This window comes from Novosphingobium sp. BL-S-19 (assembly GCF_055521675.1).
The window spans coordinates 2385742-2497694 of sequence record NZ_CM145498.1 but is presented as its reverse complement, the minus strand read 5'-3'; the positions used below and the strand labels follow the sequence as shown (position 1 = coordinate 2497694).

108 protein-coding genes and 2 riboswitches (2 of these 110 only partly in view) are annotated in these 111953 nt (G+C 64.9%); of the genes, 66 read left to right on the top strand and 42 right to left on the bottom strand.

Annotated elements, in window-relative coordinates:
• From ACZ1JV_RS19940 to ACZ1JV_RS19920, 5 genes are all read left to right on the top strand, one after another.
• Positions 1-477 carry the 3' end of a FemAB family XrtA/PEP-CTERM system-associated protein gene (locus tag ACZ1JV_RS19940; RefSeq protein WP_465150203.1) on the top strand. The gene continues 597 nt to the left of window position 1, outside the view, so 477 of the gene's 1074 nt are visible here — the last part of the coding sequence; the start codon falls outside the window, past its left edge; its stop codon occupies positions 475-477.
• Entirely contained in the window at positions 477-1697 is a 1221-nt protein-coding gene (locus tag ACZ1JV_RS19935) for a TIGR03087 family PEP-CTERM/XrtA system glycosyltransferase (RefSeq protein ID WP_465150202.1), read from the top strand. Before ACZ1JV_RS19940 ends, ACZ1JV_RS19935 begins: the two co-directional genes overlap by 1 nt.
• Before the next feature lie 28 nt (positions 1698-1725).
• Positions 1726-3246, top strand: a complete 1521-nt coding sequence (xrtA, locus tag ACZ1JV_RS19930; RefSeq protein ID WP_465150201.1) for an exosortase A — start codon at positions 1726-1728, stop codon at positions 3244-3246.
• Positions 3247-3257: 11 nt separating this feature from the next.
• Entirely contained in the window at positions 3258-5153 is a 1896-nt protein-coding gene (locus ACZ1JV_RS19925) for an XrtA/PEP-CTERM system amidotransferase (RefSeq protein WP_465150200.1), read from the top strand.
• A gap of 221 nt (positions 5154-5374) precedes the next feature.
• Positions 5375-7675 carry an EAL domain-containing protein gene (locus ACZ1JV_RS19920; RefSeq protein WP_465135474.1) on the top strand — a complete coding sequence of 767 codons (2301 nt, stop codon included), beginning with the start codon at positions 5375-5377 and terminating at the stop codon, positions 7673-7675.
• 517 nt (positions 7676-8192) lie between these two features.
• Here the strand turns inward: ACZ1JV_RS19920 and zapE are convergent.
• The gene (gene zapE / locus ACZ1JV_RS19915; RefSeq protein WP_465150199.1) at positions 8193-9308 is read right to left on the bottom strand and encodes a cell division protein ZapE; all 1116 of its coding nucleotides are present in this window, start codon (positions 9306-9308) and stop codon (positions 8193-8195) included.
• A gap of 142 nt (positions 9309-9450) precedes the next feature.
• Entirely contained in the window at positions 9451-10233 is a 783-nt protein-coding gene (locus ACZ1JV_RS19910) for a succinate dehydrogenase iron-sulfur subunit (RefSeq protein WP_395333713.1), read from the bottom strand.
• A 272-nt stretch (positions 10234-10505) separates the two neighbouring features.
• Between ACZ1JV_RS19910 and ACZ1JV_RS19905 the strand changes: the two genes are divergently transcribed.
• The gene (locus ACZ1JV_RS19905; RefSeq protein ID WP_465150198.1) at positions 10506-10790 is read left to right on the top strand and encodes a DUF4242 domain-containing protein; all 285 of its coding nucleotides are present in this window, start codon (positions 10506-10508) and stop codon (positions 10788-10790) included.
• Positions 10791-10938: 148 nt separating this feature from the next.
• Here ACZ1JV_RS19905 and ACZ1JV_RS19900 read toward each other — a convergent pair whose 3' ends face one another.
• Positions 10939-13704, bottom strand: a complete 2766-nt coding sequence (locus tag ACZ1JV_RS19900; RefSeq protein WP_465150197.1) for an Rne/Rng family ribonuclease — start codon at positions 13702-13704, stop codon at positions 10939-10941.
• Positions 13705-14428: 724 nt separating this feature from the next.
• On the opposite strand from ACZ1JV_RS19900, the gene ACZ1JV_RS19895 reads away from it, so the two are divergent.
• From ACZ1JV_RS19895 to ACZ1JV_RS19885, 3 genes are all read left to right on the top strand, one after another.
• On the top strand, positions 14429-15298 hold the full coding sequence (locus tag ACZ1JV_RS19895) for an N-acetylmuramoyl-L-alanine amidase family protein (protein WP_465150196.1): 870 nt from the start codon (positions 14429-14431) through the stop codon (positions 15296-15298).
• Positions 15299-15387: 89 nt separating this feature from the next.
• Complete coding sequence (locus ACZ1JV_RS19890) at positions 15388-17946, top strand: penicillin-binding protein 1A (protein WP_465150195.1); 2559 nt, start codon at positions 15388-15390, stop codon at positions 17944-17946.
• A gap of 109 nt (positions 17947-18055) precedes the next feature.
• Positions 18056-19120, top strand: a complete 1065-nt coding sequence (locus ACZ1JV_RS19885) for an alpha/beta hydrolase (RefSeq protein ID WP_465150194.1) — start codon at positions 18056-18058, stop codon at positions 19118-19120.
• A gap of 145 nt (positions 19121-19265) precedes the next feature.
• Here ACZ1JV_RS19885 and ACZ1JV_RS19880 read toward each other — a convergent pair whose 3' ends face one another.
• A complete protein-coding gene (locus tag ACZ1JV_RS19880) occupies positions 19266-20318 on the bottom strand; it encodes an AraC family transcriptional regulator (protein WP_465150193.1) in 1053 nt (350 codons plus the stop codon).
• A 156-nt stretch (positions 20319-20474) separates the two neighbouring features.
• On the opposite strand from ACZ1JV_RS19880, the gene ACZ1JV_RS19875 reads away from it, so the two are divergent.
• The 3 genes from ACZ1JV_RS19875 to ACZ1JV_RS19865 all read left to right on the top strand — a co-directional run bounded on the left by ACZ1JV_RS19875 (position 20475) and on the right by ACZ1JV_RS19865 (position 23165).
• Positions 20475-21446 carry an enoyl-CoA hydratase/isomerase family protein gene (locus ACZ1JV_RS19875; protein ID WP_465150192.1) on the top strand — a complete coding sequence of 324 codons (972 nt, stop codon included), beginning with the start codon at positions 20475-20477 and terminating at the stop codon, positions 21444-21446.
• A 216-nt stretch (positions 21447-21662) separates the two neighbouring features.
• A complete protein-coding gene (locus ACZ1JV_RS19870; protein WP_465150191.1) occupies positions 21663-22709 on the top strand; it encodes a helix-turn-helix domain-containing protein in 1047 nt (348 codons plus the stop codon).
• A 120-nt stretch (positions 22710-22829) separates the two neighbouring features.
• Positions 22830-23165 carry a hypothetical protein gene (locus ACZ1JV_RS19865; RefSeq protein WP_465150190.1) on the top strand — a complete coding sequence of 112 codons (336 nt, stop codon included), beginning with the start codon at positions 22830-22832 and terminating at the stop codon, positions 23163-23165.
• 45 nt (positions 23166-23210) lie between these two features.
• Here the strand turns inward: ACZ1JV_RS19865 and ACZ1JV_RS19860 are convergent, their stop codons facing one another.
• Entirely contained in the window at positions 23211-24020 is an 810-nt protein-coding gene (locus ACZ1JV_RS19860; RefSeq protein WP_465135463.1) for an enoyl-CoA hydratase/isomerase family protein, read from the bottom strand.
• A 212-nt stretch (positions 24021-24232) separates the two neighbouring features.
• Between ACZ1JV_RS19860 and ACZ1JV_RS19855 the strand changes: the two genes are divergently transcribed.
• On the top strand, positions 24233-25921 hold the full coding sequence (locus tag ACZ1JV_RS19855; RefSeq protein WP_465150189.1) for an FAD-binding protein: 1689 nt from the start codon (positions 24233-24235) through the stop codon (positions 25919-25921).
• Between the two features lie 39 nt (positions 25922-25960).
• Here the strand turns inward: ACZ1JV_RS19855 and ACZ1JV_RS19850 are convergent, their stop codons facing one another.
• Both ACZ1JV_RS19850 and ACZ1JV_RS19845 read right to left on the bottom strand, forming a co-directional pair.
• Positions 25961-26752 carry a hypothetical protein gene (locus ACZ1JV_RS19850; protein WP_465150188.1) on the bottom strand — a complete coding sequence of 264 codons (792 nt, stop codon included), beginning with the start codon at positions 26750-26752 and terminating at the stop codon, positions 25961-25963.
• A gap of 103 nt (positions 26753-26855) precedes the next feature.
• Positions 26856-27158 carry an Lpp/OprI family alanine-zipper lipoprotein gene (locus ACZ1JV_RS19845; RefSeq protein ID WP_465135460.1) on the bottom strand — a complete coding sequence of 101 codons (303 nt, stop codon included), beginning with the start codon at positions 27156-27158 and terminating at the stop codon, positions 26856-26858.
• 297 nt (positions 27159-27455) lie between these two features.
• On the opposite strand from ACZ1JV_RS19845, the gene ACZ1JV_RS19840 reads away from it, so the two are divergent.
• From ACZ1JV_RS19840 to ACZ1JV_RS19820, 5 genes are all read left to right on the top strand, one after another.
• Positions 27456-29231 (top strand): class I adenylate-forming enzyme family protein, encoded by a 1776-nt coding sequence (locus tag ACZ1JV_RS19840; protein ID WP_465150187.1) that lies wholly within the window; start codon positions 27456-27458, stop codon positions 29229-29231.
• Between the two features lie 81 nt (positions 29232-29312).
• Positions 29313-30311 (top strand): thiamine pyrophosphate-dependent dehydrogenase E1 component subunit alpha, encoded by a 999-nt coding sequence (locus ACZ1JV_RS19835; protein ID WP_465150186.1) that lies wholly within the window; start codon positions 29313-29315, stop codon positions 30309-30311.
• On the top strand, positions 30308-31330 hold the full coding sequence (locus ACZ1JV_RS19830) for an alpha-ketoacid dehydrogenase subunit beta (RefSeq protein WP_465150185.1): 1023 nt from the start codon (positions 30308-30310) through the stop codon (positions 31328-31330). The genes ACZ1JV_RS19835 and ACZ1JV_RS19830 overlap by 4 nt, the downstream gene beginning before the upstream one ends.
• 413 nt (positions 31331-31743) lie before the next feature.
• A complete protein-coding gene (gene katG, locus ACZ1JV_RS19825) occupies positions 31744-33984 on the top strand; it encodes a catalase/peroxidase HPI (protein ID WP_465150184.1) in 2241 nt (746 codons plus the stop codon).
• A 208-nt stretch (positions 33985-34192) separates the two neighbouring features.
• Positions 34193-34567, top strand: a complete 375-nt coding sequence (locus ACZ1JV_RS19820) for a c-type cytochrome (protein WP_465150183.1) — start codon at positions 34193-34195, stop codon at positions 34565-34567.
• Between the two features lies 1 nt (position 34568).
• On the opposite strand, the gene ACZ1JV_RS19815 is transcribed toward ACZ1JV_RS19820, so the two are convergent.
• From ACZ1JV_RS19815 to ACZ1JV_RS19775, 9 genes are all read right to left on the bottom strand, one after another.
• Positions 34569-35513 carry a cation diffusion facilitator family transporter gene (locus tag ACZ1JV_RS19815; protein WP_465150182.1) on the bottom strand — a complete coding sequence of 315 codons (945 nt, stop codon included), beginning with the start codon at positions 35511-35513 and terminating at the stop codon, positions 34569-34571.
• Between the two features lie 74 nt (positions 35514-35587).
• Entirely contained in the window at positions 35588-36592 is a 1005-nt protein-coding gene (locus ACZ1JV_RS19810; protein WP_465150181.1) for an acyl-CoA dehydrogenase family protein, read from the bottom strand.
• Positions 36589-37782 (bottom strand): acyl-CoA dehydrogenase family protein, encoded by a 1194-nt coding sequence (locus tag ACZ1JV_RS19805; protein ID WP_465150180.1) that lies wholly within the window; start codon positions 37780-37782, stop codon positions 36589-36591. Before ACZ1JV_RS19805 ends, ACZ1JV_RS19810 begins: the two co-directional genes overlap by 4 nt.
• A 70-nt stretch (positions 37783-37852) precedes the next feature.
• Positions 37853-38506: a retropepsin-like aspartic protease family protein gene (locus ACZ1JV_RS19800; RefSeq protein WP_465150179.1), complete on the bottom strand. Its 654-nt coding sequence runs from the start codon at positions 38504-38506 to the stop codon at positions 37853-37855.
• Complete coding sequence (locus ACZ1JV_RS19795) at positions 38503-39687, bottom strand: CCA tRNA nucleotidyltransferase (RefSeq protein WP_465150178.1); 1185 nt, start codon at positions 39685-39687, stop codon at positions 38503-38505. The genes ACZ1JV_RS19800 and ACZ1JV_RS19795 overlap by 4 nt, the downstream gene beginning before the upstream one ends.
• Positions 39680-40273: a CoA pyrophosphatase gene (locus ACZ1JV_RS19790; RefSeq protein ID WP_465135449.1), complete on the bottom strand. Its 594-nt coding sequence runs from the start codon at positions 40271-40273 to the stop codon at positions 39680-39682. The genes ACZ1JV_RS19795 and ACZ1JV_RS19790 overlap by 8 nt, the downstream gene beginning before the upstream one ends.
• Positions 40270-40815 (bottom strand): DUF1285 domain-containing protein, encoded by a 546-nt coding sequence (locus tag ACZ1JV_RS19785; protein ID WP_465150177.1) that lies wholly within the window; start codon positions 40813-40815, stop codon positions 40270-40272. The genes ACZ1JV_RS19790 and ACZ1JV_RS19785 overlap by 4 nt, the downstream gene beginning before the upstream one ends.
• A 73-nt stretch (positions 40816-40888) precedes the next feature.
• Positions 40889-41404, bottom strand: coding sequence for a GNAT family N-acetyltransferase (locus ACZ1JV_RS19780; protein ID WP_465150176.1), 516 nt, complete (start codon positions 41402-41404; stop codon positions 40889-40891).
• A gap of 73 nt (positions 41405-41477) precedes the next feature.
• Complete coding sequence (locus tag ACZ1JV_RS19775) at positions 41478-42659, bottom strand: PQQ-dependent sugar dehydrogenase (protein WP_465150175.1); 1182 nt, start codon at positions 42657-42659, stop codon at positions 41478-41480.
• On the opposite strand from ACZ1JV_RS19775, the gene ACZ1JV_RS19770 reads away from it, so the two are divergent.
• The 5 genes from ACZ1JV_RS19770 to ACZ1JV_RS19750 all read left to right on the top strand — a co-directional run bounded on the left by ACZ1JV_RS19770 (position 42652) and on the right by ACZ1JV_RS19750 (position 47463).
• A complete protein-coding gene (locus ACZ1JV_RS19770; RefSeq protein ID WP_465150174.1) occupies positions 42652-43281 on the top strand; it encodes a ribonuclease HII in 630 nt (209 codons plus the stop codon). The genes ACZ1JV_RS19775 and ACZ1JV_RS19770 overlap by 8 nt on opposite strands.
• The gene (locus ACZ1JV_RS19765) at positions 43278-44183 is read left to right on the top strand and encodes an oxidoreductase (protein ID WP_465150173.1); all 906 of its coding nucleotides are present in this window, start codon (positions 43278-43280) and stop codon (positions 44181-44183) included. Before ACZ1JV_RS19770 ends, ACZ1JV_RS19765 begins: the two co-directional genes overlap by 4 nt.
• A 294-nt stretch (positions 44184-44477) precedes the next feature.
• Positions 44478-45611: a DNA methyltransferase gene (locus ACZ1JV_RS19760; protein WP_465135444.1), complete on the top strand. Its 1134-nt coding sequence runs from the start codon at positions 44478-44480 to the stop codon at positions 45609-45611.
• Between the two features lie 177 nt (positions 45612-45788).
• Positions 45789-46901 carry a dihydropteroate synthase gene (gene folP / locus ACZ1JV_RS19755; RefSeq protein WP_465150172.1) on the top strand — a complete coding sequence of 371 codons (1113 nt, stop codon included), beginning with the start codon at positions 45789-45791 and terminating at the stop codon, positions 46899-46901.
• A gap of 208 nt (positions 46902-47109) precedes the next feature.
• Complete coding sequence (locus tag ACZ1JV_RS19750; RefSeq protein ID WP_465135442.1) at positions 47110-47463, top strand: hypothetical protein; 354 nt, start codon at positions 47110-47112, stop codon at positions 47461-47463.
• Positions 47464-47533: 70 nt separating this feature from the next.
• Here the strand turns inward: ACZ1JV_RS19750 and ACZ1JV_RS19745 are convergent, their stop codons facing one another.
• Complete coding sequence (locus tag ACZ1JV_RS19745) at positions 47534-48958, bottom strand: sigma-54-dependent transcriptional regulator (RefSeq protein WP_465135441.1); 1425 nt, start codon at positions 48956-48958, stop codon at positions 47534-47536.
• A gap of 275 nt (positions 48959-49233) precedes the next feature.
• On the opposite strand from ACZ1JV_RS19745, the gene ACZ1JV_RS19740 reads away from it, so the two are divergent.
• The 13 genes from ACZ1JV_RS19740 to ACZ1JV_RS19680 all read left to right on the top strand — a co-directional run bounded on the left by ACZ1JV_RS19740 (position 49234) and on the right by ACZ1JV_RS19680 (position 60729).
• Positions 49234-49359: an aa3-type cytochrome c oxidase subunit IV gene (locus ACZ1JV_RS19740; RefSeq protein ID WP_465135440.1), complete on the top strand. Its 126-nt coding sequence runs from the start codon at positions 49234-49236 to the stop codon at positions 49357-49359.
• 7 nt (positions 49360-49366) lie between these two features.
• A complete protein-coding gene (locus ACZ1JV_RS19735) occupies positions 49367-50515 on the top strand; it encodes an NAD(P) transhydrogenase subunit alpha (RefSeq protein ID WP_465150171.1) in 1149 nt (382 codons plus the stop codon).
• Between the two features lie 97 nt (positions 50516-50612).
• Positions 50613-51029 (top strand): endonuclease domain-containing protein, encoded by a 417-nt coding sequence (locus ACZ1JV_RS19730; RefSeq protein WP_465150170.1) that lies wholly within the window; start codon positions 50613-50615, stop codon positions 51027-51029.
• Between the two features lies 1 nt (position 51030).
• Positions 51031-51333, top strand: a complete 303-nt coding sequence (locus ACZ1JV_RS19725; RefSeq protein WP_465135437.1) for an NAD(P) transhydrogenase subunit alpha part 2 — start codon at positions 51031-51033, stop codon at positions 51331-51333.
• Positions 51333-52745 (top strand): NAD(P)(+) transhydrogenase (Re/Si-specific) subunit beta, encoded by a 1413-nt coding sequence (locus ACZ1JV_RS19720; RefSeq protein WP_465150169.1) that lies wholly within the window; start codon positions 51333-51335, stop codon positions 52743-52745. The genes ACZ1JV_RS19725 and ACZ1JV_RS19720 overlap by 1 nt, the downstream gene beginning before the upstream one ends.
• A 23-nt stretch (positions 52746-52768) precedes the next feature.
• Complete coding sequence (locus ACZ1JV_RS19715; protein ID WP_465135436.1) at positions 52769-53083, top strand: hypothetical protein; 315 nt, start codon at positions 52769-52771, stop codon at positions 53081-53083.
• A 97-nt stretch (positions 53084-53180) separates the two neighbouring features.
• Positions 53181-54341: a deoxyguanosinetriphosphate triphosphohydrolase gene (locus tag ACZ1JV_RS19710; protein WP_465150168.1), complete on the top strand. Its 1161-nt coding sequence runs from the start codon at positions 53181-53183 to the stop codon at positions 54339-54341.
• Entirely contained in the window at positions 54334-55026 is a 693-nt protein-coding gene (locus ACZ1JV_RS19705) for an NAD(P)H-binding protein (protein WP_465150167.1), read from the top strand. Before ACZ1JV_RS19710 ends, ACZ1JV_RS19705 begins: the two co-directional genes overlap by 8 nt.
• 237 nt (positions 55027-55263) lie before the next feature.
• Positions 55264-55367: riboswitch (glycine riboswitch) on the top strand.
• Between the two features lies 1 nt (position 55368).
• Positions 55369-55491, top strand: a riboswitch (glycine riboswitch).
• Positions 55492-55579: 88 nt separating this feature from the next.
• A complete protein-coding gene (gcvT, locus tag ACZ1JV_RS19700) occupies positions 55580-56695 on the top strand; it encodes a glycine cleavage system aminomethyltransferase GcvT (RefSeq protein ID WP_465152612.1) in 1116 nt (371 codons plus the stop codon).
• Positions 56696-56707: 12 nt separating this feature from the next.
• On the top strand, positions 56708-57079 hold the full coding sequence (gene gcvH, locus ACZ1JV_RS19695) for a glycine cleavage system protein GcvH (protein ID WP_465150166.1): 372 nt from the start codon (positions 56708-56710) through the stop codon (positions 57077-57079).
• A 166-nt stretch (positions 57080-57245) separates the two neighbouring features.
• On the top strand, positions 57246-58604 hold the full coding sequence (gene gcvPA, locus ACZ1JV_RS19690; protein WP_465150165.1) for an aminomethyl-transferring glycine dehydrogenase subunit GcvPA: 1359 nt from the start codon (positions 57246-57248) through the stop codon (positions 58602-58604).
• Positions 58601-60202: an aminomethyl-transferring glycine dehydrogenase subunit GcvPB gene (gene gcvPB, locus ACZ1JV_RS19685; RefSeq protein WP_465150164.1), complete on the top strand. Its 1602-nt coding sequence runs from the start codon at positions 58601-58603 to the stop codon at positions 60200-60202. Before gcvPA ends, gcvPB begins: the two co-directional genes overlap by 4 nt.
• Before the next feature lie 26 nt (positions 60203-60228).
• Positions 60229-60729 carry a CcdC protein domain-containing protein gene (locus ACZ1JV_RS19680; protein ID WP_465135430.1) on the top strand — a complete coding sequence of 167 codons (501 nt, stop codon included), beginning with the start codon at positions 60229-60231 and terminating at the stop codon, positions 60727-60729.
• A 57-nt stretch (positions 60730-60786) separates the two neighbouring features.
• Here ACZ1JV_RS19680 and ACZ1JV_RS19675 read toward each other — a convergent pair whose 3' ends face one another.
• From ACZ1JV_RS19675 to ACZ1JV_RS19665, 3 genes are all read right to left on the bottom strand, one after another.
• On the bottom strand, positions 60787-60915 hold the full coding sequence (locus ACZ1JV_RS19675; RefSeq protein WP_465150163.1) for a hypothetical protein: 129 nt from the start codon (positions 60913-60915) through the stop codon (positions 60787-60789).
• A 123-nt stretch (positions 60916-61038) separates the two neighbouring features.
• A complete protein-coding gene (locus ACZ1JV_RS19670; RefSeq protein WP_465135428.1) occupies positions 61039-61173 on the bottom strand; it encodes an entericidin A/B family lipoprotein in 135 nt (44 codons plus the stop codon).
• 86 nt (positions 61174-61259) lie between these two features.
• Positions 61260-62240: a DMT family transporter gene (locus ACZ1JV_RS19665; RefSeq protein WP_465150162.1), complete on the bottom strand. Its 981-nt coding sequence runs from the start codon at positions 62238-62240 to the stop codon at positions 61260-61262.
• 44 nt (positions 62241-62284) lie between these two features.
• On the opposite strand from ACZ1JV_RS19665, the gene ACZ1JV_RS19660 reads away from it, so the two are divergent.
• Positions 62285-62491: a hypothetical protein gene (locus tag ACZ1JV_RS19660; protein ID WP_465150161.1), complete on the top strand. Its 207-nt coding sequence runs from the start codon at positions 62285-62287 to the stop codon at positions 62489-62491.
• Positions 62492-62504: 13 nt separating this feature from the next.
• Here ACZ1JV_RS19660 and ACZ1JV_RS19655 read toward each other — a convergent pair whose 3' ends face one another.
• Positions 62505-63407, bottom strand: a complete 903-nt coding sequence (locus tag ACZ1JV_RS19655) for a LysR family transcriptional regulator ArgP (protein ID WP_465150160.1) — start codon at positions 63405-63407, stop codon at positions 62505-62507.
• Positions 63408-63576: 169 nt separating this feature from the next.
• On the opposite strand from ACZ1JV_RS19655, the gene ACZ1JV_RS19650 reads away from it, so the two are divergent.
• Both ACZ1JV_RS19650 and ACZ1JV_RS19645 read left to right on the top strand, forming a co-directional pair.
• The gene (locus ACZ1JV_RS19650; protein WP_465150159.1) at positions 63577-64197 is read left to right on the top strand and encodes a LysE/ArgO family amino acid transporter; all 621 of its coding nucleotides are present in this window, start codon (positions 63577-63579) and stop codon (positions 64195-64197) included.
• Between the two features lie 244 nt (positions 64198-64441).
• Positions 64442-64954: a hypothetical protein gene (locus ACZ1JV_RS19645; RefSeq protein ID WP_465150158.1), complete on the top strand. Its 513-nt coding sequence runs from the start codon at positions 64442-64444 to the stop codon at positions 64952-64954.
• Positions 64955-64957: 3 nt separating this feature from the next.
• Here ACZ1JV_RS19645 and ACZ1JV_RS19640 read toward each other — a convergent pair whose 3' ends face one another.
• From ACZ1JV_RS19640 to ACZ1JV_RS19610, 7 genes are all read right to left on the bottom strand, one after another.
• Positions 64958-66487 (bottom strand): CpaF family protein, encoded by a 1530-nt coding sequence (locus ACZ1JV_RS19640; protein ID WP_465150157.1) that lies wholly within the window; start codon positions 66485-66487, stop codon positions 64958-64960.
• 150 nt (positions 66488-66637) lie between these two features.
• Positions 66638-67198: a hypothetical protein gene (locus ACZ1JV_RS19635; RefSeq protein WP_465150156.1), complete on the bottom strand. Its 561-nt coding sequence runs from the start codon at positions 67196-67198 to the stop codon at positions 66638-66640.
• 276 nt (positions 67199-67474) lie between these two features.
• Complete coding sequence (locus ACZ1JV_RS19630) at positions 67475-67732, bottom strand: ATP synthase F1 subunit epsilon (protein WP_465150155.1); 258 nt, start codon at positions 67730-67732, stop codon at positions 67475-67477.
• Positions 67733-67738: 6 nt separating this feature from the next.
• On the bottom strand, positions 67739-69196 hold the full coding sequence (atpD, locus tag ACZ1JV_RS19625; RefSeq protein ID WP_465135420.1) for a F0F1 ATP synthase subunit beta: 1458 nt from the start codon (positions 69194-69196) through the stop codon (positions 67739-67741).
• 59 nt (positions 69197-69255) lie between these two features.
• On the bottom strand, positions 69256-70128 hold the full coding sequence (locus tag ACZ1JV_RS19620; RefSeq protein ID WP_465135419.1) for a F0F1 ATP synthase subunit gamma: 873 nt from the start codon (positions 70126-70128) through the stop codon (positions 69256-69258).
• Positions 70129-70228: 100 nt separating this feature from the next.
• Entirely contained in the window at positions 70229-71758 is a 1530-nt protein-coding gene (atpA, locus tag ACZ1JV_RS19615; RefSeq protein ID WP_465135418.1) for a F0F1 ATP synthase subunit alpha, read from the bottom strand.
• 13 nt (positions 71759-71771) lie between these two features.
• Positions 71772-72326, bottom strand: coding sequence for a F0F1 ATP synthase subunit delta (locus ACZ1JV_RS19610; RefSeq protein WP_465150154.1), 555 nt, complete (start codon positions 72324-72326; stop codon positions 71772-71774).
• A gap of 227 nt (positions 72327-72553) precedes the next feature.
• Between ACZ1JV_RS19610 and ACZ1JV_RS19605 the strand changes: the two genes are divergently transcribed.
• Both ACZ1JV_RS19605 and ada read left to right on the top strand, forming a co-directional pair.
• Positions 72554-73033: a DUF1203 domain-containing protein gene (locus ACZ1JV_RS19605; protein ID WP_465150153.1), complete on the top strand. Its 480-nt coding sequence runs from the start codon at positions 72554-72556 to the stop codon at positions 73031-73033.
• 8 nt (positions 73034-73041) lie between these two features.
• Entirely contained in the window at positions 73042-74109 is a 1068-nt protein-coding gene (ada, locus tag ACZ1JV_RS19600; RefSeq protein ID WP_465152611.1) for a bifunctional DNA-binding transcriptional regulator/O6-methylguanine-DNA methyltransferase Ada, read from the top strand.
• On the opposite strand, the gene ACZ1JV_RS19595 is transcribed toward ada, so the two are convergent.
• Positions 74094-76259, bottom strand: a complete 2166-nt coding sequence (locus tag ACZ1JV_RS19595; protein ID WP_465150152.1) for a primosomal protein N' — start codon at positions 76257-76259, stop codon at positions 74094-74096. The two genes, ada and ACZ1JV_RS19595, sit on opposite strands and share 16 nt — an antisense overlap.
• A gap of 42 nt (positions 76260-76301) precedes the next feature.
• Here ACZ1JV_RS19595 and ACZ1JV_RS19590 point away from each other — a divergent pair, with 42 nt between their 5' ends.
• From ACZ1JV_RS19590 to cysS, 5 genes are all read left to right on the top strand, one after another.
• The gene (locus ACZ1JV_RS19590) at positions 76302-77042 is read left to right on the top strand and encodes a DUF4197 domain-containing protein (RefSeq protein WP_465152610.1); all 741 of its coding nucleotides are present in this window, start codon (positions 76302-76304) and stop codon (positions 77040-77042) included.
• Positions 77043-77146: 104 nt separating this feature from the next.
• Complete coding sequence (fsa, locus tag ACZ1JV_RS19585) at positions 77147-77797, top strand: fructose-6-phosphate aldolase (protein WP_142633328.1); 651 nt, start codon at positions 77147-77149, stop codon at positions 77795-77797.
• Between the two features lie 254 nt (positions 77798-78051).
• Positions 78052-79866 carry a cobaltochelatase subunit CobT gene (cobT, locus tag ACZ1JV_RS19580; RefSeq protein ID WP_465135414.1) on the top strand — a complete coding sequence of 605 codons (1815 nt, stop codon included), beginning with the start codon at positions 78052-78054 and terminating at the stop codon, positions 79864-79866.
• Between the two features lie 86 nt (positions 79867-79952).
• Complete coding sequence (locus ACZ1JV_RS19575; protein ID WP_465150151.1) at positions 79953-80615, top strand: nitroreductase; 663 nt, start codon at positions 79953-79955, stop codon at positions 80613-80615.
• Positions 80616-80671: 56 nt separating this feature from the next.
• Positions 80672-82135, top strand: a complete 1464-nt coding sequence (cysS, locus tag ACZ1JV_RS19570; RefSeq protein ID WP_465150150.1) for a cysteine--tRNA ligase — start codon at positions 80672-80674, stop codon at positions 82133-82135.
• A 5-nt stretch (positions 82136-82140) separates the two neighbouring features.
• Here cysS and ACZ1JV_RS19565 read toward each other — a convergent pair whose 3' ends face one another.
• On the bottom strand, positions 82141-82857 hold the full coding sequence (locus ACZ1JV_RS19565; protein ID WP_465150149.1) for a TonB-dependent receptor: 717 nt from the start codon (positions 82855-82857) through the stop codon (positions 82141-82143).
• A gap of 61 nt (positions 82858-82918) precedes the next feature.
• Between ACZ1JV_RS19565 and ACZ1JV_RS19560 the strand changes: the two genes are divergently transcribed.
• Positions 82919-83857, top strand: a complete 939-nt coding sequence (locus tag ACZ1JV_RS19560; RefSeq protein WP_465150148.1) for a D-2-hydroxyacid dehydrogenase — start codon at positions 82919-82921, stop codon at positions 83855-83857.
• Positions 83858-83859: 2 nt separating this feature from the next.
• Here the strand turns inward: ACZ1JV_RS19560 and ACZ1JV_RS19555 are convergent, their stop codons facing one another.
• Both ACZ1JV_RS19555 and ACZ1JV_RS19550 read right to left on the bottom strand, forming a co-directional pair.
• A complete protein-coding gene (locus ACZ1JV_RS19555) occupies positions 83860-84258 on the bottom strand; it encodes a hypothetical protein (protein ID WP_465135409.1) in 399 nt (132 codons plus the stop codon).
• Positions 84248-84436, bottom strand: coding sequence for a hypothetical protein (locus ACZ1JV_RS19550; RefSeq protein ID WP_465135408.1), 189 nt, complete (start codon positions 84434-84436; stop codon positions 84248-84250). Before ACZ1JV_RS19550 ends, ACZ1JV_RS19555 begins: the two co-directional genes overlap by 11 nt.
• A gap of 99 nt (positions 84437-84535) precedes the next feature.
• On the opposite strand from ACZ1JV_RS19550, the gene ACZ1JV_RS19545 reads away from it, so the two are divergent.
• Both ACZ1JV_RS19545 and ACZ1JV_RS19540 read left to right on the top strand, forming a co-directional pair.
• Positions 84536-85183 carry a S24 family peptidase gene (locus ACZ1JV_RS19545; RefSeq protein WP_465150147.1) on the top strand — a complete coding sequence of 216 codons (648 nt, stop codon included), beginning with the start codon at positions 84536-84538 and terminating at the stop codon, positions 85181-85183.
• A gap of 53 nt (positions 85184-85236) precedes the next feature.
• The gene (locus ACZ1JV_RS19540) at positions 85237-85920 is read left to right on the top strand and encodes an MBL fold metallo-hydrolase (RefSeq protein WP_465135406.1); all 684 of its coding nucleotides are present in this window, start codon (positions 85237-85239) and stop codon (positions 85918-85920) included.
• A gap of 50 nt (positions 85921-85970) precedes the next feature.
• Here ACZ1JV_RS19540 and ACZ1JV_RS19535 read toward each other — a convergent pair whose 3' ends face one another.
• Complete coding sequence (locus ACZ1JV_RS19535; protein ID WP_465150146.1) at positions 85971-86363, bottom strand: MAPEG family protein; 393 nt, start codon at positions 86361-86363, stop codon at positions 85971-85973.
• A 176-nt stretch (positions 86364-86539) separates the two neighbouring features.
• Between ACZ1JV_RS19535 and rpmF the strand changes: the two genes are divergently transcribed.
• The 5 genes from rpmF (at position 86540) to ACZ1JV_RS19510 (ending at position 89660) form a co-directional block, all read left to right on the top strand.
• Positions 86540-86719 (top strand): 50S ribosomal protein L32, encoded by a 180-nt coding sequence (gene rpmF, locus ACZ1JV_RS19530; protein WP_031342399.1) that lies wholly within the window; start codon positions 86540-86542, stop codon positions 86717-86719.
• A 27-nt stretch (positions 86720-86746) separates the two neighbouring features.
• A complete protein-coding gene (plsX, locus tag ACZ1JV_RS19525) occupies positions 86747-87808 on the top strand; it encodes a phosphate acyltransferase PlsX (protein WP_395333566.1) in 1062 nt (353 codons plus the stop codon).
• Positions 87808-88776, top strand: coding sequence for a beta-ketoacyl-ACP synthase III (locus tag ACZ1JV_RS19520; protein ID WP_465150145.1), 969 nt, complete (start codon positions 87808-87810; stop codon positions 88774-88776). Before plsX ends, ACZ1JV_RS19520 begins: the two co-directional genes overlap by 1 nt.
• A gap of 112 nt (positions 88777-88888) precedes the next feature.
• On the top strand, positions 88889-89185 hold the full coding sequence (locus tag ACZ1JV_RS19515; RefSeq protein WP_395333562.1) for an integration host factor subunit alpha: 297 nt from the start codon (positions 88889-88891) through the stop codon (positions 89183-89185).
• A gap of 46 nt (positions 89186-89231) precedes the next feature.
• Positions 89232-89660 (top strand): MerR family transcriptional regulator, encoded by a 429-nt coding sequence (locus ACZ1JV_RS19510; protein WP_465135403.1) that lies wholly within the window; start codon positions 89232-89234, stop codon positions 89658-89660.
• Positions 89661-89737: 77 nt separating this feature from the next.
• Here the strand turns inward: ACZ1JV_RS19510 and ACZ1JV_RS19505 are convergent, their stop codons facing one another.
• Together ACZ1JV_RS19505 and ACZ1JV_RS19500 are read right to left on the bottom strand one after the other, a co-directional pair.
• On the bottom strand, positions 89738-90283 hold the full coding sequence (locus ACZ1JV_RS19505; protein WP_465135402.1) for a SixA phosphatase family protein: 546 nt from the start codon (positions 90281-90283) through the stop codon (positions 89738-89740).
• A 13-nt stretch (positions 90284-90296) separates the two neighbouring features.
• The gene (locus ACZ1JV_RS19500) at positions 90297-93017 is read right to left on the bottom strand and encodes an ATP-dependent DNA helicase (protein WP_465150144.1); all 2721 of its coding nucleotides are present in this window, start codon (positions 93015-93017) and stop codon (positions 90297-90299) included.
• Between the two features lie 161 nt (positions 93018-93178).
• Between ACZ1JV_RS19500 and ACZ1JV_RS19495 the strand changes: the two genes are divergently transcribed.
• Both ACZ1JV_RS19495 and ACZ1JV_RS19490 read left to right on the top strand, forming a co-directional pair.
• Positions 93179-93949 carry a PadR family transcriptional regulator gene (locus ACZ1JV_RS19495; RefSeq protein ID WP_465150143.1) on the top strand — a complete coding sequence of 257 codons (771 nt, stop codon included), beginning with the start codon at positions 93179-93181 and terminating at the stop codon, positions 93947-93949.
• Positions 93946-94251, top strand: coding sequence for a DUF2218 domain-containing protein (locus tag ACZ1JV_RS19490; RefSeq protein WP_465150142.1), 306 nt, complete (start codon positions 93946-93948; stop codon positions 94249-94251). Before ACZ1JV_RS19495 ends, ACZ1JV_RS19490 begins: the two co-directional genes overlap by 4 nt.
• Positions 94252-94333: 82 nt before the next feature.
• Here the strand turns inward: ACZ1JV_RS19490 and ACZ1JV_RS19485 are convergent, their stop codons facing one another.
• Entirely contained in the window at positions 94334-95212 is an 879-nt protein-coding gene (locus ACZ1JV_RS19485) for a mechanosensitive ion channel family protein (RefSeq protein ID WP_465150141.1), read from the bottom strand.
• A 112-nt stretch (positions 95213-95324) separates the two neighbouring features.
• Here ACZ1JV_RS19485 and ACZ1JV_RS19480 point away from each other — a divergent pair, with 112 nt between their 5' ends.
• Both ACZ1JV_RS19480 and ACZ1JV_RS19475 read left to right on the top strand, forming a co-directional pair.
• Positions 95325-96926 (top strand): lysine--tRNA ligase, encoded by a 1602-nt coding sequence (locus tag ACZ1JV_RS19480; protein ID WP_465150140.1) that lies wholly within the window; start codon positions 95325-95327, stop codon positions 96924-96926.
• 18 nt (positions 96927-96944) lie between these two features.
• Positions 96945-97475: a DUF1003 domain-containing protein gene (locus ACZ1JV_RS19475; RefSeq protein WP_465135396.1), complete on the top strand. Its 531-nt coding sequence runs from the start codon at positions 96945-96947 to the stop codon at positions 97473-97475.
• A 7-nt stretch (positions 97476-97482) separates the two neighbouring features.
• Here the strand turns inward: ACZ1JV_RS19475 and ACZ1JV_RS19470 are convergent, their stop codons facing one another.
• From ACZ1JV_RS19470 to ettA, 3 genes are all read right to left on the bottom strand, one after another.
• Complete coding sequence (locus ACZ1JV_RS19470) at positions 97483-98148, bottom strand: prolyl hydroxylase family protein (RefSeq protein ID WP_465150139.1); 666 nt, start codon at positions 98146-98148, stop codon at positions 97483-97485.
• Between the two features lie 98 nt (positions 98149-98246).
• A complete protein-coding gene (locus tag ACZ1JV_RS19465) occupies positions 98247-99254 on the bottom strand; it encodes an RcnB family protein (protein WP_465135394.1) in 1008 nt (335 codons plus the stop codon).
• 201 nt (positions 99255-99455) lie between these two features.
• Complete coding sequence (gene ettA / locus ACZ1JV_RS19460; protein ID WP_465135393.1) at positions 99456-101129, bottom strand: energy-dependent translational throttle protein EttA; 1674 nt, start codon at positions 101127-101129, stop codon at positions 99456-99458.
• 253 nt (positions 101130-101382) lie between these two features.
• Here ettA and ACZ1JV_RS19455 point away from each other — a divergent pair, with 253 nt between their 5' ends.
• Positions 101383-102753: a M28 family peptidase gene (locus tag ACZ1JV_RS19455; RefSeq protein WP_465150138.1), complete on the top strand. Its 1371-nt coding sequence runs from the start codon at positions 101383-101385 to the stop codon at positions 102751-102753.
• Positions 102754-102805: 52 nt separating this feature from the next.
• Here the strand turns inward: ACZ1JV_RS19455 and ACZ1JV_RS19450 are convergent, their stop codons facing one another.
• The 3 genes from ACZ1JV_RS19450 to ACZ1JV_RS19440 form a co-directional block, all read right to left on the bottom strand.
• Positions 102806-103708, bottom strand: coding sequence for an HpcH/HpaI aldolase/citrate lyase family protein (locus ACZ1JV_RS19450; RefSeq protein WP_465150137.1), 903 nt, complete (start codon positions 103706-103708; stop codon positions 102806-102808).
• 364 nt (positions 103709-104072) lie between these two features.
• On the bottom strand, positions 104073-104978 hold the full coding sequence (locus ACZ1JV_RS19445) for an SDR family NAD(P)-dependent oxidoreductase (protein WP_465150136.1): 906 nt from the start codon (positions 104976-104978) through the stop codon (positions 104073-104075).
• 32 nt (positions 104979-105010) lie between these two features.
• Entirely contained in the window at positions 105011-105679 is a 669-nt protein-coding gene (locus tag ACZ1JV_RS19440) for a TetR/AcrR family transcriptional regulator (protein WP_465150135.1), read from the bottom strand.
• Between the two features lie 133 nt (positions 105680-105812).
• On the opposite strand from ACZ1JV_RS19440, the gene ACZ1JV_RS19435 reads away from it, so the two are divergent.
• The 7 genes from ACZ1JV_RS19435 to ACZ1JV_RS19405 form a co-directional block, all read left to right on the top strand.
• Entirely contained in the window at positions 105813-107162 is a 1350-nt protein-coding gene (locus tag ACZ1JV_RS19435; protein WP_465150134.1) for a hypothetical protein, read from the top strand.
• Positions 107159-108580, top strand: coding sequence for an acyl-CoA reductase (locus tag ACZ1JV_RS19430; RefSeq protein WP_465150133.1), 1422 nt, complete (start codon positions 107159-107161; stop codon positions 108578-108580). The genes ACZ1JV_RS19435 and ACZ1JV_RS19430 overlap by 4 nt, the downstream gene beginning before the upstream one ends.
• 114 nt (positions 108581-108694) lie before the next feature.
• Entirely contained in the window at positions 108695-109567 is an 873-nt protein-coding gene (locus ACZ1JV_RS19425) for an acid phosphatase (protein WP_465150132.1), read from the top strand.
• 105 nt (positions 109568-109672) lie between these two features.
• Positions 109673-109903 (top strand): biotin/lipoyl-containing protein, encoded by a 231-nt coding sequence (locus ACZ1JV_RS19420; protein WP_395394710.1) that lies wholly within the window; start codon positions 109673-109675, stop codon positions 109901-109903.
• A gap of 78 nt (positions 109904-109981) precedes the next feature.
• Positions 109982-110524 (top strand): peroxiredoxin, encoded by a 543-nt coding sequence (locus tag ACZ1JV_RS19415; protein WP_465150131.1) that lies wholly within the window; start codon positions 109982-109984, stop codon positions 110522-110524.
• Positions 110525-110674: 150 nt separating this feature from the next.
• Entirely contained in the window at positions 110675-111802 is a 1128-nt protein-coding gene (gene prfB, locus ACZ1JV_RS19410; protein WP_465150130.1) for a peptide chain release factor 2, read from the top strand.
• Between the two features lie 73 nt (positions 111803-111875).
• On the top strand, positions 111876-111953 hold the 5' portion of the coding sequence (locus tag ACZ1JV_RS19405; protein WP_465150129.1) for a class I SAM-dependent methyltransferase. 678 nt of this gene lie beyond the right edge of the window; 78 of the gene's 756 nt are visible here — the first part of the coding sequence; its start codon is at positions 111876-111878; its stop codon lies beyond the right edge, outside the window.

The following is a 111953-nucleotide window of genomic DNA, read 5'->3' as shown; positions in this document are numbered from 1 at the left end:
CGCAATCTCGGTACTCCGGTCTTCCCCCGCGCGCTGCTCGACGCGGTTGTTGACGCATTCGGCGCCGACGCGGACATCTTGACCGTGCGCCATCAGGGCGTACCCGTCGCCAGCGTGATCTCGCTCTACCACCGGGGCGCGGTGATGCCCTATTGGGGCGGGGGCACCCACGCCGCACGGGCCTTGCGCGCCAATGACCGGATGTATTTCGAACTGATGCGCCATGCCCGCGTGCGTGGAGCCTCGCATTTCGACTTCGGCCGTTCCAAGACCAATAGCGGCGCTTATCACTTCAAGCGGAACTGGGGCTTCGAACCGGAACCCTTGAGCTATGCCGCATGGACCGCGCCCGGCGCCGCCAAGCGCGATGCCGATCCCACCAGCTCCGGACTCTCGCTGCAGATCAAGGTCTGGCAACGCCTGCCGCTGGCGCTCGCCAACCGGCTGGGGCCGCTGATCGCGCGCGGGATCGGCTGATGGAAGTGCTGTTCCTGGCCCACCGCATCCCGTTTCCACCGGATCGCGGGGACAAGATCCGTTCGCACCACATCCTGAAGGCGCTGGCACGGATGGGCCCGGTTCACGTGGGCTGCTTCGCCGACGATCCGGCCGACCGGGCGAGCGAGAGCGATCTGGCGCAACTGGCGACCAGCCACCTGCTGCTCGATCGTGGCAAGTCGCTGCCGCGTGCGGGGCTGGAGGCTCTGGCACGCGGCGCGCCGATCAGCGTCACCGCCTTTCACGATGCCCGCATGGCGCGCTGGGTGGTCGAAACCCTGCGCACGCGGCCGATCGGCGCGATCTACCTGTTTTCCGGGCAAGTCGGCCAATATGTCCCGACCGATTTCGCGGGGCGGGTGATCGCCGATCTGGTCGATGTCGATTCCGCCAAGTTCGAAGCCTACGGCGCCAATGGACGCGGTTTTCGTGCCTGGATGGAGCGGCGCGAAGGGCGCCTGCTCGCCGCCGAGGAAGCCCGCATCGCCCGCCGCGCGGCAGCGACACTGCTGGTGAGCGAGGCGGAAGCGGCGCTGTTCCGCCAGCGTCTGGCCGATCCGTCCTGCACCGTCCGCGCACTGGGCAACGGCATCGACAGCGATTTCTACGATCCTGCGAAGATCTCGCCCGAACCGCGCATGGCCGCCATGCCCGGTCCGCGCCTGATCTTCACCGGGCAGATGGACTATGCCCCCAACATCGCCGCCGTGGAGCGGGCGATCACGCGGATCATGCCCGTGGTGCGGGCATCGTTCCCGGATGCCAGCCTTCATGTCGTCGGCCGCAATCCGCCAGCGTCGCTTGTCGCTCAGGACGGGCGCGACGGCATCCGCGTCTGGGGGCGGGTGGACGACGTGCGGCCCTTTCTGGCGGCGGCCGATATGGCGCTCGTGCCGCTGGAAATCGCGCGGGGGGTGCAGAACAAGGTGCTGGAGGCGATGAGCATGGGCCTGCCCGTCGTGCTTTCCTCGGGCGCCGCAACCGGCATTCCGGCCGGGCCGGAGGCCTTTTCGGTGGCGGACAGCGATGCCGCGCTGGCCGCTGCGGTATGCATGCTGGCCGGCGATCCGGCCCGGGCGGCCGCGATGGGGCACAGCGCGCGGTCCTGGATCGAGACGAACGCCGGCTGGCAAGCCGCGCTTGCATCGCTGCCGGGGCTGATGGGCTGCAAACCCGCCGGGCTTAGCGATGCCGCCTAAGGCTGGCCGATTGGCGCCGTCCCTGCCCATGACCCTGCTGCCGGAAAACTGGCGCCATGCGCTGGCGCGTGTCGCCTTGGCATGGCTGGCGCTCTTCGCGGTGTTCCTGCCCGACTGGGCGGCGATGGCACGTCAGTGGTGGGACATTTCCACCTACAATCATGTCGTGCTGATCCCGCCGATCCTTGGCTGGCTGGTATGGCAAAGGCGGGGCGAACTCGCGCGGCTGACGCCATGCGCCTGGGCGCCGGGGTTGATCCCGTTCGCCGGCGCGGGCTTTCTGTGGCTGCTGGGGGCCATCTCGGGCCTTGATCTGGCGCGGCAGGCAGGCGCGGTCGGCCTTCTGGCGGCGACGGTTCCACTGCTGCTTGGTCCGCGCGTTACGGCCGGGTTGCTGTTCCCGCTCTGCTACATGGGCTTCCTCGTCCCGTTCGGAGAGGAACTGGTCGAAGTTCTGCAGACCCTGACGGCAGCGATCACCGTGGCGCTCACGCATCTTTCCGGCATCGACGCCCGGATCGACGGCGTGTTCATCGATACGCCGGCGGGCCTCTTCGAAGTGGCGGAAGCCTGTTCGGGCGTGAAGTTCCTGATTGCCATGGTCGCCTTCGGCACGCTGGCGGCCAATGTCTGCTTCGTCGCATGGCGCAGGCGGGGGCTGTTCATGCTGGCCTGCGTGACCGTGCCCATATTGGCCAACGGCGTGCGGGCATGGGCGACGATCTATGCCGCGCAATTCGTCGGCGCCGAAAAGGCGTCCGGCTTCGACCATATCGTCTACGGCTGGATATTCTTCGCGCTGGTGCTGGCGGCCGTGATCGCGGGCGGCTGGCGCTTCTTCGACCGGCCGGTGGACGCGCCGATGATCGATGCGGCGAAGATAGAGGGCAGCCCGCTGCTGACCCGTATCGAGGCGCGTGGGAAAATTCCTGCGCTCGCGGCGTTGGTCGCCATGGCGGCGCTGGTGGTGGGTCTGCTGCTGTGGGCGCGCGGAGCCGACGCGCTGGCGGCGCCCATGCCGCAGCGGATCGATCTGCCCGAAGTGTCCGGATGGCACCGGGTGGACTACGATCCCCAGATCTGGTGGCAGCCGCGCGCGCAAGGGGCGGAGCACCGGTTGCTGGGCCGCTATGCGGACGAGGGCGGTCAGGAAGTGGACGTCTTCGTCGCCTTCTACACCAGCCAGGGCGAAGGCCGCGAGGCTGGCGGGTTCGGGCAGGGCGCTCTGATGCCGGACAGCCCATGGGCCTGGCAAGGCAATGGTCCTGCTTTCACCGACGCGCGCAGTGAGCGCCTGCTGGGCCACGGCAGCGTCGAACGGCTTGCGGTAACGTGGTTCCGCACGGGCGACATGCTGACCGGCAGCAACGCGCAGCTGAAGCTTGCCGTGATCCGTGACCACCTGCTGCTGCGTGCAAGGCCGACGATGATGCTGATCCTGTCCGCCGAAGATCGCCCCGGCCGGCCCGCAAAAACCGCGATCGCCCGGTTCCTCACCGCGACGGGCGACCCGGGCGCGTGGATGGACCGCGTCGGCAAGCTCCGCTAGGCCCTTCATTTATGTGCGGGATAGCCGGAATCTACCACCTTGAGACGCCAAAACCCGTCGATCCCGCGCGGGTGGAGGCGATGTGCGATGCCATCGCGCACCGCGGACCCGACGGCCATGGCGTGTGGACAGCGCCGGGCGTGGCGTTGGGACATCGCCGGCTTTCGATCATCGACCTTGCCGGGTCGCCGCAGCCCATGGCCTCTCCCGATGGCCGGGCGATGCTGGTCTTCAACGGCGAAATCTACAATTTTCAGGAACTGCGCCGCGAACTGGCGGCGCACGGGGCCGTGTTCCAGACCGAAGGCGATAGCGAGGTGATCCTGGCCGCCTGGCGGCACTGGGGGCCAGCCTGCGTTTCGCGCCTCCACGGCATGTTCGCCTTCGCCGTTTATGATCTGGAGGCACGCACGCTGTTTCTGGCGCGCGACCGGCTGGGGGTGAAGCCGCTTTACCTTGCGCCGCTCAGCGACGGCAGTCTGGCCTTCGGTTCGGAGTTGAAGGCGCTGCTGGCCCATCCGCTGCTGCGGCGAGAGATCGATCCGCTGGCGGTGGAGGACTACCTCGCCTGGGGTTACGTGCCCGACGACCGCGCGATCCTGAAGGGCGTCAGCAAGCTGCCGGCCGGCCACACGCTGCTGCTGCGCCACGGCGCGCCCATGCCCAGGCCGACGCAGTATTGGGACGTTTCATTTGCCGAACGACGCAAGGGCAGCGTGGCTGACCTTGAGGCTGAACTGCTGCACCTGATGCGCGAGGCGGTAACCTCGCGCATGGTGGCTGACGTTCCGCTGGGCGCCTTCCTCTCGGGCGGTGTGGACAGCTCCAGCGTCGTCGCGCTGATGGCGGAGGCGTCATCGCGTCCGGTAAAGACCTGCTCGATCGGCTTCGATGTCGAGGCGCTGGACGAGACCGGCTACGCCGATGTCGTCGCGCGGCGGTTTTCGACCGATCATGTATCGCGCCGGGTCTCACCAGACGATTTCGGGGCGATCGATACGTTGGCGGGCATGTTCGATGAGCCTTTTGCCGATGCGTCGGCGCTGCCGACATGGCGCGTTTGCCAGTTGGCGCGGGAATCGGTGACCGTCGCGCTTTCGGGGGACGGTGCGGACGAGGCCCTGGCAGGATACCGCCGTCACGTGTTCCAGCATGGCGAGGATCGGGTTCGCGCGATCCTGCCGCAAGCGCTGCGCGGGCCGGTTTTTGGCGGCATGGGACGGATATGGCCCAAGGCCGACTGGGCACCTCGTCCGCTGCGAGCCAAGGCGACACTGCTCTCTTTGGCTGCGGACAGCGCGACGGGCTATGCGCGGGCGATCGGTTTTACGGCGCCGGAACTGCGCGATACGCTCTATTCGGACGCGTTCCGGCGGCTGCGCGGCGATTATCGGGCGGAAGATGCGGTGATCCGCACGATGCGGAATGCGCCCGCCCGATCCGGTCTGGACCGTGCGCAATACGCCGATCTGAAGCACTGGCTGCCCGGCGATATTCTGACCAAGGTCGATCGCACGAGCATGGCGGTAAGCCTGGAAGCGCGCGAGCCCCTGCTGGATCACCGGCTGATCGAGTTCGCCGCCAGCCTGCCTGAATCGATGCGTGTGCGGGGCGGGCAGGGCAAGTGGCTGATGAAGCGCACGATGCGGCGGATGTTGCCCGACGATATTCTCTACCGCCCCAAACAGGGCTTCGTGACGCCGATCGCACAATGGCTGCGCGGCCCGCTGGCCGGCGCCGCGCGCGAAATCGCCACCAGCGCCACGCTGGCCCGCACGGGCTGGTTCGATTCGCGCCGGATCACGGCTTTGGCGGAGGCGCACATTACCGGCCGGGCCGACCACGCGCGACTGCTGTGGCAACTACTTATGCTCGACAGGTCGCTCTCGCGGCTGGGAATCGCGTGAAGTTAACCGGAAAAGCCGCATTCGGCCGGAAATCATCGTGAACGTCGATTAACCTAACCTCTTGTTAGTAGCTTTGTCCTAGGTGGGTGCTCCAGGCCTCATCGCAGGACGTGCATGAAGATACCAGGTCGCCAATATCGGACGCTTGAGCGCGGCTTTCCCGCGCTGCGCGAATCCGTGCAATGCTGCGGCAGAGCGCACCTTCACAGGGGCGCCGCCTAATGTCCGATATCCTCGCTCGTTTGACCCGAATCTGGAAGAGCCCGCGATTCCGCATCGTGTTCTGGGCGGCCGTGACCGGCATTCTGTTCGGCGTCAGCGGCGTCGGTCTTCCGTTGGAGGACGCGATCGTCAACGGCCGTACGATCTTGCGCTCCCATCCGTCCGACGGGCGGATCGTGATGGTGTTCCAGGACGAGCGGACACTGCAGGAACTGAACTACGCTGAAATCTCGCGCGGCGACGATGCGCGCGTCGTTGCAAGCCTGCTGCGCGCCGGGGCCGGGCACGTATATTTTGACCGCACGCTCAGCTACATGGGCGAAGGCCAGGACAATCAGGACTTTCTGGACGTTCTCAAGGCCAATCGAGGACGGATTTTCCTGGGCGCGATGCCCAGCAGCGAAGGTAGCCGCGGCAATTATGCCGGTACGATTCCGCCGGCCGCGTACCGCACCAATGTCGGCATCGTTTCGCTGCTGGTTCTGAACCATCCGTTCAACCTGAGCGCCAGCTTGCCGTTCGCATCTGACAGTCCGATCGGGCACATCCCAAGCATATCGGCCAGGCTCGCCGGAATCACCGGTTCCGAACGCGAGGTGTTCCGCCCCGACTACTCGATCGATCACTCGACGATCCCAACCGTCAGCTACGTCGACGTCCTTAAGGGACGACTGGACGCAAGAATCGTGCGCGGCAAGGACGTGATCATCGCGCCCGCGGCGGACATCTATCACGACATTCATCCCATGCCGACGCAGGGCTATGCGCCGGGCGCCTATTTCCACGCCATCGGCGCGGAAACCCTGCGAGGCGGCGTGCCGATCTCGCTTGGGTGGATGCCGGCCTTCGCGCTGGTGCTGGTGTTGATCATATCGGGCATCGGCCGCGGCCGTGCGCTGGATGTCTATCGCTTTTCGGGGCTGGTGGTCGTTCTCGTTGGCGCGCCGTTGATGCTCGATGGACGGCATATCGGCGTGGACATCGTGCCGGCCATCGCGATGGCGGCCGTGGCGGTGTTTCGCATGCGCCATCTCGACAAGGTGGAAGTCGCCGGGGAGACCAATGCCGGCTCCGGGCTGCCCAGCGTGCAGGTATTGCGCAAGTATGAGGCTGGATCGAGTCGCATTCTGGTGGCGCTAAAGATCCGCAACTATTCCGCCATCATCGGCAGTTTCGCGGGCGAGCTGGAAGCGCAGATCGCTCATGAGATCGTGCGGCGCATCCGCATCAGCGACAGCCAGGTGGTGGTCTACCACGAAGGCGGCATGTTCCTGTGGCTCTCGACGATCCGCAGCACGTTCGATCTGTTCGAGAATCTGGAAGGACTGCACCGCATCGTCCAGAACGGGATCCAGGTCAGCGGTCTGGATATCGACCTTTCGTTCAACTGCGGCATCGATTCCGAGTTCGACCGCCCGGTCTCCAGCCGCGTGGCCAGCGCCATGCAGTCGGCCGAAGAAGCCGTGCGCAATGACGAACTCGTCTACAAGTACGACAGCCACAAGCATGAAGCACGCTGGGAAATCTCGCTGCTGACCCAACTGGACCGCGCGATCGACAATGGCGAAGTCTGGGTGGCCTACCAGCCCAAGCTGGACGTCGCGAGCAATCGCGTCACCGGCGCGGAAGCGCTGGTGCGCTGGACGCATCCGGAACGCGGACCGATCAGCCCAGACAAGTTCATCCGCATTGCCGAGGAATTCCACCGGATTGAGCGCATCACCCGCTTCGTCATCAACGACGCGGTACGGGCGGCGGTAGAACTGCGCCGGCAGGGGCTTGGCCTGACCATGTCGGTCAATATCTCCGCGCAGCTCCTGCGCAATCCCGGCCTGCCAACGATGATCCTCGATATCTTGGCGCTGCATGGGCTTGAGCCCGAAATGCTGATCCTGGAGATTACCGAGACTGACCGTTTGGATCGCAGCTCACGCACGTTCCAGATGCTGCAGAAGCTGGTCCAGGCCGGCCTGCGCCTCTCGATCGACGATTTCGGCACGGGTAACGCCACCATCGATTACCTGCGTTACCTTCCGGCGAGCGAGGTCAAGATCGACAAGGTCTTCGTCCAGGCGATGGAAGCGAACAAGGAAGACCTGCTGCTGGTCCAGTCGATTGTCGACATGGCGCACTCGCAAGACCGCACGGTAGTGGCCGAAGGCGTGGAAACGCACGCCGCACTGGAGATTCTTCGCGCGATGAACTGCGACGTGATCCAGGGGTACTATGTTTGCCGCCCTGTTCCATTCCGGGATTTGTTAACCGAAATCAAAGGGCGGGAGGCCCGCCGAACTGGTTAAAAAAGTCTTGATGACCCTTTAACCCATTGTTATCCATTGTGGCAGCCGCGGAACAGCGGCGGTTCACATGGGGTTATTACAATGACCAAGGGCATCTACGACTGGTACTGGGGCGGCTACGGCAGCAAGTAATCAGTTTCATGCGGCGTTTCTCGGGAAAGTCCCAGGAAACGCCGCAAATGAATTAAGAAAAAACCACGGAAATCCGCGAAAAATAGCCAAGCTTAAACGCTCGATTGTTTCTTAAGGATATTCCACCGCAGCGCCCCTCCGTTAAGGACCGGGCGCTTTAATTTTGCCCGGGTTGAGGGCGGCAGTGCCGCAAGGCCGTCGCGGGGTGGCCCGAATCGAAAGCGGCGCGAACGTCGTTCGAAGGCTGGCAGACCGTTAATTCCTTAACCCGCGGGGCAAGGATTAACGGTCTTACAAAATGTTAATAGTGATTGCCGGCGGGGTGGAAGCACTTCGAAGCAGGCTTCATTAACGCTTACCGGCATCGAAATTGCCGGTAGCGGCGTCAGTCTTCGCCGTGGCCCAGCGCCAGATATTCGGCGCTCTGCATCTCGTTGAGACGGCTTACGGTGCGCTCGAATTCGAAGCGGCCGTCGCCGGCTTCGTAAAGTTCTTCAGGCGGTGCATCGGCGGCCGCGATCAGCTTCACCTTATGCTCGTAGAGGGCGTCGATAAGCGTCACGAAGCGGGCGGCTTCGTTGCGGCGATCCGGGCCCATCTTCGGAATGCCGACGATGATCACGGTGTGATAGGCGCGGGCCACCGCAAGGTAGTCCGCCGCGCCGCGCGCTTCGCCGCAGAGGCGCTTGAAGCTGAACACGCCCACGCCCTTCAGGCTCTTGGGCACGTGCAGCATACGCCCGCCGCCCACGTCCAGTTCGGCTGAGGGAACGTGCTCGCTGTCCTCCGGCGGATAGTCGGTCAGGCGATAGAACGCCTCGCGCGTCTGGTCGGTCGCTTCCTCGCCCAGCGGATAGTGCCAGGTGTCCATGCCGCCCAGGCGGTGCAGACGATAGTCGGTCGGGCCGTTCAGCGTCAGCACGTCCAGTTCCTTCTCGATCAGGTCGATGAAAGGCAGGAAATGCTCGCGGTTGAGGCCGTTCTTGTAGAGGTCCTTGGGCGCCCGGTTGGAGGTGGTGACGATGGTCACGCCCTCGTTGGCGATCAGGTGCGTGAACAGCCGGCTCATGATCATGGCGTCGGCGGAATTGTTGACGACCATCTCGTCGAAGGCGAGGCAGCGCACGTCCTTGGCGATGGCAGCAGCCACCGGCGGGATCGGATCGCCGCTTTCCTTCTTGCGCTCATCCCGCAGGCGCGCGTGGACTTCCAGCATGAAGGCATGGAAGTGGATGCGGCGCTTGTCGGGAATGTCGAGCGTGTTGTGGAATAGGTCCATCAGCATCGATTTGCCGCGCCCGACGCCGCCCCACATGTAGAGTCCGCGCGGCGGATGTGCCTTCTTGCCCAGCAACTTGCCCAGCAGGCCGGAGGCCGCATTGGCCTTGTAAAGCTCGCGTTGGAGCCGGTCGAGGCGCTGTGCGGCAGCGGCCTGCTCCGGATCGGAGCGCAGCTCGCCGGTCGCAACCAGCGTCTCGTAGCGTTCGAGCATTGCAGTCATGATAGCGTGACAGGCGTGAGCATTCGGAATGAGGCGATGAAGACGGAATACATGGAACAGCCGGTGTAGACCCGCATAGCGGGTCCGCACCGGGCTGCGTCAATCCGGCTCACTGCAATCGATCCGCCAGCCAAAAGGCCGATCAGACCTGGCGCTCTGCCTGCATCTTCTTGATTTCGGCAATCGCGCGCGCGGGCGAGAGGCCCTTCGGGCAGACGTTCGCGCAGTTCATGATGGTGTGGCAGCGATAGAGGCGGAAGGGATCTTCCAGCTCATCCAGACGCTCGCCGGTCATCTCGTCGCGGCTGTCGGCCAGCCAGCGGTAGGCCTGCAGCAGGATCGCCGGGCCCAGGAACTTGTCCGAATTCCACCAGTAGCTGGGGCACGAGGTGGAGCAGCAGGCGCACAGGATGCACTCATAGAGGCCGTCCAGCTTTTCGCGCTGTTCGGGGCTCTGCAGGCGCTCCTTGCCCGAAGGCGTGGTCGAAACCGTCTGCAGCCAGGGACGGATCGAGGCGTACTGCGCGTAGAAGTGCGTGAAATCGGGGACGAGGTCCTTGATCACTTCCATATGCGGCAGCGGGGTGATGCGGATGTCACCCTTCAGATCCTCGATCGCGGTGGTGCAGGCGAGGCCGTTCTTGCCGTTGATGTTCATCGCGCAGGAACCGCAGATGCCTTCGCGGCACGAACGGCGGAAGGTGAGCGAGGGATCCTGCTCGCTCTTCATCTTGATCAGCGCGTCGAGAACCATCGGGCCGCACTTGTCGAGATCGATCTCGAACGTGTCGTAGCGCGGATTCTCGCCCGAATCAGGGTCGTAGCGGTAGACGGTGAACTTCTTGGCGTGCGTCGCCCCGACGGCCTTGTGGACGTTGCCCTGCTTCTTGATCTTGCTGTTGGCCGGGAGGGTGAAGGTCGCCATGAAAAATCCCCGTGATCTTGCACTGCGGCATGAACCGCGACTGTTGCCCCTCCCTCTAGCGATTGTGCGGCGCGTAGCAAGCGCAACTGTGCACGCCGTGGCGGATTGCAAGTGTCTTGACGCGAAACGCAAGCGGTTTGCGGCCGTGGGAGTGCGGGGCTCCTCCGAATTTGCAGGCGGAACCGGCCCGTTTTCGCGGTATTCTGCGCCGATGTTCGGGCCGCGCGGCGCGGATGCACCGCCCGGGCGGATCGACGGAAAGGATGCAGGCGATGATGAAGCGTTACGTGATCGAGCGGGATTTGCCGGGCGTGGGCACGATGAGCGAGTCGGAACTGGGCGGCGCGGCGAAAGTGTCCAACGATGCGCTTGCGAAAATTCCCGGCCTGCAGTGGGAGCATTCCTACGTCACCGGCAACAAGACGTTCTGCATCTACCTTGCCGAAAGCGAGGACCGCATTCGCGAACATGCCGACAAGTCCGGCTTTCCCGCCACGCGCATCACCGAAGTGACGGCCATCATCGACCCCACGACCGAGCGCTGCATTCTCGCCTGATCGCGGGGATTGCGGCTCGGCGCGAGGAAGGGCGCGGGCAGGAGAGTAAGGGGCATGAAAAAGGCCCCGCATGTTGCCATGCGGGGCCTTGTTTCTGGCGGAGGTCCGTGAAGACCGTCAGGCGTTCACAGGATTGCTCGCCGCCGGATTACTCACCGAACGTGCGCTGCCACCAGCCGCGACGCGGTGCGGCTTCGGCTTCCTCGGTCGCTGCAACCGCTTCTGCCGGAGCAGGCTCGGGCGCGGCTTCGGCAACCGGTTCGGCCACGGGCTCAGCGGCTGCTTCGGCGGGTTCGGCCTTCTTGCGACGGGTGCGCTTGGGCTTTTCCGCAGCCGGGGCCGGATCTTCCTCAGCCACCACTTCGGCCACGGCCTCGACGGCATCAGCCTTCTTGCGACGGGTGCGCTTGGGCTTTTCCGCGGCGGGAGCAGGGGCTTCCTCAGCCACCACTTCGGCAACCGGCGCGGCAGCGGCTGCTTCGGCGGGTTCGGCCTTCTTGCGACGGGTGCGCTTGGGCTTTTCCGCGGCCGGGGCAGGGGCTTCCTCAGCCACCACTTCGGCAACCGGTTCAGCGGCGACCTCGACGGCGTCGGCCTTCTTGCGGCGCGTGCGCTTCTTGGGCGCAGGCGCTTCCTCGGCCTCGACGGCGACCGGTTCGGCCACGACTTCGATGGCTTCGACGACGACAGCCTCTTCGACGGCGTCACCGTCTTCGCTCACGTCGCCGGCTTCTGCGCCATGCTCACCGTTTTCGCCATTGCGACGGTTGCGACGGCGACGACCACCACGACGGCGGCGCTTGCGCGGGGCTTCGCTGCCATCGTCCTCGCCAGTGCCTTCGGCTGCTGCGACGCTGTCGTCATCGCCTTCCGCGTCGGCTTCGTCGCCTTCTCCGGCTTCGTCCTCGGCGTCTTCGGAGACCTGCTCGTCCTGACGGTCGCGATTGCGGCCACGGCGACGCTTGCGGCGCTTGCGGCGGGCACCGCCTTCACCGTCCTCGTCTTCGCCGCGCGCGCGCGCTTCTTCGCGCTCTTCTTCCTCGAACTCGTCCTCTTCGTCGATGAAGTCGTCTTCGACGTCTTCGGCGATCGGGTCGAAGCGCGGAACGAATTCGTTGCGCGGGCCGGAGGAGATGACGCGCATCTTCGCGCCTTCGTTCTCACCCTCGGGGATCACTTCGACGTTGACGCCGTAACGGTCCTCGATGTCGGCAAGGTCGGCGCGCTTGGCGTTGAGCAGGTAGATCGCCGCTTCGGTCGACGCGAACAGCGAGACCACGACGCCCTTGCCCTTGGCGGCTTCGTCTTCGATCAGACGCAGCGCCGAAAGGCCGGCAGAGCTGGCGGTGCGAACCAGACCCGTGCCATCGCAGTGCGGGCACGAGCGGGTGGTCGCTTCCAGAACGCCGGTGCGCAGACGCTGGCGGCTCATTTCCATCAGGCCGAAGCTGGAAATGCGGCCCACCTGGATGCGTGCGCGGTCGTTCTTCAGCGCTTCCTTCATCGCCTTCTCGACCTTGCGGACGTTGGAGCCGTACTCCATGTCGATGAAGTCGATGACGACGAGGCCGGCCATGTCGCGCAGGCGAAGCTGGCGGGCGATTTCCTGCGCGGCTTCAAGGTTGGTGGCGACGGCCGTCTGCTCGATCCCGTGCTCCTTGGTGGCGCGGCCCGAGTTGATGTCGATCGAGACCAGTGCCTCGGTCGGATTGATGACGATGTAGCCGCCCGAGCGGAGCTGCACGACCGGGTCGTACATCGCAGTCAGCTGGTCTTCGGCGCCGAAGCGCTGGAACAGCGGAACCGGATCGGCGTAAGGCTTAACCTTGCGGCCGTGGCTGGGCATCAGGAGCTTCATGAAGTCCTTCGCCGCGCGATAGCCTTCCTCGCCCTCGACGATCACTTCCTCGATGTCGCGGTTATAGATGTCGCGGATGGCGCGTTTGATCAGGTCGCTGTCCGAGTGGATCAGCGCCGGCGCGGCCGAACGCAGCGTCTGTTCGCGCAGTTCGTCCCAGAGGCGGGCGAGGTAGTCGAAGTCGCGCTTGATTTCGGTCTTGGTGCGCTGGAGGCCGGCGGTGCGGACGATGCAGCCCATCGAGCGCGGCAGTTCCAGTTCGGCGATGATCGACTTCAGGCGCTTGCGGTCCGAAGCCGAGCTGATCTTGCGGCTGATGCCGCCGCCGTGGCTGGAATTCGGCATGAGCACGCAGTAGCGGCCGGCAAGGCTGAGGTAGGTGGTGAGGGCGGCGCCCTTGTTGCCGCGCTCTTCCTTCACGACCTGAACCAGCAGCACCTGACGGCGGTGGATCACGTCCTGGATCTTGTAGCGGCGGCGCAGCGCCATGCGCTTGGCGCGCAGTTCGTCGGCTTCCTTCGAGCGACCACCGCTGCGGCCACCCTGACGGCGACCACGGCCACGACGGCCACGGCCCGAATTGTCTTCCTCGGCCGCTTCTTCTTCCGAAGTTTCGAAGCCGTTCTCGACGTTGCCGTCCTCGATCGTGGCGACCTGGTCCTTCTCGGACGTGTCGACCTCGGTCAGGCCGCCTTCCTCGAAGCCTTCGCCGCCTTCCTCATCCTCGTCATCGCCTTCCGAAGCGCGCAGGGCGGCTTCTTCCTCGGCATGGGCGGCTTCTTCCGCCAGCAGGGCCTCGCGGTCCTCCTTCGGGATCTGGTAGTAGTCGGGATGGATTTCGCTGAAAGCCAGGAAGCCGTGGCGATTGCCGCCAAAGTCAACGAACGCCGCCTGCAGCGAAGGTTCCACGCGGGTAACCTTCGCCAGGTAGATGTTGCCCTTTATCTGCTTCTTGTCGGCCGATTCGAAATCGAACTCTTCAATGCGATTTCCCTTGAGTACCGCCACCCGCGTTTCTTCCGGGTGGCGCGCATCGATGAGCATGCGCGTTGCCATTGTGTATTCTCCATGCGCGCTCGGTCCCGGCCTCTGGGGCGGTGACGGCGCGATCCTGTTCGTGAATGTCCGCTGCCTCGGCGCAAGGCCGGCCGGATGCGGCTGGGCCTGCTGAGCGAGTGCTCGCTTCGGCGCGGACGGGGGTAAAGGTGAAGTGGGGGCCGTTGTTCGGCGCCCGCAGTGCGACTCTTTTGTCTATCGCCCGTGCAGGCATGTCCGATGACATGCCGTGGGGCGTGATCGTGTCTGCGAGAGACAGTTCGCGTGGCGATACTGGACACGCGGAAAATTGCGACCACACCACCCATGCCCCTTCGGGCATCGGCTGGCAGGGCGGCAATTGGCTTCTCATCTCTCGCGTCAACCTGTTCGTACCGGACGGAATTTATCCGGTTTGGCGACCGGGGTGCTGGCTTCGTCGGTCTCGACCGGCGGCATATTGGAATGCACTTGCCGGATGGCGATGACCCGAAGCTTCGTTTCCCCGGAACGAAAGGGCCTAGCATTCATGGCCTTGCACTACAAGGTCATTGCCATGCTTTCATACGACTCCGGAGCAACAATCTTGACTTTGTCTTTTCCGAGTCCCGGATAAGGTTGTTGCGCCGATCCGGATCGCGGCTCGCATTCTGTTGCGCGCCGGGCAAATTTTCGCTGATAAGCCGGGGAAACCGCGCGGCTGGGGGATTGCCCCGTGCCGAGGTTACGGCATAGCCACTGCCCTATGTCGCCCAACCTGCAAAAGGTTCTGCTGTTTTCGGCGCCGCTGGCGCTGCTGGTGGCCTTGCCCGTGCTCTGGCCGCATCTGGCGGTTTCGGCGCGCGATCTGGACTATGTGGTGCGCTTCGATCTGCCCACTGCCGATGCGCCGGTGGGACTGCCCCGGGTGGACGGACCGGCCGATGCCAGCCGTCCGCTGGTGGTGATCGATGCCGGCCATGGCGGCTTCGATCCCGGTGCCGGGCTGGGCGATGTGCGAGAGAAGAACGTGGCGCTGCAGATCGCGTTGGCGATCCGCGCGAAACTGCTGGCAAACGGCGGCATCCGCGTGGCGCTGACGCGCGACACCGATCGTTTCATCGCGCTTGGGGATCGGCCGGATATCGCGCGGCGCCTGAATGCCGACTTGTTCTTGTCGATCCATGCCGACAGCGCCGATAGCGACGGCGCGCGCGGCGCCAGCGTCTACGTCCTTTCCGAAAGGGGATCGAGCGAGGCGGCGGAACGTTTCGCCGCGCGCGAAAACCAGTCGGGCAAAGTCAACGGCGTGGCGCTGACGCAGACCAGCCAGGATGTCGGCGCGATCCTGCTCGATCTTTCGCAGCGCGGCGCGCAGGCGGGGTCCAGCCAGTTGGCCGGGCTGATCCTGCGCGAAATGCAGGACGGCGGCATCGGCCTGCACCGCGACCAGATCGAAACGGCGGCTTTGGCCGTGCTTAAGGCGCCGGATATCCCCTCCGTCCTGTTCGAAACGGGCTATATCAACAATCCGGACGATGCGCGTTTCCTTACCTCGCGGGAAGGGCAGGCGCAGCTTGCCGAAGCCGCCGCGCGGGCGGTTCGCGCATGGTTCGCACGCCGGGCCGGGGCGTGACGGATGGGCATCGTCGAACGCGAAAAGCGCGCGGCGGATCGTCTGCAGTCTGGCCTAGCACAAAATCCCCATGCTAGAGGGCGGTCGCAATGACTGACGATACCAGCGAAAACGGCGCCGAGCAGACTCCCGAGGATGCCCACTTCCGCCTGCGTCGCGGCGCCCGTGCCGCCATTTCCGGTCGCTTCGCGGGCCTGCGCAGGGCGTGGCGCCAACGCAAGTGGTTCCGCCGCTTCGGCTATCTGGCCGCCGTCGGCCTGATCGCCACCGGCAGCCTCTACATCGTCGTCGCGCACGATCTGCCCGACGCAAACAAGCTGCTGGAATACCAGCCGCCGCTGCCCACGATGGTGCGCGGTGTCGATGGCAACATCGTCTATTCCTACGCCCGCGAACGCCGCGTGCAGCTGCGTTATGTCGATTTTCCGCCCAAGCTGATCGACGCTTTCCTCTCGGCCGAAGACAAGACGTTCTGGACGCACGGCGGCGTCGATTTCGGCGGTCTGGCCGGCGCGGTGGTGGACTATGCCACCAAGCTGGGCACCGGCGGCCGCGCGCGCGGCGGTTCCACGATCACCCAGCAGGTGGCGAAGAATATCCTGATCGGCGACGAATATTCCGTCACGCGCAAGCTGAAGGAAATGATCGTTGCCCGCCGCATCGAGGGCGTGCTGAACAAGCAGCAGATCCTTGAGCTTTACCTCAACGAAATTCCGCTGGGCCGCCAGAGCTTCGGCGTGCAGGCCGCCGCGCGTGCCTATTTCGGCAAGGACGTGGATCAGCTTGACCTGCATGAAGCGGCATTCCTGGCGATCCTGCCCAAGGCGCCCGAACGCTATGGCCGCAAGCAGTACGAGGAAATGGCGATCACCCGCCGCAACTGGGTGCTCGATCAGATGGTCGACAATGGCTGGGCCACGCGCGCTGAAGCCGATGCCGCCAAGGCGCAGCCGCTGGGCCTGATCGCCCGCCGCGTCGAGACTTACGATACCGCCAACGCCTACTTCATCGAGGAAGTGCGCCGCCGCCTGATCGATCAGTACGGCGAAAAGGCAGAGGACGGCCCGAACAGCGTCTATGCCGGCGGCCTCTGGGTGCGAACCTCGCTGGATACGGAGATGCAGAAGGCCGTGCGCGATTCCCTGCGTGCGGGCCTGCTGAACTACCAGGGCGGCCGCGAATGGGCGCGCCCGATTGCGCACATCAACAATCTGGACAACTGGCAGACCGAGCTGATCGTTTCCAACAAGACGATCGACTACAAGGACTGGCGCATCGGCGTGATCCTTGACCGTTCCGGCAGCGGATCGGGCGGTACTGGCCGCATCGGCTTCTCGGACGGCAGCACGGGCACGCTCACCAATATCGCCGAGGCTGCTCGCGCGGGCGACGTGGTGGCGGTGGCGCCGGTTGCCGGCGATACATATGCGCTGCGCACGATTCCGGAAGTTTCGGGCGGCATGATGATGGAGCAGCCCGGCAGCGGGCGCATCGTCGCCATGCAGGGCGGTTTCGACGCGGGCCTCGATTCGTTCAACCGTGCGGTTCAGGCCGAACGACAGCCGGGCTCGACGATCAAACCCTTCGTCTACGCCACCGCGCTGCAATACGGCATGACGCCGGCTACGCAGGTGCTGGACGGCACGTTCTGCGTCTATCAAGGCGCGGCGCTGGGCGACAAATGCTTCCGCAACTTCAATGGTGAAGGCGGCGCTGGCAGCCACACGATGCGCTGGGGCCTTGAACAGTCGCGCAACCTGATGACCGTGCGCATTGCCAACGACACGGGAATGCCGCGCGTTATCAAGACGTTCCACAACGTCGGCATCGGCGATTACAAGGCCTATCTCTCCTTCGCGCTGGGCGCAGGCGAGACGACCGTGGCGCGCATGGTCAACGCCTATTCGGCGCTGGCGAACAACGGCGTGCAGTTCCAGTCTTCGCCCATCGACTACATTCAGGATCGCAACGGCAAGGTCATCTGGAAATCGGACAATCGCCGCTGCGACACCTGCAACATGGCCAACTGGGATGGCAAGCCGATGCCGCGCATCGCCCGCCGCGGCAAGCAGGTGCTGGATGCACCGACAGCCTATCAGGTGGTGCACATGCTGGAAGGCGTGGTGACGCGCGGTACCGCCGTGCGTCTGCGCGAACTCAACATGCCGCTGTTCGGCAAGACCGGCACCACCAACGGCCCGACCGACGTGTGGTTCATGGGCGGCACGCAGGACTATGTCGGCGGCGTCTACCTCGGTTACGATAACCCGCGTTCGCTGGGCGGCTATGCCCAGGGCGGCCGCATTGCCGCGCCCATCTTCAAGCAAGTGGTGGAGGCGACGCGCCCGCGCTGGGGCATGCAGCCCTTCATCGCCCCGGCCGGGATCCGCATGGTCCGCATCGACCGCGTGACCGGCAAGCGGGTGATGGGCGTGGAGCCCAGCGACGATCCGAAGGCGGCGGTGATCTGGGAAGCCTTCAAGCCCGACACCGAACCGCGCCAGTACACGCCGGAGGATGAATTCACCCGCCGCCGCGATGCGCTGGTGGCCGAAATCCGCCACGCCCGCGACGCACGGCAGGCCGCGAGTGCGGAGAACTCAGGCGACATGACCAACTTCATCGAGGAACAAGGCGGCGTTTACTGAGGATCAAGCGGCCCGGGCGGATGATCGCCCGGGCCGCTTCGTATCTGTCTCGCCAGAATAACAAAGCAAGGTTAGGATCCGCTCCATAACAGGGAGAGGAGATCCATCGATGAAGAGGGAAGATCGTACGGCGCGGGGTATGGCGCTGCCGATGGCGCTGGCTGCCAGCGTGTTGGCGCCGTCCGTTCCAGCACTGGCGGATGCATCGATCGCCGCCGCTTCCGACGATGCGATCTACGTCCGCCCTGATGTCACTGCTTACCTGAAGGCCTCCGCCGCGCATCCGCTGCCGGTGATGACGGCCGACGTGCTGGCGCAGATCCGCAAGATGCCACCGGGATCGATGCCCTCGCGCGACTTGCCGGTGGGGGAGATCGCCGTGGCCAGGGATCTGGAAATGCCGGGGCCGGGCGGGGCGATGAAGCTGCGCCTCTACGACGCGCGGGCGCAGCGCGGGCCGGGGCCCGTCATGGTGTTCTACCACGGCGGCGGCTACATCCTGGGCAGCATCGACACCCATGCCGCGCTGACGGCCGAGATCGCCCGTCGCCTGGATATTCCGGTGGTTTCGGTCGAATATCGCCTCGCGCCCGAGCATCCCTGGCCGGCTGCCCCCGACGATGGAGAGGCGGCTGCGCGCTGGATCGCCGCCAACGGCAAGGCGCTGGGCCGCGACGTGACCGGGCTGGTGCTGAGCGGCGACAGCGCCGGCGGCAACCTGACGCTGATTACCGCCGCAGCGCTGCGTGACAAGCCGGCGGCGGTTCCGGTCATCATGCAATTGCCGATCTATCCGGCGACTGATTTTGTCGACCAGTACCGCTCGCAGCAGCTTTTCGGCAGCGGCTACGGACTGGATGCGAAGGACTCCGCGCTGTTCCGGCAGCATTACGCCGCCGATCCGAAGAGCCTGCGGACCTCACCGCTGCTGGGCGATCTGAAGGGGCTGCCGCCGACCGTTCTCGTCACCGCCGGCCTCGATCCGCTGCGCGATCAGGGCAGGGCCTATGCGGCCAAGCTGGTCGAGGCGGGCGTGCCCACGGTCTATTACGAGGGACACGGGCTGGTCCACGGCTTCGCCACGTTCCGCAAGGATATCCCCTCGGCGCAGAAGGATACGGAGAACTTCCTGTCACTGGCGAAGACGATGCTGGGGGAAGTGCAGGCGAAGTGAACTGATGGAGCCCTAATCCTACTCCGTCGCCCCCGCGAAGGCGGGGGCCCCGCTGCCTTCGCGCTACGTCTCAAGAACAAGCGGGATCCCCGCCTTCGCGGGGATGACGGAGTTGGGTTTTCAAGGTTGGGGGGGCGGTCGCCCCTCAACACCCCGCGCGGAACTGTTGCGGGGTCATCCCGGTCCAGCGCTTGAACGCCCGGCCGAAGCTGGTCTGCTCGCCATAGCCCAGCCGGTCGGCAATCTCGTCAAGCGAGAGCCGCCGATCCGCCAGATGCGCGCGCGCCAAAGCTTCGCGCTGTTTCTCGACCAGTTCGGAGAACCGCACGCCTTGCTCGGCCAGCCGCGATTGCAGGGTACGCACTGAAATCCCGGTCTTCTCCGCGCAGCGCTCGATGGAGCAGCGCCCGTACGCCAGCGAGCCGCGAATATAGCTCTCCACTTTGTCGACGATCGACGGGCTATGCGTGGACTTCACTTGCTGCAGGTACGATCCCAGAAGCTTGTAAAGCAGCCGATTGGCACTCGGCACCGGCTGTTCCAGCGCGCCGACCGGGAACGCCACCGAATTGCGCTGCGATTGCCCGCGCACCTTGCAGCCCAGCAGTTTTTCGATCTCCGGCAAGTCGCTGGAGCGCGGATCGGCGGAAAGGCTCACCCAACTGGGGCGGAAGGCCGGGCCGCCGATGGATTGCAGCAGCTTCAGGTTGAGCATCGCTGCCTGATAATTCGCCTGATCGTTCAGCCCGATATCGGTGTTCACCAGCCAGGTCAGCTCCGCCGTCTCGCGCCCCTCGATCAGCACGACCTCGCAATCGGGGGCGTGGACCACCGGCAGGAACTCGATCAGGCAGCGAATGCCGGCGCGCACGGTGGGCGCGGAGCGGCAGAGTGCGCTGACGCAGCCGAAGACCTCCGGATCCTGCATCGAGGCGAAATGCAGGCCGAACAGCGGATCGTCGAACAGCGTGCTGCAATATTCGAACGTGTCTGCCACCTGCTGCGGCGCCACGAGGCTTTCGGGATCGATCAGCACCCGCGATTCCATGCCGTGCCGCTCAACGATGCCGCGCGCGTCACGGCCGTGGCTGCGAGCAAGATTGGCGAGGCCGGCGAAATTGGCGGCGCGCACCTGACCGCCGCTGGGCGCAACGTCCAGCGGACCGTCGAGGCTGAAGAAGCTGTTGCCGTGGACCATGCTCATCCCTCTTGCGGGCGGTATCCGCCTCTCATGTCGCGCATCCAATATCGAGAAGGTCGCGCCTAATGCCAATCCCCCTTTCCTTGCCTGTGGCAGCACTCGGGAAAGCCCCGAAAGTCATGAGTGGGCCCAAAATTGAAGGCGGAGAGAACCATGAAGACGATAGCCGACCACAAGAAGGTGGCCGAACAACATGTCCTCTACGAGAAGGACCCCGAAACCAAGATCGCCACGATCACCTTCAACCGGCTGGACAAGCACAACACCGCCACCATCGGCATGCGCGCGCGCTTCGGCGAACTGGTGTTCAAGGCGAACATCGATGACGATGTGAAAGTGCTGGTGATCCGCGGCATGGGCGATCACCTGGGCAGCGGCGGCGATCTGGATGAGCACGGCGATCTCTACCTGAACCCCCAGCCGGGCGACGGTTTCCTGGTCGATCTGGAAATCGACGATCCGGACGTGAAGTACCCGCCGCCGGGTTCCTTCCGCTATCTCCACGGCCTTACCGACTATTACGCCAAGGCGCGTTCGGGGAACCGGCCGCTGCAGGAATTCAAGAAGATCTCGATCATCGAGGCCAAGGGCTACTGCTACGGCTGGCACTTCTATCAGTGCGCCGATGCGGACATCATCGTCTCGTCCGACGATGCGCTGTTCGGGCATCCCTCGTTCCGCTATGCCGGCTGGGGCCCGCGCATGTGGCAGTGGCTGGAGATGGTGGGCCTGCGCCGCTTTTCCGAAATGCTGTTCACCGGCCGCCCGTTCACGGCGGACGAGATGTACAACTGCAACTTCGTGAACTCGGTCGTCGCGCGGGACAAGCTGGAGGCGGAAACCGCCAAGTACGCCCATGCCTGCTCGATAACCCGGCCGACCGATGTGGTGGTGGCGCAGAAGACTTTCATCGAGGCCTACAAGCAGTATCGCGGCGAATATATGGGCAGCCTGTTGACCGGCTGGCTGGAAGGCATGCTGCCGCTGATGAAGGACGATGGCGAGAACGACGTCAATCTGGGCAAGGGCAGCACGTTCAAGCAGGGAATCGGCAAAGTCGTGAAGGGCCATGACGAGAACTATCCGCCCGAATGGCGTCTCTCGATGAAGGGCCGGAAAGGCTGAATCGACCGTCGAAACGGGCGGGAGGCTGCATCTTTGGACGAAATCTGCACCCAATGCAGATTCGGTTGCATCTGATGTAGAGTTGCGGCGCGTACTGATGGTACTCTCGCGGGTGAGACTGTGAGATCGTCAGCAGTCGGCCGCAGCCTCGCCAATATGGGCCGAACGCGAATTGTGCATACATTCGCATGGGCCTCAGCACCCGGGGAGAGGGTCATGGCTGAAACTTTGTTCGCGCTGGACAGGCGCAATGTACACGAAGGCCAGAAAGTGTTCCGGGGTGACCGGGCACAGGAATACTATCGCGGAGACTTCTGGGTAGAGGATGCGCCAACGGTAGACGTGCGCTCCGAACGGCGCGCGGTGGGGGCGGTTTCGATCATCCGCCAACGCTCCGCCAGCAATCTGTTCTTCCGCCGATCGCGCCAGCATATCCGCGAGGATGCGACTGACCTTTCGATCCTGTGGTTCGTGCGGCGCGGCGAATTCGCGTTTTCCAACCAGTGCGGCGCGAAAGTCGCGGGAGAGGGCGATTTCGTCATCACCCGCTCCATGGAGCCGTTCCTGATTGAATGCCGCACCGACGGCACGGGGCTGAGCGAAGTGCTGCACGTCACCGTGCCCACGCATCTGCTGCGCGCCTATGTCGCGCAGGATTGCAGCAGCGCGCTGGTGGTGCCGGCTTCGCGGGGCAGGGCGGTTCCCGAACTCGCCATTGCCGAGCACATGCTGGGTGACGTCTTTTCCGATGACGGCCGGCTTTGCGAGAACTCGGCGCGACTGCTGGTGGAAACGGCGCTGGGCCTGATCGGCCACGCCGTGCGCGCGCTGGAAGAGCCGCGCCCGGCCCGCCAGTCGATCGCCGAACGCCGGCTGGAAGACGTGCTGCGCTTTATCGAGGTACACCTGTCCGATCCGCAACTCTCCACCGCGATGGTCGCGCGGGGATGCGGGATCAGCCCGCGCTACCTCTCGTTCCTGCTGCGCCTGCGCGAGACTTCGTTCTCCGAACTGGTGTGGGAACAGCGACTGGGCAAGGCGCGTGACTGGCTGACCAATTCCGACCCGCGCGACATCTCGATCAGCGAGATCGCCTATGGCGTGGGCTTCAAGAGCCCGGCGCACTTCAGCCGCATGTTCAAGCGCGTGTTCGGCGCCAACCCGCGCGAATACCGGGGGGACAGCGGCGCGGAGATCGCCCGCCCGGCGGCGATGGCCACCGGATTTGGGGACTTCGTCAGCGGTTCTAGCCTGCTCCAGTAACCGGCGCGCCGCCCGGGCGATGCCTGCACAGACGCGAGCCCACTCCGCGCCGCCGCGCTTGCCAGCGCGCGCGGCGCGGAGTGATGTTCGCCGCAACAGCATACAATCAGGAGGATGCCGATGCCCCGTTACAAGCTTGTCGCGCTGACAACGCCGCTGCCCGGCCGTGAGCAGGACTATCATGAATGGTACAATACCAAGCACCTGCCGGAACTGGTCAACAAGTTCGGCATGAACGGCGCGCAGCGCTATGAACTGGTGGCCAAGCTGATCGGCAACGATGCCAATCCCTATCTGGCGATCTACGACATCGAGTGCGACGATCCGATGGCGCTGCTGGGCGCGATCGGCAAGGCAACCGCCGCCGGTGAACTGACGCAGAGCGACGCCTCGGACATGGCGACCTGCTACACCGCGCTGTTTTCCGAACTGGGCGAACCGGTGCTGCCGGCCTGATACATTCGACCCTCGCGCCGACGTCGGCGCGAGGGTTCGATCCTCTTACCGTCCGATAAATTTCGGCGCGCGCTTTTCCTTGAGGGCCAGAACGGCTTCCAGGTGATCCGCACTGCGGACCGAGACGCTTTCATAGGCGATGCCGGCATCCATCACCGCCGTGGCGAGGCGCTTCAGTTCAAGGTTGGTCAGCACCTTGGTCGCGCGGATCGCCATCATCGCACCGCCAAGCAGCTTGGCGCAGAAGGCATCGACTTTCGCGTCGAGTTCGTCGGCCGGCACGCAGTGATTGACCAGGCCGATCTCGGCCGCCTTGCTGGCGGTGAGGACATCGCCGGTCAGCAGGTATTCCTTGGCGCGGGTGAGGCCGATGCGCTGCGCCCAGATCACCGCGCCGCCGTCTCCCGCGACTAGGCCGATGCCCACGTGCGGATCGCCGATCTTGGCACCTTCCGCCGCGAAGATCACATCGCAGAGCAACGCCAGCGTGGCGCCCAGGCCGACGGCGTGGCCGTTCAGGCGGCAGACCACCGGCTTGTCGATATCCAGCAGCGTCAGCACGATGCGCTTGGCGATGCGGGCCTCGTGATCGAACAGATGCGGGTTGCGGGCCGAATTCTCGATATGGTCGAGGTCTCCCCCGGCGGAGAAGGCGCGGCCGGCGCCGGTGATCACGATCACGTCCGAACCGGCATCGCCCTGCGCGAACCACAGTGCCTCTGCCAGTTCGTCATGAAGCTGCAGGTTCACGGCATTGAGCGCGTCCGGCCGGTTCAGCGTCAGGCGCAGAAGCCGCCCTTCGCGCGCGAGCAGGATGGTTTCGAATTCCGGCAGCGGCGGCGCATTGTCGCTCATCTCGGCGTATCTCCCTTTATCTCTAACGCTCATAAGCGCAGCCGGGATTTCGGCCACCCCGCAATCGTTCGGCAGGCAAAGCTTCGCCCCAGCGAAACCTTCGTGGTGGCAAGGCCTTGGCGGCCCGCTTCGCTTGCCAATGCTCGGCAAGTCCGATCTATCTCGGCCAAAGTCCGCGCCACGGGAGCGCAGGGCGTGGGTGAGAGAGCGAGATGGCCGAATTCGACGAGACGTTCGACTGGGTGGTCGTGGGCAGCGGCGCGGGGTCCATGGCATCGGCGCTGCTGATGAAGCAGGCGGGCAAGTCGGTCGTCATTCTGGAGAAGGCGCCCTGGGTGGGCGGCACCACCGCGAAGTCGGGCGGGGTCATGTGGATCCCTAACAACCGCTTCATGAACCCGGGTGAGGACAGCTTCGAACAGGCCTGCCAGTATCTGGACGCCGTGGTTCCCGATGGGGAGGACAGCCCCGGAACCAGCCCCGAACGCCGCCGCGCCTATGCGCGCGAGGCGCCGAAGATGCTGGACTTCATCGTCTCGCAAGGCGTCGCCATGGAGCGCGGATCGACCTTCTGGCCGGACTATTACGACGAACTTCCCGGCGGCGTGAAGACCAGCCGTACCGTCACCGCGGTGCCGTTCGACAAGAACGAGCTGGGCAAGGACTGGGCCGGGCGGCTGCGGCAGGGCTTCGCCGAAGTGCCGGTGAAGCTGGATGACGGCATGAAGCTGCCTTTCGCCAAGCATTCCTGGGCGATCAAGATGCTGCTCGTGCGCGTGGGGCTGAAGATCATCGCGGGCAAGCTGACCGGCAAGCACTGGGTTACGGCGGGCGCGGCGCTGCAGGGGCGGATGCTGAAGGCGGTGATCGCCAAGGATGCCGCCGATATCCGGCTGGAATCCCCGGTCAACGAAGTGATCATCGAAGACGGCAAGGCGGTAGGCGTCGTCACCGTGAAGGACGGCAAGCCCTGGCGCGTGGGGGCGCGGCTGGGCGTACTGATGAACGCGGGCGGCTTCTCCCAGAACCAGGCGATGCGGGACAAGTACATGCCCGGCACCCGCGCGGCATGGTCGAACGGGATCGAGAGCGATGCCGGCGACATGCATGTCGAACTGGAAAGCAAGGGCGCGGTCTTGGCGCAGATGGACCAGATGGTCGGCTTCCAGATGAGCGAGGCCCCCGGCTGGGATACCGACTACGTCAAGCCCGGCACCCAGAGCACCACCGGCAAGCCCCACGCGATCCAGGTGGACCAGACCGGCGTGCGCTATCTGAACGAGGGCGGCTCGTACGAGGAATTCTGCGAGAACATGCTGGTGCGCAACCGCACGGTGCCCGCGATCCCCAGCTGGGCGATCATGGACCAGCAGTACATGGACGAATACGCGGTGGCCGGCAAAGGCACGGCGAAGAAGAACATGGCCGGCTGGCTCTCCTCCGGCTGGATGCGCAAGGCAGACAGTCTGGAGGCGCTGGCCGGGCAGATCGGCGTGCCTTCCGATGCCCTGACGGCCACGGTCGACCGCTGGAACGGCTTCGTGCGTACCGGCAAGGACGAAGACTTCCACCGGGGCGAGCGGGCCTACGACAACTGGCTGGGCGATCCCTATTTCAAGGACGGACCCAACGCCTGCATGGGCACGATCGAGAAGGGCCCGTTCTACGCCATTCCCATCGTGCCGGGCGATGTCGGCACTTATGGCGGCGTGGTCTGCGACTGTGATTCCCGTGTGCTGAAGGCGGATGGCTCACCGATCGAGGGGCTCTATGCCTGCGGCGTCACCACCGCATCGCCGATGGGCCGGGTTTACCCCGGCGCGGGCGCCAGCGTGGGCCCGTCGATGACCTTCGGCTGGGTAGCTGCCAAGCATGCGGCAGGGCTGGGCAACCAGCTCTGACCGCGCGGTCAAGCGGCTGCGCAAGGCTCAGTGCAACGCTCAGTTCTGCGCGGCTTCCAGCACGGTCTGCACGCGCACGCGGGGGAACACGTCTTCCAGCGGCGTGCTATCGGGCAGGACGTAGACGTAGCCGCCCTTCTTCTGGAACAGGGGCACCACGCCCTTGTTGTAGAAGGCCATGGGCACGTTGATGCAGCCGAAGGTGATGCGGTTGTCCTCGATCGTCTTCGACAGCATCCGCGCCTTGCGGTTTTCCTTGTTGCCGACGGGGATCGTGTGGAGCGCCACGGACGTGGTGTAATCCACCCAGAGCACCTTCTGGTTACCGGCCGCCAGCCCGAACTTGGCGAGGAAGCGGCCTGCCGGCGTGGTCTTCTCGGCCGGGCCGATCTCTGAAAGCGATTTTGCGCCTACCCCCGGGGTGGCTTCGTCGCCCAGCGCCTTGCCGATCAGCACCGGGGCATCGGCCAGCGGCTTGCCCGTGGCATCGAACAGGTATGCCCGCGCGGATGGCTTGTCGACGATGATGTAGGGCAGCGCGCCGTTGTCCTGCGATCCCGCGATCCAGCGCGAAACGAGCGCGGCGGCGTCTGACAAGGTGGGCGCATATTCGGCGGCGTCTTCCTTCGGCGCGCCCGTCTGCTCGGTTTCCGAAGCCTTAGGGACAGCCTTGGCCGAGGTCTTGGCCTTCGCCGTGCTCTTCGCCTTGGCGGGCGCTTTCACTTTTGCCGGGACTTGAGCCTCGGCAACGGCCTTTGCCGGCGTGGGCGTGTTCACCGGGGCGGCGCCGGCCAGCGCAAGCGCGGCGAACGCCAGAGGGACACTTATCATCGTGTGAATGTACTCGAAGAAGGCAGACATGGAAATGGTCGGCGTCGTGGACGACGCCGACACATAACCTCACAGTAAAGCCAAATTAAGGCTTAACAGGCGCTCAGTTGCGGGCTTTCTTGCGCTGGCTGTTCTGCAACTGCTGCTCGACGCCATCGACCCGGCTGTTCAGCTGGTCGATCCGCTGGGCGTTCTGCTGGGCAGTTCCGGAAGCGGCCTGCGCCTCTGCCAGGGCCTGCTTGGCGGTGGCATCCGTCTGCTGAAGGCGGGAATCGAGTCCGTCGATGCGCTGGTTCACCGTGGCGATCTGGTCGTTCACGTAACCTTTGGTGGCGCATCCACCAAGGCCGACCGAACCCACGAGCACGATCGCTACGGGGGCGAGTTTCGTCAGATATGGCGACATCGCATTCACTCCTTATGTCTATATTGTTTAACAGCCCCGCAAAAGTTCCAAGCCGAGCGGGTAAGCGTGAACAATGCGATTCTGGCCGACCGTGCCTCCGTTCGGGTGAACGGAAGATTGGACTGCCATGTGCAATAAGTAACGCAGCGCCGTTCGGTTCCACGCAATCTGTTTGTCTGCGTCGGCGCAGCGAAGTGACTGGGCGTACCTTGCGCATTTTCGCGCCTTTCGCAGGGCTTCGCGCCGCTGCTAGGCCCCATCGCGAGAGTGGACCCGCGAGTGGGAGGATTGAAAATCATGCATCATGCCGGCACGTCAGCAAGCGGAAGCGCCTGTGCGTTGCCCGATCCCGGCATGTCGCTGGTGCAGGCACCCCCTTTGGCGGAGGAGCCGGGGCAGGGCGCGCATACGATCGGTGGTTATTTGCGGGAGGTGGCGGCACGCTACGGCGCGCGCGAGGCGGTGGTGCTGCGGAAAGGCGAACACCGCACTTCGTGGACTTACGACGACCTGCTCGCCCGCTCGATGGAAGTGGCCCGCGCACTGGTCGCGCGCAGCATCGGCAAGGGCGAGCGCGTGGGCATCCTGATGACCAACCGGCCGGAGTTCCTCTCCAGCCTGTTCGGCACCGCGCTGGCAGGCGGTGTGCCGGTGGCGCTGAGCACGTTCTCCACCCCGCAGGAGCTGGATCACCTGCTGCGCGCATCGGAAGTGACGCTGCTGCTGTATGAGGCGCGAGTGCTGAAGAAGGACTTCGGCGCGATGCTGCTCGAACTGGAGCCGGATATCCTCACCGCGCGGGGCGGGCTGGCCTCGGCGCGTTTCCCGTACTTGCGGCAGCTTGTCGCGCTGGGCGGTGCGCCGGGTGAGGCAGAGCCCTTCGCCGTGGGCGCAACCGGCGCGGTGGAGACTTGGGACGAGTTTCTGGCCCATGGCGCGGGCGTTGCAGACGATCTGGTGCTGGCGCGCGCCGATGCCGTGCATCCGGCCGACGCCGGCGGCATCTTCTTCTCATCCGGCACGACCAGCCTGCCCAAGGGCGTGGTCCATTCGCAGCGGGCCTTCGCCGTGCAGTGGTGGCGCTGGCCGCGCCTTTTCGCAATGCGTGAGCCGGTGCGAAGCTGGACGGGCAACGGCTTCTTCTGGTCCGGCAACATTTCGATGGTGGTCGGCACCGCGCTTTCGACCGGCGGCACCGTGGTGCTCCAGCGCATGTTCGACGCGGACGAGGCGCTGGAACTTGCCGAGAAGGAGCGGGTGACGTTCCTAAACGGCCGGCCGCATCAGTGGGCGCGACTTCAGGCTTCGCCCAGGTGGGCGGGCGCAGACCTGTCCAGCGTGAAATACGTGCCGCGCGGCGAACTGATCTGGCAGCATCCCAGCGTCTCCACCCAGTGGGAAGTGCCGATGTCTTTCGGCTGCACGGAGACGATGACGATCTGCACTTCCTTCGTTGCCGACGATGTGGAAGGCCGGGTGGAGGGCGCATTCGGGGCGCCTCTGCCGGGGAATATCCTAAAGATCGTAGAGCCGATATCGGGCCGTCTCGTGCCCGTGGGAACGGTGGGGGAGATGTGCATCAAGGGGCCTACGCTGATGTCCGGTTACCTCGGCAAGGCCCCCGAAGAGTGCCTCGATACGGAAGGTTTCTTCTGCACGGGCGACGCCGGGCGGGTGGATGGGACGGGGCGCTTCTTCTGGGAAGGGCGCATGACCGAGATGATCAAGACCGGCGGCGCCAATGTCGCGCCGATCGAGGTGGACGAGGTGATCGCCCGGATTCCGGGGGTGAAACGCACCCAGACGGTGGGCGTGCCGGACGATCTGCTGGGTGAGATGGTGGTGGCCTGCATCGTCCCGCTGGACGGCGTGGTGCTGGAAGAGGCAGCGGTGATCGCCGCCTGCAAATCCCAGATCGCCAGCTTCAAGGTGCCGCGCCGGGTGCTGTTCTTCCGCGACGAAGACTACGCCATCACCGGCAGCGAAAAGGTGAAGTCAAGCGAAGTTCGCGCGCTGGCCGTCTCCCGGCTGGCAGCCGATAACGCCGAGGCGGTCCGGCCTACCCTTGCGTGACCGTGCCCGTGGCGTACTGAACTATTGGTCAGCCCGCCACGTTCATCTCTGGGCGGAATGAGGCTGTTCTAGAGAGGACCTATGAGCCAGACACTGGAGAACCGGGCCAAGCCCGACGCCAAGACCCAGCTCGACATCTATCGCCGGATGATCCGGATCGAGCGCAACGACGACGCCACCCGCACCCAGATCCGTCGCGGCCGCATTACCGCGCCGTACTACTCGGCGCGCGGGCAGGAATGCATTCCTTCGGCCATCTCGGTGCTGCTGAATAACGACGACAAGATCTGCACGATCTACCGCGGCATCCACGACATGGTCGCCAAGGACATGCCGCTGCGCCCGCTCTGGGCAGAGATCTGCGGCCGTGTCGACGGCACTTGCAAGGGCAAGGGCGGCCCGATGCACCTCACCCACCCGGAAACCGGCGTGATGGTGACGACGGGCATCGTCGGTTCGTCCATGCCGATCGCCAACGGCTTCGGCTGGGCGGCGCTGCTGGACGGCACCAAGCAGGTGACCGTGGCCTACTTCGGTGACGGCGCCAGCAACATCGGCGCGTTCCACGAAGCGCTGAACCTGGCTTCCGTGTGGAAGCTGCCGGTGATCTTCGTGTGCCAGAACAACGGCTTTGCCGAACACACCCGCTACGAAAATGGCACTGCGGTGGACCAGATCTCCAAGCGTGCGATCGGCTACGGCATGCCGGGTTACACCGTGGACGGCAACGATCCGGTGGACGTCTACGCCCATGCCCACGCCGCCATCGAGCGTGCGCGTGCGGGCGAGGGGCCCACGCTTCTTGAATGCAAGACCTTCCGCTTCATGGGCCACGTCTTCGGCGATGCCGATGGTTACATGACCAAGGAAGAGAAGGCAGAGGCGATCGCCAAGGATCCGCTGCCGATCTACCGCCAGAAGCTGATCGACGATGGGATCGCCACGGCTGAGGAACTCGACGCGCTGACCGCGAAGATCGAGGCCGAAGTGAACGACGCCATCGAATTCGCGATGGCCTGCGAATATCCGTCCGACGACGAACTGCGCCGCGACGTTTTTGCCGAGGAGATTCCGGCATGAGCACTGAAACTCTGGAAGCACCCGCCGTGGAAACGGTGAAGATGAACGGCCTTCAGGCGATCAACGCTGCGCTGATGGAGGCAATGGAGGCCGATCCCAAGGTCCTCGTGCTGGGTGAGGACATTGCGGACAACGAAGGCGGCGGCGTCGTCGGCGTCACCCGCGGCCTTTCCACCAAGTTCGGCACGATGCGCGTGCGCTCCACGCCGATCTCGGAACAGGCGATCATCGGCGCGGCCATCGGCGCGGCCATGGGCGGCTACAAGCCCGTTGCCGAAATCATGCTGATGAACTTCACGACTGTCGCCATGGACATGATCGTGAACCACGCGGCCAAGCTGCGTTTCATGTCGGGCGGCCAGAGCCAGGTGCCGATGGTGATCCGCACCCTGACCGGCGCGGGCAACCAGACCGCCGGGCAGCACGCTGACTTCTATGAGGCATGGTTCTGCCACACCGCCGGCATCAAGGTGGTGATCCCCTGGACCCCGGCGGACTTCAAGGGCCTTTACCTCTCGGCCATTCAGGATCCGGATCCGGTCATCATCGTCGAAAGCGGCAAGACGCTGTTCGTGCCGATGGACGTGCCCGTCAATCAGGGCCCGATCCCGCTGGGCAAGGCCAATGTCGTCGCGCCCGGCAGCGATATCACCATCGTTTCCTATGGCCAGATGATGTTCACCGTCATGCAGGCCTATGAGGAACTGACCAAGGCGGGCGTCTCGGTCGAAGTGGTGGACCTGCGCACGATTTCGCCGTGGGACAAGGAAACGGTGTTGGCCTCGGCCGAGAAGACCGGCCGCTTGCTGGTGGTCCACGAAGCCGGCCGCAACTTCGGCCCCGGCGCGGAAATCGCCGCGACCGTGCAGGAAACGCTGTTCGGCAAGCTGAAGGCCCCGGTCGGCCGCCTTGGCGCGCCGTACTGCTCGGTGCCCTTCGCCAAGAAGCTGGAAGACGCTTTCCTCGTGCAGCCGCCGGAGATCATTGCCGAAGCGCAGCGACTCGTCGCCATGGGCTGACGTTTTATTCGAAAATGCCCTGAGGGGCATTTTCGGAGCGGCACCGGCCCACTCCCCCACCCGACCTCCCACGAGTGTACCCTGATGGGTGGTCGGGTGGGGGAGTGGGCCGGTGCTGCAAAATCCGGCCTTGCCGGATTTTCAAACGAACTGAAACGGTGCACGAAATTGACTGTAAGGGAAGGGCCTCCGTAGCGATACGGGGGCCTTTTTCGTGCTGCGCTGCGGCGCGAATTTTCGGACTTTGGCAGGAGAGCGGGAGAAATCCTTTGCTGCCGTGATGTGCATTTGTGACAAAACATTGCGTAATCGTGGCAGGCGATCACAATCATTAAATCGATCAGTTTTTTGGAAAATTTCTCCGCCGCTATCCCGGACCTCCAACAAGGTTCGATCAACAGGAGGAGGAACCAATGTCCAGAACATCGACTTCGCTTTGCGCGCTGATGGCCGCCGTGCTGCTGCCACTCGCTGCAACGCCCGCTTATGCAGACGGTGCGGGGGTACCGGCTGCTGCTGCTGCTGCGCCCAATACCAATCAGGACTGGTGGCCGGACCGGCTCGACCTCTCGCCGCTGCGCCAGAACGATCCTGCATCCAACCCCTACGGCGCCGGTTTCAATTACGCCAAGGAGTTCGCCACGCTCGATATAGAGGCGGTGAAGGCGGATATCCGCAAGACGCTGACCACCTCTCAACCCTGGTGGCCGGCAGACTATGGCCACTACGGCCCGTTCTTCATCCGCATGGCCTGGCACAGCGCCGGCACGTATCGCGTTGTGGATGGTCGCGGCGGCGGCGCGGGCGGCGAGCAGCGCTTCGATCCGCTCAACGCCTGGCCGGACAACGTCAGCCTCGACAAGGCCCGCCGCCTCGTCTGGCCGATCAAGCAGAAGTATGGACGCAAGATATCCTGGGGCGATCTGATGGTGCTGACGGGCAACGTCGCGCTGGAGGACATGGGCTTCAAGACGCTCGGCTTCGCGGGTGGCCGCGCCGATAGCTGGGAGCCGGACACGGTGTTCTGGGGCCCCGAAAAGAAGTGGCTGGGCGATGAGCGCCGCGATGCCAAGACCGGCCTGAAAGGCCCTCTGGCCGCCACGCAGATGGGCCTCATCTACGTTAATCCCGAAGGCCCGAACGGCAATCCCGATCCGCTGGCCGCCGCTGCCGATATCCGCCTCGCCTTCGGCCGCATGGCCATGGATGACGAGGAAACCGCCGCGCTGATCGCGGGTGGCCACACCTTCGGCAAGGCTCATGGCGCGCACAAGCCGGAAGAATGCCTTGGCGGCGATCCCTCGGCCGCGCCGGTGGAGCAGCAGGGCCTCGGCTGGGCGAACAAGTGCGGCAAGGGCAATGCAGAGGACACGATCACCAGCGGCCTTGAAGGCGCGTGGTCGGCCGATCCGGTGAAGTTCACCACCCAGTACCTCGACAACCTCTATGGCTTCGACTGGGTGAAGACCAAGAGCCCGGCAGGCGCCACGCAGTGGATTCCCAGCGATCCGAACGCCGGTCAGCTCGTTCCCGATGCACACCGGCCCGACGTGCGTCACGCGCCGATCATGTTCACCACCGACATCGCGCTGAAGGAAGACCCCGGCTTCCGCGCGATCACCACCAAGTGGCGTGAGAACCCCGAACTCTTCGGGCAGGCTTTCGCGCGGGCATGGTTCAAGCTGACCCACCGCGACATGGGCCCTTCGGCGCGCTACCTTGGCGCGGATGTGCCGAATGTCAGCTTCGTCTGGCAGGCCCCGCTGCCCAAGGCCACTTACGCCGCGATCGATCAGGCCGATGCGACCGCGCTTAAGGCAAAGATCCTCGCCACCGGCATTACCCCGCGCGAACTGGTGAAGACGGCATGGGCGGCTGCGGCAACCTTCCGCGGTACGGACATGCGCGGCGGCGTGAACGGCGCGCGACTGCGGCTCGATCCGGCCAAGGGCTGGGCGGTCAACGACCCGGCGGAACTGGCGAAGGTGCTGGCCAAGCTGGAAGGCGTGCGCAAGGCGTTCAACGCTTCGGCTCCGGCCGGCAAGCAAGTCTCGCTGGCGGACCTGATCGTACTGGGCGGCAACGCGGCGGTGGAGCAGGCGGCGGCGAAGGCGGGCTACACCGTGACGGTGCCGTTCACGCCGGGCCGTGTGGATGCCGCGCAGGCGGAGACCGACCCCAAGTCCTACGACTACCTGCGCCCGCGCGCCGATGGTTTCCGCAACTACTACGGGGCGGACAGCGATCACTCGCCGGCGGAGATGCTGGTGGACAAGGCGAACCAGCTGGAACTGACGGTGCCGCAGATGGCTGTACTGGTGGGCGGCATGCGCACGCTTGACGCCAATGCCGGCCATTCGGCGAACGGCGTGTTCACTGCTGCGCCGGGTACGCTGTCGAACGACTTCTTCATCAACCTGCTCGACATGGGCACGAAGTGGCAGAAGTCGGCCAAGACCCCCGGCGTCTACGAAGGCTATGACCGTGCCAGCGGCAAGCTGAAGTGGACGGCAAGCCCGGTGGACCTCGTGTTCGGATCGAACTCCGAACTGCGCGCGGTTTCGGAAGCCTATGCCTCCGATGACGCGAAGCAGATGTTCGTGACCGACTTCGTGGCGGCCTGGGGCAAAGTGATGAACCTCGACAGGTTCTGATCTCAGGATGGCGGCGCTGGCGATCCGGCGCCGCCGCTACCCTAACTTCGTCGCCCCCGCGAAGGCGGGGGCCCCGCTTCCTTCGCGCTACGTTTCAAGAACAAGCGGGATCCCCGCCTACGCGGGGATGACGGGGTGGTTTGGATCGGCATCGGGCGTTACAGGCGCCAACCCACCTGACAGCCCCCATTCATCGGATTGTTTTCTTGTGAAGACCTATTTCCTCGCCGCCGCTCCGGTCGCGGTTCTGGCCATAGCATTGGCCTCCACCGGCTCCGCGCAAAACGCGGCCCCGCGCCCCGCCATGTTCGCCACTTGCGCCGCCTGTCACGCGACCGAGGCGGGCAAGACCTCCTACGGCCCGAACCTCCACGGCGTCGCCGGTCGCAAGGCGGCGAGCCAGTCCGGCTATGCCTATAGCCCCGCACTCAAAGCATCCGGCCTCACCTGGGATCGCCCCACGCTCGACGCCTGGCTGACGGCGCCGCAGAAGAAAGTGCCGGGCACGAAGATGCCCTTCGCCGGCATCCCCGATCCCGCGAAGCGCAAGCAGGTGATCGATTATCTGATGACGCTGAAGTAACTTACCAGACCATCGCATCCACCCTCTTTTCCGGGCGGATGTAGATCGAGGTGATCCACGGGGAGAGCGCCTTCATCCGGCACTCCAGATCCTCGATCAGCGTTTCGGCATCGCCCATTCGTAGGTCGTCGGCGAAGTCGGCGCTGATGGCGACGAAGATGGCCTGCGGGCTCGTATGGATCGTGCGGATATGGTTCACCGCGTCGATGCGCGGGTGGCCGTTCAGCACTTCGCGGATTTGCGCGATGAGAACCGGATCGGCGGCCTCGCCGATAAGCAATTCCTTGGATTCGCGGGCGAGCAGCACGGCTACGCCCGCCAGCACGCAGCCGATCAGTACCGAGGCGGCACCGTCTATGCGCGGGTCCGCGTAGTGGATGGAGGCCCACACGCCCACTGCAGCGATGACGAGGCCGATCAGCGCCGCGCTGTCTTCGAACAGCACGATGAAGCCCGGCGGATCCTTGCTGCGGTGGATCGCCTGCCACCACGTCTGCTCCCCGCGCCCGGCGTTGAATTCGCGCACGGCGATGGACCATGACGCGCCTTCCATCACGAATGCGATGGCGAGCACGATGTAATTGAGCGTCGGGTCTTCGATCGCGTGCGGCTGCTGGATGTGGACCACGCCCTCATAGATCGACACGCCCGCGCCGATCGCGAAGATCAGGATGGCGACCACGAAGGCCCAGAAATAGAGTTCGCGCCCATAGCCGAACGGGTGCGTCGGGTCCGGCTTTCGGCTGGCGCGTTTCTGGCCGTAGAGCAGCAGCACCTGATTGCCGCTGTCCACCAGCGAGTGTACGCCCTCGGTCAGCATCGAGGAGGAGCCGCTGATTGCGGCCGCTGCGAACTTGGCAACGGCAATGCCGAGGTTGGCGGCCAACGCGCCATAAAGCACGATATTCGCCTTGAAGTGCGCGGCGACGCTGTCGGGCTGGTCCATCGCGGGCCGGTTCCTCGTCAAAGGCGGTGAAGCACCTTCAACTGTCACCGGCCCGGCAAGTTTCCGCAAGTGTCTTAAGCTTGTAGCGCCTCGCGCCCCACGCGCTCGTTCCACAGGTCCGCATTGCCGCAGAGTTGCAGGTTCAGCAGCGCGCGCTTGAGGAACAGGTGGCAGGGATGCTCGTCGGTGAGGCCGATGCCGCCGTGAAGCTGCACCATTTCCTCGGTCACGAAGCGGAAGGCTTCGGCGGCGAGTACCTTGGCGGCGGCGAGTTCGGTGACGCTGGCGCTCTCATCCCGCACGCGCTTCCACAGCAGCGCTTCGGCGACGACGATGCGTGTCTTCATGTCTGCTGCGCGGTGCTTCAGGGCCTGGAACAGCGCGATCGGCCGGTCGAACTGGCGGCGGACCTTCATGTACTCGATCGTCATGTCGAGCGCCGCGTCTGCCGCGCCGATGCAATCGGCCGCAAGCGCGAGTTGCGCTTCGCCCGAGAGCCGGTCGTGCAGCGCCTTCGCGCCCGCCGCGTCGGTGAGCATCAGGGCAGGGGCAAAACCATCCAGCACCACGTCGAACAGGCGGCGGCTGGGGTCCCAGATCGGCCGCTCGACCAGCGAGACGCCCGGCGCATCCAGCGGCACCAGCGCATAGCCACCGGGAAGCTGCGCGACCACGGCAACCGCCATGTCGCCTTCGAACACGCCGGAAATCGTGCCGGAAACGGTGCCGTCCGAGGCCTGCGCCAGCTTGGCGGAGAGCATCGGCAGCGGCGCATATTCGCCGCCGGCCAGCCGTTCCAGCCAGTCGGCGCGTTCGGCAAAGTCGTGGCTGGCGGCAATCGCCTGAAGGCCAAGTTGCGCCGGGATCAGCGGCATCGCGGAGAGCACGCGCCCCATTTCCAGATGCAGCGCGGTCGATGCGTCACGGGTAAAACCAAGGCCGCCGTCCTCTTCGGGCAGGCGCACCATCAGCCAGCCCATCTCGGCGGCGAGCCCCCAGCTTTCATCGCGGCCGGGCGAGAGCTTGTCGGCCGGGAATGCCTTCTGCGCGGCGTCGGTCAGTTCGTTCAGTGCAATCACAGCACCCACCCCTTCGGCTCGCGCGGCATGTCCAGCATGCGTTCGGCGATGATATTGCGCTGCACTTCCTCGCTGCCGCCGGCGATGGTCCAGGCATAGGAATTCATGAAATCGGCCATCCAGTTGCCGGTATTGAGATCGCCGAAGGTGATCGGCGCGACGTATTGTTCGTCCATGCCGCCCAGCCGCAGGCCGAGCGCCGAATAGGCCCGCAGTGCGCGGCTATAGGCGTTCTTGACGATGGAGGCGTCGCCCATGCGCTCGATCCCGTTGATGCGGTTGTCGAGGAATTGGTCGGCAATCGCGCAGACGGCGTCCACTTGCGTAACCAACACGCCGAAATCGCGCAGCACACCGCGATCTTCCGAGTGGCCATGGTCGCGGATCAGCTTGGCCACGCGGCCCAGCGCGCCGCGCATTCGGTAGGACAGTTCCATCAGCGTCAGCCCGCGTTCGGAGGCGAGCGTCGCCTGCGCCACGGCCCAGCCTTTGCCTTCCTCTCCCACACGCTCGGAGACCGGGATTTCCACATTGTCGAGGAAGATTTCGGCGAATTCCTCGTCCCCCTGAATCTGGTGGATCGGGCGGACGGTGACGCCCGGCGCCTTCATGTCCATGAGGAGGTAGGTTATGCCCGCCTGCTTCACGCCGTCGGACGAAGTGCGTGCCAGCAGCAGGCACTTGTCCGCGAACTGGGCCATCGTCGACCAGACTTTCTGGCCGTTGATGACGTAGACGTCGCCGTCCGGGCGTGATTGGAGTTCGGCCCGCGTTTTGATCGCGGCAAGGTCCGATCCGGCGCCGGGCTCCGAAAAGCCCTGGCACCACGTCTCGCCCTCAAGGATTTTCGGCAGGTACCGCGTCTTCTGCTCGGCATTGCCGCATTCGTGCAGGGTGGCGAAGGCGTGGTATGTGGACACGAACGAGAGCAATAGGCGCGGGCAATCGGCGCCGGCCAGTTCCTCGTAGATCACTTTCTGTTCGGCCAGACTGCGGCCACCGCCGGGAAATTCGGCGGGCCAGTGCGGGATGGCGTATCCGGCGCGCACAAGCTTGCCGAACCAGTCGCGCTGGGTGCGGACGAAATCGTCCTGCGTGCGGCTGGCATCGCGCCAGCCGGTGGGCGCTTCGGCGGCAAGGAAGCTGCGGACTTCGCTGCGCAGCGCGTCTAGATCGGCACTATCGGTCATGCCCTGTCCTTGCCGCTGCGCTGTCAGGGCGTCCAGACGGGGGCGGGTCGCCGCGGCGATATCGCGGGGCTCAGTCCGCCTTGGTCGCCTCTGCCGCGGATTTGGGTTCAAGGATCAGCTGGTTGTTCTGCACGCGCCAACTGCCGAGTTGCGACAGCAGGTTCATGCCGATGACGTTGGTCTCCACTTCGTTGTCCGGACCGATGGCGACGGGCAGGGAAGTAGCCTCGATCGAGCCGAAGCGTAGCGAACTGGCGGTGGCCATACGGGCGACGATAGTGCCGTTCGCGGTATCCAGCATCACGCCCTCATCGCCCTCATCGGGAACGATGCCGGCGCGGCGGGCGACCGATTGCGAGATTCCGGTGTAGGTCGCGCCGGTATCGATCAGGAAGTTCACCGGCTCACCGTTCAACTGGGCCTCGACCCAGAAATGATTGTCCGTGCGCAGCGGCAGCACCGTCTGCGTGCCGTTTACAGCGGCCGGGCGAACCTGATCGAGCCAGAGCGCCGCATCGGAACGGTGGGCGTTGCCGGCAAGGCTGGCGACGGTGAGCAGTAACGCGGCGGTGAGGCCCAGATAGGCGGTGTTGCGCAGCCCGTGGCTCAGGCGCGGGTAGCGCACGGTCATCATGCCCGCCAGCATCGAGACGAGGATCGCCGCGATGGTCAGCGCCATCAGCGGCTTCTGGTAGAGGAAATCGGAAAGTTCGCCGAGGTTCACGAGTTCTGCTCCGCCAGTTCGGCGTCAAGCAAGGCCTCGACACGGGATGGGGCGGGGAAACCTTCGGCGATCCAGCGGTCTTGCACGCGGCTCAGAATGCGGGCGACTTCCGGCCCGGCGCTGACGCCGCGCGCGACGATCCGGCCGCCCTTGAGCGGGAATTCGGGGATTTGCCAGCCGGCGATGGGCGAGGCGTCGGCCCCGGCGATCAGCAGCCTGTCGAGCGCGCCGTCATGGCCGAAACGATAGGCGAGGGCGCGGGCGTCGCCCGGCTCGGCCTCACGGGCGGCGGCGAGGGAAAGGCGCTTCTTCTGCGCGCCGGAGAGGCGAAAGCGCGATGCGACCTGTTCGGCCAGCGAGGTTTGCGCGGGCAGCAGCGCGGCAAGGCGGCGCAGCGGATCGGGGGCGATGCCCTGCGCCTGCTCAGCAGCGACCAGCGCGGCAAGCGCGGCGGGATCGGCCTCGGGCAGGATCACGGCAAGCACGCCGAGGTCTGCCATGCGCGCCACGGTCGGCGCGGGATCGGGCAGGCCGAGCAGGTTCATCATCTCCATGCCCACGCGCTCACGCGACAGGCCCTTGAGCGTGGCGGCGAGTTCGGCGCAGGCGCTTTCGGCTTCCGCGTCGGCCGGTTGCGATCCGAACCGGGCCTGAAAGCGGAAGTAGCGCAAGATGCGCAAGTGATCCTCGCGGATGCGCTGGCGCGCGTCTCCAATGAAACGCACGCGGCGGGCGGCAAGGTCGACCAGGCCGCCGAAATAGTCGAAGATCTCGCCGGTCAGCGGATCGGCATAGAGCGCGTTGATCGTGAAATCGCGGCGGGCGGCGTCTTCGCGCCAGTCCTCGGCGAAGGCCACGGTGGCACGGCGGCCGTCGGTGGAAACGTCATGGCGCAAGGTGGTGATCTCCACCGGACCACTGGCCAGCACGGCAGTGACGGTGCCGTGGTCGATCCCGGTGGGCACGCGGTGGATGTCCGCGCGCTTCAGGCGGATCATCACCTCGTCCGGCTCCAGCGTGGTGGCCATGTCGATGTCCTTCACCGGCTGGCCCAGCAGGGTGTCGCGCACGGCGCCGCCCACGTAGCGGGCGTTTTCGGCGCCCAGCGTTTCGACCAGCGCGGCGATGTCCTCCCGGTGCATCCAGTCGGGTGCGATGCGGGTGGGCAAGTGTTCAGTCATTCCAGTCGAGCCTGCGGGAAAGGTTGTGAAGGATCGCGCCGGTCACGCCCCAGATGCGGTGGTCGTGCCAGTTGATCTCCACGAAGCGGTGGTGGCGGTTTTCCCATTCGACCGAGCATTGCTGCTGGTTGGCGGGATCGAGGAGGAAGCCCATCGGCGCCTCGAACCACTGCGCCACTTCGGCCGGGTTGGGGTGGATCGGCAGGTCGGCCGGGATCACCGCGAGAACCGGGGTGATTTCGTAGCCGCTGCCGGTGCGGTAGACGTCGCTGGTGCCCAGCACCTGCACGTCGCGCGGGTGGATGCCCAGTTCCTCGTCCGCCTCGCGCAGCGCCGCCTCGATGGCGGTTTCGCCGTCGTCCAGCCGGCCGCCGGGGAAGGCGATCTGGCCGGGATGCGCGCGCATGGTGGAGGGGCGATGGAGCAGCAGCGTGCCGGGCTTGTCCCGCTCGGTCAGCGTGACGAGCACGGCGGCGGGCTTGAACTCCGGAATCTCGTCGATGCGGGGATCGAGCCAGAGTTCCGGCGGGGCGTTCCTGTGCGCGGCGTCGAAGCGCGGGCGCAGGCGGTCGAACAGCAGGCTCATGCGGGCACCAGATCGAAAGTCGCGCCTTGGCTCGTCACCGAAAGATCGCCGCCCGCGAGCGCGATTTCGGCAAGCTGGCCATAAGTGCTGCGGTTGAGGCGGGCCTCGGTGCCATTGCGGACGGAAAGGTAGATCGCGGGAGTCTCCGGATCGCCTTCGCTGCGGATCGGGTGATCGGGCCCGGCGATGACGATATCGTCGGTGTTCAGGCGGAAGACCAGCGCATCGCCTTCCGCGCGCACGTCGGTGGCGATGAAAGCGGCGTCTTCCACTTCGATGGAGAGCTTCTCGGCGGGCGTGACCAGCCAATGCTGGCCCTGATCGTCGCGCAGCAGCAGGGAGGCGAAGGCGCGGACCATTGCCGGGCGGCGGATTTCACCGCCCTGATGGAACCAGCGCCCGTCCGCCATGATGCGCATTTCGCTGTCGCCGATGACCGCAGGCGACCATTCCGAGACCGGTGGCAGCTTGCGGGCGGCCACCAGCTCGGCCGCTTCGGCCAGCGTCAGGGCGTTCAGATCGGGCGGCACGTCATAAGGCATGGCTTCGCGATGCCAGATAGGCGCGCCCGCGCCAAGGTCCCGTCCGCGATTTAACGCGGCCCGGTTTCCTGAGTTAACGCAACCACGGCCCCAGCATGCCCTCACGCGGGAGAACGGCGGGATTCTCGCTCCGCACCAGCAGGCGGTGCTGTTCGAACGGGCCGGGCAGGCTCCAGCCGCCGGTCGCCTCGCTGGTGAAGCCCCAGCGGTCGTAATATTCGGGATCGCCGATCAGCACTTGCGGCAGCGGCGCGCGGGCATCGATCCCGGCTAGGCTGGCCGAAACCAGCGCCTTGCCGAAGCCCTGGCCCTGCAGTTCGGGCAGCACGGCCACCGGGCCGACCATGATCAGCGGATGCGCACGGCCGTCCGGATCGGTGAGTGCCACGGGCCAGCACTGGATCGAGCCGACCAGCATCTCCTCGCTGTCGAGCGCGGCGAAGGACAGACCGGGCAGCCAGTCGGTGCCTTCGCGCACCTTGTAGGCGGTGCGCTTGTGTCGTTCCGGCTCGAACGCACGATCGAGCAGCGCTTCGACGAGCGCGGGATCGACATTGTCGAGCGGAATGAGCGTGGCAGTATCAGACATGGCGCGCGCCGATAGGTACGGCGCGCGCCTTTGTCGATTCAATTCGGCTAATGTCGGATTAGCGCGATAGCGATCACGCCTGCGGCGTCAGATGCAGCAGACGCCCGGAATCGGGTGCGGGGCCATCTTCCAGCAGCCAGATAGACCCGTCCAGACCCTGCTCGATTTCGCGGATGCGGTTGTCGAGCGGGTAGCGCGCTTCCTCCACCGCCTTCTCGCCATCAATCCGCACGCGGACGAGGCCGGGCACGGTGAACGAGGCGATCATGAACTGGCCCTTCCACTGCGGGAATTTGTCGCCGGTGTAGAAGATGAAGTCACCCGGCGCGATCACCGGGTTCCAGCTGATGGCCGGCGCGGCGAGATCGGGCCGCGTCTTGTTGCGCGGGATCGGCCTGCCGTCGTAGTGGTCGCCGTCTGAAACCAGCGGCCAGCCATAGTTCTGGCCCGGCTTCACCAGATTGATCTCGTCGCCGCCGGCCGGACCATGCTCCAGATCCCAGAGCTGCCCCTTGTCGTCGAACACCAGCCCAAGGACGTTGCGGTGGCCGTAGGACCAGATCTGGTTCGTCGGCGCAGGCTTGTCTGCATAGGGATTGCCGGGGGCAGGCGTGCCATCAGGCAAGAGGCGCACGATCTTGCCGAGATTGGTGCCCAGATCCTGCGCGGGCGTGAACTTCTGCCGCTCACCCGAACTGACGAAGAGGTATTTACCGTCGGGCGAGAACACCAGGCGGTGCGAATAGTGGCCTTCGCCGGAGACCTTGGGCGTCTGCCGCCAGATCACGTTCAGGCCCTGCAGCGCGCAATTGGCCGGTTGCGGGCAGGAGAGGGTGCCCTTGCCGACTGCCGCGCCGCGCGTATCGCCTTGGCCCGCCTCGGCCCAGCTGAGGTAGACCACGCGGCCGTCCAAGGTCTTTCCGGTCTGTCCCGGAGCGAAAATCACATCGCCAAGGCCGCCCTGGCCGCCATAGGCCACCGTCGGCGCGCCGCTCACTTCGCCCAAGGTACCATCCGCCAGACGCAGGCGGATCTTGCCTTTCTTCTCGGTGACGATCATCGCCCCGGTGGCCTTGTCGATATCCATCGCCCAGGGCTCGTCGAAAGAGGCCACTTGCGAGACCTTGAACGGCGCCGCATCGGAAGTGGCGGCCGAGGCCTTATCCCCGGAGCCTGCGGCGCCGCAGCTTGCGAGGATGAAGGCTACGGGCGATACCGCCGCAAGGAAAGGTCTGGAGGTTTTCCGCTTGGTCACGTCGATTACATCCCCTGTTGCCAATGCACCGGGCCGCCTGATCATCGGGGTGGATGAGGCCGGGCGTGGCCCTCTGGCGGGTCCGGTTGTGGCGGGCGCGGTCGTGCTGTGCAAGCCCCGGCCTTCGGGTCTGGACGATTCCAAGAAGCTTTCCGCCAAGCGCCGGGCTGAGCTGGAAGAAGCGATCAAGCGCCGCTGCCGCTGGGCCGTGGGCGTGGTGGACGTGGAAGAGATCGACCGGATCAACATCTTCGGTGCGACGATGCTGGCAATGACCCGGGCCGTCGCCGCGCTTTGTGCTGAGCTCGGGGAGGACCCCCACGAAGTGCTGATCGACGGCAATATGACGCCGCACGGCCGCACGGCGGACTGGCGCTGGAAGGCCCGCGCCATCGTCGGTGGAGACGCGGTGGAACCGTGCATCTCCGCCGCTTCGATCATTGCCAAGGAACATCGCGACCGCATGATGCGCGACCTCGCCCTGGCGCACCCGCACTACGGCTGGGAACGCAATGCCGGTTACGGCACTGCCCAGCATCTTGAGGCCCTGCGCCTCCACGGCCCCACCATTCACCACCGCCGCAGCTTCGCGCCGGTCGCTCAACTGGAGATGGCGCTTTGAAGGGATTCACCGCTGCGGACGTGGCCGGGCAGGCCGGCAAGTGCTTCCTCGTCACCGGTGCCAATACCGGGCTGGGGTACGAGGCGACGAAAGTGCTGGCCGCGCGCGGAGCCCGCGTTCTGCTCGCCTGCCGCAGCGAGGAGAAGGCCCGGCAGGCGATGGAGAACATCCGGCTGGAAGTGCCGGGCGCCAACCTCTCCTTCGTGCCGCTCGATCAGGCGGACCTTGCCAGCGTGCGCGAATGCGCGGCGATCGTTGCGCGCGATGAGCCCCGGCTCGATGTGCTGGTCAACAACGCCGGCGTCATGATGCCGCCGCTTCAACGCACGGTGCAGGGGCACGAATTGCAATTCGGTGTGAACCACCTCGGCACGTTCGCACTAACCGGTCTGCTGCTGCCCAAGCTTTCCGAAGTGCAGGGTTCGCGCGTGGTCATCACCGCCAGCCTTGCCCATCGGCGCGGCAAGATCGACTGGGACGATCTGGATGCACATCGCAGCTACAACCGATCGCAGCGCTATGGCGACAGCAAGCTGATGAACCTGCTGCACATGTTCGAGCTGGACCGGCGCCTGCGCGCAGCGGGATCGCCGGTTACGGCCGTGGCCTGCCATCCCGGTGTGGCTTCCACCGAACTGGGGCGGCATTCGCTGGCGTTCCGGGCGCTGTTCCCGATCGTGGGCATGGTGCTCAACAGCGCGGCCGACGGCGCGTGGCCCACATTGCAGGCGGCGACGGACGCGGTGGAGCCGGGCCAGTACTACGGCCCGCAGAAGATGGGCGAGGTTTCCGGCCCGTCAGGCGTGGCGAAGCGCAAGCCTTCGGCCACCGATCCCGAAGCGGCGCGCAGGCTTTGGGATGTGAGTTTCCAGATGACCGGCGTGGACTACGGGCTGATTTGAATCTCGGCTGGCCGGGCAGGGGTCAGGGTCGTTCAAAGACGCATCTGTGCATTTCGGCGCGCGCCATGTTGATAAAAAAATTTGCCTGAATCGCGCGAGGCGTTTTCGAGTCGCGAACCCCAAGATGTTGAGTCGTGGGATTCGTCCATGACTCGATATCTTGTGTTGGATTCGTTTTGTTCCATACTGCTGAACAGGTGAATCACTAGGGAATCCGGCGAGTCGCGGCTTGACGGTGAATCGGGAAAGACTCATTGGGGAGTCAATCCACAGTTCAAATTCCCCGGAGCAAACATGGGCCAGCTACTCGTCAAGCAGAAGATCCGCGCGCGCGCACCAGCGCCGACGCCGAAGGAACTGCTGCCCCTCGGCCAGATCATCCCGGGCGACTGCATCGAGGCGATGCGCACCATTCCCGACGCCAGCGTCGACATGGTTTTCGCCGATCCGCCGTACAACCTTCAGCTTGGCGGAGACCTTTCGCGTCCGGACGGCAGCCATGTCGATGCCGTGACCAACGACTGGGACAAGTTCTCCAGCTTCGCCGCCTATGACCAGTTCACGCGTGACTGGCTGACCGAAGCGCGCCGCGTGCTCAAGCCCGAGGGTTCGCTGTGGGTGATCGGTTCGTACCACAACATCTTCCGCCTCGGCGCGATCATGCAGGACATGGGGTTCTGGATCCTGAACGACATCGTGTGGCGCAAGGCCAATCCGATGCCGAACTTCAAGGGCACCCGCTTCACCAACGCGCATGAAACGCTGATCTGGGCGTCGATGGGCGAAAAGTCGAAGTACACCTTCAACTACCGCGCGATGAAGACGCTCAACGACGAACTGCAGATGCGTTCGGACTGGGTCCTGCCGATCTGCAACGGCGCGGAACGTCTGAAGAAGGGTGGCCGCAAGGTGCACCCGACGCAGAAGCCGGAATCGCTGCTCTACCGCGTGATGCTGGCCACCACCAACGAAGGCGACGTCGTGCTCGATCCGTTCTTCGGCACCGGCACCACCGGCGCCGTCGCCAAGCGCCTCGGCCGCGAGTGGATCGGCTGCGAGCGTGAGGGCGACTACCGCGAAGCCGCGCTGGAACGCATCGAAATGGCGCTGCCGCTGGACGAAAGCGCGCTGAAGACCATGCAGTCGAAGCGCACCGCGCCCAAGGTGGCGTTCGGCACGCTGATCGAAACCGGCTGGATCGCGCCGGGCACCGTGCTTTCGGACAAGAAGAACCGTTTCCGCGCCGTCGTGCGGGCCGATGGCTCGCTGGTGGCGGACAAGGCCACGGGCTCGATCCACGGGCTGGGCAAGGAACTGCAGGAAGCGCCTTCGTGCAACGGCTGGACGTTCTGGCACTTGGAGCATGAAGGCAAGGTCAAGCCGATCGACGCGATCCGCCAGCTCTACATCCTCGCTACCGAGCCTTGAGGCTTTTGAACCGCCCTTCGAAAATGTTCGAAGGGCGGTTTTAAGTTTTTGGAGTGCCGCATTTTCCGAGTCATCAGGTGGTCCCACCTGATTAGAAAATGCTCTGTTAGCCAGAGGTGATGGGCAGATCCTCGAAACCTGTTCTGCGTGGCCCGCGCAAGAGCTAAGGGCCGCCCCATGACTCGCAAGATCTACATTCAGCCCATCGCCTTCGCCCAAAGTCCGCAGAGCGAGGAGGGCGAGGCCGTCCGCCTTGCCGGCTCGCTGGTCTGGGCCAGCCGCTTCGCCCTGATCGTGCGCGAAAACGGCAAGGTGATCTCGCGCGAGCGGTTCGGCGCTGCCGATGTCCCTGCCGCGTTGGCGGCGCTTCCGGCCGATCTTGGTGCCGATGCGGAACGCCAGTGGGCGAACTTCAGGAAGGTCCATCCGCCGCTGCAGTGTGGCCAGCGCACGATCCGGCTCGAACAGCCGCAAGTCGCGGGCATTCTCAACATGACACCGGACAGCTTCTCGGACGGCGGTTCGTTCCTCGACAAGCCTCAGGTCGCCTTCGACCACGCCGCCGCCATGCTGGAAGCAGGTGCGGCGATGATCGATGTGGGCGGCGAATCCACCCGTCCCGGTGCCGGTGCGGTGTGGGAAGGCGACGAGATCAAGCGCGTGGTGCCGATGGTGGAGCAGCTTGCCGCCATGGGTGCGGCGATCAGCGTCGACACGCGCCGCCCGGCGGTGATGGAGGCTACGCTGGCGGCGGGCGCGCATATCATCAATGACGTTTCGGCCCTGCGCTACGACCCGCGCAGCCTCGAACTCGCGGCGGCCTCAGGCGCACCGGTTGTGCTGATGCACGCGCCAGGCAAGGCGGACGATCTCCATTCCAACGGCGACTATGCCGATGTGGTGCTGGACGTCTACGACTGGCTCGAACAGCGCCGCGATGAGTGCGTGGCGGCGGGCGTGCGGGCAGAGAACATCATGATCGATCCGGGCGTCGGCTTCGGCAAGACCGTGGCGGAGAACCTGGCGCTGATGAACGGCCTCGCGATCTTCCACGCGTTGGGCCATCCGCTTTACGTCGGTGCCAGCCGCAAGCGGATGATCGGCGCGCTTTCCAACGAGGCGGCCGCGCATGACCGGCTGGGCGGATCGCTGATGCTGGCGATCAAGGCGATGGACGCCGGCGCGCATATCCTGCGCGTGCACGACGTGCGCGAGACGGTGCAGGCGGTCCATGTCTGGCGCGGCCTGCGCGATGCGGCGCTCACCGATTTCGGGCAATTGCCACGCTGATCGCTGCGACAAAACTGGCTCCCCGATGAACCACGCCTTGCGCGCGGATGAACCGCCGTGCGGATTGTGTTTACCCGTAAACGTATGATCCGGAACCATTTCGGATCGTCCGGCGCGATGCCCGTTTCGTCTATTGGCGCGACGTAAAACGCCAGTGGGTTCGTTTCTCCCTTCGAACCCACCACACGAAAGCGAAGGGAGAAGTCCCATGAAGAAGACGTTTTTCCGCAGCGCACTCGTTGCGATGGCCCTTGTTCCGGCCGGTGCCGCGATCGCGGTCCCGACGATGTACGAGAAGGAAGTGGCGCGCGGCGAGGAAGCCCGCATCATCCAGAGCCCGATCGGCGGCGTGCAGAACAGCAAGTGGTACGATTACCGCATCAACGTGAACGAGACCCGCAAGGAACTCGCCAGCGACTTGCGCCATGCCACGGATATCGAAGACCAGCGCGACGCCTACAGCGAATACGCCAGCGAGCTGTTCCAGGAACGCGGCAAGTACGTGAAGTACATGGCCAAGCGCGGCTATCGCGTGCCGCAGGTCTATCTGGAAAGCCTGTAACCCCAGTTTCCCCTTGGGGGCAGCCCCGAAAGGGGCGGCGACCCCGGAGCCACGGCTCCGGGGTCGTCTATTATGCGGCGTTATCGATGCCGAGTTCGGTAAGCTTGCGATAGAGCGTGGAGCGCCCGATCCCTAATCTGCGCGCCACTTCGGTCATGCGCCCGCGGTAGAGGCCGATGGCCAGACGGATAACATCCGCCTCGATCTCTTCCAGCGGTCGCAGATGGCCGTCGGGCGTATAGAGCATCACGCCGGAGCTTTCCTGCCGCGGATTGCCCGCCACCGTGGCGGGGCCAGAGCCGAGGATGGAGAGAAGCTGCGGGAAATCGTCAGACGTCAGCGCATCGCCGTCGCAGAACACCGCCGCGCGGAACAGCACCGCCTGCAACTGTCGCACGTTACCGGGCCAGTCGTAAGCGGCCAGCAGTGACAGTGCGCCATCGGTGATGCCCAGTTCGCGCAGGCCCGGCTGCTCGCCGATCCGGGCGAGGAAGAAGCGGGTGAGCGCGGGAATGTCGCCCGATCTTTCGCGCAGAGGCGGCAGTTCCACTTTGGTGGGCGCCAGCGCTTCCAGCAGTTCGGGCAGGAATTCCCCGGCATCAACCAGATCCTGCAGCGGCATGTTGCTCGCTGCGATGATGCGCAAGTCGATGCGGAAAGAATGGCGTGCGCCGATCGGGCGGACGTCGCTCTTGCGGATAGATTCGAGCAGACGTTCCTGCACGCTCATCGGCAGGCGGTCGATCTCGTCCAGCGCCAGCGTGGCGCCGTCGCAGTGCTGCAGCGCGCCGATCTGCCGTTCGAAGGCACCGGGGAAGGCGCCTTTTTCATGCCCGAACAGATTGGATTCGATGGAATTGGCAGCCAGTCCGGCGATGTTGACCATTCGCAGCGGATTGCGCGCACGCGGGCTGGCGGCGTGGACTGCGCGGATCAGCACTTCCTTGCCGGTGCCGCTTTCGCCTTCCACCAGCACATGCCCGTGGCCGCGCGCGGCCTTGGCGGCAACGGCCAGCGCCTTGCGGAAATTGGGAGAGGCCCCGATCATCGATTCGAAATCGGGGTTGGAGGGCATCTTCTCGGTCAGCGGCGCCAGTTCGTCACGCGGAGCCTCCCGCGTGGTGGCGGAGCGCAGGGCGTGCATCAGCCGGTCTGGCGCGATGGGCTTGACCAGATAGTCGGTCGCCCCGGCGCGCATCGCCTCCACTGCCAACAGCGGCGATGTATTGGCGGTGAGCATCAGGATCGGCAGGGCCGGACGGCGCGATTTCAGTTCCGCAATCAGCGCGCAGGCGTCTTCGCCGGGGACCCACTGGTCCAGGATGATGGCGGAAAGCTGCATGCCCTGGCGCGTGCCGAGCGTGGCGATCGCCGTCTCCGGATCACGCGCGATCAACGTCCGCCACCCTTCGCGCGCTGCCAGTGCCGAGATCAGGCGGCTTTGCGCAGGTTCGTCGTCGATCAGCATGAGGAGGCGCTGTTCTGGTTCCGCCATTGTCACGCCTGCTACATCGCCTCCTGCTCTTGACGTAAGCTGCTTAGGGCAAACCAGTAAAGACGAAATTAAGCCTGCGCCACGTGCAAGCGATGTGCTGCACCCTTGTCGCAGTCTTACTTCAATCGCCCGAACGATCCGAATCGCCTGAAACAAGTGACAGGGGCGATAGCTTGCCCCTTGAGCGACCAGCCTTGCCCGGTTAGACCAAGCGAAAGAATTCAAGGTGATCGTATCATGCGGTCGCGCAAGAACAACCACAGGGGATACGATCGATGGCTTCCGGCACCGACATCAAGGTTGCGACCGAAACCTACAACAGCTTCATCAAGGCCGCGACCTGGGGCACGGCTGCCATCGTGGTGATCGTGGCGATCGTCGTCGGTATCATCGCGCGCTGATCCGCCGGTGGCGGGCGCAACGCGCTTCGCCGTCCTGAAAGAGCGGGCGGCGGGTGAAACGCGGGTCTCGGCCACGCCGGAGACCGTGAGGAAGCTTATCGCGCTGGGCGCGACTGTCGCCGTGGAAAGCGGGGCAGGGCTGGCCGCCACCATCTCCGATGCGGACTATGCCGCTGTCGGGGCCGAAGTGGGCTCTGCCGAGCAGGTTGTGGCCGGCGCGGATGTGGTGTTCGGCGTGCAGGGGCCTGATCCGGCGCTGCTTTCGGGCGTGAAGCCGGGCGCATGGATCGTCGCCGGGCTCGATCCTTTCGGTAAAGATCCGAATGGAGGGCGGGCCCGCGTCGATGTCTATGCCGCGGCGGGGCTGGAAGCGCTGGCGATGGAATTCATGCCGCGCATCACGCGCGCGCAATCGATGGACATCCTCTCCTCCCAATCGAACCTTGCCGGATACAAGGCGGTGCTGGTCGCGGCCAATCTCTATGGCCGCGCCTTCCCGATGATGATGACGGCGGCGGGCACGGTCACGGCGGCCAAGTGCTTCGTGATGGGCGTCGGCGTTGCCGGATTGCAGGCCATTGCCACCGCGCGCCGCCTTGGCGCACAGGTTTCGGCAACCGATGTGCGTTCGGCAACGAAAGAGCAGATCCTCTCGCTGGGCGCCAAGCCGATCTTCGTCGAGAACGTCGCCGGGATCGAGGGCGAGGGTTCGGGCGGCTATGCCACCGAAATGAGCGAGGAATACCAGAAGGCGCAGGCCGAACTCGTGTCCGGACATCTCGCCAAGCAGGATATCGTCGTGACCACCGCGCTGATCCCGGGCCGGGCCGCTCCGCGCCTCATCACCGATGCGCAGATCGCGACGATGAAGCCGGGCAGCGTGATCTTCGACCTGGCGGTGTCGCAGGGCGGCAATGTCGAGGGTTCGGAAGCGGATCAGGTCGTGGTGCGGCACGGGGTGAAGATCGTCGGCTATTCGAACACGCCCGCGCACCTTCCGGCTGACGCTTCGGCGCTTTTTGCGCGCAACCTGTTCAATTTCGTCTCGGCATTCTGGGACAAGGAGCAGGGCAAGCCGGTGCTCGATGAGGAAATCGGCAATGCCATCCGGCTGACGCAAGGCGGCAAGGTGGTGAACGAGAGGCTCTCGGGGTGATCGACGTGGATCTCACGAAGATCCTCCCCCACCGGGGGAGGGGGACCGCCGCGAAGCGGTGGTGGAGGGGGCGCAGCGGCGCGCGAGTCCTGCACTGATGCGCAACCACACGGAACAAGGGCTCGAATCCGCGCGGCGATTGCGTTCGACCATGTCGTTGCCGGAAGTGCTCCTGTGGAAGCACCTTCGCGCTCGGCCAATGGGGCTGAAATTCCGCCGCCAGCACCCTGTCGGGAATTACGTCGCCGATTTTTATTGTGATCATGCCCGGCTGGTCGTCGAGATCGACGGATTGAGCCATTCGATGGGCGATCGGCCTGAACGCGATATCGCGAGAGACTCCTGGCTTTTCTCGCAAGGCTTTAGAGTGGTTCGCATTCCCGCCGCCGATGTCCTTCGCGACCCTTCGGGTGTTGCCTTGTCCATCAGCCAACTGTGCTTTGCCGAACCCCCTCCGTCAGCGCTGCGCGCTGCCACCTCCCCCGAGGGGGGAGGATCTGTCCGGAGCTTCTGACATGGATTTCGTTTCGATCCTCTCGATCTTCGTGCTGGCCTGTTTCGTGGGCTACTACGTCGTCTGGTCGGTAACCCCGGCGCTGCACACGCCGCTGATGGCGGTGACCAATGCGATCTCCTCGGTCATCGTCGTCGGCGCGCTGGTGGCGAGTGCGGCTTCGGGCTCGCCGCTGGCCAAGTGGCTGGGGCTGGGTGCGGTCGTATTGGCCAGCATCAACATCTTCGGCGGCTTTGCGGTCACCGCGCGCATGCTGGCGATGTACAAGAAGAAGGACAAGCCGGCCTCCAGGGAGACGAAGTGATGGAGGCGCATGCGGTGAACCCCTGGGTGGCGGTTGCCTACCTGATTGCCGGTATCTGCTTCATCCTCGCGCTGCGCGGGCTTTCCTCGCCGGCGACCAGCCGCCGGGGCAACCGTTACGGCATGGTCGGCATGGGCATCGCCGTGGTGACGACGCTGCTGACGCATGAGATCGCCAGCCTGCCGGAAATCGCCATCGCCATCGCCATTGGCGGCGGGATCGGTTTCGTGATCGCCCGCAAGATCCAGATGACCGCGATGCCGCAGCTTGTGGCCGCGTTCCACTCGCTGGTCGGGCTTGCGGCAGTGCTGGTGGGCGTCGCGGCCTATTACAACCCGGCGGCCTTCGGCATTCTCGACGCGAGCGGGCTGGACATCCTGAAGGGCAGCCGCATCGAGATGGGGCTGGGCGTCGCCATCGGTGCGATCACCTTCTCCGGCTCGGTCATCGCCTTTGCCAAGCTCAACGGTAATATGAGCGGGTCGCCGATCCTGCTGCCCGCGCGGCATGTCATCAATCTGGGCGCGCTGGTGGCCATCGTGGTGCTGGTCGGCCTGTTCCACTGGAACACGCCGCACTTGTTCTGGGGCATCCTGGCCCTGAGCTTTGCCATCGGCTTTTTGCTGATCATCCCGATCGGCGGGGCGGACATGCCGGTGGTCGTCTCCATGCTCAATTCCTATTCGGGATGGGCGGCGGCGGCGATGGGCTTCACGCTGCACAACACGGCGATGATCATCACGGGCGCGCTCGTCGGTTCTTCAGGCGCGATCCTCAGCTACATCATGTGCAAGGCGATGAATCGCAGCTTCATTTCTGTGATCGCAGGCGGATTCGGTGCCGAGAACGGGGCCAGTGGCGGCGAGGCCAGGGAGCAGCGCCCATGGAAGCGCGGATCGGCGGAAGACGCGGCCTTCCTGATGCAGGAGGCGGAGAACGTCATCATCATCCCCGGCTACGGCATGGCGGTGGCGCAGGCCCAGCACGTGCTGCGCGAGATGGGGGACCTGCTGAAGAAGCACGGCGTCAACGTGAAGTACGCGATCCATCCGGTCGCTGGGCGTATGCCGGGCCACATGAACGTGCTGCTGGCCGAAGCCAACGTGCCCTATGACGAAGTGTTCGAGCTGGAGGACATCAACGGCGAGTTCGCGCAGTGCGACGTCGCCTTCATCATCGGCGCCAACGACGTGGTGAACCCCGCTGCGCGCACCGACAAGACTTCGCCGATCTACGGCATGCCGGTGTTCGATGTGGAGAAGGCGAAGACGATCTTCTTCGTCAAGCGATCGATGGGCGGCGTTGGCTATGCAGGCGTCGACAACGACGTGTTCTACATGGACCAGACGATGATGCTGCTGGCCGACGCGAAGAAGATGGTCGAGGACATCAACAAGGCGCTGGCGGATTGAGGATGAGCCGCTAAGGGCGCGCTATGCGTATTCTCAAGCGATTTCTGCTGCTCGTCGGGCTTGTCGTGGTGCTGGTTGTCGGCGCGCATTTCTATGCGGCGTGGCGGCTGCATTCGGCGCTGATCGAAAACGGCATGTCCAACCGCGTCGCCACTTGCATGACCAAGCGCATGATGAAGCGGCTGAACCTGATTCAGATCGTGAAGCTGCAGAAGCTGGAAGGCGAGAAGCCTACGCTGGGAGCCTGGGTCCGCGCGGTGAAGTCGGTGGACGACCGTGAGGTGATCCTTGTCACCACCACTTCGGCGGCGCTGTGCAAGACTGGCCTGGCGCAATAAGATCCGGCGGTGAAACAGTTGAAAGTCAGGTGTTTCCACCACCCCTGAAAATGCTCTAGGGGCGGCAAGAAATTCCTAGTTCTGGAAAGACCAAGGCTTGACCCTCGCTCCTTACGCATCCGATCCGGCCCGCACGCGCGGGCGCGAATATCCGATGGAGGACGGCGTCGCGCGCGGGCCGCGCAGCGCCTATCAGCGCGATCGCGACCGTATCGTCCACTCGATCGCGTTCCGCCGCCTGCGCTACAAGACGCAGGTCTTCATCGCGCCCGACGGCGATCACTACCGCGTTCGCCTGACTCACAGCCTTGAAGTCGCGCAAGTCGCCCGCGTGATCGCGCGGATTCTGGGGCTGGATGAGGATCTGACCGAGGCTCTGGCGCTCGCGCACGATATCGGCCACCCGCCGTTCGGCCATGCGGGGGAAGAGGCGCTGGACGCCGCGCTCCACAAGGCGGGTGGGTTCGACCACAACGCCAATTGCCTGCGCACGCTGATGCGCATCGAAAGCCCCTATTGCGAGCATGACGGCCTGAACCTGACGTGGGAGACGCTGGAAGGGCTGGCCAAGCACAACGGTCCGGTCGCCACGCCGAACTGGGCGTTGGGCGAACTGGACGCGGCCTATAACCTCGAACTCGGCTCCTATGCCTCGCTGGAAGCGCAAGTGGCGGCGCTGTCTGACGATATCGCCTACGACAACCACGATATCGACGACGGCCTGCGCGCGGGCTTCCTCGATCTGGACGAGCTGCTGGCGCATCCCTTCGTGGTGGACCGCTGGCGCGAGGTGGAGCGCCGCTTCCCCGGCGTGGCGCGCAGCCGCCAACTGGCCGAGCTGATCCGCAGCCAGATCGGCTTCATGGTCAACGACCTGCTCGCCCAGACCAAGGCCAACCTGATCGGCATAGAGAGCGTGCACGACGTGCGCACTGCCGGTCGCCAACTGGTCACCTTCTCGCCCGAAGTGGAGGATGGCGAACGTGCCTTCAAGCGCTTCATGTATGAGAAGCTCTATTACCACCCCGAACAGCTGGAAACCGCGCGCCGCGCGCGGGCGCTGATCGCCGAACTCTACGCCGCCTATTCGCAGGAGCCGGTGCTGATGGAGGAAAGCTGGATCGACGGCCTGCCGCGCCATGAGCCGGAGCGCAGCCGCCACATCGCCGACTATATCGCCGGCATGACCGACCGCTACGCCATCGCCTGCCACGCGCAGATCTACGGATCGACGCCGGAGGGGCTGCGCAATGTCTGACGCTGGAACGCCCGCACGCCGTCTTTGCCTCGTGGGGGCGAGCGGGCTGGTCGGGCAGGCGGTGATCGCCGGCAGCATCGGCCGCAGCGACGTTCGCGTGATCGGCGTTGCCCGGCGCGAAGTGCCGCTGCCCGAAGGCGCGCAGATGGAAGTGCTGGTGGGCGAAACCCACCAATGGCCCACGCTGATCGCCGCCGCCAATGCGCAGGTGCTGGTCTGCGCGCTGGGCACCACCCGCAAGGCGGCGGGCAGCGACGAGGCCTTTCGCGCTGTCGATTACGACCTGGTGCTGGAAACGGCCAAGGCCGCCCGCGCCGCCGGGATCGAGCATGTGATCCTGGTCTCCTCGGTCGGCGCCGACCGGGCGAGCCGCAATCTCTACTTGCGCACCAAGGGCGATATCGAGGACGCCGTTCACAAGCTGGGCTTTCGCCGGCTCGATATCCTGCGCCCCGGCCTGCTGCGCGGCCATCGCAGCGAAAGCCGCCCGCTGGAAAGCATGGCGCAAGTGCTGAACCCAGTGGCGGACGCCATCGTGCTGCACGGCCGGTTTGCCAAGTTCCGCTCGATCTCCGTGCGCCGCCTTGCCGATGTGATCTTCGCGCTTAGCGCCGAGAAGACGCGCGGCCGCTTCATTCATGAGCATGAGGCGATGATGCGGGCACTGCGCCGGGCAGGGGATTGAGCGGGGACTCCGCTCCCCGCTCGGCCAACAACCCTTCCTCGTCATTGCGAGCGTAGCGAAGCAATCCAGAGCAGCGCAAACCGTCGCTGGATTGCTTCTCTACGCTCGCAATGACGAAGGGGGGCACAATCGTCCGCATCCGCGGTCGCCCACGCGCGCATCTCGGGGAAATAGTGCCGCAGCGCAGCGCAACCGGCGTTGACACATACGCACCTGTCACCCAAGGGTCAGGACATCGCTGACAGCGCGGGAGAGACCTGCCGATTCGCACATGCGGAAAGGTGGGCGCCGAAGGAGCAACCGCCCCGGAATCTCTCAGGCAAAAGGACCGCGCCAAGTCGATAGCGAGACTCTGGAAAGTGTCTCATTCCCTTGGGGATTGAGGCCGCCGACGGTGTAACTTTGGCCTGCCTGTCATGGGCTTGTCGAGGGAAGCTCTCAGGTTTCCGTGACAGAGGGGGCACCTGGAATGGTGTGCCGAACTGTGCGGAGTCATGTCTTGAGCGAATACCCGATTTCCGATTCCGATCAGGAACCCGAAGAACTGGCCCCGATGCTGCTGCCGCTGGATGGCTGGCACCGCGATCACGGCGGCCGCATGGTCGAATTCGCCGGTTACATGATGCCCGTCCAGTACGACGTTGCAGGGGGGGGCATCATGGCCGAGCACCTCTGGACGCGTGAGAACGCCGGCCTGTTCGACGTCAGCCACATGGGCCAGTTGCTCGTGACCGGCGAAGAGGGCGCGCAGACCGATGTCGAGCCCGCGCTGGAAGCCGCGCTGCCGATCGACCTTTCGACCTTGAAGCTGGGCGCCGTGCGCTATTCGCTGCTGCTGGACGAGAACGGCGGCATTCTGGACGACCTGATGGTCTCGCGCTGGCCGGGCGGTTTCTACCTCGTCGTCAACGGCGCCACCAAGTGGGACGATATCGGCACGCTGCGCGAATATCTGCCGGACGACATCACGCTGAACCACCTGGACGACCGTGCGCTGCTGGCGCTGCAGGGCCCCAAGGCCGTTGCTGCGCTGGAACGCGTGGCTGAGGGTGAATACCCGCTTTCGGCGCTGACCTTCATGAAGGGCGGCCGCTTCACCTTGGGCGGCGTCGACGCCTGGATCAGCCGCTCTGGCTACACCGGCGAGGATGGTTTCGAAATCTCGATCCCCGGCGAATCCGCGGCCGACGTGGCGGACCTGCTGCTGGCCCAGCCCGAAGTGAAGCCGATCGGCCTTGGCGCGCGCGATTCGCTGCGCCTTGAAGCCGGCCTGCCGCTCTATGGCCATGACATGGACCCGGAACGCGGCCCGGTCGAAGCCGGTCTTGCTTTCGGCATCAACAAGCGCCGCCGCCTCGAAGGCGGCTTCCCCGGTGCCGAGCGTGTCCAGCGCGACTTTGCCGAGGGCACTGCCCAGAAGCGCATCGGCCTTAAGCTCGAAGGCCGCCAAGCCGCGCGCGAAGGCGCCAAGGTTTTCCATGGCGAACAGGAAGTTGGCGTGGTGACCTCGGGCGGTTTCTCGCCCTCGCTCCAGCACCCTATCGCCATGGCCTATGTCGACGCGGCGCTTGCCGCAGATGGCACCGCACTTTCCATCGAAATCCGGGGCAAGAAGCTCGACGCCACAGTCGCAGCCATGCCCTTCGTCCCCAACCGCTATCACCGCTGAGGAACTTCTCCCATGACCCGTTATTTCTCGCAGGAACACGAGTGGATCGAAATCGAGGGTGACCTCGGCACCGTGGGCATCACCGATTACGCACAGGGCCAGCTGGGCGACATCACCTTCGTCGACCTGCCGGCCGAAGGCGCCACCTTCGACAAGGGCGATTCGGTTGCCGTCGTGGACTCGGTGAAGGCCGCTTCGGACGTCTACACCCCGGTTTCGGGCACCATCGCCGAAGCCAACGAGGTTCTGGCCGACCAGCCGGAACTGGTGAACACCGACGCGGAAGTCGGCGGCTGGCTGTTCCGCATCACCCTGTCGGACGCTTCGGAACTGGAAGCGCTGATGGATGAAGCGGCCTACAAGGACTATGTCGAAAGCCTCTGAGCTTCGATCCTCCCCCACCGGGGGAGGGGGACCGCCCGCAGGGTGGTGGAGGGGGCAAGCGCTGCCCTCTCCGTTAGCCCTCGTCAGCCACTCACCCCCCTCCGTCAGCCGCTTCGCGGCTGCCACCTCCCCCACCGGGGGAGGATCTTGATGTGAGAATATCTCCATGCGCTACCTTCCCCTGACTCCGGCCGACCGTGCCGAGATGCTCGGCGTCATCGGCGCCGCCAGCGTTGACGATCTCTTCGTCGATGTGCCCGCCGAAGCCCGCCTGTCCGGCCCGATCGCAGGCCTGCCCGCCCACGCCAGCGAAATGGCGGTGGAGCGGCACATGTCCGCGCTTGCGGCCAAGAACCTCTCGGCCGGCACGGCGCCGTTCTTCATCGGCGCGGGCGCCTATCGCCACCATGTTCCGGCCTCGGTCGATCACCTGATCCAGCGCGGCGAGTTCCTGACCGCCTACACGCCCTACCAGCCGGAAATTGCGCAGGGCACGTTGCAGGTGCTGTTCGAGTTCCAGACGCAGGTCGCGCGCCTGTTCGGCACCGATATCGCCAACGCCTCCATGTACGACGGTTCGACCGCGTGCTGGGAAGCGATCCTGATGGCCAGCCGCATCACCCGCAAGGACCGCGCGGTGCTGTCCAGCGGCCTGCACCCGCACTACGCCGAAGTGGTGCGCACGATGGCCAAGTTCACCGAAGACGACATCGTCTCGCTGAAGGCGCAGCTCGTGCCGCAGGCCGATGACGCCGCCGTGATCGCTGCGATCAACGACAAGACCTCCTGCGTCGTCGTCCAGTATCCGGACGTGATGGGCCGCATTCCCGATCTGGCCGCGATTGCCGATGCCGCGCATGCCAAGGGCGCGCTGCTGATCGCTGTCGTCACCGAACCGGTTGCGCTGGGCATGATCGAGGCGCCGGGCGCGCTGGGTGCCGACATCGTCGTGGGCGAAGGCCAGTCGATCGGCGTGGGCCTGCAGTTCGGCGGCCCGTACCTGGGCCTGTTCGGCTGCCGCGAGAAGTTCGTGCGCCAGATGCCGGGCCGTCTCTGCGGCCAGACCGTGGACGCAGAGGGCAAGCGCGGCTTCGTGCTGACGCTTTCCACGCGCGAACAGCACATCCGCCGCGAGAAGGCGACCAGCAACATCTGCACCAACTCCGGCCTTTGCGCGCTGGCATTCAGCATTCACCTGACCCTGCTGGGCGGTGAAGGCCTGGCCCAGCTTGCCGCCGTGAACCACGACAAGGCGCAGACCATGATCGAGCGTCTGGCCAAGGTGCCGGGGGTGAAGGTGCTGAACGACGCCTACTTCAATGAGGCAACCATCGTGCTGCCGCGCGATGCCCGCGAAGTCGTGCGCGACCTGGCCGACCGCAAGGTGCTGGGCGGCGTTTCGCTCGGCCGCCTGTTCCCCGAGGACAGCGATCTGCATAACGGCCTGCTGGTGACGGCGACCGAGACCGTGACCGACGAGGATATCGAAACCTTTGCCCGTGAGCTTGAAGGAGTGCTGGCATGAACGCGGTAAACGCAAGCGGCTGGCGCCCCAGTATGGGTGAAGCCGGTGAGGGCGCTGCCTTCAAGACCGCCTCGGGCGACTATGGCCTGATGCTGGAAGAAGCGCTCAGCTTCGAACTCGGCTCGTCCGCCAAGTGCGGCGTCGATCTCGACACCCCGGCACGCCCGGCGGCGGCGGGCCTCTCGAAGTTCCTGCGCAAGGCGGCTCCGGCTCTGCCGGGCCTGACCGAGCCGGAAGCGGTGCGCCACTACACCCGCCTGTCGCGCCAGAACTACGCGATCGACCTCGGGCCGTTCCCGCTCGGTTCGTGCACGATGAAGCACAACCCGCGCCTGAACGAGAAGATGGCCCGCCTGCCGGGCTTTGCCGACGTTCACCCGCTCCAGCCGCAGAAGACGGTTGAGGGCGCGCTGGAAGTGATCGAGCAGTTGGCCGATTGGCTGATCACGCTGACCGGCATGGCATCGGTGGCGATGAGCCCGAAGGCCGGGGCGCATGGCGAGCTTTGCGGCCTGCTCTGCATCCGCGCCGCGCTCGACGCGCGCGGTGAGAAGCGCGACGTGGTGCTGGTGCCGGAAAGCGCCCACGGCACCAACCCGGCAACCGCCGCTTTCGCGGGCTTCAAGGTGCAGTCGATCCCGGCAACCCCGGAAGGCCGCGTCGATGTCGAGGCGCTCAAGGCCAAGCTCGGTCCGAACGTCGCGGGCGTGATGATCACCAACCCCAACACCTGCGGCCTGTTCGAGCCGGAGATGAAGGCGATTGGCGATGCGGTCCACGCCGCCGGCGGCTACGTCTACTGCGACGGTGCGAACTTCAACGCCATCGTCGGCAAGGTGCGCCCGGGCGACCTGGGCGTCGATGCCATGCACATCAACCTGCACAAGACCTTCTCCACCCCGCACGGCGGTGGCGGCCCCGGTGCCGGCCCGGTCGTGCTGTCCGAAGCGCTGGCGCCCTTCGCGCCGCTGCCCTTCGTCAGCCGCGGTGAAGATGGTCGCGTCCATCTCGTCGAAGAGGAAAACGCGGGCGAGGGCCATGCGCAGGCATTCGGCCGCATGGTCGCCTTCCACGGCCAGATGGGCATGTTCACCCGCGCGCTGACCTACATCCTCAGCCACGGCGCGGACGGTCTGCGCCAGGTGGCCGAGGACGCGGTGCTCAACGCCAACTACGTCCTGCGTTCGTGCGAAGACCTGCTGCCGGCACCGTTCGCCAAGAGCGGCCCGTGCATGCACGAGGCGCTGTTCAGCGATGCAGGGCTCGCAGAGGGCTTCTCCACGCTGGACATCGCCAAGGGCTTGATCGACGAGGGCTTCCACCCGATGACGGTCTACTTCCCGCTGGTGGTGAAGGGCGCGATGCTGGTCGAACCGACCGAGACCGAGAGCAAGGCCGGGCTCGACCGCTTCATCGGCTCGCTGCGTAGTCTTGCCCAGCGCGCCAAGGATGGCGACCAGAGCCTGCACAGCGCACCGCACTTCGCACCGCGCCGCCGGCTTGACGAAACGCTCGCGGCGCGTAAGCCAGTGCTCGTGTGGCAGGGCACTCCGGGTGAGCCGGGGACGCCCTCGCTGAGCGAGTTCGGGGGTAGCTGAGGACTATGGGGGGATCCGGTAACGGTATGGCGGCATGGTTGCCGCTGGCGATTTTCGGCGCGGTAATGCTCTGGCGTTTCCGCAATCTGGAAAAAGCCCGCCCGCTCCGGCTCCCCCTCCTCTGGATCATGCCGCTGATCGTGGCGGCACTGATCTGCCTTGCGCTCAGCGCGATGATGCCATCGCCGCTGGGCTGGGCCAGCCTTGCCGCCGGTTTCGTGGTCGGCGGCGCCATCGGCATGCAGCGTTCGCGCCTGATGCGGCTGCATGTAGAGGGTGAGGGCGACGATGCCCGCGTCATGGTGCGTCAGTCGCCGCTGGCGCTGGTGCTGATTCTGGGCGTGTTCTTGATCCGCCGCCTGATCCTGCCCAGCGGCATGACCGTGGGTGCGGGCCATCCCGCTGCAACCGCCATGCTGGTGACCGATGCGATGCTCGGCTTCGCTCTGGGTGTCGTGCTGGTGAGCCGCTTCGTGCTCTGGCAGCGCGCCCGCGCCATGGTTGCGGCGCATATCACCGATAGCTGAAAAGCCTGTTCGCGAAGGGGCCGGGGGCCTGCCGAGCGAGTCGGCAGGCCATGATCCTCACATCGCGCGGTCGACCGAGTTCGCCGCGGATTCGAGGTCCTGTCCCACACCGCGAACGGTGTTGCAGGCAGCCGCGCCAAGCACGAGGCCCGCGCCCACGGCAACCAGGACAAGTTTCCTGATCATCTCTTCCCCATCCTTCTGATCCGGCGCCATGATTGGCACCGGATCGCTGACCGCTAGGCGATCAGGGCTGACAGCGAAAGAGGGAAGAGCAAGCGCTTTGACGCTCGGCCTGCGCGGTTCGGCTTACTTGTTGATGGCGTCCTCACCGGCCTGACCGACCGATTGCACATCCTTGCCCGCACCCTTGACCGTATTGCAGGCCGATGCCGAGACCACGATGCCGCCAACCACAAGGGCGAGTACGAGTTTCTTGACCATTTCCGGGTTCCTTTCGTGCGACCACCGGCATGCAAAACCGGTATCCGCACAAGGCAACGCTCCATCCCGGAGCCGGTTCCCTGCGATCAGCGCGAGGGCCTTTCGTCCGCGATCTCTTCCGTTGCGCCTTCGTCCAGTGCGGAGGTGGGGGAGATGCGCTTTGCCAGATAGTGTTCGCGCCAGGTGATGATCAAGCCGGCGGCGATGATCAGCGGCGCGCCAAGCCAGATCGAGGCGGGCGGCATCGCGCCGAACACCGTGCGCTCGTAAAGCGTCGCCCAGATCAGCGCGCTGTAATCCATCACCACCACCGTGGCGACGGCGCCGAACCGCAGCGCCGCCGTCACCAGCAATTGCGCCAGCGTTCCCGCCAGCCCCACCGCCACCAGCAGCAGCCAGACGTGCGGTTCGTGCGACTGGCCATAGAACGGCAGCAGCACGCTGGCGAAGACCGCGCCGAAGAACGAGAACCAGAACACGCAGGTGATCGGCTGCTCCGTGCGGCCAAGGTCGCGGATCTGGAAACTGACGATGGCGACGATCACCCCCGCGCCAAGCCCGGCGGCTAGGCCCGCCAGCGGAATATCCTGCTGCCCGGGCCGGGTGATCAGCAAGACGCCCAGAAAGCCCAGGATCACGGCGGTCCAGCGCCACGGCCCGACATGATCGCGCATGACGATTGCGGTGATCAGCACGGCGAACAGCGGTGCGGTGAAGCCCAGCGTCGTCCCCACCGGCAGCGGCAGCAGCATCGCGGCGGTGACGTTGCAGACAAGGCCGACCGTGCCCGTGGTCGCCCGCATCGCATGGCTGCGCAGCCGCTGCGTCCGCAGCAGACCCAGCCGGCCGGTCGCCAGCAGCCAGCCGCCCATCAGCGGCACGGCCATGGCCTGCCGCCAGAACACCATTTCCGGCGCAGAGACGCCTTCGCGTCCGGCAAGGCGGATCAGCATGAACATGGTGGAGAGCATGACCATCGCCATAAGGCGCAGGCCGATGGCCAGCATCGGCCGGTCTGTGCGCCGGGATGATGCGGCCGGAGAGGACGGTTGGGTGGAAGCGTTCACGCGTCGGGCTTTATCTTCCCGTCGCGAGGAGGCAAGGGCGGCAGATGACCGATTCCGACCTCATCATGGCCGTCGCCGGCGGCATCTGCGTTTTTCTGGCGACAGTGGCCTGGATCGGTGACCGCCGCCGCATGAAACGCACGGATCTCGATCGTGTGGGCTTCATGCCGTGGACGGGGGTATTCTTCATCGCGCTAATGGGGGCAGTGCTGCTGCTGGGCATTTCCGCAAAGGACTGGTTCGCCGGGTAGCAATCGCCCCGTCTCACGCCGCGCGTTGAACCAGCGCCGCCCCGGCCACCTTGCGCACCGCATCGGTCAGCGATCGCAGCGAACCGGCCTGAAGGCGCGTGACCGTCCAGTAGAGCCGTACCTCCAGCGGCGCGCGCGGGGGCAATTCAAGCAGAGTACCGGCCGCAATGTGGGGCAGGGCCAGCGGCTCCGGATGGAGGCCCCACGCCAGCCCTTTCGCGGTGAAATCGAGGAAGCCCTGGGTGGAAGGCACCCAGTGTGTCGGCGCCGACAGCTTCACCCCGTGAAAGTCCAAGGCCCAGCGCGTCTGCACGGCATCGCGCCGGTCGAAACGCAGGCAGGGGGCTTTCGACAGGGTGGCAGCATCGACGCCATCGGCAAAATGGCGGGCGATGAATTCGGGTGAGGCGCAGGCGCGATAGCGCAGCGATCCCAGTTCGATTGTGCTGCAGCCCTGAATCGGCTCAGGGTCGGACGTGATCACGGCGGAGACTTCACCCGTTCGCAGCCTGTCCGCCGTGTGCGCCTCGTCATCGACGATCAGATCCAGCAGCGTACCGGTGCCCTGCACGAATTGCGCAGCGGCTTCGGGAAACCAGGTTGCCAGACTGTCCGAATTGACTGCGATCTTCAGGATCAGCGGTGCTTCGCCTTTGCCGAACTGCGGTTTCAGGTGCGGCGCCAGATCGGCCTCCAGCAGGCGTACCTGATCGAAATGCGCGCAGAGGGCGCGGCCGACTTCGGTGGCCTCGCAAGGCTGCGCGCGCACGATCAGAACCGTGCCCAGCCGTTCCTCCAGCCCGCGCACGCGCTGCGATACGGCGGATGGCGTGATGCCCAGCACATCGGCCGCCCGCTCGAAAGAGCCTTCGCGAACCACGGCGGAAACCGCCGCAAGGGCAGGATAGTCCAGCATGATGAAGCAATGCTTCACTAGCGTTAGTCGATCAAGTTTTATTCATCCCGGGCCTTGCGATAAATGGCTTGGCCATGAACGTGCTTTTGCTCCCCTGCTGCCTGACGCTCGCCGTGGTCTGCGGCCAGCTTCTCTCGCTCTGGATCGGTCTGAAGACGGGACCGTATCGATGATCGGTGCCGCCTATCCGTTCTTCTCCGGCTTCGCCCTGATGGCGGCGCTGATCGTGGCGATCGGCGCGCAGAACCTGTTTGTGTTGCGGCAGGGGCTCCGCCGTGAACATGTCGGGCCAGTGGTGCTGTTCTGCGCCGGTGCCGACGTGACCTTGATCGCAGCAGGCGTGGCCGGGGTGGGCGCGGTGCTGGCGGCACTGCCGGGGCTGGCAACGGTGCTCACCGTTGGCGGCGCGGTGTTTCTGGGCTGGTACGGAATCCAGGCGCTGCGGCGAATGGCGGTGCCGGGTTCGGTGGACATCGCGGACGGGCAGGGCATCTCTCTGGGCCGCGCATTGGCGGCGACGGCGGGCTTCACCTTCCTCAACCCCCACGTCTATCTTGATACCCTGCTGCTGATGGGCGCGGCCGGTTCGGCGCAGCCACCCGCGCTGCGCCCGTTCTTCGTGGCCGGCGCGGCGACTGCCAGCTTCGCGTGGTTCGCCGCGCTCGGCTACGGCGCGCGCCTGCTGATCCCGCTGTTCGCCCGCCCGGCGGCGTGGCGGGTGCTGGATGCGGTGGTGGGCATGACGATGCTGACGCTGGCCGCTTCGCTTGTTTTGCGGGCGCTGGGGTAGAGGGAGCGCGTGGCCGGTCGTCGTCGTCACGCTGCAGTCGCCGCTGCCCTGCAACTCCCCACCTTCGTCATTGCGAGCGTAGCGAAGCAATCCAGAGGCAGTCTTGCGCCGCACTGGATTGCTTCGTCGGCTTTGCCTCCTCGCAATGACGAAGATGGCGTGCCGGACTGAGGGAGGCATTGGGGTCGGTCGTGCCCGATCCTGTCGCTTTCCTACAGCCGGCAATTCTGGCCTAACCTTGCGGATGAAACTCCGCACATCCCGCAGTAAAGCCCGCCACGTTCGGGTCCCCGCATTTGCGCCTGTCCCCACCCGCGCCCGCGCCGATGGCTGGACGCCGGAGCGCCAAGCCGCGTTCCTTGGCGCACTGGCGGAAACCGGATCGGTCGCCGCCGCCGCGCGGCGCGTGGGAATGGCGCGGGAGACCGCCTATCGCCTGCGCCGCAAACCGGACGCGGGCAGCTTTGCCGCCGCGTGGGACAGGATCGCGGGCTCGCAAGGTGACAGGTCCGCACAAGGTGACGGATCGCGAAAACGGAAGGTCACAGCCGGGGAGCGGGCGCAGCGCGCGCTGTTCGGCTTGCTCAAGGTGCGGATGTACCGGGGCAGGCATGTCGCGACCGAGCGAAAGGCGGACAATTCCGCGCTTCTTGCCTATCTCGCGCAATTGGACAGGCATGCAAAGCCGGACCGCCAGGCGAAGACAAGGTTACACCGTTTCACACCCGGTTTGGTGTCAACCGGGTGCGCTTGGTGAGGTTTACAGACAGGCTTCGAGGAAAGCCTGATCGAACCCGAACTGGCGGGCCTTTTCCAGCGTATAGGGACGCAGGCCGGATGGGCGGAATTCGCCGATGATCTTGCCGTCGTCCGTCTCGTCCAGATACTCGAACTTGAAGAGTTCCTGGGTGACGATCACGTCGCCTTCCATGCCGATCACTTCGGTGATGTTGGTGGTGCGGCGCGAACCGTCGCGCAGGCGCTTCACCTGCACGATGATGTCCACCGACTCGGCGATCTGGCGGCTGATGGCTTCCTTGGGGATCTTGATGTCGCCCATCAGGATCATGTTCTCCATACGGCCAAGGCACTCGCGCGGGCTGTTGGCGTGGAGCGTGCACATCGAACCGTCGTGGCCGGTGTTCATGGCGGCGAGAAGGTCGAAGCACTCGGCGCCGCGGATTTCGCCCAGGATGATGCGGTCAGGGCGCATACGCAGGGCGTTCTTCACAAGATCGCCGATGGTGATCGCGCCTTGGCCTTCAAGGTTCGGCGGGCGGGTTTCCAGCGGCAGCCAGTGCGGCTGCTGCAGGCGGAGTTCGGCGGCGTCTTCGATGGTCAGCACGCGCTCGCCGGGGTCGATCATCTTGGACAGGGCATTGAGCATCGTCGTCTTGCCCGAACCCGTACCGCCGGAGATGACGATGTTCATGCGGCAAGCGCCGGCGATCTTGAGGGCCGTGGCCATCTTCTCGCTCATCGAACCGAAGTCCTTGAGCATGTCGATGGTGATCGGCTTCTCGGAGAACTTACGGATGGAGATGGCAGTGCCGCGCAGCGACAGCGGCGGCACGATCACGTTGACGCGGCTGCCGTCCTTCAGGCGGGCGTCGGCCAGCGGCGTGGTCTGGTCGACGCGGCGGCCGACCTGGTTGACGATGCGCTGGGCGATCTGGAACAGGTGCTGTTCGTCGCGGAACTTGGTGGGGGCCAGCTGCAGCTTGCCCTTCTTTTCGATGTAGGTCTGGTTCGGGCCGTTGACCATGATGTCCGACACGTCGGGATCGTTCAGCAGCTCTTCCAGCGGGCCGAAGCCGAGCAGTTCGTCGATCAGCACCTTTTCCAGCGCGAACTGTTCGCGGCGGTTGAAGGTGATCTTCAGCTCGGCCAGCACCTCGATGATGATCGGGCGGAATTCTTCGGAAAGCTCGTCCTTGGTCAGCGTGGCCGCCGCTTCGGGATCGACGCGTTCCAGCAGGCGGGGAAGGACCTGTTCCTTGATCTTGTGGATCGATGCTTCGAAGCTGCTCTGCTCCGACTCGCCCGAATGGACCGAGTTGGCGCGGTCGGACAGGCGCGACATAGCATCGTCGCGCGAATTCTGCGGGCCGGATGCCGGTGCGTCCATGCTGGGCACGGGCGGAAACTGGTCGCCGCCGGGCACGGCGCCGCTGCCGGGAATGGAGGGGTTTTCTCCAACGCCGCTCTTCAGCGGCTTGGCCACGCCGAACGCGGGACGCGCGCCCTGGCCCATCCCTCCCATGCCGTTACGCCGCCCGAATGCCGTCATGCTTCAACAAACCTTTCCAGCGCTCCGATTGCGCGGACCAAGCCGGCAACCTGTGCGAATATGCAGAGGATTAAGGTTGAAACTTTGATAACTTCCTAATGCGATCCGGCATTCGGACGTCATGGGCGCGGTTTGACGTGCAGCCCGGCCTCACTTGCCACCGCAATGGGTCCAGACGATCTGGGGCTGCGGGCCATTGTGGTCGTAGAGCATCATGTGCCGGGATTGGCGGCAGGTTCGCAGATATTCCCGAACTTGCGCGACATTGTCCATGTTGAGAGGCGAAACCTCCAGCGGGGCTTGTTCCACGACGCTCGCCGGACGCAACGACAGGATGCGTTTCAGTTCCAGAACTTCATTGCGGCCGCTCGTGCCGCGCTCGTCCCAGGAATAGAGATGGGCGGGGAAGGTCAGCGCCGAAAACGGCGGCGTACCCATGATGTGATAAAGATAACTCGGCATTCCCCATACCAGCAGCGAGTGGTCGGGGGTCTGCGCTTTCAGATAGGAGACCAGTTGATCTTCTGCCTGACGTGCGTGCAATCGCGTAGGCAGGTTCAAGGTGTGCCCAAAGATCAACGCGATGACTACGATTGCGCCGAACGCCGTCGTTCCTATGTTCCCGCGCGCGAAAAAGCCGGCGGACAGGACGCACAGCGGGGCGATCAGCGGCAAGGCGTAATGCGGGAAAATGTTGGGATAGGGCAGCATCGCCGCGAGAAGAACGACGCGTCCGCTGCGTTGTGGCCCCCCATGTATTGGCGGTCGAAATTGGAAAGCACCAGAGCCTGACACAGGTCCGCGAAATGTCCCGTAATCGCGTAATAGGCCATGGTCAGAAGGGCTATCGCATAAACAACTAGTGGTTGATAAACCGCAAATTGACCAGCGCGACGAACCGCGTTTCAGTGTCTGAGCATGGCGCGGCAACAAAAAAGGGCGCTCTCGGCATGCGAGAGCGCCCCTTTTGTTGCTGAAGGGAAGAAATCAGCCCTCGACGTGCTCCGCGAGTACGGTCAGGCCCTTTTCGCCCACTTCGGCGAAACCGCCGGTGATGCGAATTTCTTCCGCCGGGCCGCCTTCGGTCCGGAAGACCTTGAGCGCGCCGTCAGCGACGGTCGACATGAAGGGCGCGTGGCCCTCCAGCACGCCGAACTCGCCTTCGGTGCCGGGGACGACCACCATGTGGACGCTTTCCGAGCGGACGAGCTTCGCCGGCGTGACGAGTTCGAAGTGCAGTGCCATGGTCGATTACGCCTCTTCGGCCAGCTTCTTGGCCTTGGCGACCACTTCCTCGATGCCGCCGACCATGTAGAAGGCTGCTTCCGGAAGGTGATCGTATTCGCCTTCGACGACGGCCTTGAACGACTTCACGGTGTCTTCCAACTGGACGAACTTGCCCGAGATGCCGGTGAAGACTTCCGCGACGTGGAACGGCTGCGACAGGAACTTCTGGATCTTGCGGGCGCGGGCGACGGTGAGCTTATCTTCTTCCGAAAGCTCGTCCATGCCCAGGATCGCGATGATGTCCTGAAGCGACTTGTACTTCTGCAGGGTTTCCTGAACCTTGCGAGCAGTCTCGTAGTGCTCGGCACCGACGACGCGGGGCTCAAGAACGCGCGAGGTCGAGTCGAGCGGGTCGACGGCCGGGTAGATACCCAGTTCCGAAATGGCGCGGTTCAGCGTGGTCGTTGCGTCCAAGTGGGCGAACGAGGCGGCCGGCGCCGGGTCGGTAAGGTCGTCCGCGGGGACGTAGATCGCCTGGACCGAGGTGATCGAACCCTTGGTGGTCGAGGTGATGCGTTCCTGCAGCGCGCCCATGTCGGTGGCGAGGGTCGGCTGATAGCCCACGGCCGAAGGAATACGGCCGAGCAGAGCCGACACTTCCGCGCCCGCCTGGGTGAAGCGGAAGATGTTGTCGACGAAGAACAGAACGTCCTGGCCTTCCTGGTCGCGGAAGTACTCGGCCATGGTCAGGCCCGAGAGAGCGACGCGAGCGCGGGCGCCCGGCGGTTCGTTCATCTGGCCGAATACGAGGGCAACCTTCGAACCGTCCGAAGTGGCGTTGCCTTCGGCGTCCTTGGCGATAACGCCGGCGTCGAGGAACTCGTGGTAGAGGTCGTTACCTTCACGGGTACGTTCACCGACGCCCGCGAAGACCGAGACGCCGCCGTGGCCCTTGGCGATGTTGTTGATCAGTTCCTGGATGAGAACCGTCTTGCCAACGCCGGCGCCGCCGAACAGGCCGATCTTGCCGCCCTTGGCGTAAGGAGCGAGAAGGTCGATGACCTTGATGCCGGTGACCAGGATCGCCGCTTCGGTCGACTGGTCGACGAATTCGGGAGCCTTGGCGTGGATCGGGGCAAACATGTCCGAACCGACGGGACCACGTTCGTCGATCGGGTCGCCGACGACGTTCATGATGCGGCCGAGGGTCTTCGGGCCGACGGGGACCGAGATCTGCTTGCCGGTGTTGGCAACGGGCTGCCCACGGGTCAGGCCATCGGTGCCGTCCATGGCGATGGTGCGGACGGTGTTCTCACCAAGGTGCTGCGCGACTTCGAGAACCAGCTTCTGGCCGTTGTTCTCGGTTTCGAGCGCGGTGAGGATCGCCGGCAGTTCGCCTTCGAAGGTGACGTCGACGACGGCGCCGATGATCTGGCTGATCTTGCCAGTGGCGGTCAGGTTTAGCACGGGTGCGGTGGCCATTTTGGTTTCCTTGCCTGCGGTTACTTACAGCGCTTCCGCGCCGGCTGTTTCAGGTGATGCTACAGCGCTTCCGCGCCAGCAATGATTTCAACGAGTTCAGTAGTGATCGCGGCCTGGCGGCTGCGGTTGTACTGGATGGTCAGCTTTTTGATCAGGTCGCCCGCGTTGCGCGTCGCGTTGTCCATGGCGGTCATCGACGCACCCTGTTCGGACGCGGCGTTTTCCAGCAGGGCACCGAAGATCTGCGTGCGCAGATAGCGCGGCAGCAGCGCGGCGAGGATTTCTTCCTCTTCCGGCTCGTATTCGGTCACGGCATCGCCGGTAACGACCGCCTTGGGGGCGGGCACCGGGATGATCTGCTGGTCGGTCGGTTCCTGAAGCAGCGCCGAGCGGAACTTCGAATAGAACAGGTGCGCCACATCGAACTTGCCGGCCTCATACATGGCGACGAGTTCATCGGCGACGCGTTCGGCTTCGTTGAAGCCGGGATCGCGCACATCGGTGGTGTCGAACATGTGGGCGATCTGCTTCGGGAATTCGCGGCGCAGCGGCGCGCGACCCTTGCGGCCCACGAGGTAGAACAGGACGGTCTTGCCCTGTGCTTCCAGTTCCTTCGCCTTCAGGCGCGCGGCCTTGACGATGTTCGAGTTGAACGCGCCGCACAGACCCTTGTCCGAGTTCGCGACGACGAGCAGGTGCACCTTGTCGCTGCCGGTGCCGGCGAGCAGCTTGGGGCTGTTCTCGCTGACCGTGATCTTGCTGGCGAGCGAACCCATCACCTCGGCGAGACGCGCGGCGTAGGGACGCGCGGACTCCGCGGCGGCCTGCGCCTTGCGCAGCTTGGCCGCGGCGACCATCTGCTTGGCCTTGGTGATCTTCTGGGTCGACTTGACCGAGTTGATGCGGCCTTTGAGTTCCTTGAGCGAAGCCACTCAATTTTCTCCATTCGTCATCCCAGCGCAAGCTGGGATCTTGGGCAACCAAGCGGGGCCTGGCCGAGAGCGACCCCGGCTTTCGCCGGGGTGACGCAAATTAGGCGAACTGCTTTGCGAACGCGTCGAGCGCAGCCTTGGTCTTCGCCTTGGCTTCGTCACCGAAGTCCTTGGTCGAGCGGATCAGCGCGAGGACGTCGGCGTGCTTCTCGTGCATGAAGTCGAGCATTTCGGCTTCGTACTCGGTGACCTTCGAAACCGGCAGGGCGTCGAGGTAGCCGTTTGTGCCGGCGAAGATCGACACGGTCTGCTCTTCGAACGACAGCGGCGAGAACTGCTTCTGCTTGAGCAGCTCGGTCAGGCGCGCACCGCGGTTGAGGAGCTTCTGGGTCGAGGCGTCGAGGTCCGAACCGAACTGGGCGAATGCCGCCATTTCGCGGTACTGCGCCAGCTCCAGCTTGATCGAGCCGGCAACCTTCTTCATCGCCTTCGTCTGGGCCGAACCGCCGACACGCGACACCGACAGACCCACGTTGATGGCCGGACGGATGCCCTGGTAGAACAGGCCGGTTTCAAGGAAGATCTGGCCGTCGGTGATCGAGATCACGTTGGTCGGAATGTAGGCCGAGACGTCGCCAGCCTGCGTTTCGATGATCGGAAGCGCGGTGAGCGAGCCGTTGCCGTTCTCGTCGTTCATCTTCGCAGCGCGCTCAAGCAGGCGGCTGTGGAGATAGAACACGTCGCCCGGATAAGCTTCGCGGCCCGGAGGACGACGCAGCAGCAGCGACATCTGACGGTAGGCGACGGCCTGCTTCGAAAGGTCGTCGTACACGATCACGGCGTGCATCGCGTTGTCGCGGAAGAATTCGCCCATCGCGGCGCCGGTGTAGGGCGCGAGGTACTGCAGCGGAGCCGGTTCCGAAGCGGTTGCGGCGATGACGATGGAGTATTCCATCGCGCCGTTTTCTTCGAGCTGGCGCACGATCTGCGCAACGGTAGAGCGCTTCTGGCCGACGGCGACGTAGATGCAGTAGAGCTTCTTGGACTCGTCGTCGCCCTTGTTCGCTTCCTTCTGGTTGATGAAGGTGTCGATGGCGACTGCGGTCTTGCCGGTCTGGCGGTCACCGATGATCAGTTCGCGCTGGCCACGGCCGACGGGGACGAGGGCGTCGATCGCCTTCAGGCCGGTCTGCACGGGTTCGTGCACCGACTTGCGCGGGATGATGCCGGGAGCCTTGGCTTCGACGCGGGCGCGCTTTTCAGCAACGATCGGGCCCTTGCCGTCGATCGGGTTGCCAAGGGCGTCCACCACGCGGCCCAGCAGGCCCTTGCCGACGGGAACGTCGACGATGGTGTTGGTGCGCTTGACGCTGTCGCCTTCCTTGATCTCGGCGTCCGAGCCGAAGATCACGACGCCGACGTTGTCGGCTTCGAGGTTCAGGGCCATGCCCTGCACACCGTTGGAGAATTCGACCATTTCGCCGGCCTGGACCTTGTCGAGGCCGTGGATGCGGGCGATGCCGTCACCCACCGAGAGCACGGAACCGACTTCCGAAACCTGGGCTTCGGTGCCGAAATTGGCGATCTGGTCCTTGATGACCTTCGAGATTTCTGCGGCGCGGATGTCCATTGTGGTGCCTTTCTTAGCCCTTCATGGCCTGGGCGAGCGAATTGAGACGGGTGCGGATCGAGCTGTCGATGCGCTTGGAGCCGATGGTGACGACCAGGCCGCCGAGCAGATCGGCGTCGACATTGGTCTTCACGCTGATCTTGCGGCCTTCGCGCAGTTCCAGCTTCTGGCGCAGCTCTTCGACCTGAGCGTCGCCTAGCGGGTGCGCCGTGGTGACTTCGGCAGTCGCCTCGCCACGCTGGGCGGCGGCGATCGCAACGAAGGCACGAATGATCTCGGGCAGCGCGGAAAGGCGGCGATTGGCCGCCAGCACACCGACGAAGTTCTTCGTCAGGGCGGAGAGGCCAAGCACGTCGGCAACAGCCTCCATGGCCGCACCGGCCGCCTTGCGGCTGATTTCGGGGTTGCGAATCAGGTCGGCGAGGTCGCCGTTTTCCTTGATCGCAGCGCCGATACGGTCGAGGTCGCCCTCGACGTTCGTTACGACGCCGTTCTCGCTGGCAAGGTCAAACAGCGCCGAAGCGTAGCGCCCTTGCAAGCTGGCTTTGATGCCGCCGGAATTCTCCACGCGTGTCCTATCCTTACATCGGGTGGGCTGAGGCACTTGGGTACACGAATATAACGTGCCCCCCGGCCCGCAGACGGGGCGCGCATAGCGACGATAGTGTTACTATGCAAGGTGCGGGAGGACGCTTGGGGACAATGCCCAAAAAAGCGGTTTGAAAGCAAGGTGCGGGAAGCGGGGGCGGTTCAGGTGCTGCAGAACTTCGGGCGAAGCGTGGCAGGAGTGTGGCAGTGTCTTTTCGAATCGTTGGCCTGGATGCGGGCCCTTTCGCCCACTATTTCTTCATGAGTGACGCGGAACTGAGGCATTCCGGTGCCCGGTTGCTTACCGCCGATGCCCATCCGGGCTACCCTTGCCGGGTCAGTCTGGAGGATGCGCGGGAAGGGGAGCGGGTTTTGCTGGTCAATTTCACCAGCCACGACGTGGCCAATCCCTACCGAACCGCACATGCGATATATGTTCGCGAGGGCGCGGCGCGCGCCGAACCGGCGGTCGATCGGCTGCCGCCGGTGTTCGCCGGGCGCACGATGTCGCTGCGTGGATTCGATGACGAGGGCATGATGGTCCGCGCGGTGCTTGCGGGGCCCGATGACGTGGAGGAGGGCATCGCCGGGCTCTTTGCCGAGCAGCGCGTCGCTTGCATTCACGCGCACAATGCCGCCTATGGCTGCTTCGCGGCCCGGATCGAGAGAGTGGGAGACGCGCTGTGAATATGAACATGACTCTGATGAGTGCGCATATGGACCGCACCCCCGTCGACGACGATCGCGCCTGGCAGGCGGTGCTTGCGCGGGACAAGGCTTTCGACGGGCGCTTCGTTACCGGGGTGCTCTCGACCGGCATCTACTGCCGCCCGTCCTGTTCGGCGCGCCATCCCAAGCGGGAGAACGTGCGCTTCTTTGCTGAGGCTGGCGAGGCGGAGCATGCGGGCCTGCGCGCCTGCCTGCGCTGCAGGCCCAACGAAGTCTCCCGCGACGAAGAGGCCGTGACCCGCGCGCTGGCGATGCTGGACGAGGTGGCCGATGTCGCGCCGGGGCTTTCCGAACTGGCGGAGGCGGTCGGCTACAGCCCCACGCATTTCCAGCGCGTGTTCAAGCGGGCGGTGGGGCTTTCGCCGGCCGAATATGCCCGCGCCCGCCGCTTCGACCGCGCCGGGGAGGCGCTGAGCGGCGGTGCAAGTGTGACCGAGGCCATCTACGAAGCCGGTTTCGGTGCCGCCTCGCGCTTCTATGAGGGCAGCGACGGGCGGATGGGCATGGTGCCTTCGGCCTGGCGTGGCGGCGGGGCAGGGGTGGCGATCCACTGGTCCGTGGTGCCGACCACGCTGGGGCCGATGCTGGTCGCCGCTACCGACAAGGGTGTGTGCCGCCTGTCGTTCGGCGAGGGGCGCGAGGAACTGGCCGAGCGCTTCCCCAAGGCCGAACTGGTCGAAGGCGGGGACGACTTTGCCCGGATCGCAAGGGATGTCGTTGCCGAAGTCGAGCAGCCGGGCCAATCGCGGGCGATCCCTCTCGACGTGCAAGGCACCGCGTTCCAGCAGGCGGTCTGGCGCGAGTTGCAGCGCATTCCGGCCGGTGAGACGCGCACTTACGCGCAGATCGCCGCAGCCGTCGGCAAGCCCGGCGCCGTTCGCGCTGCCGGATCTGCCAATGGCGCCAACAATGTCGCCGTGCTGATCCCATGTCACCGGGTGATCCGGTCGGATGGATCGATCGGTGGCTATGCCTATGGCGAGGCGATCAAACGCGAACTGCTGCGGCGCGAGAACGCTCAAACGAAGCTGTAGGGATCGACGTCGATATGCACGCGCACGCCGCGCGGGAACTGGAGCGGTTCCAGCCACTCGCGCAGCACCCTCTGAAGTTCCGCCGAGCGCTTCGCATTGATTAATAAGCGAAACCGGTGACGCCCCCGCAGCAGTGACAGCGGCGCGGGGGCGGGCCCCAGCACCAGCATGTCCGGTAAGTTGGGCGCCGTACCGCCGATGGCGCGGGCGGCGGCTTGCGCTTCGGCCTGATCCTCCGAGGAGACGATGATCGCCGCCCAGCGCCCGAATGGCGGGGCGTTGGCATCGCGCCGCGCCTCGATTTCGGCGGCGTAGAAGGCGTCGCGATCGCCGGCTGCCAGCGCGGCGATTACCGAGGCTTCGGGATGGCGTGTCTGGATCAGCACTTCGCCCGGCTTTTCGCCGCGACCCGCGCGCCCGGCAACCTGCGCGACCTGCTGATAGGTCCGTTCCGCCGCGCGCAAGTCTCCACCCTCAAGGCCCAGATCGGCATCGACCACGCCTACCAGCGTCAGTTCGGGGAAGTGGTATCCCTTGGTGACGAGCTGGGTGCCGACGATCACGTCGATGGCCTTGTTCTCCGCTTTGGCGACGAAGTCGTTCATCACCTCTGCCGTGTTCATCGTGTCCGAGGTAACCAGCGCCACGCGCGCTTCGGGCAGGATTTCCGCCACTTCGTCGGCAATACGCTCCACGCCGGGGCCGCAGGCGACAAGGCAGTCGCCGGTGCCGCATTCCGGGCAAGCCTCGGGCACCGGCACTTCGTGGCCACAATGATGGCAGGCAAGGCGCTTGGAAAAGCGGTGCTCCACCAGCCAGGCCGTGCAGTTCGGGCATTGGAAGCGGTAGCCACAGTGGCGGCATAGCGTTAGCGGTGCGTAGCCCCGGCGGTTGAGGAACAGCAGCGACTGTTCGCCGCGTGCGAGGCGGGCCTTCATTTCCTCGACAAGACGTGGGGCCAGCCACTTGCCGCGTTCGGGGGCTTCCTTGCGCAAGTCCACGATCTGGATGTCGGGCAATTGCGCGCCGCCGAAGCGGGCGGGGAGGTCGATCTTCCGGTACACCCCGGCCTCTGCCAGTTGCATCGTCTCCAGCGCCGGGGTGGCGCTGGCGAGGATGACCGGAAACGCCTCGAACTTGGCGCGCATTACCGCCACGTCGCGGGCGTTGTAGCGCACGCCGTCGTCCTGCTTGAACGAGATTTCGTGCGCCTCGTCTACCACGATCAGGCCGAGATTGGCGTAAGGCAGGAACAGCGCCGAGCGTGCACCTACGATGACCTGAGCGTCACCTAGAACGATAGAGCGCCACGCGCGGCGCCGCTCGCTGGACTTGAGCGAGGAGTGCCAGAGGATCGGCGGCACCCCGAAGCGATGTTCGAAGCGGCGCAGGAAGTTTTCGGTGAGCGCGATCTCCGGCAGCAGCACCAGCACCTGCCGATTCAGCCGCAGCGCTTCGGCCACGGCTTCGAAGTAGGTTTCGGTCTTGCCCGATCCGGTTACGCCGTCGAGCAGGAAGGGCGCGAACTTGTGCGTCTGCACCGCTTCCACGAAAACGTCCGCTGCCGCCTGCTGGCCTTCCGACAGTTGCGGTTCCGCGAACTTGGGATTGGCGCGTGGGTACGGGCGGTCCAGATCGACCACCACCGGCTCCAGCAGTCCTGCGCCGACCATGCCGCGCAGCACGCCTTCGGAGACCGAGGCCAGTTCCGCCAGTTCCTTGATCGAGGCCTGCTCACCCTGCAAGGCATCCAGTGCGGCGGCGCGCTGCGGCGTGAGGCGGGCCGGTTCCTCGCCGGTCAGCCGGTACTCCGTGGTCGTTCCGCCGCCGCGCAGCGCCGCCATCGATCCCAGCGACATGCGGGCCACCGAAGCCAGCGAGGCGCAGTAATAGTCCGCCGTCCACTCTATCAATCGCCGCAGACGCTCGGGGATAGGGGGCACCGGCAGCACTTCCAGAATCGGTCTGAGTTTGCTTTCAGGCACTTCCTGCGCGCTCAGGCGTTCTGCTTCCCACACGATCCCCAGAACCTGACGGGGGCCGAGCGGCGCGATCACCACGGATCCGTATTCGACCTGCTTACCCTCGGGCACGCGGTAGTCGAGCACGCCCAGCGCGGCATTGAAGACAAGGATTCGAATGCGTTTCATCTGAAATGCATATAGGCATCGAGGTAAGGGCACGTGAAGGAGATGATGATGGTGAATTGGGGATCGCCTGAATCCGTCGGGCAGCAGGACGACTATATGATGGCCCGCCGCACCGTTCTGGGCGGCCTGGTGGCCGTGGGGGCGCTGGTGCTTTCCGGCTGTGCCACAAGCGGGATCGGCAGCGCGCTTACGGGCGGCAGCGCCAGCGATGCGGAGCCGGTGCGCCGCCTGATGCGCTTTTCCTCCGAACGCGCCTTCACCTGGCTGGTACAACCCGATGGCTTCTGGACCAGCCCGGTCGCGCGCATTCCGCTGCCGGTGCTGTTCACGCGCACGGGCAAGACCAGCTCCGCCAGCCTGCGCGATCCCAAGTTCAAGCTGGAGCTTCAGCACCAGCTCAACACCATCGCCGGCAAGAGCGCCGGCGCGGCGGCGCCCCTGGTGGCGCAGGCCACCAAGCAGGTCCCCATTCCCGATCCCGCCAGCGTGCTGCGTGGTGGCCGCACCGAGGCGACGACGCTGCTGCGCAAGTCGATGGGCCCGGCGCTGGTCAATGCGATGATGCCGCAGATCGAAGCGGCCATGCAGCAGACCACCGATCCCACGCTGTCCAAGGCGATCGCCTCGCTGAACGGCGTAACCGTTACCGATGCCGCGCATGCGCTGGCGCTCGAAGCAGACAATTCAATCTGGTACGAGATCGGTTCGGCAGAGGCCTCCATCCGGCAGGATCCTTCGCAGACCAACGATCCCTTGCTGATGGGCGTATTCAAGGCTGCCTGAGGTTCGGGCGGGGTATCCAGAAAGGCCGTGCTTGCCTATAGGGGCGCCAGATTCGCCCCGGGCAGGTGCTTCCCGGTGGCGATAGCCATTACAGGAACCCCGCCATGAAGTTCTTCGTCGACACCGCCGACACCGCCGAAATCGCTGAGCTTGCCGCCACCGGCCTGCTCGACGGCGTGACCACCAACCCCTCGCTGATCGCCAAGTCCGGCCGTGACTTCATCGAAGTGACCAAGGAAATTTGCGGCCTCACCGATGGTCCGGTCAGCGCCGAAGTCGTCGCGCTCGACCACGCCGGCATGATGCGTGAGGCCGAAATCCTCCGCAAGATCGCCGATAACGTCTGCATCAAGGTGCCGCTGACCTTTGACGGCCTGAAGACCTGCAAGGCGCTGACCAGCGACGGCACCATGGTGAACGTCACGCTGTGCTTCTCGGCCAACCAGGCGCTGCTCGCCGCCAAGGCCGGCGCTTCGTTCATCTCGCCCTTCGTCGGCCGTCATGACGACAATGGCTTCGATGGCATGGACCTGATCCGCGACATCCGCCTGATCTATGACAACTACGCGTTCGAGACCGAGATCCTCGCCGCCTCGATCCGCCACCCCGTCCACGTGCTGGAATGCGCGCGCATCGGTGCGGACGTTGCGACGATGCCGCCGGCGGTCATCAAGAACCTGGTCAAGCATGTGCTGACCGACAAGGGCATCGAAGGCTTTATGGCCGACTGGGCCAAGACCGGCCAGTCGCTCTAAGGTTTTAGCCCACCCCCAGCCCCTCCCGCCTGCGGGAGAGGAGTTTCAGCGCCACGCTGAGACGTGGCGCAACCAAGCCCTTCCGCAAGCGGGAGGGCCGCGAGACTTGCCGGCGTGCCGGCTAGTCGCAGCGGGGTGGGCCAGCACAATGCCAGATATCCAAACGCCGGAAGCGCATCGCGCCTCCGGCGTTTTGCCGTTAGTGTGCAATGCAGCGTCTTGCGCCTGCGCGGCTATACCGCCATTGAGCGGTCATGTCCGATGAAACACCTGTCGACCGCTTCAAGTTTGCGCTGACCGGCGCCGCGCGCGCCATCGCCCACGATGCCGAAGTAGAGGTCAACTGGACCGCCGATGCCCCCAGCGCGACCGGCGGCACGTTCCGCATTCCGATGCCGGGCCGCTCCGTGCCCCGCGCCGCCGCCATGCAGGCGCGCGGCTATGCCGACAGTTTCGCGCTGAAGCTGCGCCACCACAACGAGGCGCTGCACCGCCGCAATGCCCCGTCCGAACCCTCCGCCCGTGCCTGTTATGACGCGGTGGAGATGGTCCGTTACGAGGCGCTGGGCGCCAATGCCTATGCCGGCATGCGCGACAATCTCGACGCCTCGCTGGAAGCACGCATCGCCAGCGACCCGATCGCGCGCGCCGATGCGCCGGACAAGGTGCCGGTGCCTACCGCACTCGCACTGCTGCTGCGCGAGCGTCTGACCGGCCAACCCGTGCCCGATGTGGCGCACGAAGGCGTGCAAATGGTCCGCCGCTGGATCGAATCGAAGGCGGGTGACGACTTCGATGCGCTCGCCGGATTGCTGGAGGACCAAAAGGCTTTCCAGAAGCTCTCGCTCGACATGCTCGCGCACCTCGAAATGACGCAGGCCGATGAAGTCGACCTGCCGCCCGAAGACGCCGACGAAATGGACGGCGATGAGCAGACCGAGGAAGACGAGACCGGCGACGAAAGCGGGCGTGAGGAGCAGCCTGCCGAAGCCGCCGCCGAACCCTCGAAGGGCGAAGACGAGGGCGAGAGCGAGGCCGAGGGCGAAAACCCCGACGATATGGATGAGGGCCAGGACGGCGAAGAGGGCGAGGAGGGCATGTTGCCCGTGCGCCCGAACCGCCCGTGGACCGACATTCCTGACAGCTTCGACTACAAGGTTTTCACCGAGGCTTACGACGAAGTGATCGGCGCCGCCGACCTTTGCGACGATGAGGAATTGACCCGCCTGCGCGCCTATCTGGATGCGCAGTTGAAGGGGCTTCAGGGCGTCGTCACGCGCCTTGCCAACCGCCTGCAGCGCCGTCTGATGGCGCAGCAGAACCGCTCGTGGGATTTCGATCAGGAAGAAGGCATGCTCGATGCCGCGCGGCTGGCCCGCGTGGTCGTCTCGCCCGGCCAGTCGCTGTCCTACAAGATCGAGCGCGATGTCGAGTTCAAAGACACCGTCGTCACGCTGCTGCTGGACAATTCCGGATCCATGCGCGGGCGGCCGATCTCGATCGCGGCGATCAGCGCGGATGTGCTGGCGCGCACGCTGGAGCGCTGCGGCGTGAAGGTGGAAATCCTTGGCTTCACCACCCGCGCGTGGAAGGGCGGGCAGAGCCGTGAGGCATGGCTGGCCGGCGGCCGCACCGCGCATCCGGGGCGCCTGAACGACTTGCGCCACATCGTCTACAAGAAGGCCGACGAGCCCTGGCGCCGCGCGCGCAAGAACCTTGGCCTGATGATGCGCGAAGGCCTGCTGAAAGAGAACATCGACGGCGAGGCGCTGCTCTGGGCGCACAACCGCATGCTCGCCCGGCAGGAAGATCGCCGCATCCTGATGGTGATCTCCGACGGCGCGCCGGTGGACGATTCGACCCTGTCGGTGAACTCGGCCGGTTATCTTGAGGCGCACCTCCGCCGCGTGATCGAATGGATCGAGGCGAAGAGCCCGGTACAGCTTGTCGCCATCGGCATCGGCCATGACGTCACGCGCTATTACCGCCGCGCCGTCACCATCATGGATGCCGAACAGCTTGGCGGCACGATGATCGAGCAGTTGGCGGGACTCTTTGAAGAGGAATGATTTTTCTACCGGGCGGTATTGAATAAGTGCCGCCCGCTCCCAAGTTCGGCGGCGGTTTGCAAACTGCCGCCAACGAAGGGAAATTCATGAACGTTACCGATGCCGTCCTCAGCCGCCGTTCGATCCGCGCATTCAGCGACGAGCCGGTGAGCCTCGACGTGCTGCGCCGCGTGCTCGACAAGGCACGCATGGCGCCCTCGGGCTGCAACTTCCAGCCGTGGGAAGCGACCGTACTGACCGGCGAACCGTTGAAGGCGCTTCAGGACAAGATGCTGGCCAGCCAGCCGCAAGATCCTGAGGAATACAACTGGTCCGCGCCGATGCAGTCCCCCCGCCACGCCGCGCGGCTGCAGGAACTGGGCGGCTTCATGTACGGCGCCATGGGCATCGAGCGTGACGACAGCGAAGGCCGCAAGGCGTTCATGCACCAGAACGTCACCTCGTTCGGCGCGCCGGCACTGCTGGTCTGCTATTTCGAGCGTTTCATGGGATCGCCGCAGTGGTCGGACGTGGGCATGTGGCTGCAGACGATCATGCTGCTGCTGCGCGAGGAAGGGCTCGATTCCTGCCCGCAGGAATGGATGGGCCTCTATGCCCGCCTGATCAAGGAGCACATCGGCGTGTCGGACGAAACGCACCTGCTGTTCTGCGGCCTGTCCATCGGCAAGCGCCTCGACGCGCCGGTAAACGCCTTCGACCGCCCGCGCGTGGCGCTGGACGAACAGGTGAAGTTCCTCGGTTTCGAATGACGGTAATGCCGGGCGTGGCTTGACTGCGCCCGGCTCCTGCCTAATTGCCCTGCGTCATGACCGAGACGCAAAGCCTGACGCTGTTCAACAGCCTGACCCGCCAGCTGGAGCCGTTCCAGCCCGTCCACGCCGGTGAGGCGCGGGTCTATACGTGCGGGCCGACGGTCTACAACTACCCCCACATCGGCAACATGCGCGCCTATGTCTTTGCAGACATTCTGGGCCGGACGCTCAGCCATGCGGGCTACAAGCTCACCCACGTCATCAACATCACCGATGTCGGCCACCTGACCGACGATGCCGACGCGGGCGAGGACAAGATGGAGAAGATGGCGCGGCAGCAGGCCCAGTCGATCTGGGACATCGCCGCGCATTACACGCAGGCCTATTGGGCCGATATCAAGGCGCTGAACATCCGTCAGCCGGCCAAGTGGTCGATCGCGACGGATTACGTTCCGCAGATGATCGAATTTGCCGAAAAGATCGCGCCAAGGCACTGCTACGAACTGGAAAGCGGCCTTTACTTCGACGTTTCTACCGTTGCCGACTACGGCCGCCTCGCGCGTGCCGTTACCGATGAGGGTGAGGGACGGATCGAGGCCGTAGAGGGCAAGCGCAATGCCGCCGACTTCGCGATCTGGCGCAAGACGCCAGAGGGCGAGAAACGCCAGATGGAATGGGATTCGCCGTGGGGCAGGGGCGCTCCCGGCTGGCATCTCGAATGCTCGGTGATGTCGGGCGACCTGCTCGGCTTCCCGTTCGACATTCACACCGGCGGCATCGACCACCGCGAGATCCACCACCCCAACGAGATCGCGCAGAACCAGGCGTTCTGCTGCAAGCCCGAAGACACTTGCGGTCTCGACGTGCCTGCAAATTCGGGTGCCAACGTGTGGATGCACAACAATTTCCTCGTCGAGCGTTCCGGCAAGATGAGCAAGTCGTCGGGCGAGTTCCTGCGGCTGCAACTGCTGATCGACAAGGGCTACCACCCGCTCGGTTACCGCATGATGTGCCTTCAGGCGCATTACCGGTCGGAGCTTGAGTTCTCATGGGAGGGCCTTGCCGCCGCGCTCGTGCGTCTGAAGCGCATGATCATGGTGGTGGAGCGTCTGGGCGATGTGGAAGCTGGCGATCCCAGCCATCCGAAGCTCGCGCCGATGCTCGAAACGTTCGAGAAGGCGATTGGGGACGATCTCAACACCGCCGTCGCACTGACGGCGCTGGAAGATGTGCTGGCCGCCAAGAAGGTGGACCCTGCGGTCAAGCGTGCCGTCGTCGAGCGCATGGATGCGGTTCTCGGCCTAGACCTTTTCGGCACCGGCCGCGCCGATCTGCGCATCCGGCCCAAGGCCGCCGAGATCACCGAGGCCGAGATCGAAGACGTGCTCGTCCGCCGCAAGGCCGCGCGTGCGGAGAAGGACTTCGCCACGTCCGACGCGCTGCGCGACGAACTCGCGGCGAAGGGCGTGGAGGCGATGGACGGCGATCCGCTCGGCTGGGAATGGAAGCTGGGCTGAGCGTTTTACCGCCGGGGAACGACCGTCAGTTTATAGGGCATGTAGAGCAGGACTTCCGAGAGTCCTGAGCGTGCCCATTCCACTGGCCGATTGAGGCCTTCGATCTCCACGCCGTAGCCATCGCCAAGGCGCGCCGCCATGGCCTTGGCATCGGCGGCGATGGCATCGGCGATCTGGCCGCGATACTGGTCCGGCGCGACGACCGACAGCGAGAGGTCGTCGCTCTCGCTCATCAGGGCGCGGCCCACCGGCTTCACCGATTTGACGAATGCGGTGATCGCTGCTTGTGCACCTTGTGCGTCCGTCGATCCCGTCAGCGGCACTTTCACAAGGAAGCTGGTGCGCTGGCTATCTGGCCGCGAATCGTTGCGGAGCGACAGTTCGCGATAGTTCTGCACGGTTAGCGGTTGCAGCGTGCGTTCGCCGTAAGCCAATTGCACGCCGGCGCGCGGGGCGGCAGCGATGGCGCCGCGGATCATGTCGTAGATTTCGCTTTCCCGCTGCGCCTTGTCGCGGCTGTCGCCGGATACGGTGACTTCCACCACGGCGAAGTCGGCTTTGCGGCGCAGGCCCACGGCGGGCATGTCTGCCGAATAGTCATCCGCATCGCGCCGCATGGCGGTGACGACCACTTCCTGCGATCCTTCGTCCTGCGCCATTGCGCCGACAGGGACGATCGACCCCAGAAACGCAACCGCGAATGCCCATTCCCGTCTTGCCATGCCCGCTCCCCCTGCCAATTTCAGCCTTGATCAAGTTGTTACCTTGCCCCGGAGCCTGTCAATGACCATCGCCCTCATAAATGCCCAGTCCCGCGCGCTGCTGGAAGGCAAGTTGCCGGATGGTGTGGAGGCGCTGTGGTGGGAGGGTGAGGAAGACCTCATCGCCAAGGCGCCGCGGGCCGATCTGGCATGGCTGGATCCGGTACGGCCGCCGCTCGCGGCCGAGGCGATTGCCCGCATGGAGAAGCTGCGCTGGTATATTGCGATGTCATCCGGCGTGGACTGGCTGCCGCTCGATCTGTTTCGCGAGCGCGGCGTCACGCTCACCAACGGGGCAGGCATCCATGCGCAGAGCGTGGCCGAATATGCGGTGATGGGGATGCTGACGACGGCCAAGGGCTGGCGCCAGGTGGTGCGCGCGCAGGATCGCCATGAATGGCTGGCCGAACCGCCGGGGAAGGCGGAACTGCTCGATTCGAAAGTGCTGGTGCTGGGTGCCGGGGAAATTGGCGGGCGGATCGCAGAAATCCTGCGGGTGTTCGGGGCTGACGTGATCGTTGCCCGTCGGCGTGCCGGTGCTGGCGAACTCGGCCCGGACGAATGGCGCGGCGCGCTGGGGCGCTTCGATTGGGTGATCCTGATCGTCCCTTCGACCCCCGAAACTTATCGCATGTTCGGATCGGCGGAGCTTGCGGCAATGAAGCCGGGCGCAGTGCTGCTCAACTTCGCGCGTGGCACGGTGATCGATCAGGACGCGCTGCTGGCAGCCATCGATTCGGGCCATCTCGGCGGCGCATTCCTGGACGTTACCGATCCGGAGCCGCTTCCCGCCGACCACCCCCTCTGGTCGCGCGAGAACGTGCATGTCTCGATGCATTTGTCCGGCCGGGCGCAGGATGCGCTGTTTCAGCGGGGGGCGGCGCGGTTTCTGGACAATCTGGGCCGATTCGTGCGCGGTGAATCGCTCGCGCACGTGGTCGACCTGTCTCGGGGTTATTGAACCTAGCTTTCGTCGAGCAGCAGCAGTTCCACTTCCACGATCATATGCGGCGGCGGCCCGGTTTCGTGCCCGACCGAGGCAATCGTGGCGTCGGCGACCAATTGGCCGGGCACCGTGAATTCGTGATCGGGCAGGGCGGCGATCAGCGCTTCGGCACTGTCCACCGCCACTTGCCCGGTGAATTCCAGCGCGATGGTGTGGCGCGATCCCGAAAAGGTCGCGCTGCTCCACGGACGTTCAGCATGATGGCGGAATTCGGCGTGGTGCCCCGCCAGCGTCAGGACTTCCGACAGTAGCGCCAGCCAGGGGCCCCGTGCGCGCCTTTCGGAACCGAAGGCCTGCCGCGCGGCGGCGCGGGCGGTGTCGAGCGGCGATGTGGTCTGGGCAGCATCAGCGTGCATGGCGGGCCTCCAGATAGCTGGTCATGAAGTTTTCTATGCGCGCTTCGGTGCCCGCACGCGGCACGCGGCCATTGCGCAAGTCGCCCACGAAGCGAGGGTCATGGGCAGCGAGTCGGCCGAACTTCGTGCAGGGCATGTGCGTGATTCTCAGGAAATTTTCGATGTGGCGCAGGAGCATTTTCCGGGTGTCCTCCTAACGGGGTGGGGCTTTTGTTCGCCAAATGTTCCAACTGAAATCCTACTTGTCTAGGAAATTTCCTTCACGTAGGATTACATTGTGGAAAGCCCAGACGCCCGTGCCCGCCTGCTGGAACTCGCCGATGGGCGGGGAGTAAGCCTGTCCGCCTTGTCCCGCATGATCGGCAAGAATGCGAGTTATCTCCAACAGTTCATCCGAAAAGGCAGCCCTCGGAAGCTGGAGGAGGCCGATCGCGGTGCCTTGGCCCGATTCTTCGGCGTGGAGGAAAGCGAGCTCGGCAAGGTAAAGGAAAAATACCGCGCCGAGAACATTCGAGGCGAGGGCGGCTGGATGGATGTTCCGCGCCTTGCAGTTGGGGCCTCCGCCGGCCCGGGCGCTCATGCCGGGGTGGAGGAAGTTTTCGGAACGCTGCGATTCTCAGACCGTTGGCTGCGGTCGATGGGGCTGCGGCCCGATACGCTTTCGGCAATCACCGTGACGGGCGATTCGATGGAGCCGACACTGCGCCATGGCGACGAGATCCTAGTCGACAGCAATTGGCAGCCGCTGCGTGAAGGCATTCACGTTGTGCGGCTGGACGATGCGGTGCTGGTAAAGCGGGTTGGGGTGCTGGGGGCGGAGCGGATTGCGCTCATCAGCGACAATCCCGCCTATCGCCCGATCGAGTGCGGGCTGGACGAAGTGGCGGTGATCGGGCGCGTCGTGTGGAAGGGCGGCCGGATCTAGGGGCGCATCCAGAGGCGTTGCATTCGGGCCGGCTTGCCGCCATTTCCGCAGGCATGACCGATACTGCCGACGACCGCCCGATGCGCGTGGGGATCATTCCCGTCACGCCCCTTCAGCAGAACTGCACGCTTCTGTGGTGCACCAAGACGATGCGCGGGGCCTTCGTGGATCCGGGCGGGGATCTGCCCAAGCTGCGGCAGGCGCTGGAAAAGACCGGGGTGACGCTGGAGAAGATTCTCGTCACCCACGGGCACCTCGATCACTGCGGCATGGCCGGCGTCTTCGCCAAGGAAATGGGCGTGCCGATCGAGGGGCCACAGGAGGAAGACCGCTTCTGGATCGCCCAGCTCAACGATGATGGCCCGCGCTGGAATATGGAAGCGCACACGTTCGAGCCTGATCGCTGGTTGGAAAATGGCGACAAGGTGACGGTGGGTGAGCTGGAGCTGGATGTTGTCCACTGCCCGGGGCACACGCCGGGGCACGTGATCTTCCACCACGCGCCCAGCAAGTTCGCCATGGTGGGCGACGTGCTGTTCAACGGCGGCATCGGCCGCTGGGATTTCCCGCGCGGCAATCTGGAGGATCTGGTGAACTCGATCACCCAGGGCCTCTGGCCGCTGGGCGATGATGTGACTTTCGTGCCCGGGCATGGCCCGATCAGCACTTTCGGCGATGAGCGCCGGAGCAATCCTTTTGTCGGCGACGCTGCGCTGGAGCGCGGCCTGCCGGCCTGAAGCAGGATGGCACCGGCCGAAACGCCGGTGCCCCCATACCTATAAGAGAATCAGAATCGCCCCAGCGCGATCAGCACGGCCACGACGGCGAGGCCCAGCAGCGTCAGTACGGTGATGGCCACGCCTGCCATGCGCAGCGGGTGGGGGCGGTCCGAATCCATCCCGAAGGCGTGCAGCACGCGTCCCAGCATGAAAATCGACCCGACGATGGCGAGCCAGGCACCGGCCTTGGCGGTCATCTCGATCGCGGCGACCAGGATCAGCACGAAAGGCGTGCTCTCCACGAAATTGAGCTGCGCGCGCATCCGGCGGCTCAGCAGGACGTCGCCGCCATCGCCGTGAAGCACCTTTGCCCTGGTGCGCACTTGCCCGATACGTACTATATGCCAGAAGGTGATGACGGCGGCCGCGGCTGCCAGGCACAATGTCGTCTGAAGAATCATGCGGGGTTTCTCTCCGATCCCGGGAACTTGAATGTTCTGCGTTCATGCGACGGGGAGGAACGGGTTGCAACTCGTCAGAAATCGGTTATAGGCGCGCCTTCGCAAGCCGCCGGTCCGGGTAATGACGGTCTCGGCGGCGTTTTTGACATTCATTTATTCCAGGAACAGGTGCCGAAATGGCTGTCCCTAAGAGAAAGACCACCCCTTCCCGCCGTGGCATGCGCCGCAGCCATGACGCGCTGAAGGTCGAGGCTTTCCACGAATGCCCGAACTGTGGCGAGCTGAAGCGTCCGCACAACCTCTGCAACGCTTGCGGCCACTACAACGGTCGTGAGATCGTCGCGGTCGAAGTCTAAGACCACGAACGAGTCTCGGAGAGTGCCATGAGTCTGCCGCGTATCGCGATCGATGCGATGGGCGGCGACGAGGGCGTGCGCGTCATGATTGAAGGCGCTGCGCTCGCGCGCCGTCGTCATGAACGTTTCAAGTTCCTGTTGGTGGGGGATGAAGCGCGGATCAAAACCGCGCTGGAAAATCATCCCAACCTCAGGGCCAGCTCCGAGATCCTCCATACGGAGGGCGTTATCAGTGGCGAGGATAAGCCCAGCCAGGCGTTGCGCCGGGCCAAGGGTACCTCGATGGGACGCGCTATCGAGGCGGTGAAGGCAGGTGATGCCGGCGCCGCCGTCAGTGCCGGCAATACTGGCGCGTTGATGGCGATTTCCAAGCTGGCGTTGCGCACGATGCCCGGCATCGACCGGCCTGCATTGGCTGCGTTGCTGCCCACGCTGGGCGACAACGACATCGTGATGCTCGACCTTGGCGCCAATGCCGAGTGCGATGCCCGCAACCTTGTGCAGTTCGCGATCATGGGCGCTGCCTATGCCCGCGTCGCCACGGGGCGCGAGCAGCCGCGCGTGCGTCTACTGAATATCGGTTCCGAAGAGACCAAGGGCACCGACATGCTGCGCGATGCTGCATCGATGCTCAAGGCGGCTGCTGGCGATCTGTCGATGTCCTTCGACGGATTTACCGAGGCCGACAAGCTGGGAAGCGGCGACATGGATGTCGTCGTTACCGATGGTTTCTCGGGCAATGTCGCCCTGAAGGCAGTGGAAGGCACGGCGCGTTTCGTGGCGGACCTGTTGCGGCGTGGCTTTTCCAGTTCGTTGCGTTCGAAGATCGGGTTCCTGATCTCGAAACCCGCGACCGAACTGCTGAAGCACCATCTCGATCCCAATAATCATAATGGCGCGGTTTTCCTGGGTCTGAACGGTATCGTCGTGAAAAGCCATGGCAGCGCGAATGCTGCCGGCGTCGCGAATGCCGTGGCGGTTACCGCGCGGCTCCTGGAGGAAAACGTGACCGAGCGGATCTCCGCTGACCTTGCCCGCATGGGCGGTGCCTCCTTGCGCAAGCCGCGCGTCCAGGAAGAGAGCGCCTGATGCGCCGTTCGGTCATCGTCGGCACGGGTTCAGCCCTGCCGCGCCGCGCGGTCAGCAACGCCGAACTCGCGGAAAAGGTCGATACGAGCGACGAGTGGATCGTCGAGCGTACCGGGATTTCCAACCGTCACATCGCCGCTGAAGACGAAACCACCTCCAGCCTGGCCACCGATGCAGCCCGCAAGGCGATCGAAGCGGCCGGCATGGATGCTTCCGCGATCGACCTGATCGTACTGGCGACTGCGACGCCGGACCAGACGTTTCCGGCTACCGCGACTTTGGTTCAGGCCAATCTCGGTTGCCGCGGCGGTATCGCTTTCGACGTTGCGGCAGTCTGCTCGGGCTTTCTCTATGCCGTGGGCGTAGCCGATTCGATGCTGCGTTCGGGCATGGCCCAGCGCGCGCTGGTGATCGGATCCGAAACCTTCAGCCGCATTCTCGACTGGGAAGACCGCACGACCTGCGTGCTGTTCGGTGATGGCGCCGGCGCCATCGTGCTGGAAGCGCAGGAGCAGGACGGCACTGAAGAGCGTGGCGTTCTGGCCACCCGCCTCCATGCAGACGGCGCGCATAACCAGTTGCTCTACGTCGATGGCGGTCCTTCGACCACCGGCACCGTGGGCAAGCTGCGCATGAAGGGCCGCGAAGTATTCCGCCACGCCGTGGTGAATCTGGCTGAAGTGCTTGAAGAAGTGCTCGCTGAAACCGGCCATTCTTCGCAGGATATCGACTGGCTGGTGCCGCATCAGGCCAATGCCCGGATCCTGGATGCTACTGCGAAGAAGCTGAACATGCCGGCTGAAAAGGTCGTGAAGACCGTTGGCCAGCATGCGAATACTTCCGCCGCTTCGGTCCCGCTAGCCCTTGATCAGGCCGTGCGTGACGGGCGAATCAAGCAGGGCGATCTGGTCGTGCTGGAAGCCATGGGCGGCGGCTTTACATGGGGCGCCAGCCTGGTCCGCATGTAAATTTGCGCGGCGCTTTACACTATCGCGGCGTTTACTGCCTCGAGCATTGCTTTTCCCTCATTTTTTCATATTATCGTCATGGGGGTTAGGGCTCGAAGGGGATGCGGTTTTGATGCGCTCCACAGAAACACTGACGAGAGCGGAGATCGCCGAAGCCATTCACCGGCGGCTGGGCCTTTCTCGGTCCGAGTCGCTCGGGATGGTTGAAGCCATTCTTCAGCATATGTCGGAAGCACTTACCGAGGGGGAGAACGTGAAGATCTCCGGCTTCGGTACTTTCCTGTTGCGAGACAAGGGCGAGCGTGTGGGACGCAACCCGAAGACGGGGGTGGAAGTGCCCATTACCCCGCGCCGGGTCATGACATTCCGCGCCAGCCAGATGCTCAAGGATCGCATCGCGGAATTGTGATTCAGGCCGCTCCCGCGGGGCGGCAACGCCCAAAGGAGCCAGTTTGATGTCCGGCAGCACGGGGAAAACCCGTTCAATCGCCCATTTCGACGATGGAAAGGACGCGCAGGCGCTCCGCACCATCGGCGAAGTCACCAAGGCGCTTGGCGTCCGGCAGCATGTTCTGCGCTATTGGGAAGAGCAGTTTCCCGCGCTTCAGCCGATCAAACGCGCTGGTGGCCGGCGTTATTACCGTCCCGAAGACATTGCGCTGATTGCGGAAATCGACCGTCTCGTTCACCGCGAGGGCTATACGCTGCGCGGCGCGCGTCAGGCGATCGAGGCGCAAGCCGATACGCCCGCGATGCCGGCGGTGGAACCGACCGAACCCGCTTCGCCCGTGCAATCCGCGCCGGCGGCGGCTTTCGGCAGCGAGATGATCGATCGTTTGCGCGCCATCCGCGCGCATCTGGCAGAGGCACTTCAGGCCGCTTGATGGTCGCAGTCTGGAGCGGTTTCTAATCAAGCCGACGCAGTCGGATCGGAAGCTGCTCCCGCCTGTCCGACCTTGTTTCACGTTTCGATTTGCGGGCCCAGTTCGGGGTCCAGATCGCGCGGGCGGGTGAGGTGAACGAGCCGTCCGCAGCCGTCCGTAAGCTCGCTCCACGATTCGATGTTCAGTTCGATCACCGCGAAGGCGGCGGTGGGGAATTTCTCCTCCACCACGTCGCGCATCGGGCTCGATCCGTCATCAGGCACGAGGTCGAAGATCACATCTTCCAGCCCCGGATTGTGGCCTACCAGCATGATCGTACGCGGATCGCCCTTCTGTTCGCGCAGCACGTCGATCAGCGTCGCGGAACTGGCGAGATAGAGGCGGCGATCCCAGGTGATCGGGGGCGATTCGCCGGCTGCTTCTTCCGCCAGTTCGATGGTCTGCGCCGCGCGCACCGCGGGGGAGGCCAGGATGCGGTTCCACTTCACTTTGTGATCGCGGATATGCAAGCCCATCAGCGCCGCGCCCTTGCGCCCGCGCTTGTTCAGCGGGCGGTCGAAGTCGCGCAGGCGCGCATCGTTCCAGTCGGACTTGGCGTGCCTGAAAATGCCGAGAGTCTTCATGCGGATGATGCGCTCACATTGGGGGGCGGACGGGATCGCCGTCCTTCACGGTTTCCCCTGAAACACTTGCCGCCACGCGATGCAAGGCCTCCTCCAGCGAAATGCGACGCACCGGGGTCCCTTGCGGGAACGCGCTGAGCAGGCGGGAAGGGAAGGCGGAGGACAATACGACGAAATGCCCGTGGTCGTCGCGGCTGCGGATCAACCGGCCGAAGGCCTGCGCCAGTTTGGCGCGGATCAGGCTGTCGTCATAGGCGGAGCCACCGCCGGCAACGCGCCGCGCGCGGTGCAGAATTGTCGGTCGCGGCCATGGCACTTGCTCCATGACGACAAGACGCAGCGAATGGCCGGGCACGTCCACACCGTCCCGCAAGGCGTCGGTGCCGAGTAGTGAGGCCTTGGGATCGTCGCGGAAGATGTCGACCAGCGTGCCGGTGTCGATCGGATCGACGTGCTGCGCATAAAGCGGCAGGCCCCCGCGCGCCAAGCGATCGGCGATGCGGCCATGGACCGCGCGCAGGCGGCGGATCGCGGTGAACAGGCCCAGCACCCCGCCGCCCGAGGCCTCGATCAGTCGGCCGTAAGCGCCGGCGAGCGCGGGAATATCGCCGCGCGGCACGTCGTTGACGATCAACACTTCGGCCTGCGCGGCATAGTCGAACGGGCTCAGATGCTCGGAAAGCTTGGGTGCGACGTCGATATAGGGCGTGCCGGAGCGCTTGATCGCCTGATCCCATGTGTCGCCGTCGCGCAAGGTGGCGGAAGTCATCACGACACCATGCGCGGGTTCCAGCACCACGCTGGCAAAGGGCTTCATCGGGTCCAGCCAATGGCGATGGATGCCGGTATCATATTCGCGCGCTTCGGAGCGTTCGAGGGCCAGCCAGTCGACATATTCGGGATCGGCCGGCCCGGCGAGACGGGCGAGCAGGGCTTCCCATGCCGCCAGCAGGTCGATTCGCCAGCTTAGCGAATGGCGCGCGCCTTCGATGCGGGCGCGGCCGGGGCCGTCCAGCCAGTCAGGCCCGTCTTCCAGCAGCGCCTCCAGCCTGAGGCTAAGGCGCATGAGGGGCTGGCGCAGTTCCGCCAGCGATTCTCGCGCGGCCTCGGATGCTTCCACAAAAGCGCCGTCGAGGCCGGCTGCTTCGGTTTCCAGGCCATAGCCGGCTTCCTGGCCGCCGCTTTCGTCGCGGGCGTAGACGGTGGCGCGTACGGCGGCGAACAGCTCCTCAAGCGGGCCGGACGGGGCGCCATCGACGATGCGCTGCATCCAGCTGTCGCCGGGCAGCGCTTCGGCGGCGGCGACGGCGGCGGTGATCGCCTTGGCGCCCGCCTCGTCATAGCTGGCGACATCGGCAAGACGCGCTGAAAGTCCACGACGGCGGCCGCGCGCGTTCTTTTCCGGGCCGATTACCCAGCGACGCAGTTCGATCGCCTCCGCGCCGGTAAGCGCGGCGGCGAAGGTCGAATCGGCGGCATCGAAAACGTGATGGCCTTCGTCGAACACCACGCGGGTAGGGCGCGATGCCTGATCGCGCCCGCGTGCGGCGTTGATCATCACCAGCGCATGGTTGCCGATCACCAGATCGGCTCCGACGCTGGCCCGCGTGGCCCGTTCGATGAAGCACTTCCGAAAATGCGGGCAGCCGGCATAGACGCATTCGCCGCGTCGGTCGGTGAGGGCGGTGATGCCGCGCTGGCGGAACAGCGTGCCCAGCCAGCCCGGCAAGTCGCCGCCGATCATGTCGCCGTCCTGCGAGTACGCGGCCCAGCGCGCCACCAGTTGCGCCATGATTGCAGCGCGCCCGGCAAAACCGCCTTGCAGCGCGTCTTCAAGGTTCAGCAGGCAGAGGTAGTTCTCACGCCCCTTGCGCACCACCACGGGCTGGCTGCCGTCCGGGCGGTACTCCGGCCAGGCGCGGCGGCTTTCCTTGCGGAGCTGGCGTTGCAGCGCCTTGGTATAAGTCGAAACCCAGACGGTTCCGCCCGATTGTTCGGCCCAGAGCGAGGCGGGGGCCAGATAGCCCAGCGTCTTGCCGATGCCGGTGCCGGCCTGCGCCAGCACCACATGCGGGCGTCCGCGCGCCTCACGCGGGGCGAAGGCTTCGGACGCCTCCACCGCATAGGCGCGCTGGCTCTGGCGCTGTTCGGCATTGCTTCCGGTCAGCTGCGCAAGGCGTTGCAGCACTTCGGCGGGCTGGAGCGTGACTTGGCGGGGCTGAGGGGCTTCCGGGCTTTCCTCCCATTCGGGAAGCCGCGTGAACAGCCAGCGTTCGGCCTGCTGCGGCTTGGCGATGCGGCCGCTGAGCAGCGTGGACCATGGCCAGCGCATGCGGACCAACGATTGCAGCCCGGTCCATGCGCCTTCGCGTTCGGCCCAGTTGGGGCTTTCGCAAGTTTCCAGCAGCGCGCCGGCCGCTTCCTGCAGCAGGCGCGGCACGTCGGCGTCGCCGCTCGGCTCTTCGAGACCCAGCGCGTGGGCCAGGCCCTTGGGCGTCGGCACCACGAAGCGCGCGGGATGGATGAAGGCGAAGAGTTCCAGCAGATCCAGCCCGGACAAGTCGGGATAGCCAAGGCGCGTCGCCACCAGCGGGGCATTCAGGATCAGCAGCGGCGTATCGGCAGCCGCCGTGACGGATTCCCCTTTCGACACCGGGCGAGTCGCGCCCGAGCCTTCCCGAAGCCAGGAACCGGCATGGCTGGCGTGAAGCGCAGGAAGGGGGAGGGCGACCATCGTCCCGTCTTAGGCGCGGTGGGCAGCGAGGGGAACCGTGCGGCGGCAGGTTTCGTCAGAATCCATTCGCTTCATCGTAAAATGCATCAAGATATATTTTTACCTCTTGCGAAGTCTGTTTTAAGATATATCTTGTGGCCATCATGAAGACACACAGAGAGATGAAAATGATGAACTTCCACCACAGACGCGGCCATGGCCGCGGGTGCGAACGCGGGACCGAACGTAACGGAGACCGCGAAGGTTTTGAGGGCGAAGGCTTCGGCCGTGATCGTGTCGGTCCGCGCGGTATGCGCGGTCGCGGCGGCTTCGGTATGGAGCGCGGCCCGTTCGGCCGTGATGGCGACGATTTCGGCGAGGGTTTTCCCGGCGGCCGTGGGCGTGGTCGTGGCGGCCGGGGTGAGGGCTTCGGCGGCGGTTTCGGCGGCTTTGGCCCCGGTGGCGGCCGCATGGGCGGCGGACGTCGTAAGCGTCTGTTCGATCAGGCCGAACTGCAGGTTCTGCTGCTGGCGCTGATCGTCGAGGCTCCGCGCCACGGCTATGAACTGATCCGCGAGATTGAAACGCTTTCGGGCGGTGACTATGCGCCCAGCCCGGGCGTGGTCTACCCCGCGCTCACTTATATGGAAGAAGCGGGGCTGATCGCGGCGCAGGCCGAGGGCGGCGCGCGCAAGTCCTATCAGGCGACCGAGGAAGGCCGCACGCAGGCGGAAACCGACGCAGAAAAGGCCGTGGAACTGAAGGCCCGCCTTTCGTTGCTGGCCGAAGCGCGTGACAAGGTCGATCCCGCTCCCGTCCGCCGCGCGATCCATGCGCTGAGAACCGCGATGCACGATCGCCTTTCCAAGGATGGCAGCAATCGCGAGGTGATCCTGCAGATCGCCGATGCGCTGGACGAAGCCACCCGCAAGATCGAAAGGATCGAAGGTTGAGCCACACGATCGCGGCTGAGGTCGCAACGCCGAACGGCGCAAAGTACGTGCTGCAGCTTTGCAAGCACTGGAGCCACAAGCTGGAAACCGTCGTGGAAGGGAACACCGGCACGGTGACTTTCCCCAAGGCGGTGGCGACGATGGCAGCCGATGACGAGGGCATTGCCATCGCCATCACTGGCGAGGATCGCGGCAATGTGGAGCAGCTGACCGACGTGGTCGCGCGCCATATCGACCGCTTCGCCTTTCGCGAGGCGCCGCTGGCCTATGACTGGCAGTGGCAGGAAACGGCGGCTCAGTGACCCGCTGATCCCGGTAAAGCATCGGCCCGCTCTCCATCCGGAGGGTGGGCCGATCTTGTTTTCCGTTCCGGGAACGCGCGGATTACGCGGCGCGCTTGCTTTGCAAAGGCGCGCGATCGATCGGCAGTGCTTCCTTGAAGGTGTTGGTGACGTAGGGGTAGGGGATCTCTATCCCTTCACCGTCAAGCGCGGCCTTGATCGCCTTGATCGCATCGCTTTTGGTAAGGCGCATGTCGCGCGGGCTGGAATCGGCCCACCACTGGATCAGGAAATCGATCGAACTGGAATTGAAGGACTGTGCCACCACCAGCACGGTCTTGCTGGAATCCACGCCCTCCACGCTCTTTACGGCGTCGCGAAGCAGGGTTTCCGCGCGGTCCAGATCGGCGTCGTAGGAAATGCCGACGACCAGTTCGTCGCGCCGTATCGGTTCGTCATTCAGGATGCGGACCGGGTTCTTGAACAGCATGGAGTTGGGCACGACGGTCAGTTCGCCGGTGAACTGGCGGATATGCGTTTCGCGTAGGGTGATGCGCTCCACCTTGCCCTGGATCTTGTTGCAGTCGATCGAATCGCCGATGTTCATCTTGTCGCGCAGCATGATCAGCACGCCGGCCAGGAAGTTCTCGAAGATGTCCTGAAACGCGAAGCCGATGGCCAGCGCGCCGACGCCAAGGCCGGCGAAAGCGCCAGCAGGCGTGAAGCTGGGCACGGCCACGGTCAGCGCGATCAGCGATCCGAAGATCCAGACCAACAAACGGACGAGTGTATCGAACAACTGCTTCAGATCGTTGCGGATGCTGGTGCGGCCGGTCAGTTTATCGGCGATGCGCACGGCAAAGCGGGCGACGGCCCAGGTGATGACCAGCACCATCAGCGCGATCACCAGACTGGGGAGGGCCTGCACGAAGCTATCGGCCATGCTTTCGAGCTGCCTTTGCAGGGTGTCGACGTACTTCACGGCGTAATATGTCCTTTTTCGACCCAGGGATTCAGAACGGGTTCCCGTTCCAGTGGTTCCCCGCATAGCTTCGCGCTTGCGAAATGCGGCAAATTCGCGTCATAGCGCGCGCATGACTGAACAAGCCCTGATCGAAGCCGCACGCGTGTCCAAGGCCTGGCCCTTCCAGGAGGCCCAGAAGCTGCTCAAGCGTTTCCCGAATGGTAAACCTGGTGGAGAGCCGGTGCTGTTCGAGACGGGTTACGGTCCCTCGGGCCTGCCGCATATCGGCACGTTCCAGGAAGTGCTGCGCACCACGCTGGTCCGCCGCGCCTACGAAGCGCTGACCGGCGGAGCGCCGACGCGCCTCGTCGCGTTTTCGGACGACATGGACGGTCTGCGCAAGGTGCCGGACAACATTCCGGGTGGCGAAGTGCTGGCCGCCAACCTCGGCAAGCCGCTCAGCCGCATTCCCGATCCTTTCGGCACGCACGAAAGCTTCGCGCATCACAACAACGCGATGCTGCGCGACTTCCTCGACCGTTTCGGCTTCGACTACGAATTCGTCTCGGCCAGCGATCGCTACAACTCGGGCGCATTCGATGCCGCGCTGACCCGTGTGCTGGAATGCAACCAGGGCATTCTGGACATCATGCTGCCGACGCTGCGCGAGGAGCGCCGCAAGACCTATTCGCCGATCCTGCCGGTCTCGCCCACCAGCGGCGTGGTGTTGCAGGTTCCGGTCGAAGTGATCGACCCGGCCACCGGCATGGTCCGCTTCACCGACGAGGACGGCTCGGTCGTCGAACAGTCGGTGTTCGGCGGCAAGGCCAAGCTGCAGTGGAAGGTCGACTGGGCGATGCGCTGGTATGCGCTGGGCGTCGACTACGAAATGTGTGGCAAGGATCTTACCGATTCGGTCACCCAGTCGGGCAAGATCGTGCAGGTGCTGGGCGGCCGGAAGCCGGAAGGGCTGATCTACGAGCTGTTCCTCGATGAGAACGGTGAGAAGATTTCGAAGTCCAAGGGCAACGGCCTCACCATCGAGCAGTGGCTGACGTACGGCACCGAGGAATCGCTGGGCTTCTACCTGTTCCGCGAGCCGAAGAGCGCCAAGCAGCTTCACGTCGGCGTGATCCCCAAGGCGGTTGACGAGTACTGGCAGTTCCGCGGCAATCTGGCCGATCAGGCGCTGGACAAGCAGCTTGGCAACCCCGTCTGGCATCTGCTGCGCGCCAGCGGCGAAGGTGAGGGCGCGGGCGATACCGTGCCGGTGACGTTCTCGCTGCTGCTCAACCTCGTCGGCGTGCTGGGCGCGGATGCCACGGCGGAGCAGGTCTGGTCCTACCTCGGCAACTATATCGAGGACGCCCGTCCCGAAGCGCACCCGGAACTGGGCGAGATGGTTCGCGCCGCGCTGGCCACCAACCGCGACTTCATTGCACCGACCCTGAAGCGCCGTGCGCCGACTGCCAATGAGGCGGAGGCGCTCAAGGTGCTGGATGCTCAGCTGGAAAAGGCCGGAGCCGGTGCCTCTGCCGAAGAACTGCAGAATGCCGTCTACGAAATCGGCAAGAACGAGGCCTATGGCTTCGAGACTCTGCGCGACTGGTTCAAGGCGCTTTACGAAACGCTGCTCGGTTCGCCGCAGGGCCCCCGCATGGGCAGCTTCATCGCCCTTTACGGCGTGCCCGAAACGCGCAAACTGATTGCCGAGGCCCTTTCGGCCGCTTGAGGTCGGAGTCTAGCCTGAATGCGTAAAAATCCGCGAACGCCCGAGGAACTTGCCGAAGAACTCCTCGGGCGCAAGCTGGACGAACTCGATCCCGAGGATCGCCGCGTGCTCGACCGCTTGGCGGCGGGCACGCTGGTCGGCCCGGATGCCGATGAACTGGCGGCGATGCACGCCTCCCATGCCGACCGCATTGCCGACAAGGTGGCGGCGGTGGGCGGCAGCTGGGGGTTCATCATCGCATTCGCGGTGGTGTTGTTCACGTGGATGCTGCTGAATTCCAGCGTGCTTCAGATGTTGGGCATCAAGCCCTTCGATGCCTATCCCTACATCTTTCTGAACCTGATGCTCTCTATGCTGGCGGCGATTCAGGCGCCGGTGATCATGATGAGCCAGAACCGCCAGTCGGACAAAGATCGCATCACCGCCCGCCACGATTACGAAGTGAACTTGCGCACGCAGCTGGAAATCATCCGGCTGCACCGGCGCTTCGATCACTTGTTCGAGTATCTGGAGACGCGGCAGGCGGTTGAAGACGGCGAGGAGTGCTGAGCGGCGCTCACTGCCAGTTGCGCGCGCGGTACCATTTGGTGAGCACGTATTTCACGCCGCGCTCCACCGGGCGCGCGGCGTGCAAGGTCCATGGATTGGGCGATCCATCCGGGCAGGCGTTGTTCCAGAGCAGCAGGGTGCCGGGCCGGGGGCGGACCCGCAGGCCCAGCTTGGTGAAGTCGGTATAGCCGCCTTCCTCCACGGCATTGAGGTAGATCATCGCCGTCCAGCTGCGCTGGCCGCCATTGCCGTCCTCATAGGGCCAGTATGCGGCGGCCGTGTCGAACCAGTCGCAATGCTCGTGATAGTATTCGCCGGTAAGGTAGCGCTGGCCTTGCGCGCATTCGCTGCGGGCAGCATCCAGCCCGGTAAGGCGGCTGAGCTGCCCTTCCAGCGCGCGCACCGTGGCATCGGCGGGGTCTATGTCCCCCGAATAGCTGGTGCGATAGCCGGCCCAGTCATCTTCCTCCACCAGACGGGACGGGCAGGCGACATCGTCGATCAGCCCGGTCAGGCAGCGGCAGGTTTCGGCGGCTATGAAGTTGTCTACGGTATAGATTTCGGCACCGTCCACCGGCGCGCGGTGGACCGATTGCAGGCGCGATAGGCGGCTGCGAACGTCGGCGCCGATCCGCGCAAGCGCCTCACTGTCCGGATGTCGTTCTCCCCGCATTGACGGGTAGACTAACCTAGCGGCGGGCAAGATCAATCCGCAGAGAGGATGCTGCGAAAATGCCTCCCGGAACCGCAGTTTCGGGAGGCATCAAGGCGTTACCAGAAGAAGTCGTAGATCACATCGACCACCTCGCCGGTGTAGACATCCACCAGCAGCACGTCGTCGTAATAGCGGACCCAGCGATAGGGACCGTAGACCGGCGGCAGGCGGTACATGCCCGGATCGTCCAGCCAGTAGGAACTGCCGTAGAACAGCGATCCCAGCGTGAAGCCGATGCTCACGCGGCTATAGGCGTAGCCGCGATAGGGCGAATAGTACGGCCGGCCGCGATAGACGTCTCGATGGCTGTTGCGATAGTCGCGCCAGTCATAGCGGCGATCCTGACGCCAGTTGTTGTTCCAGCGGCGGTCGTCGTTGCTCCAGCGCGAGCCATTGCCCTTCCACGAAGGATTGTTGCCCTGCCAGGACGGGCGGTTGCGATCCGGCGCGATATTGCCGGGGCGACCGGGGCCGCCCGGAGACGGGCGATCGGGGTTGTACCCGCCCTGCGGCGGTCGCCCGGGATTGTTCCCGCCTTGCGGGGGACGTCCGGGGTTATACCCGCCGGGACGATTGCCGTTCTGCGCCCAGTCGGGGCGACGATCGGGGCCGGAACCGGGGCCACGGTCGTTCGGGCCGCGGTTGTCCTGCTGCGGCGGACGTCCGGCCCAACTGGGGTTCTGAGGCGGACGCTGGTTGTCGTTGCCGCGATTGCCGTTCCAGTCGGGACGGTTCTGGGGGCGTGCCTGCTGAGGAGCCTGCGCCTGCGGCCGGGAGCCCGACCATGCATGCTCAGGCCGCGGCTGCGCTTGCGGCTGGCCCTGCGGCGCAGCTTGCGGACGGGCCTGCTGCTGCATCTGCGGGCGGAACTGCGCCTGCGGGGCGGGGCGCGGCTGGGGCGCGCTGCGGCCTTCGCGGCCGTTGACTTCCGGGCGCGTGTTGGAGCGCGGGCGATCGTCGGCCATGGCCGGGCTTGCCAGCGCCGTCAGCACCACCGCCATGGCACCTGCCGCACCGGCGCTCTTGAGGAACTTGGTCTTCAGTGTCGTACCCTTCGTAAACATTTCCGGTCTCCAAAACCGGACTTGCCGCACCCCTTCACGGCTTATCCTAAGGCTTTGGATATGCGAAGCGTGCTGTCGAATCCGTGAACCGGGCTGTTGCCATTCGTTCATAATATGAGTTTTCAAAATGAACAAAACCGCCGCCCGGAAAGCCGGACGGCGGTCTTTTTTGTCAGCTTTTTGTCAGCTAAATCGCTAAGTTCAGCGCGTCAGCTTCTTATAGGCAAGACGGGTCGGACGGTCGGCCGCATCGCCAAGGCGGCGGCGCTTGTCTTCTTCGTAAGCCTCGAAGTTGCCTTCGAACCATTCGACGTGGCTGTTGCCCTCGAACGCCAGGATGTGAGTCGCGAGGCGATCGAGGAAGAAGCGGTCGTGGCTGATGACCACGGCGCAGCCCGCGAAGTTCTCGATGGCTTCTTCCAGCGCGCCCAGCGTTTCGACGTCAAGGTCGTTGGTCGGTTCGTCGAGCAGGAGGACGTTGCCACCCTCCTTCAGCATCTTGGCCATGTGCACGCGGTTGCGCTCACCGCCCGAAAGCTTGCCGACGTTCTTCTGCTGGTCCGCACCCTTGAAGTTGAACGCGCCGACATAGGCGCGGGTCGACATGTCGTGGCCGTTGACCTTCATGTAATCGAGCCCGTCGGAGATTTCCTCCCAGACGTTCTTCTTGGGGTCCAGGTGATCGCGGCTCTGGTCCACGAAGCCCAGGTGCACGGTCGAACCGATGTCGATCGTACCCTCGTCCGGGGTTTCCTTGCCGGTGAGCATCTTGAACAGCGTGGACTTGCCGGCGCCGTTCGGGCCGATCACGCCGACGATGCCGCCCGGCGGCAGGATGAACGACAGGTCTTCGAACAGCAGCTTGTCGCCGAACGCCTTCGAGATGCCCTTCACCTCGATGACCTTGCCGCCCAGACGCTCAGGCACCTGGATGACGATCTGCGCCTTGCCGGGCTTGCGGCCGGCCTGTGCTTCCTGAAGCTGTTCGAACTTGCGGATACGCGCCTTCGACTTGGTCTGGCGGGCGGCGGGGGTCTGCCGCATCCACTCCAGCTCGTCCTTGAGCGCCTTCTGGCGGCCGGATTCCTCGCGGTCCTCCTGCTCCATGCGCTTGGCCTTCTTCTCGAGGTAGGTCGAGTAGTTGCCTTCGTAGGGGAAGTACTTTCCGCGGTCGAGTTCGAGGATCCAGTCCACCACGTGGTCGAGGAAGTAACGGTCGTGGGTGATCATCAGCACCGCGCCCGCGTATTCCTTCAGGTGGTTTTCCAGCCATTCGACGGATTCGGCGTCAAGGTGGTTGGTCGGTTCGTCGAGCAGCAGGATCGACGGCTTCTGGATCAGCAGGCGGGTAAGGGCCACGCGGCGCTTTTCACCGCCCGAAAGCTTGTCGACGGGCCAGTCGCCCGGCGGGCAGCGCAGCGCTTCCATCGCGATTTCAAGCTGGTTGTCGAGCGTCCAGCCATCGACCGCGTCGATCTTGTCCTGCAGCTCGCTCATCTCGGCGCCGAGAGCTTCGAAATCGGCGTCTTCCTCGCCCATTTCCATGCCGATCTGGTTGAAGCGATCGACCATGTCGGCGGTCGCACGCGCGCCGTCCTTGACGTTCTCGAGCACGGTCTTGGTCGGATCGAGTTCCGGTTCCTGCTCCAGGTAGCCGACGGAGATGTTCTCACCCGCCCAGGCTTCGCCGGTGAAATCGGTGTCGATACCGGCCATGATCTTGATCAGGGTCGACTTACCGGCGCCGTTCGGGCCGACGATGCCGATCTTGGCACCCTGATAGAACTGCAGGTTGATGTCGTTCAGCACCGGCTTCTGGGCGCCGGGGAAGGTCTTGGTCATGCTCTTCATGACGAAGGCGTATTGCGCGGCCATCGGATTCCTCTGGATGGAAAGTCTGTAAGATCGAAATGTCGGGTGTCTTGGGCGCCGCTCTACAGGCGCGCGCCCGCGTTGCCAAGGGCAGGGGCGGGGAACCGGCGCGTGCGGCGTCCCGCCTGACACGAAACCTCCAAGTCGGGCGCCGACCGGCATTTTTCAAGAGTGTGTTCGAACGGTTCGGGAAAGCTTTCCCAATTTTCACGACGGCCCCGTTGGCAGAACGAAAAAGCCGGGCTAGCCAGTTGAGATGCAACGCACATTCACCCGCGCGGCGCTTCTCGCCGCTTCCGCCGCCGCGCTTGTCGCTGCTCCCGCATTCGCAACGCCGACGGAAGGTTCGGGCGTGGCCTGGGACATCGTCGAGGGTCTGACGACCGAGATCGGCCCGCGTATCGCCGGGTCGGACGCGGAAGGCCGCGCACGGGTATGGGCCGATGCCAAGCTGAAGGCGCTGGGCTTCCAGAACGTGAAGGTGGAGCCGTTCACCACGCTCGCCTGGACGCGCGGTGAGGAGAAGGCGGTGCTGACCGCGCCGTATCATCAACCGCTGGCGATTGCGGCGCTGGGCATGTCGGTGCCGACGCCGGCGGGCGGTCTCAAGGCGGAACTGGTCTATTTCCCGACGCTGGCCGCCTTGCAGGCCGCGCCCGATGGCTCGCTGAAGGGCAAGATCGCCTTCGTAGACCACGCCATGCGTGCCGCGCAGGATGGTTCCGGCTACGGCCCCTATGGCGATGTGCGTCGCAAGGGACCGGCGCTGGCTTCGCAGAAGGGCGCCTCTGCCATCGTCATCCGCTCGGCGGGCACGGACAGCCACCGCAATCCGCACACCGGCGTGACCGTGTTCCCGAAGGGCATCACCGCGATCCCGGCTGGCGCCGTCTCCAACCCCGATGCCGATCTGATCGCGCGCGTTGCCAAGCGCGGACAGCCGATGAAGATCGACCTGACGCTGGCGGGCAAGCCGTTCCCCAACGCGCCTTCGGGTAACGTCATCGCCGAACTGCCGGGGCGCGATCCCTCGCTGCCTAAGATCGTGGTGGCCTGCCACCTCGATTCCTGGGACCTTGGGACCGGCGCCATCGACGATGCCTCGGGCTGTGCGATCGTGACTGCCGCCGCGCTTGCCGCGCAGAAGGACGGGCAGACGCTGCGCACGATCCGCGTGCTCTGGGCCGGTAACGAGGAAATGGGCCTGAGCAATGGCGGCAATGCGGCCTATGTGCGGATGCACGGGGCCGAGCCGCATGCGCTGGCAATGGAAAGCGACTTCGGCGCAGACAGGGTGTGGCAGGTGAAGTTCTCCGCCGCACAGCAGAATCAGGCCATGGTGGACAAGGTGAAAGCGGCGCTCTGGCCGATGGGCATCACCCCGCATGCCGGCGCGGCCGATGGCGGTGAGGACGTGTCCGGAATCATTCAGGCGCAGAATCTGGCGGTGATCGATCTGGGGCAGGACGGCACCCACTATTTCGACCTGCACCACACGCCCGACGATACGCTGGACAAGGTGGACCCGGCCGCGCTTCAGCAGAACGTCGATGCCTGGACGGCGGTGCTCAAGGTCGTCGCCAACGAGGCGGGCGAGATTGCCAAGGTTCCGGCCCACGGCGAATGACGCGCGCCATTTGAACGAAGGGAAAGGGCGGGCATTCCCGCCCTTTTTCGTGTCAGCCAGTCGTCGCGATCTGTTCCGCCACGGCAACAAGACGGCGGGCCTGATCGAGATGGAGCAGCTCGGTCATCTTGCCATCGACGCGGATCGCGCCCTTGCCCTGATTTTCGGGCAGGGCGAAAGCCTCGATCACGCTGTGAGCCCATGCCAGATCTGCCTCGCCGGGTGAGAACACCGCATTGCAAGGTTCGACTTGCGCGGGGTGGATCAGGCTCTTGCCGTCGAAACCGAACATCAGACCCTGACGCGCTTCCGCCTCGAAGGCATCGATATCGCGAAACTCGTTGCAGACGCCGTCGAGAATGGAAACGCCGTGCGCGCGGGCGGCAGCCACGGCCATGGAGAAAATCGGCAGGAACGGCGTGCGGCATGGCGTAAGCTGCGCGCGTATTTCCTTGGCGAGATCGTTGGTTCCCATGATCCAGAGCGAAAGCCGCGTCGTCTGCGCCATGGCGGCAATGGCGGGCAGGTTGCCCACGCTCGCACAGGTTTCGATCATGGCCCAAAGGCGCATGTGCGGCGGTGCGCCGGCCAGCGCTTCCTCATAGCGGGCGATGTCTGCGGCATCGTTGACCTTGGGCACCAGCACGGCATCGGCCGGCGAACCGGCAATCGCGGCAAGGTCCGCCGCGCCCCATTCGGTGTCCAGCCCGTTGGCGCGGATCACCACTTCGCGGTGGCCGAAACCGCCTTCCGAAACCGCCTTCACCGCCGCATCGCGTGCCGCATCCTTGCTTTCCGGCGAGACGGCATCCTCAAGGTCCAGGATCACGATGTCGCAGGGCAGGGTGCGCGCCTTGGCGATGGCCCGCTCATTCGACGCGGGCAGATAGAGCGCGCTGCGCCGGGGGCGATCTTTGGGGCGATCATTCGGGCGATCATTGTGGGTAGCGGTCATCCTGTCGGGCTCCTCGGCAGCGGACGGGTTCCTTGGCGTGAGGGGGCTGCTCCGGTCAAGCGGGAGCATTGCCCGTGGGCGATACCTTGGCGGGGTAATCACGGTTGCTTACCGGTGGTCCACCATATGAGGGTTATTACATTGGCCTAAAGTCCAGATGTAATCGATTGCCTGGGGGCGTATACTTGCCCTTGTCACCAGCGATCGCCTGCTGCCTTGGCGATCGGGACAAGGCGCGGAATTCCCCTTTCCGCGTATAAAATGACGACAAACGACCGGGTCGCAACTCGCCGCCCCGTACACGCGCCCATCATAAACCCTCGAGCGGCGCGGTTACGGGGCGGCAATTCTCCGAAAAAGGCAGTCAGTTCGTGGTGGCGAGGATACGGCCGAGCATCCTTTCGCTTTCGCTCCACAGCTTGGCGGCGGCGGCATCGTCCAGGGCCTGCGGCGCGGGCGTCTCTTCCGCCAGTTCATGAAAATAGCGGCCGCCCATGCCGCCCAGTTCCACCGCAGTCGCCAGCCAAACGATCGTGCGCGCGGGCTGTTCGGACGGCACGCTTTCGTTCGCGGCCATCCATGCCTGCATTTTCTTGTCGGCATGGATGGCGAAATTGGACGCGACGCGGCCCGGATGCATCGCCAGCGAGATCACGCCCCGGTTCCTCACGCGCCGATCCAGTTCGCGTGCGAACAGCAGGTTGGCCAGCTTGGCCTGACAATAGGCCGCGTTGGCGTCGAACGCGGTGTCCATGTTGAGATCGTACCACCGCATGCCCTGACAGGCTGCGTGCCCGGCCGAGGATACGGCGATGACGCGCACCAACCCCGGCGGGCATTCCCCCGCCGCGCGCTCCAGCAGCGGCATGAGTTCGCGCGTCAGCAGGAACGGGGCGAGGTGATTGGCAGCGAATGTCGCCTCCAGCCCTTCCGAGGTGCGATATTGCCCATCACGCACGCCACCGGCATTGTTGACGAGCACGTCGACGCGATCGGTCAGGTCCGCGATCTCACGCGCGATGCGAAGTACGTCACTCATCTCATTGAAATTCCCGCGAAGAAAGTCCACGCGGCCCCCATTTCTGGCAACAGCGGCGATCTGCCCGGCCGCATCCTCGCAGCGCGCCTCGTCGCGGCCGGTGCCGATCACATGCCAGCCCATGCCGATGAAAGCCTTCGCGCTTGCCAGACCGATGCCGGAACTGGTCCCGGTCAGGACGACGCATCGCTGGCGTTGTGGCGCTTGTATCGGTTCCGTGTTTCCGGACATTCCCGCTTCTCTCCCATTGTGTTCGTTTACCGTCAGCGCGGCTCCGCCCCTTTGAGGAACAGCCGAACCGCGAAATCTACGCGGGTGCGCACGTCCGCCTCGCTCAGCGCATTGCCGGAAACGAGGAAACGCACCGGGCCGCTGACCACCATGCTCATGAAGACATTGGCCGCCAGCGTCGGATCGTCCACGGCAAGCCGTCCGGCCTTGGTTTCATCGGCCAGGATGGCGGCCAGGAACTCGACCGTTGGCAGCGCGGCGATCTCGTAATACGTCTGGAAGATGTCCGGGAAGCGATAGGCCTCGGTATTGATGAGGCGCTGCATCTTCACGCCTTCCTCGGTGCCGGCCAGTTCGATGCGCAGCATGGCGATATTGATCAGAGTGGCTTGCAGGTCTTTCACCCTCGTCCCCTCTATCCGCGCGGGGCTGGCCGCGCGGCGTTCGGTCCCCCGGCGAAGCGCCGCGCGGAACAGCGCGGCTTTCTCCGGATAGCGCGCATAGACGGTGCGCTTGGTCATCGAGACTTCGGCGGCGATCCCCTCGATCGTGGTGGGCTCGTAACCCTTGTCCAGAAAGTTCTCGAACGCGCAGTCCAGCAATTGTTCGTGCCGCGCGCGCGCTTGTTCACGCGTGGGGCGCCCGGCGCGCGCGCTGGTTGGAAGGGAAGGGGTGTCGATAAGGTCGGCAGGCTCGCTCATCGAACCATAGGAACCGATCTCGCTTGCCCTGCCAAGAGAATCGTGAATAATGATACGCACAAGTTGCCATTAATCGAGTCGAGGCCCGGCGTCCAGTCGCGACCTTTGGCCGGCAGGATTTGGGAGAGAACGAATGGGTGAAGCCGCCGACAAGCTCATGGCGCTGGTCGCCGATCCGCAGCGCTTCAGTTTCAGCGCGGAGGAACTGCGCGAAACGCAGGTCGCCGCGCTCGACGAGCGTTTTCAGGAGCGCAAGGACCGTATCAAGCTGCTGAGCCTGCGTGCTCGCGATGCCGGGATCGAGAAGATCGAATCCGTCGCGGACATGGTGCCGCTGCTGTTCCCGCACACGGCCTACAAGTCGTATCCTGAGAGCTTCCTGATGGAAGAGCGGTGGGACAAGCTGACCAAGTGGCTCGGCACGATCTCGCCCTATCCGATCGACGGGCTGAACCTCGAAAACATCGAAGGTATAGACGACTGGATCGAGCGGCTTGCGGCGCTGGGCCACTTCATTTCCTGCTCCAGCGGCACCACCGGCAAGTCGGCCATGCTGATCGCCTCGCAGAAGGACATGGACTGGTCGAAGATCGATACGGTCAATGTCTTCGCCTGGGGGTCGGGCGTGGTTCCGGCGCAGGACCGGGTGATCGTGGGCTGTGCTCCGGTCGCCACGGTGCCCAAGAACGCCACCATCGCGCAGGCGCAGTATGAGGCATTTGCCGATCCTTCGGCGCCGCGCTGGCACTATCCGGTGCCGCCGATCACCGTGGGCTCGCTCACCTCTATGGTGGTCATGCGCAAGAAGATCGCCGAGGGCACTGCCCGTCCCGATGAGATCGCCGCTTTCGAGGAAACCTCCGCCGCGCGTGCCAAGGCCGTGGCCGATGCGATCCCGGCGACGGCGCAGTTCATCATCGAGAACCGCCATCGCAAGCTTCAGCTTTCGGGCCTGTGGAGCGGGTTGTGGCAGGTGGCCAAGGCGGTGCGCGATGCCGGGTATGGCCGCGCCGATTTCGATCCGGACAACTCGATCTATGTCGGCGGCGGGCTGAAGCGTGCGCAACTTCCTGAGGATTATCAGGAATATGTGTTCGATACCTTCAACATCCCGGAAGATCGCCACTTCCAGAATTATTCGATGCAAGAACTGAATTCGGGCATGCCCAAGTGCCGCGAGGGCGGGCGCTATCACGTGCCGCCGTGGATCGTGCCGGTGCTGCTCGACAAGTCGGGCGACAACGCTTTGGACCACACTTCAGGTGAAATGGAAGGTCGCGCCGCTTTCTTCGATCTCTCGCTCGACGGGCGTTGGGGCGGGGTGATTACCGGTGACCGGATTTCGCTCGATTACAGCCCCTGCAAGTGCGGAAACCACGGCCCTTCGATCCGTGACAACATCGTCCGCTATGCGGATCTGGAAGGTGACGACAAGATCGGCTGTGCCGGCACGGTCGACGCTTATGTGCGAGGTGTAGCATGAACTCTATAACGCAACATGCTGAAACAGAAGAACTTGTTTCGGCACCGTTCTTCCTGCGTGGAGAGGTGCTACATGGTACCGACGTGATCCAGACGTCGCGTGACCTTGGCGTGACCTTCGCGACACCTAAAATACCTTTCGATCGCGCGGTGCCGCCGCGCACCGAAGTGCCGCCGCTGCTCAACGTGCCGCTGGCGGAGATCATCGATTTCCTCGTCGAAACCGGCCAGCGTCTCGTCGCCTCCGACAACGACCATATGCAGGAATGCATCGAACGGATGTGCCGCACGCACATCCTGCCGCGCGCCGTTGTCGAGAATACCGCGCGCCATGCCGCCGCCTATCTCGACAAGCGCGTGCTCATGGCGGAAGTGGAGCAGAATTTCCCCGATCCCCGCGCGCTCGACGAATGGGTGCCGAAGCAGGATTTCACCGGCCGCAGGAGCTTCGTGCGCGCTTTTGCTCCGCGCCTGATCCACGTATTGCCGGGCAATTCGCCGGGCGTGGCCGTGAAGTCGGTGGCGCAGGGTTCGATGGTGAAGGGCGTGAACCTGTTCAAGATGAGCAGCGCGGATCCCTTCACCATGGTCGCGATCCTGCGGACCATGGCGGATATCGACGCGAACCACCCGATCGTGCGTTCGATGTCGGCCGTGTACTGGCGCGGCGGCGACGATGCGACCGAGCGCGTGCTCTATCGCCCGCAGTATTTCGACAAGATCGTCGCCTGGGGCGGCGGAGACGCTATCAACAATGTTATCAAGTATTTGGGGCCAGGTTTTCAGCTGGTTTCCTTCGATCCCAAGACCTCAATCTCGATGGTCGGGCGCGAGGGGCTGGTGGACGAGGATACCGTCGATCGCGTGGCGGACCTTTGCTCCGCTGACGTCATGACGCTGAACCAGGAGGCCTGCGTCGCCAGTCGCTTCCAGTTCGTGGAAGGCAGCGAGGAAGAAGTGGACCGTTTCTGCGCGCGGCTGCACCACCACATCGCCCGCCGCGCGGCCGAAAGCGGGGACTTCCGCCCGCTCGACCGCGACATGCGGGAGGCGGTCGATACGATGAAGCTGATGGACGACGACTACGGCGTCTGGGGGCGGACCGACGGCAAGGGGCTTGTCATCCGCTCCGACGAGCCGGTCGATTTCCATCCGATCAACAAGACGGCCAATGTCGTACGCGTGGATAGCCTCGACGAAGCCGTGAAGTGGATCAATGTCGCCACCCAGACGGTGGGCTTCTATCCATTCGACCGCATGGCCGATTATCGTGATCGGCTGGCGGCGGGCGGTGCCCAGCGCGTGGTCCATCTGGGCGAGGCGGGGCCGTCAACCATCGGCAATCCGCACGATGCGATGTACCCGCTCCACCGCTTCGTTCACTGGATGGCGCACGAAGACGGCAAGGCGCCCGCCTGAGATAATTGGCGCGGGAATTGCCGGGGCGATACCCGCACCATGCCTGATGGCCCACCGCCACGATCCTGCTATTCACGCTGAAAATGCGTGAATAGCAGGAAAGGGAGATCGGCAATGAAGGGCGCAAAGCTGGCAGCGAGTATCTGCGGAGTGATCGCAATCGCGGCTGGGGCCGCGGGCATGGCCATAGGCCAAGCGCAAGTCGCGGCACCCGTACCCGCTCAAGGGCAGGCACCCGCTTCCGCTTCCCTGCCTGATGCCGCCAAGGCGGCCATGGCGGAGATCATGCGCCACGGCAGCTATCTCCCGCGCGGCGGCGCGCCGAACAGCCTGCTCTACAACCCGGCACCGCCTGCGCCCGGCTCCGCAGCCAAGGCGCGTGACGAGGAGGCCGCGAAGGCCGCCATCGCCATGCAGGGAACGCCGCGCTGGGAACAGGCGAAGATCGATGCCGATCTCTTCACGCCGAAAGTCACCGACACATTCTCCTGCGCCGCCGGCTTCCGCATCGGTGCCGACACCACGCCCAAGGTTCAGACGCTGCTGCTCAAGGCGATGATGGACTTCGGGCTTGCCAGCTATCCAACCAAGAACCGTTACCAGCGCGCGCGTCCGTTCATGGAGAACGGCAAGGCGACCTGCACGCCCGATCAGGAGGCGATCCTGCGCAAGGACGGGTCCTACCCATCCGGCCACAGCGCCATCGGCTTTGGCATGGGGCTGATCCTTGCCGATCTCGTGCCCGATCGTGCCGGCGAACTGGTTGCGCGCGGCCGTGCCTTCGGGGAGAGCCGCAGGATCTGCAACGTCCACTGGTTGAGCGATATCGAGGAAGGGCGGATCGTTGCCGCCACCGTCTTCGCCCGTCTCAATGCGGAACCGGCCTTTGCTGCCGATGTTGCTGCCGCGCGTGCGGAACTGGCGGAAAAGCGTGCTTCTCTGCCCGTGCCGGACTGCGCGCGAGAAAACGCGGCACTGGCGATGTGATCGTACCGGCGAAACCTGCACGCGCCCGCATCGTCGGCCCTATGCCGGTGCGCGGGCGCGCGATAGGCAACGGACAAAGATATTCGTAAAGGATCGAGAAAGACCATGGCCGTTGAAATCCTGCTCCCCAAGATCGGCTTCTCCATGCAGGAGGGACAGATCGCAGAGTGGCTCGCCAACGATGGGGACCAGGTTGCCGAAGGCCAGCCGCTGTTCTCTCTGGAAGCCGACAAGTCCACCAACGAGGTTGAGGCGCCTGCTTCCGGCACGCTCAAGATCGTTGCCGCCATCGGCGAGACTTACGAGGTCGGAACCGTCCTCGGCTACATCGAGTAAGCTGCGGTAAATTCATCCGATAATCGGAACAGGGAAGGGGGCTGGACAGGTTCCCTTCCGAGGTTCAGATTGCGCGCCATGCGCAAGACTCTTCCCGCCGTCGCCGCCGTTCTGGCCCTCGCTTTCTCCGCTGGTGCGGCCGATGCGGCGCTGCCGGTCGGTGCCAAGGCTCCCGCCTTTTCGACGCAGGGCGCGAAGGGCGGCAAGGTCATGTCGTTCGATCTCAAGGCGGCGCTGAAGAAGGGGCCGGTCGTCCTCTACTTCTACCCCAAGGCCTTCACGCAGGGCTGCACGCTGGAAGCGCACGCCTTCGCTGATGCGACCGAGGATTTCGCCAAGCTGGGCGCGACCGTGGTCGGCATGTCGAACGACGATCTGCCCACGCTCCAGAAATTCTCGACCGAGGCTTGCCGGGACAAGTTCGCGGTGGCCGTCGCCACGCCGGCGGTGATCAAGGCCTATGACGTCGCGCTGAAGCGCGAAGGCGCGCCGGCGGGCATGACCGATCGCACCAGCTATGTGATCGCGCAGGACGGCAAGATCGTGATGGTCCATTCCGACCTCGACTACCGCGACCATGTGAAGCTGACGCTTGAGGCGGTTAAGAAGCTGAAGGGCTGAGAGAGCCCTTCACGGCACTTGAACAGTACCCCCATCAGCGGGTAATAGCGCCGCTTTCCCGTGTCGTGCGCCGGTATCCGGCGTCGCGCGTGCTTTACTTACGTCGCCACTGCGCTATGCGCGGCGCTCGTTTCTTGGGAGTTTCAAGTCATGCGTGCCGAAGGGCAGGCCCACATTGCGCGTATCGAGAAGGCCCTCGCGCTGGTCCGCAAGTTCCTCGATTGGGACCGCGCCCTGCGCCGGTTCGACGAGCTGAACGCGCGCGTCGAAGATCCCACCCTGTGGGACAAGCCCAAGGAAGCCGAAGCGGTGATGAAGGAACGTCGCCGTCTTGAAGCCTCGATCGGCGCGGTGAACGAGATCAGCCGCGAGATGCGGGACGCCATCGAGTTCGTCGAACTGGGCGAGATGGAAGGCGACGAGGATACCATCAACGAAGGTATCGCGGCCCTGGCGGCATTGGCCGAGCGTGCCGATCACGACAAGGTGACCGCACTGCTTTCGGGCGAGGCCGACGCCAACGATACCTACCTTGAAGTTCACGCCGGTGCCGGCGGTACCGAGAGCCAGGACTGGGCCGAGATGCTCCAGCGCATGTATACGCGCTGGGCGGAGCGTCATGGCTACAAGGTGGAACTGGTGGACTATCACGCCGGTGAAGCCGCGGGCATCAAGAGCTGCACGCTGCTGATCAAGGGCGAGAACGCCTATGGCTATGCCAAGACCGAGAGCGGCGTCCACCGCCTGGTCCGCATCAGCCCCTATGACAGCTCGGCGCGCCGCCACACCAGCTTCTCGTCGGTCTGGGTATACCCGGTGATCGACGACAGCTTCGAGATCGACATCAATCCGGCCGACCTGAAGATCGATACCTATCGCGCGTCGGGTGCGGGTGGTCAGCACGTTAACACCACGGACTCGGCGGTGCGTATTACCCACGCGCCTTCGGGCATCGTCGTGGCGAGCCAGATCGACCGTTCGCAGCACAAGAACCGCGAAATCGCCATGGGCATGCTGAAGGCGCGCCTGTTCGAGGAAGAAATGCGCAAGCGCGAGGAAGCGGCGAGCGCGGAACATGCCTCGAAGAGCGATATCGGCTGGGGCCACCAGATCCGTTCCTACGTTCTCCAGCCCTATCAGCAGGTGAAGGACCTGCGCACCGGCGTGGTTTCCACCGCGCCGGGTGACGTGCTCGACGGCGCGCTCGACCCCTTCATGGCCGCCGCGCTTTCCCAGCGCGTGACGGGTGAAAAGGTCGAAGTCGAAGACGTCGACTGATCCGTAGCGGGACAGGCCCGGCGCTTGCGGCAGACTGTTTTGCCAAGCGCGGGCCGAACCGCTAAAGGGCCGCATGCGTTTGCCCCGTTCCCCTTTCGGACGAACCGCTTCGCTGGCATTTTTGCTGGCGCTGGCGGCGTGCCACCAGAAG

Bases quoted from the DNA above. Each gene is read 5' to 3' on its own strand.
- ACZ1JV_RS19935 (WP_465150202.1), top strand. From the start codon at position 477: ATGGAAGTGCTGTTCCTGGCCCACCGCATCCCGTTTCCACCGGATCGC.
- xrtA (WP_465150201.1), top strand. From the start codon at position 1,726: ATGACCCTGCTGCCGGAAAACTGGCGCCATGCGCTGGCGCGTGTCGCC.
- ACZ1JV_RS19925 (WP_465150200.1), top strand. From the start codon at position 3,258: ATGTGCGGGATAGCCGGAATCTACCACCTTGAGACGCCAAAACCCGTC.
- ACZ1JV_RS19920 (WP_465135474.1), top strand. From the start codon at position 5,375: ATGTCCGATATCCTCGCTCGTTTGACCCGAATCTGGAAGAGCCCGCGA.
- zapE (WP_465150199.1), bottom strand. From the start codon at position 9,308: ATGACTGCAATGCTCGAACGCTACGAGACGCTGGTTGCGACCGGCGAG.
- ACZ1JV_RS19910 (WP_395333713.1), bottom strand. From the start codon at position 10,233: ATGGCGACCTTCACCCTCCCGGCCAACAGCAAGATCAAGAAGCAGGGC.
- ACZ1JV_RS19905 (WP_465150198.1), top strand. From the start codon at position 10,506: ATGATGAAGCGTTACGTGATCGAGCGGGATTTGCCGGGCGTGGGCACG.
- ACZ1JV_RS19900 (WP_465150197.1), bottom strand. From the start codon at position 13,704: ATGGCAACGCGCATGCTCATCGATGCGCGCCACCCGGAAGAAACGCGG.
- ACZ1JV_RS19895 (WP_465150196.1), top strand. From the start codon at position 14,429: ATGTCGCCCAACCTGCAAAAGGTTCTGCTGTTTTCGGCGCCGCTGGCG.
- ACZ1JV_RS19890 (WP_465150195.1), top strand. From the start codon at position 15,388: ATGACTGACGATACCAGCGAAAACGGCGCCGAGCAGACTCCCGAGGAT.
- ACZ1JV_RS19885 (WP_465150194.1), top strand. From the start codon at position 18,056: ATGAAGAGGGAAGATCGTACGGCGCGGGGTATGGCGCTGCCGATGGCG.
- ACZ1JV_RS19880 (WP_465150193.1), bottom strand. From the start codon at position 20,318: ATGGTCCACGGCAACAGCTTCTTCAGCCTCGACGGTCCGCTGGACGTT.
- ACZ1JV_RS19875 (WP_465150192.1), top strand. From the start codon at position 20,475: ATGAAGACGATAGCCGACCACAAGAAGGTGGCCGAACAACATGTCCTC.
- ACZ1JV_RS19870 (WP_465150191.1), top strand. From the start codon at position 21,663: ATGGCTGAAACTTTGTTCGCGCTGGACAGGCGCAATGTACACGAAGGC.
- ACZ1JV_RS19865 (WP_465150190.1), top strand. From the start codon at position 22,830: ATGCCCCGTTACAAGCTTGTCGCGCTGACAACGCCGCTGCCCGGCCGT.
- ACZ1JV_RS19860 (WP_465135463.1), bottom strand. From the start codon at position 24,020: ATGAGCGACAATGCGCCGCCGCTGCCGGAATTCGAAACCATCCTGCTC.
- ACZ1JV_RS19855 (WP_465150189.1), top strand. From the start codon at position 24,233: ATGGCCGAATTCGACGAGACGTTCGACTGGGTGGTCGTGGGCAGCGGC.
- ACZ1JV_RS19850 (WP_465150188.1), bottom strand. From the start codon at position 26,752: ATGATAAGTGTCCCTCTGGCGTTCGCCGCGCTTGCGCTGGCCGGCGCC.
- ACZ1JV_RS19845 (WP_465135460.1), bottom strand. From the start codon at position 27,158: ATGTCGCCATATCTGACGAAACTCGCCCCCGTAGCGATCGTGCTCGTG.
- ACZ1JV_RS19840 (WP_465150187.1), top strand. From the start codon at position 27,456: ATGCATCATGCCGGCACGTCAGCAAGCGGAAGCGCCTGTGCGTTGCCC.
- ACZ1JV_RS19835 (WP_465150186.1), top strand. From the start codon at position 29,313: ATGAGCCAGACACTGGAGAACCGGGCCAAGCCCGACGCCAAGACCCAG.
- ACZ1JV_RS19830 (WP_465150185.1), top strand. From the start codon at position 30,308: ATGAGCACTGAAACTCTGGAAGCACCCGCCGTGGAAACGGTGAAGATG.
- katG (WP_465150184.1), top strand. From the start codon at position 31,744: ATGTCCAGAACATCGACTTCGCTTTGCGCGCTGATGGCCGCCGTGCTG.
- ACZ1JV_RS19815 (WP_465150182.1), bottom strand. From the start codon at position 35,513: ATGGACCAGCCCGACAGCGTCGCCGCGCACTTCAAGGCGAATATCGTG.
- ACZ1JV_RS19805 (WP_465150180.1), bottom strand. From the start codon at position 37,782: ATGACCGATAGTGCCGATCTAGACGCGCTGCGCAGCGAAGTCCGCAGC.
- ACZ1JV_RS19795 (WP_465150178.1), bottom strand. From the start codon at position 39,687: ATGACTGAACACTTGCCCACCCGCATCGCACCCGACTGGATGCACCGG.
- ACZ1JV_RS19790 (WP_465135449.1), bottom strand. From the start codon at position 40,273: ATGAGCCTGCTGTTCGACCGCCTGCGCCCGCGCTTCGACGCCGCGCAC.
- ACZ1JV_RS19785 (WP_465150177.1), bottom strand. From the start codon at position 40,815: ATGCCTTATGACGTGCCGCCCGATCTGAACGCCCTGACGCTGGCCGAA.
- ACZ1JV_RS19780 (WP_465150176.1), bottom strand. From the start codon at position 41,404: ATGTCTGATACTGCCACGCTCATTCCGCTCGACAATGTCGATCCCGCG.
- ACZ1JV_RS19760 (WP_465135444.1), top strand. From the start codon at position 44,478: ATGGGCCAGCTACTCGTCAAGCAGAAGATCCGCGCGCGCGCACCAGCG.
- folP (WP_465150172.1), top strand. From the start codon at position 45,789: ATGACTCGCAAGATCTACATTCAGCCCATCGCCTTCGCCCAAAGTCCG.
- ACZ1JV_RS19750 (WP_465135442.1), top strand. From the start codon at position 47,110: ATGAAGAAGACGTTTTTCCGCAGCGCACTCGTTGCGATGGCCCTTGTT.
- ACZ1JV_RS19745 (WP_465135441.1), bottom strand. From the start codon at position 48,958: ATGGCGGAACCAGAACAGCGCCTCCTCATGCTGATCGACGACGAACCT.
- ACZ1JV_RS19740 (WP_465135440.1), top strand. From the start codon at position 49,234: ATGGCTTCCGGCACCGACATCAAGGTTGCGACCGAAACCTACAACAGC.
- ACZ1JV_RS19730 (WP_465150170.1), top strand. From the start codon at position 50,613: ATGCGCAACCACACGGAACAAGGGCTCGAATCCGCGCGGCGATTGCGT.
- ACZ1JV_RS19725 (WP_465135437.1), top strand. From the start codon at position 51,031: ATGGATTTCGTTTCGATCCTCTCGATCTTCGTGCTGGCCTGTTTCGTG.
- ACZ1JV_RS19720 (WP_465150169.1), top strand. From the start codon at position 51,333: ATGGAGGCGCATGCGGTGAACCCCTGGGTGGCGGTTGCCTACCTGATT.
- ACZ1JV_RS19715 (WP_465135436.1), top strand. From the start codon at position 52,769: ATGCGTATTCTCAAGCGATTTCTGCTGCTCGTCGGGCTTGTCGTGGTG.
- ACZ1JV_RS19705 (WP_465150167.1), top strand. From the start codon at position 54,334: ATGTCTGACGCTGGAACGCCCGCACGCCGTCTTTGCCTCGTGGGGGCG.
- gcvT (WP_465152612.1), top strand. From the start codon at position 55,580: ATGCTGCTGCCGCTGGATGGCTGGCACCGCGATCACGGCGGCCGCATG.
- gcvH (WP_465150166.1), top strand. From the start codon at position 56,708: ATGACCCGTTATTTCTCGCAGGAACACGAGTGGATCGAAATCGAGGGT.
- gcvPA (WP_465150165.1), top strand. From the start codon at position 57,246: ATGCGCTACCTTCCCCTGACTCCGGCCGACCGTGCCGAGATGCTCGGC.
- gcvPB (WP_465150164.1), top strand. From the start codon at position 58,601: ATGAACGCGGTAAACGCAAGCGGCTGGCGCCCCAGTATGGGTGAAGCC.
- ACZ1JV_RS19680 (WP_465135430.1), top strand. From the start codon at position 60,229: ATGGCGGCATGGTTGCCGCTGGCGATTTTCGGCGCGGTAATGCTCTGG.
- ACZ1JV_RS19675 (WP_465150163.1), bottom strand. From the start codon at position 60,915: ATGATCAGGAAACTTGTCCTGGTTGCCGTGGGCGCGGGCCTCGTGCTT.
- ACZ1JV_RS19670 (WP_465135428.1), bottom strand. From the start codon at position 61,173: ATGGTCAAGAAACTCGTACTCGCCCTTGTGGTTGGCGGCATCGTGGTC.
- ACZ1JV_RS19660 (WP_465150161.1), top strand. From the start codon at position 62,285: ATGACCGATTCCGACCTCATCATGGCCGTCGCCGGCGGCATCTGCGTT.
- ACZ1JV_RS19655 (WP_465150160.1), bottom strand. From the start codon at position 63,407: ATGCTGGACTATCCTGCCCTTGCGGCGGTTTCCGCCGTGGTTCGCGAA.
- ACZ1JV_RS19650 (WP_465150159.1), top strand. From the start codon at position 63,577: ATGATCGGTGCCGCCTATCCGTTCTTCTCCGGCTTCGCCCTGATGGCG.
- ACZ1JV_RS19645 (WP_465150158.1), top strand. From the start codon at position 64,442: ATGAAACTCCGCACATCCCGCAGTAAAGCCCGCCACGTTCGGGTCCCC.
- ACZ1JV_RS19640 (WP_465150157.1), bottom strand. From the start codon at position 66,487: ATGACGGCATTCGGGCGGCGTAACGGCATGGGAGGGATGGGCCAGGGC.
- ACZ1JV_RS19635 (WP_465150156.1), bottom strand. From the start codon at position 67,198: ATGCTGCCCTATCCCAACATTTTCCCGCATTACGCCTTGCCGCTGATC.
- ACZ1JV_RS19630 (WP_465150155.1), bottom strand. From the start codon at position 67,732: ATGGCACTGCACTTCGAACTCGTCACGCCGGCGAAGCTCGTCCGCTCG.
- atpD (WP_465135420.1), bottom strand. From the start codon at position 69,196: ATGGCCACCGCACCCGTGCTAAACCTGACCGCCACTGGCAAGATCAGC.
- atpA (WP_465135418.1), bottom strand. From the start codon at position 71,758: ATGGACATCCGCGCCGCAGAAATCTCGAAGGTCATCAAGGACCAGATC.
- ada (WP_465152611.1), top strand. From the start codon at position 73,042: ATGACTCTGATGAGTGCGCATATGGACCGCACCCCCGTCGACGACGAT.
- ACZ1JV_RS19595 (WP_465150152.1), bottom strand. From the start codon at position 76,259: ATGAAACGCATTCGAATCCTTGTCTTCAATGCCGCGCTGGGCGTGCTC.
- ACZ1JV_RS19590 (WP_465152610.1), top strand. From the start codon at position 76,302: ATGATGATGGTGAATTGGGGATCGCCTGAATCCGTCGGGCAGCAGGAC.
- fsa (WP_142633328.1), top strand. From the start codon at position 77,147: ATGAAGTTCTTCGTCGACACCGCCGACACCGCCGAAATCGCTGAGCTT.
- cobT (WP_465135414.1), top strand. From the start codon at position 78,052: ATGTCCGATGAAACACCTGTCGACCGCTTCAAGTTTGCGCTGACCGGC.
- ACZ1JV_RS19575 (WP_465150151.1), top strand. From the start codon at position 79,953: ATGAACGTTACCGATGCCGTCCTCAGCCGCCGTTCGATCCGCGCATTC.
- cysS (WP_465150150.1), top strand. From the start codon at position 80,672: ATGACCGAGACGCAAAGCCTGACGCTGTTCAACAGCCTGACCCGCCAG.
- ACZ1JV_RS19565 (WP_465150149.1), bottom strand. From the start codon at position 82,857: ATGGCAAGACGGGAATGGGCATTCGCGGTTGCGTTTCTGGGGTCGATC.
- ACZ1JV_RS19560 (WP_465150148.1), top strand. From the start codon at position 82,919: ATGACCATCGCCCTCATAAATGCCCAGTCCCGCGCGCTGCTGGAAGGC.
- ACZ1JV_RS19555 (WP_465135409.1), bottom strand. From the start codon at position 84,258: ATGCACGCTGATGCTGCCCAGACCACATCGCCGCTCGACACCGCCCGC.
- ACZ1JV_RS19550 (WP_465135408.1), bottom strand. From the start codon at position 84,436: ATGCTCCTGCGCCACATCGAAAATTTCCTGAGAATCACGCACATGCCC.
- ACZ1JV_RS19540 (WP_465135406.1), top strand. From the start codon at position 85,237: ATGACCGATACTGCCGACGACCGCCCGATGCGCGTGGGGATCATTCCC.
- ACZ1JV_RS19535 (WP_465150146.1), bottom strand. From the start codon at position 86,363: ATGATTCTTCAGACGACATTGTGCCTGGCAGCCGCGGCCGCCGTCATC.
- rpmF (WP_031342399.1), top strand. From the start codon at position 86,540: ATGGCTGTCCCTAAGAGAAAGACCACCCCTTCCCGCCGTGGCATGCGC.
- plsX (WP_395333566.1), top strand. From the start codon at position 86,747: ATGAGTCTGCCGCGTATCGCGATCGATGCGATGGGCGGCGACGAGGGC.
- ACZ1JV_RS19520 (WP_465150145.1), top strand. From the start codon at position 87,808: ATGCGCCGTTCGGTCATCGTCGGCACGGGTTCAGCCCTGCCGCGCCGC.
- ACZ1JV_RS19515 (WP_395333562.1), top strand. From the start codon at position 88,889: ATGCGCTCCACAGAAACACTGACGAGAGCGGAGATCGCCGAAGCCATT.
- ACZ1JV_RS19510 (WP_465135403.1), top strand. From the start codon at position 89,232: ATGTCCGGCAGCACGGGGAAAACCCGTTCAATCGCCCATTTCGACGAT.
- ACZ1JV_RS19505 (WP_465135402.1), bottom strand. From the start codon at position 90,283: ATGAAGACTCTCGGCATTTTCAGGCACGCCAAGTCCGACTGGAACGAT.
- ACZ1JV_RS19500 (WP_465150144.1), bottom strand. From the start codon at position 93,017: ATGGTCGCCCTCCCCCTTCCTGCGCTTCACGCCAGCCATGCCGGTTCC.
- ACZ1JV_RS19495 (WP_465150143.1), top strand. From the start codon at position 93,179: ATGAAAATGATGAACTTCCACCACAGACGCGGCCATGGCCGCGGGTGC.
- ACZ1JV_RS19480 (WP_465150140.1), top strand. From the start codon at position 95,325: ATGACTGAACAAGCCCTGATCGAAGCCGCACGCGTGTCCAAGGCCTGG.
- ACZ1JV_RS19475 (WP_465135396.1), top strand. From the start codon at position 96,945: ATGCGTAAAAATCCGCGAACGCCCGAGGAACTTGCCGAAGAACTCCTC.
- ACZ1JV_RS19470 (WP_465150139.1), bottom strand. From the start codon at position 98,148: ATGCGGGGAGAACGACATCCGGACAGTGAGGCGCTTGCGCGGATCGGC.
- ACZ1JV_RS19465 (WP_465135394.1), bottom strand. From the start codon at position 99,254: ATGTTTACGAAGGGTACGACACTGAAGACCAAGTTCCTCAAGAGCGCC.
- ettA (WP_465135393.1), bottom strand. From the start codon at position 101,129: ATGGCCGCGCAATACGCCTTCGTCATGAAGAGCATGACCAAGACCTTC.
- ACZ1JV_RS19455 (WP_465150138.1), top strand. From the start codon at position 101,383: ATGCAACGCACATTCACCCGCGCGGCGCTTCTCGCCGCTTCCGCCGCC.
- ACZ1JV_RS19450 (WP_465150137.1), bottom strand. From the start codon at position 103,708: ATGACCGCTACCCACAATGATCGCCCGAATGATCGCCCCAAAGATCGC.
- ACZ1JV_RS19445 (WP_465150136.1), bottom strand. From the start codon at position 104,978: ATGTCCGGAAACACGGAACCGATACAAGCGCCACAACGCCAGCGATGC.
- ACZ1JV_RS19440 (WP_465150135.1), bottom strand. From the start codon at position 105,679: ATGAGCGAGCCTGCCGACCTTATCGACACCCCTTCCCTTCCAACCAGC.
- ACZ1JV_RS19435 (WP_465150134.1), top strand. From the start codon at position 105,813: ATGGGTGAAGCCGCCGACAAGCTCATGGCGCTGGTCGCCGATCCGCAG.
- ACZ1JV_RS19430 (WP_465150133.1), top strand. From the start codon at position 107,159: ATGAACTCTATAACGCAACATGCTGAAACAGAAGAACTTGTTTCGGCA.
- ACZ1JV_RS19425 (WP_465150132.1), top strand. From the start codon at position 108,695: ATGAAGGGCGCAAAGCTGGCAGCGAGTATCTGCGGAGTGATCGCAATC.
- ACZ1JV_RS19420 (WP_395394710.1), top strand. From the start codon at position 109,673: ATGGCCGTTGAAATCCTGCTCCCCAAGATCGGCTTCTCCATGCAGGAG.
- ACZ1JV_RS19415 (WP_465150131.1), top strand. From the start codon at position 109,982: ATGCGCAAGACTCTTCCCGCCGTCGCCGCCGTTCTGGCCCTCGCTTTC.
- prfB (WP_465150130.1), top strand. From the start codon at position 110,675: ATGCGTGCCGAAGGGCAGGCCCACATTGCGCGTATCGAGAAGGCCCTC.